Genomic DNA, 115,343 nt, shown 5'->3' with positions numbered 1-115,343 from the left:
CGCTATAGGTTACGCTTGCTGCATCTAAACCAAATGATTTAGGAAACATTGGGTAAACAGCGCCTGAAGGCGAACCAATAGCCACAGGGTTCCTAAATTCAACCACAGATGGCGAATTATCAGCCTGGATCACTTCTTTATCATCCTTTAAACAAGACGATAAAGAAAACACCGCTACTGATAAAATTAATAGACTAAAATATTTTTTCATGATTATTTTCATTTAATTAATGTTAATTCAAATCCCAGAAGATTCTATCAGTAAACGGACCTACTGCAGGTACATTAGCTGAGTTTAGTGAATATTCAGATGAAGGATAAATAGATCTTACCGGTAATTTATCAGCACGGGTTGATACAGATTTGGTTGAAGCAAAGCTCAAGGTCGGGTCGCTAGAACCAGGTACGATTTTTGGATAAGAAGTTCTTCTGAACTCAGCAAAACCTTCATCGCAAGTCACAAAGTTCAATGCAATCCATTTTTGGGTAATGATGGCTTCTTTTTTCTGCTCAACAGTACCAGCAGTTGGGAAGTTAACCAAAGCATTGCCTGGGTTTGCGGCTTGATAAGCAGCTCTGTCGGTCGGACCATTTGTGCCTGGGGCATTAGTTGGACCTTCAGCCAGGTAAACAAAAGATTTCTCGATACCCAAGTTGAACAAGGTTTCGGCATTAGCAGCAGAAACACCACCAACACCTACTACAGCAGCTTCGGCCTGAATGAAATAACTCTCAGCTGCCAACATCAATGGCATACCGGCGTTAATTCCTTTCATGATACCTGTACTGGTCGCATTTTGTCCTGTTGAAGTTCCTGTGAACCATGCAGAACCCGCAGGAGCTCTGTCGATCGGCTCGGCATCCACACCCAATTGGTTTTTCTTTACACTTGGGAAACCTTGATACATTAATTTTCCTCTGGTGTTATCAGTAATTTTAACGCCATTGTAGAATGATAAGGCAAAAGGTGTTGGCAATTGTTGTGCACCTAAACCACCAGCACCACCAGTTACAGTCCAAGCAAAGTTGGTGAACCAAGTGTTCGCTTTACCAGAAATAGCACCAAATCCAGGGTTAACAATGGCATCATCGGTTAAGAAAGCACCAGTTAAGGTTTTTCCTGTAGCCCAAGCATCATTTACGGTTCCTTTTGATTTAACTAGGATTTTTAATCTCAAAGTATTTGCAAATGCTCTCCATTTAGCCATCTCAAGTGCATTTGAGAATGAACTGGTTGGGAAGAAGCTGTTTGTACCAAACAATACATCAACAGTATTTGTACCTGAAGTTGCAATCGGTTTTGCACCAACAACGTTTGCATCGATACCGCCAATGGCAACAGTTAAGTCATCATAAATAGCTTTATAGATATCTGCATCTTTATCATACTTAGGCGTAACATTCGAAGCGCCTTTTAAGGCCTCAGAATATGGTACATTTCCATATTGGTCAACTAATTTCAAGAAGATATAAGACTTCATGATTCGCGCTACAGCATTGAAATTAACTGTTACATCTGAGATAGAAGTATTGTTAATGATATACTGATAATCGTTCGCATTGTCATAAACCGAAGTCCATAGACCATTGTTGTCGCCTGTACCGTAGTTGTAGGTCCAAACCACACCAAAACCGCCTACACCACCGCCGTTAGCCTGATAGCCTGCTTGCCAAGCACCAGTATTGTTATAAGTTGTGGTTAGGAATGCTGTTGATACTAGTGCTTGCGGTAATACCAAATCTGGGGTATTCGTGGTTGGTGTATTTGGATTGTCATTGATATCCAAATATTTCTTACAGGAAGAAGCTGAAACAACCAAAGCACCTATAATAAATAAACTAAATATTTTTCTCATCGTATGTCGATATTAGAATGTTAATGATAATGTTGCACCATAGTAACGAGTTGGAGGAGTTTGGCTCAAGGTATTGATACCAATTGCGTTGCCACCAAGCGTATAATCTGGGTCTGTGTATAAGTTAGATTTAGGTACAAACAAGAACAAGTTACGTCCTTGCGCACTGATCGTTGCACCTTTCACGTATTTCAAACCTTTCAACAATGATTTTGGCATATCCCATGACAAGCTAATCTCACGGATTTTCCAGAATGCACCACTGTTTACATAGTTTTCAGTTACGTTCATGTTCATACTGCCGTCAGTCCAGAAACCTGCACCACCATCTCTAACTGTTACACTGGTGTTAGCTACGATTTGACCAGTAACTGGATCTTTGTAAGACGAGTTAGGGAATACGAAACGTTGACGGTTAAAGGTTACTGATCTTGCAGATGAACCAGAGAAGTCGAAACCACTAGCTCCACTGTTGAAGATTACATAACCACCACGATACTCAGCAACAGCCGCTAAGCGGAATTGTTTGTATCTGATAGACGTGTTTAAACCTAAGATATGTTTAGGGTTGGTATTGCCAATTCTTTGCAAATCTGTGTTTGCACTTGGATAACCAGTAACTGGATCTACAAGAACTCTACCTTGCGCATCTCTTTTATAAGTAGCGCCATATAATACAGGGAATAAATCGTTCTCAGCCGCATATACTTGACCAGTACCGCCAGTAGATAGACCCAAACGTTTTTGGTCTAAGCTGATTGATAATACTTTGTTGCTGTTATAAGTATAGTTACCACCAACGGTTACTTCTAAACCGTAGTTAGTTCTAACTGGAGTAACGCTCAAAGTAGTCTCGATACCTTCGTTAGATACATCACCAGTATTGATCAAGAAAGAAGTATAACCTGTAGAGTTAGAAATATTTACAGGAACGATCTGATCGCTGGTTTTAGTTTTGTAATAAGTTACGCTGGTAGAAATACGGTTGTTCCAGAAATCTGCATCAAAACCACCTTCGAAACCTTTAGTGATCTCTGGGGTTAAGTTTAAGGATACGATACGGTTATCTAAACCAAAGCCTGGGTTAGAACCATATGGATAACCAGATTGTTGGCTAAACGTAGGAACCAATGAATAAGCACCTAAGTTTACGTTACCTACTTTAGATACACCAGCACGGATTTTCAAGTTGTTCAAATAATTATCGCTTTTGATAGAAGGGAAAAACTCTGTAGCGATAAACGATAAGTTAGCAGATGGATAGAATACCGATCTGTTTGCTTTTGACAAAGTAGAATACCAGTCGTTACGACCTGTTAATTGTAAGTACAAATAGTTTTTGTAACCAAATTGTACGTTACCAAAAATTGCTTGTTGGTGAACAGTAGAGTTGCTCTCTGAACCACTTGGCTGAGCCTCAGAACGGTTACCAATGTTATAGATACCTGGTACTACCAAGCTGCTTGCCGAAACACCAATGCTTTTGCCTTTGTTGTTTCTTAAACTCACACCTGCTGTAGCCGTAACCGATAGGTCGGTAAAGAAAGTTTTATTGAATTGAGCCAATAACTCAGAGGTCAACTGCGTGCTATAGCTTTGGCCATCAGAAACGCTACCCAGTCTGTCGTTCTTTTTCACGCCGCTGGTGCCGATTGATTTGGTATAAGCACTTAATGCATATTTAGCACTGTAATCTTTGTTAGAAGCATTTTGAGTAGTGATACCTACACGGTAAATGAAGTTCAATTCTTTGATTGGATTCCATTTAACCTGGCTATTTGCAATGAAATAATCGTTACGAACGTTCGAACGGTTAGTTTCTAAAGTAAAATAAGGGTTGTTATAGTACTCGTTGTAGTAACCATCAGGGCTTGCAAATGGATCTGTTTGCCAGTTTTTGTATGAGGTTAGCATAACTTGTCCAGGTGTTTGCAAAATCTGATCGTAAATAGATGCAGTTTGGCTGGTAATATCATACCTGTTTTGTACATAGTTGGTATTGAACTCAACGGTTACTTTGTTGCCAAGATCGCGGGTACCATTAAAACGAGCAGAGAAACGGTTATACTTATCTTCAGGTGTAGTACCGTTTACGGTTACATACTGACCAGCTGCATAGGTAGTTGATTTCTCATCACCTGATGAAACTGCAAAATCTGTTTGATTGGTGATACCAGTATCCCAGAATTTGTATTTTGAATCATTGTAGGTATAAGGTACGGTTTGGATTCTGCCATCAACCAATGGTTTACCAATTTGCACCATGCTGCCGTCAAAAGCAGGACCGTATTGCTGGTTCTCATAAGGCGTATAAATCTGAACGTCAGGAGCTGAACCAGAACCGAATTGCTTTTGCATTTTAGGATAGAAACTTACTTGCTCAAAGCTGGTTGTGTTACTTACTTTGATGTTAGATTCGCCTCTTTTACCTTTTTTGGTTGTGATGATCAACGCACCGTTTGAAGCATCTGAACCATAAAGAGCGGCCGCACCAGCACCATTCAACACTTGCATGTCCTCAATATCCTCAGGGTTTAAGTTACCTAAGATAGAGTTTGGAACAATGTTATTATCAACTACAACCAAAGCCTGGTTATTACCCAATAACGAACGGTTACCCCTTAATACTAAACGTACGGTTGGGTTAACACCGCTACTTACAGTATTGATCTGTAAACCGGCAACCTTACCATTCAAAGCTGTTGCAACGTTGGTTGCTTTGGCTTGGGTAAGTTCTTGAGCTTTTAAAGTTGTAGAAGTATAACCTTGCTCACGACGTTTAACTGTCAAACCTCCAGCGGTTACTACCACCTGATCTAAGGTTTTAGAGTCTAAGGTTAGAGAAACGTTAACAGAATTGTTAGCAGGAATAGCTACCTCTTGAGTGTTGTAGCCTAGGTAAGAAATTAGCAAAGTTTTGCCATTTGTAGGCACCTTTAGCGTAAACTTACCATCAACTCCTGTTGTTGCACCTACAGCAGGGGCCTCTTTAACTTTTACGGAAGCGCCCGGAATCGGCAATCCGTCATCACTTGATTTAATGGTACCTGTTACTGTACGTTCTTGGGCGAACGAAGCAACAGCCATTGTACACAAGATGAATAAACTTAGTACAAGTTTTTTCATAAATTAATAAAATTTAGGTTAGTTAATAGTTAATTAATCCCTAAATATGAGTAAAAGTATAGGGGAATCAAAATTTTGAAATGTTAAAGTGATAATCAAATTTTGCAAATACCTGATTGTCAGCTGTTTAAAATTTAACACTTTTTAACACTATTTAGGTGATATTGACACATTTGCCTCGAAAAGCCAAAATACAAACTAAACATTAAGGTTAGAATACACGCACAGAATTGCTTAATTCTCTGTAGACGAGGTTTTTACTGGACTGCCTATTGTTTTATAGCTTCCATCGCCTTTGAGGATGGCAAATAGCTGGGCCTGATTGCCAAACAACGTTTTTGCCTGTGCCATCTCCTTGTCATATTGAAAAGCCTGTTCTATTTTGCCTTTTTCAAAGTAGTAACGACTAATGATCTGCGTTTCGAGTACGCGCTTGATTTCTGCCTTATGGGTAATCAGATCTGTTTTCTTGGCGGCCAACAATTTGGTTTTCAGTTCGTCGAGGTCTGTTTTTACTGCAACAGATTTGTTTTCCTTTTCTGCTTCGGTACGCAAATCGTTGATCAGCTGTTCTGTTTTAGAAATATAGCTATAATCTTTTGAGGCCAGCGAGTTTACAAACTGGTTGTAATCAGCATCGCTAATCTGGAAGGTTTTCACATTGGGCACCGTTTTATTTGCCTTTTTATAACTATTGGCATAATCAAAGAACAGGTTCTTGCTCACCAAGGAAATAGTAATCGGACTGTATTTGACCGGCGCCACAAAAACATCGGGATATACGCCGTTGCCATTATATACTGTACGGCCCGCTTTGGTATCGAAAGCTTTCATTACTGAATCGGCAAATTTTTCGGCTATTCCATTCTGGTCTTTATGTGCATAATCCAAGGCTTGGATGCATCTGCCGGATGGTGTATAATACTTAGCTACCGTAACTTTGACCAAGCTGTTGTAAGGCAGGTTGAATGTTTGCTGCACCAGGCCTTTGCCAAAGCTGCGCTGGCCAACAACAATTGCCCGGTCCAAGTCCTGCAAAGCGCCGGCTACGATTTCAGAGGCTGAAGCAGAACCATTATTGACCAGCACAATAAGCGGTAGATTTGGAGCGATAGGCTCGCTGACGGTTTTATAAGCGACTGTTTTTTCTGGATTTCTTCCCTTTTGGGTAACCACCAGCACGTCTTTGCCTACAAAAAGGTTTACAATCTTAACAGCTTCCTGCAATATGCCTCCGCCATTGTTCCTTAAATCGAGGATCAGGCCTTTAGGCTTTTCCTTATTGATATTTTCGAGGGCATCTTTTACCTCCTGCCCCGAATTTTCCAAAAACTTGTCTAGGCGGATATAGCCGATCTGTCCGTCGAGCATGCCCGAATAGGAAACATTGGGTTGTTTGATTTCTTCACGGGTTAAAGTTTTGTTGAGTACTGTACCTTCCCTGATAATCACCAGGCTTACTGCCGAGCCTTTGGGGCCGCGCATCAACTGGCTAACCTGGTTGCGGTCTTTGCCTTGAACCTCTACATTATTGATCCTGGTAATCTGGTCGCCCGGCCTGATGTCTTGTTTGTAGGCAGGATTGTTTTCGCTGATTTCGTTTACATACAGCTTGCCCTCAATGTTTAAGGTGCCGATACCGATGCCACCGTATTGCGTACTTACATATTTGAGCTTATAATCTTCGATTTCCGATTCGGGAATGTACTCCGTATAGGGATCCAATCCGCCCAGCATGGCATCGATGCCGTTGCGCATCAAATCAGCAGGATTGGTTTCTTCTACATAGTTGATGTTGATTTCCTTGTACAGCGAAGCAAAAATATCGAGGTTCTTAGAAACCAAGAACAAGTCTTCCCGGAAAGCCATCGTTAACGAGGCCAACAACACAACCAACAACAGAATATATACCCTAGTTTTCTTCATCTACCAATGTGAAATAAAGGTAAACTTACAAAAAAGCAGAGGAAATTAAAAACGATGCTATAACCGGTTGCCGTTGGGATCGGCCAAGGCTTTGCGGATTGTAAATTCGATATAGCTTTTGTCTCTGTTAACCAATTGCATGAGTTGCTGCACCAGTTGGTCTTCCTGTCCTGGCACAAACGCAAGATCGGCTTGCGCCAATTCGCGGTACTTCCTCAAAAATTTGATTTTAACTTTTTGCCAGGTTTCGGGAGTAAGGGTAAAGCTTGCCATTGGATAATACTTTGGAATGCAAAAGTATTAAATATTTATGAATACACGCAAGTAATTGTTAAGGCTGGCCCAGCAATGTTTGTTAATTAAAAATTAACAAAATCGACCCTGTTTAAAATGTCAAAAAACTGAACATCAATAGTTTAGATATTTTAGTAAATTTAAGCAGGTAACTAATCCCTCACTAAAATTTAATTATTATGAAAAAACTATTTCTCAGTTTGGCAGCAGTATTCGCATTTTTTGCATTGAGTTCTTTTAAAGGCCAATTTACCACAGGCTCTGTTTATCTCGAAATAAGCTCTTTTTCGGGGCACGGCGGTTCGGCAACCATCCAAAATACCGACACCAACGTTTATTATGACATTACCGCCGTAGATACACAAGGTTCTACAGATGTGCCTTATGGCAATTACATTGTGGTTTCGGCAGGCACGCCTTGCAGTCCGCCTTTCATCCATCAGGTAACTACTTCTACTGGCTCGATGACTTTTGTAATCGATGCAGACACTCCGGGCTTTACCATTATGGCCAACTGCTATTGATCTTAAGCGCTTACAAAAAAAAGCCACTCTATTGGAGTGGCTTTTTTTTGTAAGGAACAACAGGGTTATTACCTATTAGGTGTATTATCTATAAAAGGCCTATTGGTTGCCGAACCCGTATAAGGCAGGGTTATATCCCCTCTTAAACTGAAAGAGTAGGTGTTCGACTTGATTACACTCACGGCTGTTCTGACTACAACATTGGTAGTAGGTGCACTTGGATAGCGCAAAATCAGGTCGTAAACACCCGTTGGAATCCTGAAAAACGCAGATGCGCTCTTATACGAAACACTCGGGGCTACAACGGTTTCTATGCCGGTTGTGGTATTCTTCATGATAAAAGTGAAGGCGTTGGCATTGTAGCAGGCATGTACAAAGCGTACATACGCCGCAGAGCTGTCGATAGCCGGCAAAGCATCTTCCACCACAAACACATCAGTGGTTTTAGTCGTGGTGTTATACAAGCCCGAAGTATACAGCGAATAGTTTTTGCCATCGGCCAAGGTAGAGCTGATCGAAGCAATCACCTGATCTGGATCTACCGTAGAAGTGCTTGGGCGTTTCGCCTTCAGGTCGTAGGTACCTGGCGTAATAATGGCATAGGCATTGGTAGCTGGATATACCGCTGCAAAGGCTACGCCTGTAGTAGCACTTTCTGTACCCGTAGTTGAAGAAGCCGCCGAAACCTTGGTATTATTGGCATAAAAGTTAACCACCGGACTATTTAAACCAAAATTGAAGAATTTGATCTGCGCGCCGCTTATAGGACTCGAAATGTCCTGCACAGCATTCTTCTTACAAGAATAAATTATGGTGGATAGCAGAAGTACTGCTATTAATATATAGTTTCTTTTCATAATCTAATTATTGAGGAATTGTTACCCACATTTCTTTAGTTTGATAATCTGTAGCCAAGCCTCCAATCGCGTTTAGTCCGTTTCTGTTCCAAACATATTCTGAATTGTATCTCGGACGCATCCTTTGTACCACTTTGGTGTTGTTTTCTGAGAACAAAACCAAAGGCACTGCAAAACCTGTAAACACTTGGTTACCGGTGGCCGGATCAATATCGGTATAATGATACCTCCTCAAATCCATCCATTGCTCAACATGGCCCCAAGCCCATTGTGCAATATACTTCTGGCACATGATCTGCGAAAGCGTAAGACTGCTTGGCAGTGCCGGAACAATTGCAGTTGACGAAAGATAGGCTGTTTTTTCGGCTGCGCTGATCTGTGTTGGCGTTTGCCCATCGTCGGTGTTACGTGCATTTACAAAATCGATATGCGCCGAAATGCCATTTTTATAGGCATTCAAGGCCGTAGTCTTATCTCCTTTTTTGTAGGCGGCTTCTGCTTTAACAAACTGCAGCTGCGCATAAGTCATGATCGGGAACTTGTTTTTACGCGCAAACAAATATCTTGCCGGCGTGGTGGTAGTGGCGTTGGCCAAAGCCTGTGTAGTATACCCCCAAAGGTTGAGCGGTTGTTGCGAGGCTGTTAAGGCTCCTGTACCGAAAGTTGGCTCCAGGCCTCTGTAAACGCCATCGGGTGCTGGTGCCAACATCCTGCTCATGCGAGGATCAACCACGCCACCATACTGGGTACCATCCATCAGGGCTACAATAAACTTGGTTTGCCTTAAGCTACCAATATTATTTCGGGTTGCCGAAAGAAAGTTGGCATCGTCATTTGCACTACCGGCATACGGGATCAAGGCATCATCTGCATTGCTTACAAACGAAGCATCAACAGCGGCAATGACATCATCGGGTTTATACAAAGCCGATTTGTTAGAAAGCTGGTTCAAGGTCATGGCTTTTAAACCATTCGCGAACTTAATCCATTGCGCTCTTTTGCCTTTGTATACGAAGTCGGTTTTGCCCAGGTAGCCTTCGTTTACGCCACCATCGGTTCTGTTCAGGTTAACAATAGCCGCATTGATCAGCCTGAGTGTTTCTTGGTAGGCAAAATCCTGTGTATCATAATCGAACGAAGTTCTGCTGGCATCAATGGCTTCCTTAATAATAATTTCGCCATTGCAGTTGGTGGCTGTTAGCCAGCCCCAGGCCTTTAAGATCTGAGCTACGCCCAACAAATCCCAACGTTGTTCTTTTTCGGCCTTGTTGGTCATATCAACCAAGTTTTGGCCAAAATCGTAGTACGTTGTTTTCCAGATCTGTCCGCCTTGGTCTGGCGAACTACCGCCTTGGTTATGCCCCATTTTCTCCCAAAGGTCGCCCGATGAAACAGAAGCAAAGTTTTGGGTATAACGGCCTATATAGATACCGTCGTATTGAGGTGCAGTAGCCATCCAATGCAACATTGGCGACAAATAAAGGTTGGCTTCTACCACCTGTGGCGCATTTGGATTGGTATTGACATCCAAAAACTTCTTACATCCGCTAAGAACAATAAGACCAGCCACTGTAAATGTTATGAATAATTTTTTCATGTTTTAATGCTCTCCTAATTATAAACCAATTTTAACACCGAAGTTGATACCTATAGGAATAGGGAAGTTACCATAATCGATACCTGAAGCTCCAGATCCACCTACCGCTGCAGTGTTACCATTTACTACCGGATCTAAACCAGAGTAGTTGGTAATCAGGAACAAGTCTGTACCGGTAACAAAAACGCTTGCGTTTTTAACAAACTTCTGCTTGCTCAACAAAGTTTGTGGCAGCCTATATTGCAGGGTTACGTCTTTTAAACGAACCCAGTTGATGTTTTTCTCAATGAACAGCTCTTCACTCATACCGCTATAATAACTGTTTTGATAGAAAGGTGTTACCACAATGTTGTTTTTGGTTGGATTGGCCGTATTTTCTTTTCCATCCTGCAATACACCATTTACGATCCTAGGATTCAATCGGTCTAGGGTCATCATGCTCAAGCCTTTTTGGGTCAAGTAATGTTGTGTGGCATTTAGCACATCGCCACCTTTTCTCATGTCTAACAAGAAAGACAAAGAGAAGTTTTTGTAGGTAAAGGTATTGGTTATACCGATAGAAAAATCTGGCTGTCTGTCGTATCCTTTTCCAGGGCCCTGAATAAAGATAGAAGACCTTACCGGCAAACCGGTTGCAGGGTTAATCAAAATATCGCCATTGTTGTTTCTCAAGTAGAAATAACCGGTTAGCGAACGGGTAGAATAGCCAGGCGAGTTACCATTTCTCACGTTGCCATACACCCAGGTATCAGATACGTAAGACTCAGGCAGTGAGTTTGGCAGGGCCAATACCGTACCTTTTGCACTTTCGAAGTTGGTCAATACGTTCCAGCTGAAATCCTTGGTCTTGATTGGCGTACCTCTTACGGTAACCTCGATACCTTCGTTACGGGTTTTGGCACCGTTAAGGTTAAATAACACATAACCTGTTGCATAACTGCCCCTGATATCGTTTACAATCTGGTCTGAAGTTTCTTTGCGGTAAACCGTAAAGTCTAAGCCCAAACGATCGTTAAAAAAGGCCAATTCGGTACCCAGCTCGTAAGAACTTGCAAACTCTGGCTTCAAATCCAAGTTAGGGCCGGTAAAGCCATAACCAAAACCGCCGCCCACCGTAGTTTTGCTCTCTAGCGAAGGCACATAAGAATAAGGCCTGGCATCTTTACCTACATTGGCAAAGGCGGCCCTGATTTTACCAGAAGTAAAAATCTTGCTCAAGCCATCTTTAAATGCCGGCACATCAGTAAACACAAAACTTGCCGATACCGAAGGATAGAAGAATGAGTTAGCCCCGATCGGAATGGTAGAAGTCCAGTCGTTCCTGCCAGTTGCGGTTAAATAAAGGTAGTTTTTATAATTTAAGGTCGCTCTTCCGAACAAACTGAACAATCTTCGTTGCGTGATTGTCGATTTTGCGTTCCTTAAGGTTGGCGTAGTATTGTTGATAGACACGAAATTCGGATCTAAAAAGCCTTCGCCATATTGCGAATCGATAGAAGATTTCAAATCTTGAATAGCATTACCCAAGGTAGCGTCGATAGACAAATCGCTGGTGATTTTTTGCGAAGTCAGGTTCAACAAGTTTTGGATGTTCACGTTTCGCGTATTATCGTTCGCGATATCCAAAATACCTTGACGGCTAAAGCCCCTAGAGCTCTCTGGATGGCTTAACAAAAGGTTTCTGTTGTTGTACACATCAAAACCGATGTTAGATTTTAAGTTCAGCCATTTTACCGGCGTAACGGTAAACCCGAAGTTAGAAGTGATCCTGTTCTGGATCGAGTTGATTTTATTCTTATTGATATTAAAATAAGGGTTTTCTATTTCGGAGGTCAAATCTGTTGCTGTAGTAAACCTTCTTCTGGTACCTGCTGGCGTAAGGTAATCTTTGGCATTGTCTTCTTGCGGCCAAAGCAACAAACCAATTAGCGGACCGCCCGAGCCTTTAAAAGGCTGGTTATTCACTGCATAAGTATAGTTCATAGAAAGGTCTACTTTTAACCAATCGTTTATTTTGCCATTGGTTGAACCATTTAAGGTAAAACGCTCATAGTCTGAATTTGGCACTACACCGTTTTGGTCGGTGTAAGAACTCGAGATACGATAGGTTACATCTTGGCTGCCCCCATCAAAAGACAAGTTGTGCTTTTGGGTAAGCGCAGTTTGGAAAAAGCCGTCGATATTGTTGTACAGCACTGTTCCAGGCGCATAAGCCGGACCAAAGTACTGTAGGGTACCTGCACTGGCTACGCCACCAGTGCCCAGACCATAAACGCCTTGGATTTCTGGTTGGCTGCTGGTTTTTTCGATACGGAAACTGTTGCTATAGTTAATTGAACCTTTGCCTGCCTTACCTCTTTTGGTCGTAATAACGATGGCCCCGTTGGCGGCATCGATACCATAAAGCGCGGCGGCCTCAGGGCCTTTCAATACCACTAAGCTCTCAATGTCTTCAGGGTTGATATCGGCAGCACGGTTGGTAAAATCGACACCTCTATTAGAAAATGCCGTGTTCGAGCTGTTATCCGAATAGAAAGCCGAAGTATTCAGCGTTTTGTTGTCGATTGGCAAACCATCTACCACAAATAGCGGCTGGTTGCTGCCACTGATCGAGCTCACACCCCTGATGGTAATCGAGGTTGATGCGCCGGGTACGCCCGAAGAGCTGGTTACCTCTACCCCGGCAATCCTGCCTTGCAGGGCATTGATAAAGTTCTCTCTTTGGGTATTGGCCAAATCCTGGCCTTTTACCTCCTGTTGTGCGGTACCTAGAGATTTTCTAGACACCTTTTGTCCCAAAGCTGTTACCACAACTTCGTTAAGTGATTTAGAATCTGGAACTAAAGCTACGTTGATTACAGTGCTTGAGCCCACTGTTTTTTCTTGGGTTGTTAAGCCCAAATAGATGAATTGAAGTACATCTCCTTGTTTGGTTTTGATCGAGTACATCCCCGCCGGACTAGTCTGCACGGCTGTTTCTGTTCCTTTGATCTTTACCGTAGCACCCGGAATAGGCAGGTTATCCTCTGTAGAGGTCACCTTTCCCGTAACCGTTATTTGCTGAGCCATTACTTGAATAGCCAACAAAAACGTGCCCAAAAACAGCATGAGTAGTTTTTTTTTCATAAACGCCAATTTGGTTAATAATTTAAGTTTTGTTGTTGTTTTTTATCTTGCCGAAAACACGCAGTAACACGCAAAATAACAATTGTCAAGTAAATATGATAAATGTTTTTCAGTAAAAAAAGAAAACAAGTAACTATTTTGATAAGGTTCTGCAAACTATTATTGCACAAACCAGCAAAAACCCGCAGGATATTTTTATTTTCATATATTTATATCTTTACTAGTCCAAACAGCAAAAACCTATGTTAAAAAAAGAGAGACACGATTTCATCATGCGCCAGATCAACCTGCATAACAGGGTGCTCACGTCAGACTTGGTACAACTGCTCAATGTTTCTGAAGACACCATCAGGAGAGACCTACAGGAAATGTCAGACGACAACCTGCTGTATAAGGTGCATGGCGGCGCGCTTTCCAAATCGTACCACTCTTCTTTTGACGACAGTACCGTTTACGCCAAAGAAGCCAAAATAGCCATCGCCAAGAAAACAATTTCGCTTATTAAAGATGGCATGGTGGTGCTTACCGGTGGCGGAACTACCATTATAGAGCTGGTCAAGCAGTTGCCGGAGAGCCTTCAGGCCACTTTTTTTACCATTAGTCCGCTGGTAGCTGTAGAACTGGCCAAATATGCCCGCATCGAAGTCATCCTGATTGGCGGGCTCTTTTCCAAAAATTCGCAAATTACCTATGGCGGGCACGTCATCAATCAGCTTTCCGAGATTAACGCCGACCTGTGCCTGATGGGAACCAGTGCGCTACATCCACTAGATGGCCTTACCGATACCGATTGGGAAATCAACCAGTTGAAAAAAACAATGCTCAGCTGTTCCAGGAAATCGGCCGTACTGTGCATTTCCGAAAAACTGAATATTTCTTTAAGGCTAAAGGTGGCTTCTTTAGAAAATATAGACTATTTGGTTACCGAACTCGAAGCGAAAGATGCACAATTGGCCAATTATACGGCCAAATCGCTACAGATTCTATAACCTTTAGGCGGGCAGGCAGATTTTGCCCATGCACACCGAGGGTACGCCTTCGCGAGGCCCGAAATTGATCGGTTCTCCGGCAAGGGTTTCGTTGGCCAGCAAGGCAAACAACACGGCTTCCTTGGCATCTGGATGAATGCCCAACTCATCGGTGGTGCCAAAACGCACTTCTGGCAAAGCTTCTTTTAAGAGCTCCACCAATAAAGGATTGTGCAGCCCTCCCCCGCTCATGATGATACGTAGACCTTGCACCGAACCTGTTGTTTTTTTTACCGCCTGTACAATTCCTTGGGCCGAAAAATGGCAAAGCGTAGCCAATACATCTTCGTGGGACAAACCTGAAGTATTGCTTTGCGCCTGGGCCTTTAATAGGTAAGCCATGCTGAACAACTCTGGGCCTGTGGTTTTGGGGAAATCGGCATCGAAAAACTTATTGTCGAGCAAAGCTTCCAGAAGTTTTTTATCTGCTTTGCCACTTTTGGCAATGGCCGCATCCTGATCGTAATACAAGCCCGGATAATGCCGCTGTATGTATTGGTCCATCAGCGTATTGCCTGGGCCAACATCGGTAGAAAACACTTTGCCGGCATCCTTATCGCCTGGCAGATAGGTAAAATTGGCAATGCCGCCAATGTTCAGCATGAGCCTGTCTTCGCCTGTTGCCGAAAAAATCAAGTAGTCGCCATATACAGCCAGGGGCGCACCTTCGCCACCGGCAGCCAAGTGTTTTTGCCTAAAATCGGCAAGGGTAATGATGCCTGTTTTAACGGCAATATGATCGCCATCCCCTATTTGCAAAGTGGCATTCGGATAGCCCGCTTGCCCATGCAGCGATTGGGGTGCATGAAAAATAGTCTGCCCATGACTGGCAATGGCATCTACCGCTTCGGGTTTTACTCCCCATTGGCATAATGCTTCCAAAACCATTTCGGCATGCCTGAGGCCCACCAGCTCATTAAGCAGGCATACCTTTTCCAAATCGGCATCTTTTCTGGAAAAAACGCTTTTGATGTCGGCCTTAAACGCATCGGTATAAGGCAAAGTGATAAAATGAAGCACCTCGACTGCTGCTTGCCGGCCGCTGCCGCTGCACAGGCAAAGCGCAATGTCGAGGCCATCGAGCGAAGTACCCGACATGAGGCCAATGATTTTGCGTTCTTGTTGCTGGGCAATCTGATAAAGGCGGGCAAGCTGTGGATTCATGGCATTAAATTTCGATAAAGGTAAATAGCGCAAACGTATTCGCAGTAAATTTTGTCACGCTTTTTAAAAATACTCTATATATTTACTGCTCCGTTCACTAAACAACACAGATTAATGGCAAGATTAAATCTTTTAGAAGAAACGAGGTTCGAAAAACTACCTGTTACCGTATTCAAAACCCCGAAAGAAGCATCCTTAAACGTAGCCAATCGCATTGCGAACATCATTAAGGAAAAACAAAAAAACAACTTACCGGCCGTTCTGGGCCTGGCTACCGGCGCTACGCCAATTGGCGTTTATGCCGAACTGGTGCGCCTGCATAAAGAAGAAGGTTTGAGCTTTAAAAATGTAATTACCTTCAATTTGGACGAGTATTACCCGATGCAACCCAATGCCGCGCAGAGCTATGTAACCTTTATGAACGAAAACCTGTTCGATCATATCGATATCGAAAAGAAAAACGTACATATTCCGGATGGCACCCTGAAACTGGAAGAAATTCCGGCGTTCTGTTTAGATTACGAACGAAAAATCGGAGAATTGGGCGGTTTGGATATCCAGATTTTAGGTATTGGACGTACGGGCCACATCGGTTTTAATGAGCCGGGATCGGCGCCAAACTCTGGAACACGCCTGGTTACCTTAGACGATTTGACCCGCAGAGATGCAGCCAGAGACTTTGGCGGCAAATCTTTTGTGCCAACCAAAGCCATTACCATGGGTATCGGCACCATTTTTAAGGCTCGTGAGATTGTACTCATGGCCTGGAACAAGAAAAAAGCACCCATCATTAAAAAAGCCGTAGAGGGCGAAATGTCGAGTGATGTACCGGCTACCTACCTGCAGCTTTCTGATAACGTAGAGTTTATTTTAGACGAAGATGCCGCCTGCCTATTGACGCGTTTTGACACGCCTTGGCTGGTAAAAGACTGTGTATGGACAGAAGAACTAACCAGAAAAGCGGTGATCTGGCTGGCCAATACCTTGGGCAAACCGGTACTTAAACTCACCGAAGACGACTTCAACAACAACGGCATGGCCCAACTGGCCCTAGAAAAAGGTCCGGTTTACAACATCAACATCCATATTTTCAACAAGCTGCAACATACCATTACCGGATGGCCGGGAGGAAAACCTAACGCCGACGATAGCCAAAGGCCAGAAAGGGCCGAACCTGCCAAAAAAAGGGTGGTTATTTTCTCGCCGCATCCTGACGATGACGTGATTTCGATGGGCGGTACGTTTATCCGCTTGGTTGATCAGCACCACGATGTGCACGTAGCCTACCAAACTTCGGGCAATACAGCCGTTTGGGACGACGATGTGCTGCGCTTTATGGAGTTCAACATCGATTTTGCCGAAAGAATGGGTATCGATCAGCCGGAAATGAAAGAGGTTTACGACAAAATGCGCAAGTTTATTGAGCAAAAACAGCCCAACCAAATCGATACGCCAGAAATACAAAGCGTAAAAGGCCTGATCAGAAAAGGCGAAGCCATTGCAGGCGCCCGTTATTGCGGCTTGGAAGACGACCATATCCATTTCATGGCCTTGCCTTTTTACGAAAGCGGCAAAAACCAAAAGAACCCGGTTACCGAAGCCGATGTGATTTTGACCATGGAGCTGTTGCAGAAAATAAAGCCTCACCAGGTTTTTGCAGCCGGTGATTTTGAAGACCCGCACGGTACGCATATTGTTTGCTTCAACATTATACTCGAAGCTTTAAGGCGTTTGCAAAAAACCGAGGCATGGGTAAAAGACTGCTGGTTGTGGATGTACCGTGGTGCTTGGCTTGAATTTGAAACCTACGAAATTGAAATGGCCGTGCCATTGAGCCCGCAAGAAGTGGAGCGCAAGAAATTTGCCATCTTTAAGCACCAGTCGCAAAAAGACAGGGCCGTGTTTCCGGGCGACGATGCCAGGGAGTTTTGGCAAAGGGCCGAAGACAGAAACAGGGAAACAGCCAAAGCTTATGATAGTTTAGGCCTTGCCGATTACGAAGCCATGGAAGCTTTTGTAAGGTATAAGTTCTAGAAACCATACTTGCGAAGTTTTAAAAACTTCGCAAGCCTAACATCCGAAGAGTTATTTGCTACCGGCATCTAAAACTTCGGATGTTTTTTTTTGGAATTTATCTATATTAGTTCTCAATCTCCTTATTTATAAATTTCAAAAAATGGAAACCAAACCCCAGCGGCTATTGTCGCTCGATTTTTTTCGTGGCCTTACCGTAGCCACCATGATTTTAGTGAACAATCCCGGCGACTGGGGGCATATTTATGCGCCGCTAGAGCATGCCGAATGGAACGGCTGTACGCCAACCGACCTGGTATTTCCTTTTTTTCTTTTTATTGTAGGGGTTTCTATCGCCTATGCCATGGGCAGCAAGAAAACCGATCCCAAAAGCCACGGACAACTCCTCAAAAAGGCCTTCAGACGGATGCTCACCCTTTTTGCACTGGGCTTTATCCTGGCTATTTTCCCCAGGAATTTCCAAGATTTTAACCTGGTCGAATCGTTAAAGCATGTGCGCATACCAGGCGTATTGCAACGCATTTCGGTTGTTTTCTTTATTTCGACCCTAATTTTCCTCAAGCAATCGGAAAAAAGCATTTTCAGGACCATTATTTTGATCCTTGTTGCCTATTGGGCGTTGATGATGTTTGTACCGGTTCCTGATTTTGGACCTGCCAATCTGGAAAAAGAAACCAACTTGGGCGCTTGGTTAGACCGCACGCTGTTAACCGAAGCACATTTGTGGAAATCGGCTAAGACCTGGGATCCAGAAGGCATTTTGAGTACTTTGCCAGCCGTTGGCACCTGTTTGTTTGGAGTATTGGTTGGTGTTTACCTGAAACGCAAAGATGTTGAAGCGGCAACTAAAGTGGCTTGGTTATTCGCTACCGGCTTATTGTGCGTAATGGCCGGGTTGCTTTGGGACCTTGAGTTTCCGATCAACAAATCGCTCTGGACAAGCTCTTATGTATTGTATACCGGCGGATTGGCCACCATTGGCCTGGCGCTATCCTACTGGATTATAGACATTAACCAATACAACCGCTTTACCAAGCCTTTTGTGGTTTATGGGGTAAATGCCATAACGGTATTTTTCTTAACCGGATTAACACCGCGCTTGTTCAACATGATCAAAATCGATATGGCCGACGGCTCCAAACTAGGCGCATTGAGCTGGTTTTATCAAAAATTCTTTCCTCCCTATTTTTCGCCAATCAATGCTTCCTTGGCTTATGCAATTGTTTTCATCCTATTCTGGTATGTTATCCTTTGGATCATGTACAAGAAGAATATTATCATTAAGGTGTAACTATTAAAGCCCAAACGCTACTAATGTAATAAACGCGTTACTTGACTAAATTTATAAAACAAGCCATGAAAAACCACCATCAGATTCTGACATGGGGGCTGGTAGCCTTGCTATTTGCCCAGCCAGCAATTGCCCAGCAAAAAGCACCGGCCAAAAAACCAGCGACAGCCAAAACCGTACAAAAGGCTTCAACAGGCGCCTTGATCCCCAACGACCCCAATGTAAAAATTGGCAAGTTGCCTAACGGATTAACCTATTACATCCGTAAAAATACCGAACCTAAAAAAAGAGCCGAACTTTACCTGGCCAACAAAATAGGTTCGCTCATGGAAAACGACGACCAACAGGGTTTGGCGCATTTTACCGAACACATGGCCTTTAACGGCACCAAGGATTTTCCAAAAAACGAAATCATCAATTACCTGCAAAAGGCAGGCGTTCGTTTTGGTGCCGATTTGAATGCTTATACTGGCTTTAACCAAACCGTTTACCAATTACCAATTCCAACAGACAGCATCGAGGTTTTCAAAACCGGCTTCAAAATCTTGGCCAACTGGGCCGGAAAAGTAAGCATGAACGGTGCCGACATCGACAGCGAAAGGGGCGTTATTATTGAAGAAGATCGCCAACGTGGCAAAAATGCGCAACAAAGGATCAGCAACCAGCTGTTGCCTTTTCTGTTGGCCAACTCGCGCTATGAAAAACGCATCCCGATTGGTAAGGTTGATATTTTGAACAACTTTACCCACGATAAAATCCGTTCTTTCTACGCCGATTGGTACAGGCCAAACCTTCAAGCCGTTATTGCTGTAGGCGATTTCGATGTAAACGAAGTAGAAAACCTGATCAAAGCCAATTTTTCTGACCTCAGCAATCCTAAAAATGCCAAACCAAGGCTCAATTACGATTTGCCAGACAATGTACAGCCCTTGGTCAAAATCGTTACCGACAAAGAGCAGCCTTACAACGTAGCCCAGGTTATTTATAAACACCACGAAGGCCCTACAAAAACGACCGCAGATTTCAAAAACGACCTGATCCAAAGCATGATCAATAACATGCTGGGGGCCCGTTTGCAGGAAATTACCCAAAAAGGCAATGCACCTTTCTTGTTTGCGCAAAGCAACTACGCTCCTTACCAAGGAGGCCTGGTTTGGGGCATCAGCGCACTTCAAACCATCGCAGTAGCTAAAACCGCTGGCGGATTGGCAGATGCCCTGAGCGCCGCCTTGGCAGAGAACGAACGCATGGCCAAATTCGGCTTCACCAACAGCGAGTTCGAAACCGTAAAGAAAAAAGTAGAAGCAGGCATAGAAAAGCAGTACAAGGAAAAAGACAAAACCAAATCGGCGGTTTATGTAAACCAATACCTGGAAAATTTCCTGGTTGGCGCCAGCATGCCATCGGCCGATTATAATTATAATGAAACCAAAAAAATACTTCAAAGCCTAACCTTGGCAGAAGTTAATGCCATGGCCAAAAGCCTGGTTACCCAAACCAATCAGGTAATCGTGGTACAGGCTCCAGAAAAAGAGGCCAAAGACCTCCCAACCGAGGCTCAATTGCTCGCCGTGCTTAAAAATGCGGGCAACAACGTAAAACCTTATGTAGACAATGCGGTAAACAAACCGCTTTTGGCCACTAAGCCAGCTGCAGGCAAAATTGTAAGCGAAAGCAAAAACGACAAAGTGGGCGTTACCAGCCTAACCTTAAGCAACGGCGTAAAAGTGGTGCTTAAACCTACCGATTTTAAAAACGACCAGGTTATTTTCTACTCCTTCGCCAAAGGTGGCTCGTCGCTGGCCAGCAATAGCGATTATCAGTCGGCCGAAAACGCCAACCTTATTGCACAAAGCGGCGTAGGCGAGTTTAACCCTACCCAGCTCACCAAATACCTGGCTGGCAAGGCGGTATCGGCCAGTGCCTACATCAATTCAGAATACCAAGGATTTTCGGGTAGCAGCACACCTAAGGACCTCGAAACCGCATTCCAGCTGATTTATGCCTATGCCACCAATCCGCGCAAAGACGTTGAAATATTCAATAAGAACATCAGCGATTTTAAGGTAATTACAGCCAACAAAAACAGTAGCCCAACCAGCGTATACGCAGATACCGTACAAGCGGTAATGTCCAATTACAACAAGAGGGGGATGCCAACTACGCTGCAAGACATCGACAACATCTCGCTTGACAAGGCCTTTGCCTTTTACAAAGATCGTTTTGCCGATGCAAGCGGACAAACCTTTGTTTTTGTCGGGAATTTTGACGTTGAAAAAATAAAGCCCTTTCTTACGACTTATTTGGCCAGCCTGCCAGCATTGAACAGGAACGAAAACTTTGTGGACCTTGGCCTTAATCCGCCAAAAGGCAAAGTAAGCAAAACCGTATACAAAGGCCTGGAAGACAAAGCCACCGTACAATTGTATTTCCATGGCGATTACGATTATAATGCTGATAACAACACACAGTTAGAAGCCTTAAAAAGTGCCTTGGAAATCAAAATCCTAGAGCGTTTGCGCGAAAAGGAAAGCGGTGTTTACAGTCCGGGCGTACAGCTCAGCGTAGAAAAATACCCTTCAGCGCATTATTATTTCACCATCTCTTTCAACTGTGCCAAGGCTAATGTAGACAAGCTGATCAATGCTGCGCTAGACGAGGTGAACTCGTTCAGGCAAAATGGCGCTACCGAAGAGGATATCAAAAAATTCAAATCGGAAGAACTAAGGCAAGAAGAATTGAGCCTCAGGGAAAACGGTTTCTGGCTAAGCTACCTGGCTAACCGCCTCAAATATGGCGAAAGCCTTGAGCAGGTATTGAGCGACAAAGACCGCGTAAACAGCGTAACCGTAGCCAGCACCAAAACTTCGGCGCAAAAATACCTCAGTGGCGATAATTATATCCGCCTGGTATTGGTTCCAGAGAAATAATCGTAAAATTACAAGGGGTGTATAGTTTCAGGCCATACACCCCTTTTCTTTTTGGCCATGAACAGCACACTACATATTTTAAACGGCGATGCTACCCGGCACATTTTTGAGCAAACAGCCTTAAAAGGCGATGTTGTGGTCTGGCGCGAAATTTTATCCGAAGGACCTGTTTCAACAACCGATCTCTGGCCAACCCGGGCCAAATGGATCAGTGAAACTTATGGCGAAACAACCACTGCCTACCAACAAAAAGTACTTGCCGAAATAGAGAAGTTAAACCATCTTGGCCAGTACAACGAACTTGTGCTTTGGTTCGAGTACGATTTGCTTTGCCAAATCAACCTGAGCTGTATTTTAAACATCCTCCATCAATCGGCCAAACAATTGCCCGGCATCTACCTGATCTGTCCAGACCATTTCGACGGCATGCCTAATTTTAAAGGCCTGGGCGAGCTTAACCCGCAACAGCTGGCTAGTTTATGGGCCAGCCGGATCAAATTGCACCAAAGCGATCTGGCCCTTGCCAGCGAGGCTTGGCAATTCTATGTAGAAAATAACCCTGAACAACTCGAAGCCTTCCTTAATCGTGATTTTGGCCAATTGCCTTTGCTCAGAAAAGCACTGCAGGCACACTTGCTACGTTTTCCACAAACACCCGATGGTCTCAACCACATCGAAAAAACACTGCTCGAAATCATTGATTCGGGTACACACAGCAAACCCGCAATCTATCAGGCCTTTGGAGAAAGGGAACCCATTTATGGGCTCACCGATTTACAGTTAGGCCACATCTTAAACCAATTGCAAAGCAAAGGCAAGATGACGGCAACCCTAACATCTTAATTACTTGGCTTGTATGCCAACCGGTCCGCTTGGCTCGCTTTCGTTCTTTAAACGATCCAGTGCCGTGACCAAATAATTGTAGCGTTTACCCTTTTCCACATTGGTATCCAGGTAAAAAGTAAAATCTTCAAAACTAATATGCACGATGTTTTTGGCATCCAAAATGGAGATTTTCTCGCCTTCTTCAAAGCGGTACACCACGTAGCCCGATGCCGTTTCGCCATCTTTGGCCTTTAAAGGCTTCGTCCATTTCAGGCTTACGCCCTCCGCTTCGGCTTCGGCAGTCAGGTTTTGTGGCTGGTTAGGCATCACATCGTCTAGCCAAGGCATTTGTGGTGGCAGGGCCGGATATTTGTACAAATCGTTGCGCAACGAATCGGCAACCGCCCGAGCTACAGTAGAAAGCGATTTGGAACTGAAAAATACGCTGCCTTGCACGCGGTTGTTGGCCCTGATGTATCTGATCTGGTTAGGAATTTCGCTGAGCTTGCCCCAGGCAGCTTCCTGCCTCGAAGGCATGCCGTGCACCAGATAGGCCGCCTGCCCAATGTAGAGGTGCCTGCCATAAGTATTATTGCTCCACCAATCGAGCAGCACGCCAAAAGGTGCCGCCTGACGGCTAAACGTAAAGTAAATCTGCGGATTGATATAATCTACCCAGCCCTCTTTAATCCATTTCCTCGAATCGGCATAAAGCTCTCCGTAATTGGAAAGGCCATTGGTTTTAGAGCCTAACGTATCTTCTCGGTAGTTGCGCCAAATGCCAAAGGGGCTTACGCCAAACTTTACGTATTTTTTATAATGATGCACGCTGTCGTTCACCATTTTAATCAGCAGGTCTACATTGTTTCTGCGCCAATCGTCTATATTGGTAAATCCGTTCGGGTATTTGGCAAAAGTTGCACTGTCTTTAATGGTTTGTCCGGCAATGCGGTAGGGATAAAAATAATCGTCGAAATGTACGCCATCAATATCGTACTCTTTAACTACGTCTAAAATTACCTGCGTAATATAGTCCCGCACTTCGGGCAATCCCGGGTCGAACAGCTTCTGGCCGCCGTAGGTATAGAACAGCTCGGGCCGTTTTCGGGTAATGTGTTCCGGACTGGTTACTGCATTGGCACTCATGGTAGCACGATAGGGATTAAACCAGGCGTGCAGTTCCATGCCCCTTAAATGAGCCTCTTTAATGGCAAATGCTAAGGGGTCATAGTCTTGCGTAGGCGCCAATCCCTGCTTGCCCATCAGCCAGTGGCTCCACAACTCGCGCGATTTTGCATAAAGTGCATCTGCCGTAGGCCTGATCTGCAACATTATCGCATTAATTCCGTTCTTTTTATGTTGCTCCAGAATACCTATCAGCTCTTGCTTTTGCTGATCAACGGAAAGGCCTGGCTTTGAGGGCCAGTCGATATTGGTTACGGTAGCTACCCACACACCCCTAAACTCTCGTTTTGGAGTAATTTTTGTGGTAGTTTGCGCTGTTAGGGAAAATGAGGTTACTAATGAAAGTAAAAGTGCAATAAAAGGGCTTTTATTCATTATTTGGTTTGGTAATAGCAAATATGTTCGGTTTAAATTTTGTAGTCGTAAAGGTACACCTTGGTGTTAAACTTTATAAGTAAACGGTTTTTTCTAAAAAATCTGATACAAAAACATTGCAAATTTAAGCTTTTCATTTTTTTATACTATGTTAGCCTCCCCGTAAAATGAAAATTAAATTAAAGTTTATTGCCTTCGCTTTGATGTCAGTAAAAATTAATGACTATGCAGAATCAGGATCCCGTAAATAAAGTTGATAGGAATAAGGTCTATTTTTTGGTTGTTGTTATCGCCGCGCTCTTGGGCATCAACGCCTATCTCTATTTCAAAGACAAACAGCAAAGCAGCCGTTTTGTTACCGTAAACACCGAAAAAGACCGGCTTAAACTCGAGGTTGAAAAAATAGAAGTAGAATTAGACCGCGTAAATGCCATTAATGTAAGCCTGAGCGAAAAACTGCAGTACGAACAGAAGCTGGCCCGCGAAAAAATAGCCGAACTTAAGCTGGCCTTGCAAAAGGGCGAACTCACCCAGGGCGACCTTGACAAGGCGCAGGCACAGGTAAAAGAGCTGAGGGAATTTGTAAAGAACTACAACGACCAGATCATCAGGCTCGAAAAAGAGAACTCTTACCTTAAATCAGAGCGCGACAGCCTGAAGAACACCGCCAACGCCATTAACCAAAAAGCACAAAGCCTAGAGCGCGAAAACGAAAACCTGAGCGCAAAAGTAAAGGTGGGGGCCGCCTTAAAGGCGGCCAAAATAAACATTACCGCATTTAAGGTCAAAAGCAGCGGCCGCCTGGTAGAGGTAACCCGAGCCAGCACAGCCCAAAAGCTGGTGATCGACTTTTCTATTGCGCCCAATACCCTGGCCGAAAAAAACTACCATAAAATCTATCTTCGTGTATTTGATCCGGCAGGCAACCTCATTGCCAATGGCAACAACCTGTTTGAAGCCGACGGACAACAGATGCAGTACAGCAGCGCCATCGAGATTTCGTACAACGATGACGATACGGCTTATAAAATCGACTGGACCAATCCAAAAGAGTTTATGAAAGGCGCCTATGCCGTTATTCTTTATGCCGATGGCTTTGTGATGGGCAAAGACCAGATCGTACTCAAATAGCTAAACCAAAGGGAAGCTGAAGTAGAACGTAGTTCCGTTATTTACTTCCGACCGAAACTCTATTGTTCCACCCGCATTCTCTGTGGCCTGTTTAACAAAGGCCAAGCCCAGACCTGTACCCGACGATTTGGTGGTAAAGTTTGGCACAAAGATTTTATGCTGCAGGCTTGGATCTATGCCTTTGCCATTGTCTTCAACTTCGATGTAAACCTTTTTTTCGTCGTTGATGAGGTGTATTTTGATGGCACATCTTTCGCGGCCTTCCGAGGCTTCTATCGCATTTTTAAGCAGGTTATTGAAGGTGCGCAGCAACTGGTCCTTATCTCCTAAAACCACGATGTTTTTATTGGTACGGTTAATTACCGCAATCTCTATATTATCGGCCGTATTGAATACCGCAATAGCCTGTTCGATAACCGGCAACAGCTCCAGGTTTTCGAGCTTGGTATCGGGCATTTTGGCAAAGTTCGAAAACTCTGAGGCAATGGTAGCCAAGCTATCAATCTGCTCTACGAAAGATTTGTTGAAGCTCGCAAACTTTTTCTCAAAATTGGGATCTTTTTCCTTCCATGATTTTTCCAACAGCTGAACGCCCAATTTTAAGGGTGTAAGCGGGTTTTTGATTTCGTGCGCCACCTGTTTGGCCATTTCGCGCCAGGCACTTTCTCGTTCGGAGCGGGCCAGCTTATTGGCACTCGCCTCCAGGGCGGCAATCATTTTATTATACTCTTTAATCAAAGACCCGATTTCATCCTGCCGATGCCAAACAATGGGCTGGTTCTTCTGACCCAGTTTGGTCTTTTTGATGCTCTCTTGTATAAAAGTAAGCGGGTTGGTGATCTGGTTGGCCAAAAATACTGCCAATACGCCAATAAGCACGAATACCAAAGCGTAGATGTTGATCAGTGTATTGATAAACAAACCTATTTTCGCCTCATAATCTTCTTCGTTCGAATAATACGGAATGCCGATGTAGGCAACGGTCTGATTCTGTGCATTACGGATCGGCGCATAGGCTGCCGCATATTTGAAATTGCCTATTCTTTCTGCAGTATTCAAATATTCTGAGCGCTGCTTCAGGTGTAGTTCAATATAGGCTTTGGAGGCCATTTTCCGGCCCAAAATACCATAATTGTACATTTTTGGCAAAGAGGTAAGGTATAAATCGCCATTGGTGAGGTAAAGGTTCAGGAACGACGCGTTCACATCGGCAAACTGGCTAAATGCCGATTCGGCCTCGGCATCTTTCTTAAGCATGCCGCTGTTCAAGATCTGGCGCTCGTAGGAAAGCTGTACTTTCCTCAGCTTTTCTCTGATAGCCCCCTCCTGCTGCTTCAGGTATTCGTCTTTGATGTAAAAGAAGGTAGTCCAGCCCACAATAAGCAAGGTGGCCACAACCGACAACACAATGGAGAACTGGATGCGGGTTTTATAAAGAATCTTATTGGCATTGATCATCAGGTAGCGATTAAGGCTGAACCAGCCTCCCTGGTTACTGTTGATGTTTTTGACCAGCCACATAAAAACATACAGCAAGATGCCAAACAAGATAAATACCAGAAAAAAGAAAGACAAAGTAGCCAAGCGCACTACATAAGGAATTTTGCTCTTGGTAATGACAATCAGTTTCGAGGCATCTGGCTTATAGATGGCATGGCTATAGCTGGTTCCATCGGCCGTATCCTCATTCAAAAATTCGACCTTGCCAATGCTCCCCTTAAAATCCTGGTTAACCATGTCGTAGGTGTAGGTACCCGACTGGCCGTAAAGCTTGTTGTCTTTATAAAATGCGAATGAATAATCGCTAAAGTCCTCATCGCTTTTAAGCTTGCCGTCTATTAGCAATTCAGGGAAGTGGCTATTCGAATCATAAGGCTGCGACTTGAGTTCGATCACCATACTGCCCAACAGGTTTTTGCCTTCGAGGATCGGAATAATGCAAAAATAGCTCTGAAAGCCAAAGGTATTGTTAATGCGATAGGCAAATTCTGTTTCCTGTACTTTTACTGCACCCGACCTTACCAGGTCCCTAAACTTCGAAAAGGGAATTACTTCTTCCTTTTTCAAGGTCGAATCCTGGTTGTTATACTCGTACATCCTGTAATCGAAGCGCGACAAATAACCATCGAGGTATCTTTTAACAATGTAATTGTGGAAACTGTTGGTTTGACTAAGCAATGGGCGTTTAAAATAGTCGACCACCAGCGAATCGGACGAGACACCTTTTTCAAAGCTATCAATCGAATTGATAACTTTCGGATCGTCTGAATAAGGAAGCTTCTCGGCAATGGTGGCCCTGATGCCCCTTTCCTTGATGTCGATATATTTGATGTATTTAATGGCGGTTAAAAAAGCCATGCACAGGAACAAAGTGGCAAAAATACCGATAGAAAACCGTCGATGTTGTATATAGCCGTTCCAGGCAATGATAAAAATGAACAGCGCGTATACCAGGAAGAAAACATTAAAATCGTCGATGACCTTGTACACAAAATAAACGGCCAGCAAAGCCAGGAAAATAAAAAGGCGTTCGCGGTTGTTAAAATGGAATTGCTTGCTCAGCTCGATGATGACATTAACCAGCAGATAAACATTAAACCACACCAGACAGAGAATGAAGATACTTGTCCAACTGATCCAGCCCATGTTGATGATATTGGTGATATCAAAGTTGATCTTTGAGTTATAAATCAGGCCAAAAAACACATCGTCAACCAAAAAACCGATATAAGCCAATACCAATAAGGCCAGGATATGAAACAGATAGCCAAAAAGCCTGCTCTGGGTTATGCTTTTGGGGAAATGGTACTTATAGCGATGCACGTACACAAAAAGCGAGACCCAGGTAATGGCAAGCACGTTCAGCAACAAATCGCCCAGGGAGGGCAAAAAATCGCTTTCTGCATAAATGGATGGGCTAAAGATTTCGAGGTTAAACTGGTGGTTAAACCAAAAGAACTGCAAGTCGGTAAGCCTTACGGCTGTAAAAAAAATGGCAAGCACCAAGGTGGCCGATAAAATAAAGCCCCTTTTGGCTAGCCACGAGCAATACGAATTGACAAAGATACAGATGCTGAGCAGGCCGGTTATCCAAAGCCAAAGCTGAATGGTGCTGTAAATATTTTTAGAGTATTCTTCGCTCAGCTTGACCGGAAAAAGGTATTCCTTGTGGATGTTGAAAATCTCGGTAATGTCTTTGTCCGTAAAAGTGGCCAGGTCTAGGCTGTTATTGGCAAAAAGCTCAGGCGCGATCTGGTTTTTGAGGTATTGGTTCTCAATGCTGAACTGTGTTTTTACGGTAATGAGGAAAACAAAAATATGATCATCGACCGTTTTTTTGATTAGTTCATACCAGCCGTTAGACAGCTGACTAAATGAAGTACCTTCCTTTAAACGCTCTACATTGGCCGGAAAGGCCTTGGCAGAGCTCCAAAAATCGAGGATGCCGTTCTGGTAAACCAGCACGTTGATGCCCTGTTCGCGGTAATCGTTAATGAATTTAACGGCAAGTTTGTCGTCTTTATACAGCGATTGGAGTTCGGCCAGCTTCTCCGGATCGGAAAGATATTGTTGTACAATGCGTTCTTTGGCCGAAAGGTTACGCTGCAGCTCGCCGGCTTCGTGCAAAAGGAGATCGGTTTGGGTAATCGAATTATCGAGCGACAATGCCGTTACAATACAGCAAAGGCCCAAAATCAATAACAGAAACCTAATTTTACCTCCAATACTCACGTTAAAGTTTAATTTAGTTAGGGTATTTATCAAAGCGCATTGCCTTGGCCATGCCAAAGCAATGCGTTAGGCACAGCATATTTTAGGCCAAAGATGCGCTGCTGGTCTGTGTTTCTCTATTTACTTTTTTCACCAGTCCCTGCAGCACGTTGCCTGGGCCAACTTCTACAAATTCTGTAGCGCCATCGGCAATCATGTTGGCTACGGTTTGTGTCCACCTTACAGCACCGGTTAATTGGGCAATCAGGTTAGCTTTAATCACTTCGGGATCGGTGGTAGGCTGGGCATTCACGTTTTGGTAAATTGGGCATACCGGGGCCGAAATCTGCGTTTGTTCGATAGCCGCCTGCAACTCCAGTTTGGCGGGCTCCATCAATGGCGAGTGGAATGCACCACCAACGTTGAGTTTCAAAGCTCTTTTGGCACCGGCTTCGGTTAGTTTCTGGCAAGCCAGGTCAACACCTTCAATACTGCCCGAAATTACCAGCTGTCCGGGGCAATTGTAATTGGCCGGCACAACCACTTCGTCAATTTCGGCACAGATCTGTTCAACCACTTCATCGGCAAGGCCCAAAATGGCGGCCATGGTTGAAGGTTGGATTTCGCAGGCTTTTTGCATGGCATTGGCACGTGCCACTACCAATTTAAGGCCATCTTCAAAAGAAAGCGCATTGGCGGCCACCAAAGCAGAAAATTCGCCCAAGGAGTGCCCGGCAACCATATCAGGCTTAAAGCTGCTGCCCAATACTTTGGCCAAGATAACCGAATGCAGGAAAATGGCAGGCTGGGTTACATTGGTTTGTTTAAGTTCCTCGTCGGTACCGCCAAACATGATATCGCTGATGCGAAACCCCATAATCTCGTTGGCCTTCTCAAATAATTCTTTGGCCATCGGGTTTTCGTAAAGGTCTTTGCCCATACCCGAAAACTGGGCACCTTGCCCTGGAAAAACGTATGCTTTCATACTTACAGATTTAAACCGGCGTTGGCTTGAAACCATGCCATTACCGGCCTCTATTTTTTGTTTAAGGTTTATTGATAAATGTTTTCGGCCATTTTGGATATTGTTCTCCGAAATGGCCTTATTGAAATTCGTTTAACTAGTGCAGGCTTGCTGTAATTAACCTCAAAAACTCTGCTCTTGTTTTATCGTTGCTGATAAACTCGCCGGTAAATGCCGATGTGGTTGTTACCGAGTTCTGTTTTTGTACGCCACGCATAGCCATGCAGAGGTGCTTGCACTCAATAACCACTGCAACGCCCGACGGCTGCAGGGTTTCCTGGATGCAGTCTCTGATTTCGTTGGTCAGGCGCTCCTGCACCTGTAGCCTGCGTGCAAAGGCATCAACCACTCTCGGAATTTTACTCAGGCCAACAATATGTCCGTTAGGGATATAGGCAATATGCGCCTTGCCAAAGAAAGGCAGCATGTGGTGCTCGCACATGGAGAAAACCTCGATATCTTTCACCACAACCATTTGGCTATAATCTTCTTTAAACATGGCCGAGCGCAGGATTTCGTCCGGCTGGATATCATAGCCATGCGTTAAATACTGTAGGGCCTTGGCCACTCGCTCTGGTGTTTTAACCAAACCTTCGCGGGCAGGGTCTTCGCCCAATTGGGCCAAAATATCTTTATAATGGGTAGCTACCGAGTTGATTTTATCATCATCATAGCGGTCTATTTTCTGGTAGCCCAATACTTCTTCGTCGTGGTCGTATTTGTCGTGTTCCATATAAATGCTGTTAACCGAAGTATTCAACAAAGTTGTTTTCGGTCTCGTAAATCTTAATACTGTGCAATTGTGCGCCGCTTTCGGTAATAGGCGCAAGGAGTTCCTGCCAAATGGCGATGGCTAAATTTTCTGTAGAAGCCAGTTTGTCTTTCATAAAATCTACATCCAAATTAAGGTTTTTATGATCGATTTTATCAACTACGTAGGTATTGATTACATCTTTTAGCCATTTGAGGTCTACCAAAAATCCGGTTTCCGGATTTACTTCCCCTTTTACGGTTACATAAAGCTGGTAGTTGTGCCCATGCCAATTGGGGTTGGCACATTTGCCATACACTTCGGTATTTTTGTCGGGGCTCCAATCGGCTCTCGACAGCTTATGGGCGGCATTAAAACTTGCTTTTCGGGTTATATAAATCATTGCTTACAAATAAAAGGCAAATATACGGATAAATGGCCAAGCCTATGCCCTAATTTGCCTAAGGCACAATATCCGGATAAATAAGCAAACAAAAAATGTTAAATTTACCTGATGAAATTATTGGTAGTTGCTGCCACCAGCGCAGAAATCAGCGGTCTTTACCAGCATTTTGGACTGGCCGAAGCCAACTTTGTGCAAACGCCCAAATTTGACATCTTGATTACAGGCGTGGGCATGACGGCCACGGCCTTTGCCTTAGGCAGACAGCTCAACCCAAGCTATGGCTTGGTGCTGAATGTTGGCATTGCCGGCAGCTTTGACCCAACACTGAAGCTGGGCAGCCTGGTCAACATCACTACCGATATTTTTGCCGAACTGGGTGCAGAAGACCATGATTCGTTCTTGAGCATCGACCAATTGGGCTTTGGTACCTCTACCTATTTCAATAATTATGCAAAGACATCGCCAGCCGTAGACCAATTGCCCAAGGTAAAAGGCATTACCGTTAACCAAGTACATGGCCAAACGCAGAGCATTGCCCTAGCCAAGACACGTTTTGAGCCGCAAACAGAAAGCATGGAAGGCGCCGCCGTGTTTTACGCCTGTAGCCAACTGAACCTACCCTGCCTACAGGTAAGAAGCATTTCCAACTACGTTGAGCCCAGAAACCGGGAAAGCTGGCAAATTGGATTGGCCATTCAAAACCTGAACAGCTGGCTCATCAATTTCGTGACAAACGACAGGAAATGAACTGGACATGACGATTGAAATTACATTTAACTTTATTTTTACGGCATGAAACTTACCCTTGGCTTTTCGCCCTGCCCTAACGATACTTTTATCTTTGATGCGCTGATCCATGGCAAAATAGATACCGAAGGTCTCGAATTTGAGGTAACTTTTGACGATGTGGAAACGCTGAACCAAAAGGCCATGCAGGGCCAGCTCGACATTACCAAGCTCAGTTTCCATGCTTTTGCCTATGTGGCCAACAGCTATGCGCTTTTAGATGCAGGCAGTGCGCTCGGTTTCGGCGTAGGACCCTTGCTCATCTGCAAAAAAGAATACCAAGAGCAGATCCTCTCCAATCTCCAATCTCCAATCTCAAATCTCAGAGTTGGCATCCCCGGGCAATATACCACGGCCAATTTTTTGTTGGGGGTAGCCTTTCCGCAATTAACCAACAAACAGGAAATGGTATTTTCGGGCATTGAAGATGCCTTGCTGAACGAAACCATAGATTTAGGTCTTATCATCCACGAAAACCGCTTTACCTATCAGGAAAAAGGCTTGCATAAGGTGGTTGATTTGGGCAGCTATTGGGAGCAGTTAACGGGTTGCGCCATTCCGCTTGGAGGCATTGTGGTTAACCGCAGGTTGCCGGTAGAAGTACAGCAGCAAATCAACCGGCTGGTGCGTCAATCTGTAGAATTTGCATTCGCCCACCCCAAATCGGGCATCGAGTTTATCCGTAAGCATGCACAGGAAATGGAAGAAGCCGTTATGTACAAGCATATCGAACTGTATGTAAACGACTATTCTGTTGATTTGGGCACCGCTGGGCGCAAAGCGATAGACACCTTGTTTGGCATGGCTACCGAACGCGAAGTGATTCCACCGATCGGCCAGCCTCTTTACGTCAATCCTTAAAAATCGGCCTATCCCTTTTAACTATTGGTTACAAGGCCCTTCCGGGATCTGCTTGCTGATTTTGAGCAGTTTGGTAACCACCATCGTCGAATCATAGTCGCCGGTAACCGTTGTGGTATCAGACTTGATAAAGTGACATTCTGCCTCGATATAAACCGGTGTATAAGGTTTTTCGAAGCCCAGGTTGCTATAGGCCAGTTCGAGCGTTTTGGCACTATCAATTACCCAATATTCGCGTCCTTCCTCGCAATCGGTAAAAGACCTGATTTCTGGTCCAAAGCTATAAAGCCCCTTGGCAACAACGGCTGTTTTTTGGCCAGAATCACTTGATTTATTGCGGTTGCAGGCCGCCAATACAAACAAGGAAGCAAATAGAGCGAGCAGGAGACTTTTATAGGTGTTCATGTTTTTAAAGGTCTTGATTTAAATGGTCTATTTTCTTTACGCTTAAATTTGATGCCAAAGCTGATGCAATAAAAGAAAAAAAGCTAACCGTTACGAAAACCAGCACAAAATCTTTCCACTTGAAAGCGATTGGGTAAGCATTGCTGATCAATAAATTTGATTCGCCCATTTTTACCCAGCCGTAATGCTGCTGCAACAAGCAGAACAAGAATCCGATTAACAGGCCAAAGATACAACCTGTTAAGGTGATCATCATACCTTCTGCCAAAAAAATTCGCTTAATTAGCTTTTTTCCGGCCCCAAGGCTGTTCAGCACGGCAATATCTTTAAGTTTATCGATCACCAGCATGGTTAACGAACCAATAATGTTGAAAATGGCAATGATTAGAATAAAGGTCAGTATGATGTACACCATCCACTTTTCTGAACCCAAAACATTATACAGCGCTTGGTTCTGCTGTACCCTGTTCTTTACTAAGTAAGAAATTCCCAGTTTATCCTCAATTTGTTGCTTAAATTTCTCAACATCCACCCCGTCATTCAAATTGATTTCGATGGCACTCACTTTTTTTTCTTCGCCAAGCAACTGCCTTGCGAAAGACAAGGGCACGATAACCAAGTTATCAAAATCCTGTTGGATTTCAAATACACCCGAAGGCGGGATATTCAGCACGGTAAAATCGTCCATCGGATTGATAGAACTTGCCCGAACATCTTTTTTGGGCGAATAAATCTGCAGTTGTTCAAAAGGATCGCTCGAATTAATGCCCAAATAAGCCTGCAGGGCCGAACCAACCACCGCATTTGGCCCGTTTCTGTTTTCGAGCACAAAATGGCCCTCCAGCATCACGGCATCTAAGCTTTTATTTTTCAGGAAATCGTTACTTACCCCCTTAATCAAGGCCGGCGACTGTTTTTCGTTGTACCTGACCAATGCATTTTCCGAAAGCACCTCGGTGTACGAGAAAATCGACTTATCGTTGCGCAATGTCTGCAAATCAGCTGTATTCGGGTCAAATGTCTTCCCTTTTGCCGGTTCGATCAGAATTTGAGGCGTAATGGTATTGAACATGTTGAGCACCACTTCCTCAAATCCGTTAAATACCGACAAAATAATAACCAAGGCCGTGCTGCCTACAAAAACACCAACCGCCGAAATGGCCGAAATGATATTGATGGCATTGGTTGATTTTTTTGCAAAAAGATACCTGCGGGCGATATAAAATGCGGTGTTCACTTGACAAATATACGGAAAAGGTTCAAGGTGGAAGGAAGAGGTTAAAAGGCCTATAGAACCCAGCCTATCTGCTCTCGGCGCTTACATCCTACCTTAAGAAAGGATTGTTCAGCTTTTCAAAACCTATGGTAGTAGAAGGGCCGTGGCCCGGAAACACCTCGCAATCGTTGGGCAATACAAACAGTTGTTGTTTAATGCTGTTGATCAGTTGCTGGTGGTTTCCACCCGGAAGATCGGTACGGCCTATGCTTTGATGGAACAGCACGTCGCCTCCGATCAGGAAATTCTCTTCCCTGGCATAAAAGCAGAGATGCGCAGGCGAGTGGCCCGGGGCAAAAATCAGCTCCAGCTGGCTGTTGCCAAAATAAACGGTACCACTTTCAGGCAAAAAGGTCTCCGGCTCTGGCGAAAGTTCGTAACGCATGCCCATTTGTGGCGCATAACCAGGTACGGCTTGTAAAATGTACAGTTCGCCTTGGTGAAACTGCGGTTTCAACCCCCAATGGTCAAATACAAACTTATTGCCCAGCACATGGTCAATATGGCAATGTGTATTGAGCAAAAGCACCGGCTTTAAATCGTTTTCGTTGATAAACGAGGCCAACTGGTTCTGCTCTCTCCCATCGTACATGCCCGGATCTATAATTACGCATTCCTTGCTTTCATCAAACAAAACATAAGTATTTTCCTGGTAAGGATTGAAAGTAAATTTTTGTAAACTGATCATCTTAGTGTTTTAAAATCCAATTAGCGATATCTTCTATGACGTATAAAGGCACATTTGCCGGAGTTTCGTACTCGGCAGGCGTACTGAGCGCGCCCTCTCCCTCGGTGTACAAATGGTTAAGCTTGGGATAGCTTTTAATGGTTACATTTTTGTTTTTGCCCAGTTCGGTTCTCCAAATAGCAAGGTCTTTTAAGGTAACCTGATAATCTCTTTCGCCCTGCAACACTAAAATGGGCAATCGAAGTGCTTTTGCCACTTTAACCTGGTTATATTGGTTAAGGTTGGTAAAGTAACTGGCCTCAATGCCCATTATCAGTTTATGCTGGTCTTTAACCGTATCGGCGTGCGTAATTTCATCGGCCAAATGGAGCTGTTTTTGTAGCTGCTCCTGATCTTTGATGAGGTAAGCAAACTGGTCTTTAATGGTAGGACCAAAAGGACGTGCCGGAGCAGACATCATGATGATGCCGGCCAGCCCCTGCTGTTCTGCTGCAATTTTTGGGGCAAGCATAGCGCCCAAGCTATGGCCCAGTACCACTATTTTTTTGGCGTTGAGGCCAGGCAGCTGCTGCGCCAATCTAACGGCGGCTTGTACATCGTCTGTTACTTCTTCCTTAATGGTTAATGCTACACCGTCGGGGGCCGATTTAGGGCCATATATCCGGGTACGTTTATCATACCTGATGGTGGCAATGCCTTTGGTGGCCAAACCCAGAGCCAAATCCCTGAAGGCTTTGGTATTGCCAACGGTTGCATCCCTATCGCCAGGTCCAGAACCGTGCACCAGGATAACCACCGGAAAATTGTTGCCGGTTTTGGGTTTCGTTAAAATACCCGGCAACTTAAAATTGCCACTTGTAATGGTTATTTTTTCCTCAACATACAGGCTGGCGTCTGCATAGGCAGGATCTTTATACAGCGAGACTTTAGGCTTGGGCACCAATGTAAAGCCCAACATTTTATGAGCCGCGTTAAAAATGAACTGTACCACCATATTTTGGGGTTCATTGAGCACCGGCATTTTTACCAACTGGTATTGTCCTGACTTTGTTTCTTCCGCATCGCCGGTACGCAAATCGCCAAATTGCGCGGTTAAAGCGGTATGGGTTTGTTGCATCAGCTGGACCGTAATCTTGTCGGCTATGCTGGCATCGAAATAGTTGCTTAGCACTTCGAACTTTTTGGCCTTAAAATCGGCCAAGAACTGATTGGCAAGATTGATGTTTTCACTTTGTGCAAAAACCTGCGTAGCCAAACAAAAACTGAAGAACAATAACGTAATTTTTTTCATGATAATCTGTTTAATGGCATTTAAAACATCGGACTATTAATTTTTCCATTTAAACGTTTCGATGATCCGGTCTATGTCTTTCTTGATGAATTTAACCACTGGCTGGATAGAATCATATTGCGGGCGTTCGTTAAAATAGAGCGCTCCCCTAAAATAGTGCTTGGCGCTGTCGGTTAAAAAAAACTGTACCGAAGATGCCGTATTGCCTTCTATGGCGTAATAAATGCCATATACTTTTCGCTCGGGATAATTAATGAGCTTTTGGTCGATGGCGTTGGCCCTTACCGTATGTTTCATGGCTAGGAAACGGGCGGCCTCGGTCATTTTATCGTATGCTTCCCTAGAAAAAACACCATGATAGGTTAAGTGCAACACCCCATTAAATTGCGGAAAATTGAGGTTGTTCCAACAAGGCTGGGCATTGCGGTCGTTATCTTTGGCCATAACGGCATACACCGGATATTCGAAAGTAAAGGGACAATCGGAATTGAAGGTTTGATAGGCCTTTTTCGGAAAATCGATTCGAAAATACCCTCGTGGCTTAGGTGTACTTGGCTGTTGCTGGGTACAGGCCAAAAGGCTTGCGGCCATAAACAACAGCAAAAAAATGTTTCGGTTGGTCATCATGTATTCCAAATATACCAAGAACGTTCGGCTTGCAGGTAGAGCATTTCCATTCCGTTCTTGATTTTTCCGCCCTGCGTCTTCACTTTGCTCAGGAATTCGGTTTCTTCCGGGTTATAAACCAGGTCGTAGGCCAAATGCTGAGGCCCTAAAAACTGGTAGGGAATGGGCGGAAAGCTATCGTAGTTTGGCGACATGCCCAAAGGCGTGGTGTTGATGAGCAACTGATGCTCGTTTAGCAGTTTTTCGTCTACCTGACTGTACAGAATAGCATCGGGAGCAGGGTTGCGGACTACTGTGAGGTACGGGATCTGCAATTGTTCTAAGGTATACTTAACGGCTTTTGCCGCACCTCCATCGCCGAATATCAAGGCTTTTTGGTGACGTTCGTCAAGCAATGGCTTTAGCGATTCGGCAAAACCATAGGCATCGGTGTTATAGCCTTTAATCGATGGCAAGTTGTCTTTTCTTTCGATCTTGATGCAGTTTACCGCCCCTATTGCCGCCGCCGCTTCGTCAATTTCGTTTAAAAAAGGCAGTATTTCTACTTTGTGGGGTATGGTTACATTGATGCCGCAAAGCTCGGCATATGCCGAAATCAGGTCTCCAAACTCACTGGCCTGCCTGATTGGAAAAAGCTCATAGCGACAATTGGCTATTCCTTCCTTTTCGAATTTCTCGGTGAAGTATTTCTTCGAAAAAGAATGCGAAAGCGGGAAACCGATTAATCCGAAAAGTCTCATAGGCGAATAAGGTCATGGCGAGGAGGCAGGGAGAAGACATTTCTATGAGGCTTCATGCTCCGCTCGTCGACGATTTATTTTTTGTTCAAGAAATAATCAAAAGTATCGCCTCTTAGGCCCAAACGGATGGTTTCTAACGGAATAACTTCTGCCGGTGCGATATTGCCCAAGTTAACGTTGGTTCCGATCAGCTTGATGAACCAAACCTGTTGCTCTTTTTGCGGGGCTTCCCAGATAATGGTTTCTTCCGGAATTTGGGTCAGGATTTCGTCTACCAAACCCTCGCGCACTTCGCCGGTACCGCGGTAGATACCTACATTGCCGCCTTCGCGGGCTTCGGCAATTACTTTCCACGAACCCGCTTCGATTTCGGCCTTCATCAGTTTGATCCATTTGTAAGGTGCGAAAATCTTAGTGGCATCTTTAGAGCCTACTTCAGAAATTACAGTAACCTGCTTAGACAATTTATGGATGAATTCGCATTTTTCTTCGTGCTCAATATCCATCGATCCGTCTGATATTTCGGCATATTCCATGCCGAACTCTTCCAAAACCCTGCAATAATCGTCGAATTGGTTGCGGATGGCAAATGCCTCGAATAAGGTTCCTCCAAAATAGACTGGAATACCCGCACTGCGATATATGGCTAATTTTTCTTTGAGGTTAGGCGTTACAAAAGAAGTGGCCCATCCCAACTTAACAATATCGGTATGTACGCCAGCAACTTCTATAAAATCTTCTACTTGCCTTAGGCTTAGGCCCTTGTCCATCACCATGGTTAAGCCCTTTTGGCGGGGTTTAACCGAGCGCTCAGGAATGTCGTTTAATTTGTAGTTCATATAGGATGCAAAGGTTAAAAAACTCTGCTATTTTTTAAAATAAACATCTAATTAATGACATTTCTATTTGATGTACTTATTAATTACGTCGATAATCAAGCCATTGTCCTGTAACTGGGGCAGGTATTCGAACAAGATGTAGTGTTTTTCGGGATCGGTAACCAGGGCTGTTTCCAAATAGGCAATGGCATCTTTGCTCTGGCCCAAGGCAAACAGGTAGGCTACCATGCGGTAATACAGTTCGGCCGCATCGGGGTTGTTTTTGATGGCTTCGGCCATGGTTTCAGAGGCTTCTACCAATTTGCCCTGTTCATAAAGCACCGTCGAGAAATCGAGCCAGGCCTCTACATCAATCGGATTATATTCCAATACCTTGTAGTAAGCCTCTATCGATTGGTCTATCTGGCCCAATTTATAGTGAGCATCGGCAATGGCAAACCAAAAATCAGGGTTTTCTTCGTCCAGCTCCAGCGCTTTTTTATAAAAATGCAGCGATTCGAAGAAACGTTCCTCAAAATTAAGGGTTACGCCAATGCCAAACCAGGCATCAGCCATTTTCGAATCCATTTTAACCGATTTTTTGTAGTAGGCACGTGCCTCGCCCATCTGCTCCAGTTTCTCATAGCACTCGCCAATAGCGCAATAGGTATCGGCATTGGGCGGTTCGTACTCGAAAGTCTGCTTATAAACCGCAATGGCGTCTTCGTATTTTTCGAGCTGCACCAGTGCATTGCCTTTATTGTAATAGGCCGAAGCAAAGTTTTCTTTGATCAGGATGGCATAATCGTAGGCATCGATGGCTTTTTCGAAAAGATCCAATTTATGGTACGAATTGGCCAGGTTATACCAGGCCGCATACGAATAGGGATCGTTGTCTATATATTCCTGGTAAAAATGGATGCTTTCTTCCTGTTTATCCAAAATATCGTAGCAAAAGGCCAGTTCGTACAAGCCGTCTTTGTTTTCCATATTTTGTTCCAAGCTGCGCTTGATGTAAACGATGGCATTTTCATAATCGTGCATGTTTTGGTACACGTAAGCCATCTGCAGTAAAATCTCGTCGGTGGTTTCGGCCAGTCCCAGTGCTTTTTCAAAGTTTTCTAAAGCTTCCGAGTGGCGGTCTAGGTTTTGGTAGATGTTGCCTCTGAGCACATAGATATCTGCTTCGGAAGGCTCGAGCATTTCTGCCTTTTCAAGCGAAGCAAATGCCTTCTCTACCTGATTGGTAAACAATAAGAGCTGGGCCTGTTTAATCAAAAAAACCGCAGCGTAGGGGTGTTGGCTCAGGGCATACTCTATCACCTGCAAAGCCTTAACTGGATCGTTCTTCTCTATATAATTGTCAATTATATATTCAAATGCCTGCGCATCGAAAAAATACTGATCCTCATTGCGGATCATTTCTTCATAACGTTCTACAGAATGTTGCGCATCTTCATTAAAATCAAATTCAAATTCTTCTTCCATGTATCCTGAATATTTAAAGAACAGCCCAATTGTTTAATTAATCATAAGTTTACGCTATTTATAAGAGGCGCAAAAATATAATTATCAACATACACACACCCCTTTCCATAATTGATTAATAATAAAAGATTTAGCCGATAAGGGGCTGTGGGCGACCGGCAATAGGTAGGTCAGGTGGCTGCCGTTCTTTTAAATAGACTACAAATTTACATATATTTAGTTTGATAACCGTAAAATTTAAGTCATGAAGCACCTTAGCATTATTGTTTTACTATGGGTATTGGGGTTTACCTCTTTTGCCCAAACCACCGAAGAAGAAGCTGTAAAAACAACCATTAACCAACTTTTTGAGGGCATGCGCAAGGCAGATACCGCCTTGGTGCGCCAGGCCTTTGCCAAGCAAAACGTAATGCAGACCATTGTGAAGGGCAAGGACGGCAAATCGATCGTCCGCACCGAAAGCGTTGATGGCTTTGTCAAAGCCGTTGGGACCCCGCATCCCGAAAAATACGACGAGCGCATTGTGTTTACCAAAGTGTTGGTAGATGCCAACCTGGCTAGCGTTTGGACCGACTATAAATTTTATATCGGCGACAAGTTTAGCCATTGCGGCGTTAATTCGTTCCAGCTGTTTAAGGGCGAAGAGGGGTGGAAAATCATTTACATTATCGATACGAGACGGAAAGAGGGGTGTAGTGATGCGGTGAAATAATGCACTTGTAAACTTCTTATACGCAACCAGGGTTTGCAGTGGCCGGCACAGGGAAGACGTCAACATATTGTGGGAGCAGCATATCGCATGGGGCGGATTAAGCCCCTCATCTCCTAGTCTACACGAAAGCGCCCGCCTGAAATTCAGGCGGGCGCTTTATTGAAAGAGCTAGATTTTTCGCCAGGCTCATCGCCAAGACGAACTATTTATTCAATTCTGCGGCAGCGGCCTTAAAGTAAGCCGCTTGCATCAACAAGTTGTCTTTGGCATCGCCACTGGCATTTTCTGCTTCTTTGATTTTGGTTTGCTCAGCCGTGGTAAATACCTGTACGAACTGCTTGCCGTAATACTGGGCCAACTTGGTGCGGTTCATGCCGTTAACAATGGCCTGTGCACCTTGTTGGGTAATCTTCGGATTTTTGTTTTTTACCAAATAGTTCGAATAAGCCATTACCACACCAGCCAGGGCATTGATGTTTCCTGTGTTGGCAATGTTCAGGTAAAACTGATGGAAGCTGTCGTCGCCTAAACTGGCATAGATCTGCGCCAGCTGCGACGGCACATGGTCTTTCGTATCCTGATCCAAACCCGCTACAATTGGGCCTAGGGCCGTTGGCTCTACCATGTTCATGGCTTGCAACGCGGTACCGAGTACTTTATATGATTGCTCTTTCAAGCCATTTTGAAACACCGGTATGTAAGCTTTATCGCCACTCATGGCCAGCCTTGCAATAGCGGTAGACCTGACGTTTGAGTTTTTGTCGTTTTTAGCCAAGGCCACGATTTTTTCGCCGGCCAGCGCTTTAATCTGATCGTCTTTAAGGTTAAATCCTTTTAAAGCCGCAGCTCTTAATGTTGCATTTTTATCGTCGAGCGCTTTCAAAAGCAACTGTTGCGCGGCTTGTTCTTTGTTATTGATCACGGCCTGCTCGATAGCTTTCAGGCGGTTTGCATAAGATGGCGCATAGCTGTATTGGAAAATATAGTTATCGAAGGTTTTGTTGTCTTTGATTTGTCCTACCAAAATTTTGTCGGCATCAAGATCAATCAGGTCGGGTTTAGCCGAAACTGGGAAGCTAAAGCTTTGTTCCCTGCTGTTAATGGTTATTTCCTTGCTGATTTTTTGCCCGCCCACATACAAATCGACTTTCAATGGCAAGGTAAAGGTTTGTACATCGGGCGACTGCGTTTGTTTAACATCAATCACCGCATTGCCATTTTTGTAATCGTACCTCACGTCCAAAATCGGATGGCCGCCCGCATAATACCATTGGTTAAAATAAGGCAATAAATCCCTGCCGCTTACTTCTTCTAAAGCCAAACGCAATTGATGAGGTTCGCCGTTTTTATAGGCATTGGTTCTGAGGTAAAGGTTCAATCCTTTGTAAAAGGCATCGTCGCCCAAGAGGTTTTTTAAAGCGTATAAAATAATCGATCCTTTGGCATAGCTTACGTTATCGAACATGTCTTCTTTATCGTTATAGTAAAAACGGGCCAATACCGGGCTTTCGCCGTTTTTGGTCGAGCTCAAATAAGAAGTCAGTTTGCCATAGCGCGATTCGTCTTCAGCATCCTTACCCTCGTCGTGGCCGTGCCAAACTACCTCTCCAAAAGTGGCGAATGATTCGTTCATGGTAAGGTTAGACCACGATTCGGCGGTTACATAATCGCCAAACCATTGGTGAAACAACTCGTGTGCAATGGTGCCTTGTTCGTTGGCATCAATCAGCTCTCTCGGCGTTTTCTGCACATGCTCGCCATGCAGGGTTGCCGAAGTATTCTCCATTGCGCCCGACACATAATCTCTGGCCACTACCTGCGCATATTTTACCCAAGGGTAGTCTATGCCCAAGATGTTGCTGTAAAACGTCATCATTTCTGGCGTCTTGCCAAAAATCTGCTTGGCATAAGGTGCATATTTTGGTTCTAGATAATAGCTTACCTCCTTGCCTTTCCAGGTATCTTTGTAGACTTGAAAAGGACCAACAGCCATCATAAACAGGTATGGCGAGTGTGGCTGGTCCATTTTCCAAACATCGGTACGGGTGCCGTTGGCATTGGCTTTTTGCGATACCAGCTTGCCATTAGACAAAGTGGTATATTTAGACTGTACCGTCATCGCGATTTCGGCCGTGGTTTTTTGGTTGGGCTTATCGATGGTAGGGAACCACGCCGAAGAAGCTTCGGTTTCACCTTGGGTCCAGATTTCGATCGGCTTATCTTTAATGGCGCCATCAGGGTTGATAAAATACAGGCCTTTGGCATCGGTAATCGCTGCGCTGCCTTTTACTTTCAGTTCGTCGGGTTTGGCCGTGTAAGCGATGTAAATGGTGTATTTCTCATTGCGCGTGTATTTTTTGTTCAGCTGCACAAACAACTGTTCGTTATCGTAGGTATATTTTAACGGGGTATTGGCTTTGGCCCCTACCAAGGCTACGCTTTTAATGTCCATGCCTTTGGCATCGAGGGTAAGCGTATCGGTTGGGTAAAAATGTGGCGTTAAGGTAAGCCAGGCCTTGCCATACAAGTAGCGTTTGGCATAGTCGAAACTGACGTCGAGCTTGGTATGCACCAAATCGTTTATTTTGGTAGGCGTAGCCCTGTACACCTGATTGGTTTTGGGTGCTTCTTGCTGTGCATGGAGCGAAGTAAGGCCACAAAGCAGGGCCAACCCAATTAAACCGGTAGTAAAAATTTTATTCATGACTGATGTGCTTTTGGTTTGCAATGGGCTAATGTAGCAAAGTTAACGCATACAATTACAACCAGCAGGACAAGTAATTGGGCAAAAGCAACATGGCCAAGCGTGTACTGCAACTCAGCCGTGCAGGCTTGCCAATCTAAATCCGCTTATTTTGTGGCAATCCTCCTTAATTTTTTGTTGATAGAATTTAACTAAAAACAAGCAAAACTTACAATGAGGTCTACATAAGGTAAACCGTATTTACTGTCTCAAAAAAATATTTAAATTACCTCCCATTAACAAAATATAAGTCCAATTAATATGTTTTATAATAATGCCATCTGTGATATTTACATAGGAAAAGGTGCTGGGAAGAAATTAATTGAAGATATGAATAATGCAAAACATTCTGTCAAAATCGTCTCTCCCTATTTATCGCCACAGTTGATCTCTGAACTTATTTATCTTAAAAACAAAAACATAGATATACGACTCATTACTTCTAATACTATTGAAGATTTTTATGGAACGCGAGAGCGAAATATCTACAAGTTAATCATCCAACATCGTGAAACTCTTCTGGATAAGGAAATAATCAGAAATAAATGGATTGATTTATCTAAAATATTGCTCTACGTTAATGCAGGATTAATTGCAATATTAATCGGGTTGATTTATTATGTTAAAGATATCAGGGTCTTTTTTGGTATAGTTCCAATTGCTGTGATTTTCTTAATATACAATTTATATAAGTCCAAAATTAAAAATTTTCGCATCTATTCTTATCATTATACTTCGCTGTTTCCTTTCAAAGTATGTGTCTGTTCAGAAGATGCAAATGAAACATTTGTACATGGAAAAATATATCTTATTGATAATGAGATTGCTTACATGGGTTCATTAAACTTTACCAAAAGTGGAACTCAACATAATTATGAGACAAGAATAAGAACAACTGACATCAATGCAATTGTTCGAATCAAAAAAGAGGTTGATGAGCTTTTCGAAAATACGACTATTTCGAGTTTAGATCTACAGCATTGGGGCAGACAGATATATGCAGAGCCTATTAATTAACAAGGAAAGTTAATATAAACGAATCGCCAACGCCAATCTAATTTATAAATCCTCCTTAATTTTTTGTTGCTTTGTAGAAATCGATTTCAGATCAAACCTTAATAGAATGGAAACAAATATCAGTGCTATTTTAAAGCAATTAGGAATAGAATCCATCAATCCGGCCTATAGCACAGGCCAAAAATGGGCAAGCCCGAGCAACGAAAAAATTATCGACAGCCACTCTCCAGTTGATGGCAAAAAAATAGCATCGGTGCAAGTGGCATCGACCAAAGACTACAACCAGGTGGTTGAGGTAGCCCAAAAGGCATTTTTACACTGGCGAACCGTACCGGCACCCAAACGGGGCGAAATGGTGCGCCAGTTTGGTGAAGAATTGCGAAAAAACAAAGAGGCTTTGGGCACCTTGGTTTCGTACGAAATGGGCAAAAGTTTGCAAGAAGGTTTCGGCGAAGTACAAGAAATGATAGACATCTGCGATTTTGCCGTTGGCCTGTCGCGCCAGCTTTACGGATTAACCATGCACAGCGAAAGGCCTTCGCACCGCATGTACGAGCAATGGCATCCGGTAGGCATTGTGGGCATTATCTCGGCCTTTAATTTCCCGGTGGCAGTTTGGAGCTGGAATACGGCCCTGGCTTGGGTTTGCGGCAATGTTTGTATCTGGAAGCCATCAGAAAAAACACCTTTAACCGCAGTGGCTTGTCAACACATTATTAGCCGGGTACTAACGGCTAACGATGTTCCAGAAGGGGTTTCTAACCTGGTTATCGGCGACAGAACCATTGGCGAGCTCATGAGCAACGACGTTCGGATTCCGCTGGTTTCGGCTACCGGATCTACCCGCATGGGCAAAGCCGTTGGAGCCGCTGTAGGTGCGCGTCTGGGCAAAAGCCTCTTGGAATTGGGTGGCAATAATGCCATCATCATATCTAAAGATGCCGACCTGGATATGTCGATTATCGGAGCGGTATTTGGTGCGGTAGGTACTGCCGGACAACGTTGTACTTCTACCCGCAGGCTCATCATCCACGAAAGCGTATACGAGGCCTTTAAAGAGAAACTTGTCAAAGCCTATGGCCAATTGCGCATTGGCAATCCGCTAGACCAGCACAACCATGTAGGGCCACTGATCGATACCGATGCCGTGGCCAGCTATTTAGATTCGATAGCCAAATGCAAGGCCGAAGGCGGAAACTTTATAGTTGAAGGCGGTGTTTTAAGCGGTGGCGATTACAGCTCTGGCTGCTATGTCAAACCTTGCATAGCCGAAGTAAGAAATGATTATGAAATTGTACAGCATGAAACCTTTGCACCAATTTTATACCTGATCAAATACAAAGAACTCGAAGAGGCCATTGCTTTGCAAAATGGTGTTCCACAAGGCTTATCGTCGGCCATCATGACCCTCAATTTAAGGGAAGCCGAGCAGTTTTTATCGGCCCAGGGCTCTGATTGCGGCATTGCCAATGTAAACATCGGTACTTCTGGCGCCGAAATTGGCGGGGCCTTTGGCGGCGAAAAAGAAACCGGTGGCGGTCGCGAGAGCGGCTCGGATGCCTGGAAAGCCTACATGCGCCGTCAAACCAATACCATCAATTATTCGAATACCCTGCCTTTAGCACAGGGCATAAAATTTGACCTTTAAAATTCAATTTTACACTTCCGCAATTCTTGAAACTTCGGAAGTGTTTGCCAAAAAAAAGCGCCTCGAATTCGGGGCGCTTTCCTTTTAAAAAAACTGATATATGATGGGCTTATTACTTTGCAAGTTTGGCATCTTCGGCAAGGATAATGCTCTCTAAAGTTTGGCTAACCGGAGCCACTTTGGCAATTAGCGGCGCTACGGTGTTTACGCTGGTGCTATCGGCAACAAACTGATCCATGCTCATTTTCGCTTTTGATCCCAGTACGGCATAGTGCTCGGTCGTGCTGCCACTCAATTTTAAGTTCGCGCTATCTTTAACCGAAGTGTACAAGTTAATGGTACTGGCGTTGATATCGGCCTTGGCGGCGCCTTTCAAGTCGATGTTCAGGTTAAGGAAGTTTACTTTTCCGTAAGTTCTAACAACGGCGTTATCGGAAGCTTCGATGGCAGCCAAATTACGTACATAAACCGCTACGGTTAAGGTTTCTTTTTGGAAAGAGCTGATGCGCAACACGCCTTCTTGTTGCTGTACCAAAGCGTTTTTAGCATAGTAGCTGTCGTACACTTTTACGCTTTCTGTTGGCGCTTGTACCAAGATCACTTCAACATTACCTTTTACTTCGATTTTGCTGATGTTTTTTACTTGGTTTAACACGGTTACATTGTTGTTTTCTTTTACTCCTGTTGAAGCAAATGCAGAACTGCTTAATACGACTAGTGATAAGGCGGCTGCGAATAAGGTTTTAATAGAGGTTTTCATGACTTTAATATTTTAAACTGTTGTATAACTGTTATTTATTTTTTGTTTGGGCCCGCCGTTCTTCTGGGCGGGTTTCGTAAATAAGACTGCATCAGATGAGAAAAGTTGCACCGGAAATCGGCGTATTATACCAGCCTTGGGTAACACTAGACGAACGCCTGTAATTTTTCGACGAACTCGCACAAAAAAATTTCGTCGATAAGCAACTATTTGATTTGTAAGGTTATTGGATTGCAAGGCACGATAAAATGTTCAGAATTTATGCCCTCGCTGTTTGAATAAAAAACAATTTGATGTATGTTTAACATTTTTTAGATGCCTAGCTTTTCTTTCTTTTAGCTTTTATTCAATGTTACGCGTAAATAGTTCCAGTCCTTGCCAAATCGTATATTCATTATGTAAGCATGAGTTTTTGGGCTATTTGATCGAACCGCACATTGTACAGCTCAATCCGCAGGGCGATTTCTCGCTCACCTACCAGCGGCTGTTTACGCATACGGCCAAAGAATTTGCCAAGCACCTGAGCGAAGTAGATTTTAAGCTGATCAAGATCCTCGACGAAACCGAACAGGATTTCATCATCAAAAAATACCACAAAAAAGCCATCAGGCCTTTCGAGTTCTTCAGCAAGTTTTTCGACGAGAAGTTCTACGACAACGTAAGGCCAAAAATCGAGAAAAAACTGGCCGAGGTATTGGAAATCCTCAAAACCAAGGACGGCCTCTACCTGATGGACAAAGACGGCTGGCCTGCCGAACGTAAAATAGACCTGGCCACCGAACCAGCTACGGTGCTTTTCCATTTCAGGCGCAGCGAAACCGAAACGCGGTACTTCCCAACCATCAAGTACCAGGGCATGCGCATCGATTTTATGTTTAAAGAGGCACAGGTGGTTTGCAACCAGCCGGCCTGGCTCCTGCTTAACGATGTACTGTATTTCTTTGAACAGGATATAGAGGGCAAAAAGCTGATGCCCTTCCTTAACAAGCGCTACATTACCATTCCGAAGGCTACCGAAGCCACCTATTTCGAAAAGTTTGTAGGTCCGCTGATCGAAAAATACCATGTTTATGCCGAAGGTTTCGAAATCAGAACCGAAAAACTGGAAGCCAGGCCTGTCATCAAGGTCATTTATGTTGATGGTGGCGTTTCGCAGCTGCAGCTATATTTTAAGTACGGTCAATATGCCTTTGCCATGGGCAACGATCAAAAGGTAACGGTTAGGCTAAGCAAGGAAAACGACAACTATACTTTTACCCGCATCAAACGCAACAGCGAATGGGAGAAGGAGAAATTTGCCTTGCTGCAAAGCCTGGGGCTCAAAAAAACAAGCGCGCTCTTTCATCACCTGGAACTGCCCAACCTCGACGAAAGCCATAATCCGTCTTACGCCATTATTACCTGGGTAAACGAGCATATCGACCTGCTGAAAGAACATGGCTATGAAATTGAGCAGGCCAACAGCAGCAAACGCTTTGTTTTTGGCGCCAATAAAATCGATTTCGAAATCAAGGAAGACAACGATTGGTTCGACATCAATGCCATCGTGTATTTTGGCATCCACCCCATCCCGTTTATCGCCTTAAAACAGCACATCCTCCATAAAAAGAGAGAATTTACCCTGCCTGACGGCGATATTGCCATTATCCCCGAAAAATGGTTTACACAATATAGTGCCTTATTCAGCCTGGCCGACGGCAACAAAAACCTGAAGCTGAAAAAGCACCACATCGGTTTGGTCAACGATTTGGCCGAAGACAGCCTGGCCAACGTCACTTTAGACCGCAAACTGCAACGCCTGAACGATTTTGAGCATATTGCCGACAGCGCCATGCCTACCCACTTTAAAGGCGACCTGCGCCATTACCAAAAAGCGGGCTACAACTGGTTCAGCTTTTTGCGCGAATACAATTTTGGAGGCTGTTTGGCCGACGATATGGGTTTGGGTAAAACCATCCAGACTTTGGCCATGCTGCAAAAGCTGAAGGAAGAAGACGAGCAAAACGGTACGCACAGCACCTCGCTCATCATTATGCCAACTTCTTTAATCTACAACTGGCTAAACGAAGCCAAAAAATTTACGCCCAAACTCAAGATCCATGCCCACACCGGCACTTTCCGCAACAAAGACATCAGCCTTTTTGGCAAGTACGACCTGGTGATTACCACCTATGGCATTACCCGGGTTGATGCCGAGCTGCTGAGGGAGTTTTATTTCAACTATATTATTTTAGACGAGAGCCAGAACATCAAAAATCCTTCGTCCAAATCGTTCAAAAGCGTACGCATGCTCCGATCGCGCCATCGCCTTATTTTGAGCGGTACGCCGGTAGAAAATTCGGTGGCCGACTTATGGACGCAGCTTACTTTTCTGAATCCAGGTTTGTTGGGCACCCAATCTTTTTTTAACGAAGAATACGTACAGGCCATCGAAAAAAGAAAGGACGAAGACAAAGCCAAAAAACTACAGGCCATCATCAAGCCTTTTGTACTGAGAAGAACCAAGGAGCAGGTTGCCGCCGAACTGCCACCCAAAACCGAGCATATTTTTTATTGCGACATGAGCGAAGACCAGGCGGCCGTTTACGAGAAAACCAAGTCGGCTTACCGCAACGACCTCCTGACCAGCATGGACGATGGCACCTATGCCAAAAAACAGGTACAACTGCTGCAAGGCTTAACCGCTTTAAGGCAACTGGCCAACCATCCAGCGATGATTGACGAAGGCTACGAATCGGATTCGGGCAAATTTGAAAACGTAGTGCACACGCTCGACAATGTGCTGAAAGGCGGCCACAAAGTGCTGATTTTCTCACAATTTGTGAGGCATTTAGGCATTTTCAAGAACTACTTCGAGAAAGAGCATATCCCCTATGCTTATTTAGACGGCAGTACCAAAAACCGTGGCGAAATTGTGGCCGAGTTTCAGCAGAATACCGATTTAAAGGTTTTCCTGATTTCGATCAAAGCTGGTGGCGTGGGCTTAAACCTTACCCAAGCCGATTATGTATTTATCCTCGACCCATGGTGGAACCCGGCCGTAGAACAACAGGCCATCGACCGTACGCACCGCATTGGGCAGGAGAAAAAGGTATTTATCTACAAATTCATTTCCAAAGATACCGTTGAAGAGAAGATACTAGCCCTGCAGCGACGCAAGAAATCATTGGCCAATTCACTGATTACCACCGAAGAAAGTTTCTTCAAATCGCTCAGTAAAGACGATATTAGGGAATTGCTGAATTAGAAACCAATAAACTTCCTGCTGATGAAAAAGATCAAACTGCTTATTTTCCTCTTACTTGGCTTCAGTTTGGGTGCTTTTGCCCAAAAACTTAACGAAAAAGAAAAGGCCGCATTTGATGATATTGCATTTTACAGAGCCAGGCCTAATGACTATAGGGTAATTGTAAAATGGGTGGTTCCAATCAGGTATAAAATCTATGGCGATACCAGCCAATACCTCAAGAAGGAAATTGACAGTACCTTTAGCCAAATCAGAAGGCTCACTAAACTCGACATCAAAAAAACGAACGATGATGATGAGGTAAATTTTCTGATCGTAGCGGGGCGGGAAGAAAGCGCATTGAACAAATTATCTGAAGGCATCGTGAACTATGCCAATGCTTATGGAGGCTTTTATTTCAAATCGAACAGCAAATCTGAAATTTACCGGGCCGAAAACCTGATTTTTCCCGAAAGTTACCGGGATAGAGCCCCTTTGAGGCATTCGCTAAAAAAGAACCTCTTAAGAAGTATCGGCCTGTTAACCCCTACCGAGCGCAACGCGAACAGCTTGTTTTATTCGGACCATAACGACAAACTCAAAATAGATGATTTCGATGCGCATATCATTTCGGCCTTTTACCAGGAAAGCATCAGGCCAGGAATGACCAAAGAGGAAGTGGATGCTATTTTAAAGCCGAATTAATGCTGGATTTATCACCGGTGAAGAACGCCAAACGATAGCCTACACCGCTATTCCCCCCATTCATCAGATTTCATGCACTTGTTGGTGTTCTTCACCAACAAGCTACGCTAGCAATAAATCAGTGACCCTGCAAAATCTCCAAATACGCCTCCCTGCTAATCATTTCGGCGCCTAAGCTCATCAAATGTTCATTGGGCAATTGACAATCGATCAGTTTAAAACCCATGTTTTGGCAAAGGTAAATAAGTGCTGTTTTAGAGGCATTGCTCACCAAGCTGAACATGCTTTCGCCACAGAACACCTTATTGATTTTAACGCCATACAAGCCCCCTACCAGTTGACCTTGCTGCCAAACTTCTATGCTGTGCGCCAGTCCCTTTTGATGAAGTTTGACATAAGCCGACTGCATCTCGTTGGTAATCCAGGTTCCATCCTGTCCTTCGCGGGGCACAGCCGCGCAATTCTTGATCACATTTTCGAAATCCAGGTTTACCGTGACCTCAAAAACGCCGTCTTTAATGACCTTGGCCATGCTCTTGCTCACCTTTATCCGTTCCGGAAAAATTACGCAACGCTCATGCGGTGCATACCACAAAATAGGATCGCCATGGCTAAACCAAGGGAATATGCCACGCTGATAAGCCAGTTCCAATCGCTCTACACGCAGATCGCCTCCAATGGCCAATAACCCATCGGGCTCGGCCAAAGCCGTATCCGGAAAAAGCAGCACATCGTCTAGCAATCTAAAAATCATGCTGCAATAATAGCAAACAAAACAATAGTTAAACCCAAGCGTTTTAAAAGAGTCATAACTGTAAATCGAACTCCCATGGAGAGAAAAGATAATTTCAACAGTGTTAAGCATTTATATAGCCGCGCCTCTTTCGGAATTTCCTACCCCAAGCTGCAAGACCTCAGCAGAAAAAACCTGAACAAGGTAGTAGAACAGCTCTTTAAGGATTCTGCCGTTTTCGAAGAACTGAAAAGCGTAGATCCGGCCGAAGTAAGACAGCAAATGGAATTACAGGCAACCCTAGGTGCCAAAAAAGAACTTACCCAGGAAGAAAAAAATCAGCGACAGGAAATTACCAAAATACAGAACGAAAGGAGCCGTTCGCTCAATATCGATTGGCTTATGCGCATGATCAGCACCAATGCATCGCTGCGCGAGAAAATGACCCTGTTTTGGCATGGCCATTTTGCCTGCCGTTCTAACAACCCCATGTTTGCCCAACAGCTCAATAATATACAGCGCCAATACGCACTGGGCAGTTTCAGGACTTTGCTGGTTGAGGTTTCCAAGTCGCCGGCCATGTTGCAATACCTCAACAACCAACAGAACCGTAAAGGCAGGCCCAACGAGAATTTTGCCCGCGAGCTGATGGAACTTTTTACCTTGGGCATTGGCAATTATACCGAACAGGACATCAAAGAATCGGCACGGTCGTTTACCGGCTGGACCTATGATAAAAATGGCGATTTTCAGCTGCGACCAGCCTTTCACGATGAAGGCAACAAAACCTTTTTCGGCAAAACAGGCAATTTCGATGGAGAATCGATCATCGACATGATTTTGGAAAACCCCAAAACAGCCGTTTTCATTTCGAGAAAGTTGTATGTGTTTTTTGTAAACGAAACACCAAACGAAGCGCATGTAAAGGAACTGGCCGATTATTTTCATGCCAGTCAGTACGATATTTCGGCAGTGCTGAAAAAGATGTTTATGGCCGACTGGTTTTACAGCGCGCCCAATGTAGGCACCAAGATCAAATCGCCGGCCGAATTTTTGGTTGGCTTGAGCCGCGAATTTTATGTCACCTACAACAAGCCTCAGGTGCTCATCCAGTTGCAAAGCAGTTTAGGGCAATACCTGTTTAATCCGCCCAACGTAGCAGGTTGGCCGGGTGGCAAAAACTGGATAGACAGCTCTTCGCTTATGCTCAGGATGAAAATCCCATCGCTGGTGCTAAACGACGGCCAGATTGACTTTAGCGGCAAGGCCGACCCCGAAGACGAAGCGGTAATTGCCTTGAACAAACCGGCCAATGCCAAGCCCAAACCCAAATCGTATGTAGATGCGCAAAGCGATTGGCCCAAGTTTTTGGCAAGCCTGCCCAAAGGAACCAAACCCCTCGACTTGGCCAGGTTCTTACTGCAGCCTGCACTAAACCAAAGAATTACCGATATGATAGTCAACAACCAAGGCCTGAAAAGCACAGCCATAGAAGTAACCAGTTTGCCAGAGTATCAGCTCTGCTAACAAAGGCTTATAGTTGATAGTCAACCGCTTATGTGCCTTAACTATCAACCATGGACCATAAACCTAAGAAGATGAAAAGAAGAGATTTTTTAAAGAATTCTGCCCTTGCCGCCGCCGGCAGCTTGTTTGTTCCGGTGTTTATGAAACCTTTCGAGGCCTTGGCCTTAGACGAGCTGAGCCCTTACAAAAACCTGGTGGTGGTACAGCTTTCGGGTGGCAACGATGGCCTCAATACGGTTATTCCTTTTGGTAACGACATTTATTACCAAAAAAGAAAGAGCATTGCCATTAAGCCCGAGGATGTAATCAAACTGAACGACATGCAGGGCCTTAACCCTAACCTGGGTGCCTTGAGGGAAATCTACGACCAAGGCTGGATGACCATCATCAACGACGTGGGCTATCCCAACCCCGACCGTTCGCACTTCCGCTCGATGGACATTTGGCAAACCGGCAGCGACAGCAATCAGTTTCTTTCTACCGGATGGATTGGCCGCTACCTCGATTCGAATTGCGAAACGTGCAAATTCCCCTATACGGCAATTGAGGTAGACGATAGCCTGTCGTTGGCCCTGAAGGGAAACTCGAAAAAGGGAATTGCCCTCAAAGACCCCAACACGTTGTTTAGAAACACCAACGAAGCCTTTTTTAAACAGGTGCTCAACAGCAGCAAAGACCATTTGGATGAAGATAATTTGGGCTACCTGTACAAAACCATGGTCGAAACCTCCTCGTCGGCCAATTATATTCAGCAGACTTCCAAAATTTATGAAAGCAAAGCCACTTATCCCAACAGCGGTTTCGCCAATCAGCTTAAAACGGTATCGAGATTTATTTCTTCTGGCTTAAAAACCAAGGTTTACTATGTGTCGCTAAGCGGTTTCGATACCCACGTCAACCAGCTGCAGCAACAGGGCAACCTGTTTAAGCAATACAGCGAAGGCATGGCCGCGTTTTTAAACGACCTGAAGCAGCACGACAAACTGAACGACACCTTAGTGATTACCTTTTCTGAGTTTGGACGCCGGGTAGAACAGAATGCCAGCAACGGCACCGACCATGGCACTGCCAACAACCTATTTTTATTTGGGGGCCGGTTAAAAAAACAGGGCATTTATAACAATGCCCCGAATTTAAGTGATTTAGACAATGGCGACCTTAAGTACCAAGTAGATTTTAGAGAGGTTTATGGAACCATTTTAGACAACTGGCTCGATGTAAGCAATCAGCAAATCCTGACCAAGAAATTCCAAACCCTGGATTTTATCTAGTTGGCTGTACGCTTGAGTACGTAATATTTGTAGCTTCCATATTCGCCTACAATTACATAGACCTGAAAAAGCTCGTAGCCATAGTTTTTCATTTGGTTTACGCAATCGAGCACCGAGTTGAATTCGAGTTCCTTGCCCTTGTCATCTTTGATATAGGCTTCCTCTTCCTGGTTTATTTTCTGGCCATAATCCAGCTTTACCCATCTTTTGTTGCTCAGAAATTTTCCAACTTCCCTTAGCTCGATGTAGGGCGACTTGATTTCGCTCAGTTTTTGGTCGCCTACGGTTTGTGCTTTGACGCCAAATGTCATACCAATGGCCATAGCCATTAAAAAAATCATCTTTTTCATGTTCTTATTGATTATTTGTGTGTATCCTAAATATACACAATTGTAATATCCCAATAAGTAATTAGGGTTAATTTAACATGAGTTTGGCATGAAAATCCAACAGAAACATCCCGCTAGGCGCTGTAACATTCGGGCAGGTATTCGCTCTTAATAAAAAGCATATACATGAACCTGATTGGCAATATTATCTGGATTATTTTTGGTGGGTTATTGATCTTTTTCCAATATATTTTTGGTGGCCTTATTCTTTGCTTAACCATTGTTGGCATTCCATTCGGCATCCAATGCTTTAAATTTGCCATCGTTGGATTGGCGCCATTTGGCGTTAAAATTACCCACACTACTTATGGTGTAGGCTGCTTATCGACCATCATGAACATCATCTGGCTGATTTTCGGCGGTTTAAGCATTGTGCTTACCCACCTGCTTTTTGGCCTTTTGCTGTGCATAACCATTGTAGGCATTCCGTTCGGCCTGCAGCACTTTAAGCTAATGAGCCTGGCCTTTTCGCCGTTTGGCAAATCAATCAACTAGTTGTTTTTTATTTAGCCGGGGTAAATACCAGCAGTACCGTCCCGTCTTTCAAAAGCTGTAGCTTATTAGCGCTTGCTTTTAGGGTATTGGCGCTTTTAAGATCGTTGAGGAAATTGTTTTCTGCCTGTCCCACTTCTTCGCAGTACATCATGGTGCCAATAAGCTGATCAAATTTTACCGAATCGCCTTTGATGATTGCCGAGCCACCAAAACCGTTGCAAAACGATTTACCACTAACGCGATTGTTGCCGTCAAAACTCAAAGTAGCTTTGGCCTTGGCAGGCAGGGTTTTACCGGGCCATTCGCTTAATACCCATTTGGTGTTTGCCACATTGGCACTTTGCATTTTTGGGGCGCAGGCTTGAACAATCAATATCATTACTAAGCCAAAGAATACATGTTTCATGGTCATTTTGAATAGGGTTTACCTAAAGATAAGCAGCATTTGCCTGCTAAGCAATTAATCCGATCTTTTTCGAGTGACTGATGGCTTCTTCGCTATTCGTAAACAGGCAGGTGTGTATTTGGCTTTGTTCGAGCTCGCTTAAAAGCGCCAAGGTTTCCTTTTGTTTTTTGGGCCTGATGTTTCTGATGTAAACCGCAGCTATGTTTTGCGGATATCGCTTGGCAATGGTATGATAAATGACTGGGTCTTGCTGCGAGTTGTCGCCAAAAAAGATAAACCGTTGTTTCGGAAAGGCATCAATAATGCGCATCACCCTAAGCAGTTTTCCCTCGTGTCCGGTTTTCCCGGTTTTAAAGAGGCTTTTCCATCGCTTAAGCTGATTGAGCAGAAATGCGCCTTCTGGCAATTGGTTAAACCTAAAAGTCTCTACCAGGTAATCGTACAGGTTCCATTCGCTGCTCGATACATAAAAGAAAGGGTTAGGCTGCGTAGCTTCGGTATGGGCATTGGCCAATAATTGGTAATGCATTTGCGTCATGGCAAAGGTTTTGCGTGTGCGCGGATTACGGGTAAAGAGTTCTTTTAATCGCCGGCCCAATTTTGCCGAATGCGACACCATAACCGTATCATCTATATCAGAAATAAAGGCGTATTGGGTAATGTGGGGCACAAAAATCTCGCCATTGGCCGTTGCCAATACCTGATCGGCCTCGTCAACCGCATCAACCCTTACCTGGTGCCAACCAGCCGCTACGTTTTCTTGTGCTTGCCACTCGAACTTGAAAAAACCGTCGTACGCTGTTTTTTGATGGATAACCTGCGTATTAAAATGCAACCTGACCCGGGCAAAAGGATACGGCTTTACCATAAATAATTTAAACAGGTGCACCATATTAACCAAAAAATTACGGCTAAAGCCCTGCTTGGTTTTGGCTTTGAACTTAAACACATGGCCATAAAGCACCAAGTTATGGGTATGTCCATAGCCATGGTATATTTTTACGCTCAGTTTTTTATTCATGATATTTAAAACAGGCTTTGGCTACCAGTTGTTTTGTAGGCACTTCAAATTAGGTACGTGAAAACAAAAAAGCTTCTTTTTATCATCAATCCAGGTTCTGGTCACGGAACCCAAAATTTTGCCGAAACCATTGTTTCTTTTTTTAACGACAGGGAGGAGCAGGCTGAGCTTTACCAACTGCCTAAAAACTGTGCCATGAAAGAGCTGAAAGCCATCATCAAAAACGCAAAGGCCGACCGTGTAGTTGCCGTTGGTGGCGATGGCACCCTCAAATTGGTGGCCGAATGCCTGTTGGAAAGCGAAACACCTATTGCCATTATTCCGGCGGGCTCGGCTAATGGCATGGCCAAAGAGCTGGGCATTCCGTTGGAGATAAACGAAGCGCTGGATTTAGCTGCTACCGGACAGCCTAAGCAGATCCATGCCATCCTCATCAACAACCAGCTGTGCATACACCTGGCTGATATCGGCTTTAACGCCTACTTGGTAAAAAAATTTGACGAACTACCCGAAAGAGGGATGATTACCTATGCCAAAGCCCTCTGGCATGCACTTTGGAACCATCGCAAGATGGATGTAGAATTTTCAATTGGCCCAAAAACCATCCGGCAAAAAGCCGCCATGGTGGCCATTGCCAATGCCACGCAATACGGTACGGGGCTACAGATCAATCCCGACGGGAAATTGGACGATGAGCTTTTTGAAGTAATCCTGGTCAAAGAATATGCCATAATGGAAATTCTGAAGATATGGATCAGCAAATTGCCTTTCAACCCGAAAAAGATAGAGAGCTTTCAAACTACCAAGCTGCACATCAATACCAAGCATCGGGTACATTTTCAGGTAGACGGCGAATATTTGGGTAAAATAAGCGCGCTCAAGGCAAAAATTATCCCTCGGGCAATCCAGATAGTCGTTCCGGCTTCACATGCGCCAAAAACGAGCTCTAAATGAAATTTCCGGCTTAACTTCAGCCGCCCTGAGACGTCGTAGCGGTCAAACCAAGCGTACTATTACTTTTTCAGCTTAGCCTGCCTACATTGGATGAGGCAAACCATTAAGGCATTGAGCAAATGAAGAATTAAAGCGACCAAACCTCAGCCACTCTAAGGTGCCTTAGGTGGTTAAACCAAGCGCATTATTGCATTTCTTTTAGCTTTACTTGACCTCTAATGGTCAGGTAGAGCCTTACAAATTCGAACATGATGCAGACTTTGAGCAATACGTCAAACCATTTATCGCCGTAATAGCTCAATGCCTCGGGCAGCAAGGTAATAAAGCCAACCGAAAACACCCACAGGTATAACCTCAAAGGAAACTGGATGTAATAAAGCACGAAGCCGAATTTCTTCAATCTGAACTGTCCGTAAGCTCCAAACAGTACCAATATAAACATCGGGAACATTAAAATGGAGCTAATTTGAGCCGAAAGCTGATTGGGCAGTTTGTTAAACTGTGTAGCGATTTGCCACAATTGCATGGACATGAAAACGAGAGAAACGAGGTCGAGAAAAGCAAAGCAACGGAAAAGTAGGCGCATTTTTTATTTACAGTATTTATCCAAGTACTCCTTGGCCTTTGGAGAGCCCATATATTTAACAAAGTTGAATTCTTCGCAGGCACCAAGCTTATCGCCCTGCTTGTATTTGCTCAAACCGGCTTCAATCCTGCTGTTCAGGTAATCATCGTCAATGCCCAATTCGGCTTTGAGTTTCATGATTTTGGGCAGTTCTTCGGGTTTGAGGTTGCCATTTTCCTTGTTACGGTAATAGTTGAGCACCACATTAACCAAGGCCTGCTCATCTTTATAGCCTTTTATCGCAAGAGCGATATCGTTGGCACTTACAAATCGGCAGTCGTAGCCGTCGAGACTAAAATTAACGGGTACCACTAGCAAAGCCGTAGTATCGTGACTTAATGGTACAGTCCATTTGCCACTGCTCATCCGGATCAGCCTCAAAGCTTCATCGTCAAGATCGGTCCCCATGCCCTTGTTGATGGCAGTGTAATACACCCCGCCTTTGGCATTGAGCTTAAACCCTATACTTACCGTGCCCTGAATGCAGTGATGCAACGAATAGGCAGGATAAATGATGTTCCTTTTGATAAAGGCCGACAAGCCCCCTTTTATACTAGGTTGCTGCGCCTGCGCAAAAGTAGAAACGAAGAGCAAAAAAAGGGTGGCTATTCTTATCATGCTTCAATTTACGAATTTTATGGCAAAGCCGATGCAAAAGTCTGTGTTAAAATCAAGGCCGGATCTGGGCAGTTCTGCAAATAGGCCTCGCGCTGGGAGAATTGGCAAACACCTGGGTAATCGCCTTTAAGACCGTGCATGTCGAGTATAAGCTGCAAATGCAGGTGTGGCGGCCATTGTCCGTTTTCGGCAGGCTTTCCAAAGTGCGCAAAAGCCTTGCCTTTCGGTATAGTCATGCCTTCGTACAGATTTTGCAACGAGCTTAGCGCTAAATGGCCATACAAGGCATAAAAGGTGAGTTCGTAAAACTGATATTGCAGAATAATCGTAGCGCCGTAATCGCCAAAATTGTTGTTAAACCGAAAGCTGTGTACTTTGGCGTTGTAGCAATTATAAACAGGCGTTCCGGCAGGCCCCCAAATATCTACACCCAAATGCAGGCGTCTAGGTTCTTCGCCTTGGTCAAAATGCGTACTTCTGCTGTAAATGGTGCGATGTTCGTTATAACCGCCAACGCCATAGCGCGCCTTGTTTTTAGCCAATTTTTCATTAACCCAAGCCGAAAAACGACTGGTATCGACCAAAATGCTTGGGTCAAGCTCAGTATTGTTCGCCGTGAAATCGAAAGGCAAAAGCCGGTCGCTAGCAGGGTCAAAATCTACCACTTTGCCAATGAGGCCAATGTGTTTGTTTATGATTTCTTTAAACGGAAGCATCTTATTTTTTTAAAGGTCGAATCCAAACCTGTATCATTCCATTGGCACCTTGTTGGCCGTAAATCGCGGCCGAAAGTGGCCTGTAATACCTAGTAATAGCATCCAGCTCCTCAAACTTGATTTTTGCCAGCGTTGCGCTTGCCTCATTTGGGCGAACCATTACCTCGTTTACCATCAATATTGGCTTTTCAGCCTCAATGGCAAACACATCCCTAGCTTCGGCAAGTGCTTCACGTTTTTGTTGCTTGGATTGCCTGCTTTTAAGCTCGATGGTGATGAAGCCTTTCGAAAAATCCTCCACACCGAGCGCCTCCTCGGTATTGGCTATCGGATGCATCAGCATTACGCGCAACAAATCCTTAGCCGTTTTGGACTTTAGTTTTCTATTGAGCTTCAAACTATCCTTGGCTTCATAAAATCCTGAATAGGGCAAAAAGTATTCATAGTGGTGTACCGAGGGGATATGATTGTTATAAACCTTTACCAAGCTGTCGATATAGGTTTGGGTCAAGGGCTGGGCCTTGGCCAACAGGACGCTAACAAAAAGAAGAGCAAAACACAATACCTTTCTCATCAGCCTTTAAAAACATAGACGTAATTATAGATAAAATGCGACAAAGCACCAAAATTCACAAATAGATGCCATATTTCATGGGTATGGAAGTATTTGTACAGCGGTTTGTCCTTGGCATAGAAATAGGTGCCGCCAATGTAAAAAATACCGCCCAAAAAAAGCCATACCAAAGCCATTGCTGGCAAGGTTTCGACCATTTTGGTAACGAACGGAATAATGAGGCAGCCCATGGCAATGTAAAGCCCGGTTGATACCGCCTGGTTTTTGAGGCGGTTAAAGATCTTGAGCAAACAACCTACCAGGGCAATAGACCATACCAAGCCGAACAGCAACCAGCGGACCCAGCCCTCAAACACCAGTAGCGCCGTAGGCGTAAACGAGCCGGCAATCATCAAATAGATGCAACAATGGTCGAATTTTTGCCAAAAACGGATGCCATATTCTGTTTTGGGCAGGCTATGGTAAATGGCGCTTACGCTAAACAATACCCAAATGCCAATTCCGTACACATAAGCGGCGGTATAAGCAAAAGAGGTACTAGCCGCCTGCAGCAGCAAATACAAAGCCGGAATGGCCAAAATGGCCGGTACTGCATGGGTAAAAAAATTTCCTGGTTCGCGAATGTACCTATTGGTCTGCATCGGTTGGCTCGTCTGTATCTTTTCGTTCCTTGGCTATTTTATCGAATATTTTATCCATGTGCTCCACGTATTCGTTGGTATCGTCTACAAAAAACGAAAGCGTTGGAATAACCCTAGCCTGATGGCGGATGCGCGAGCCCAGTTTATACCTGATTTCGCTGGCATGTGCATTTACGGTAGCTACCGATAGACTGGTATTGTTGGTATTCAAAAAACTCAAATATACTTTGGCTACGGCCAAATCGGGCGATACCCTAACTTTGGTAATGGTTACTAACGTATTGGGCAAATAAGAAGCCCCTTCGCGCTGAAAAATTGCGGCCAGTTCTTCTTGTAATAATCCTGCAAACTTCTGTTGTCTTTTACTTTCCATAATCTCAAATATCTATATCCAACTGCTGCATTGGATGGCTAAAGCATTTGTTGCAATATAAGCCTTTTCCAGATGTGCACGCTCTTTTTTCTTAATATAGCAGCTTATCGTAGGGATAGCGCGTAGTATGTAGGACTTTTACTTTATCGTACAGCAGCTGCTTAAATTCTTCTACGTTTTCCTTTAGCGTTGCCGAAATAAAAATGGCCGGATCGTTATGATGTGCCATCCAGCTTTTTTTGAAATCGGCCAGGGTAAGCGGCGCTTCTTCTTCGTCTTCATGCCTGTCTGTTTCTGGCGTTACGTAGGCATCGATTTTGTTAAAAACCATGATGGTTTCCTTGTCGCGGGCACCCAGGTCTTTCAGGGTCTCATTTACGGTATGGATCTGGTCTTCAAAATTTGGGTGCGAAACATCGACCACGTGTACCAGAATATCGGCTTCGCGCACCTCGTCTAAGGTTGATTTAAAACACTCGACCAAATGGTGTGGCAATTTTCTGATAAAGCCCACCGTATCCGAAAGCAGGAAAGGCAGGTTTTCGATCACTACTTTTCGAACCGTGGTATCTAGCGTAGCAAAAAGCTTGTTCTCTGCAAATACATCCGATTTGGAAAGCATGTTCATGATGGTTGATTTGCCCACATTGGTATAGCCTACCAAGGCTACGCGGATCAGTTGTCCACGGTTTTTGCGTTGTGTTTCGTTTTGGCGGTCAATCAGCTTGAGGCGTTCTTTGAGCAGGGAGATCTTCTCCAAGATCATCCGCCTATCGCTTTCAATCTGGGTCTCGCCCGGACCACGCATCCCGATACCGCCCTTTTGACGCTCCAAGTGGGTCCATAAACGGGTTAATCGAGGCAATAAATATTGCAGCTGGGCCAGCTCTACCTGCGTTTTGGCCTGCGCGGTTTGCGCCCGTCCGGCAAAAATATCCAAAATCAGGTTGCTCCTGTCTAAGACCTTTACCTGCAGTTCGCGCTCAATATTGCGCAGTTGCGACGGCGAAAGCTCATCGTCGAAAACCACCATGTCTATTTCTTCTGCCTTTACATAAGCCTGTATTTCTTCGAGCTTTCCGGTGCCCACAAAAGTGGCACGATCGGGCTTGCTCATGCGCTGCGTAAAAACTTTTTCTACCTTTCCACCTGCCGTATCAACCAAAAAGGCCAATTCTTCGAGGTATTCTTTGGTTTGTTCGGGTTTTTCGCCCGGCATAATCACCCCTACCAGAACGGCTCGTTCTTGCTTAAGGGCAGTATCGTAATATTTCTGTTTTCCCATTGTATGCTACAAAGATACGAAATCTAAGTTCGTTTCATTTTGCACCTATAAAACTTCGGCTAAAGCGCTAATGTTTTAGAAAAATGTCCCTTAGCATAGAAATTGGTCGGCAAAAAGAGGAGGCTTTGAGCTAGACTTGCTGGTGAAGAACACCAACAAGGGTACCAAAACGCAATTAAGGCTAAATGCTTTATTTTTAACGAAGCCATTTGCCCGCTACTAATTGTTGGCGAATAATACCAACATTAGCGCCGTTGGCAGCAAAAAGCAACAAGAGCATATCAATTAGAAAAGCAAGTACAGCATTTCATGGCCGCAACAGCCCCGCTGTACGCTTTACTTCGTGCCCGCTGCCATCGGGTTTAGGGAAGACGAGTGTAAAGTCCTATTAAAAGCTCTGGATTGGCCGTTTACCCCAAACCCCATAAAAAGGGCCTCTTTTTCAAGAGGCCCTCATCAATTAACTGTATTTCCTAATGGAATTGTGCAAACCACGCACGTCATTTGTTAATTAATCATTAAATTGGTAGACCACGCCACCAGTAATGTAAGTATTTGAAAAAACCGGGGTTTCGGTTTTAACCACCTTGCCATTAACCAATATCTCAAGTTTGATGGAACCTGTAATCCTGTAATTTTCGGTTATGCTCAGGCTAACATCGCTTGCATAGTTTACGGTTTTGGTAATTGTTTTCGAGAAAGGCAGCGATTGACCGGTTAGCTGGGTATCGGCATCTGTTTCGTTGGTAAAACGGATGTCCATTACCCCAATATTATCGCCCGACACCTTGCTTACGCGGTATTCGATGGTCACATTTTTAGGATAACCTTTGCGCGGATCGGCCACATCGTCGGATTTCTTGCTGCAGGCACTCAATAGGGTTAGCACCATTAGAGGCAACGCTATATAGCATAGCTTTCTCAGGTTTTTCATCTTTTTCATAGTCTTATCTTTTTCGTTGTAACTACGACAAAGTTAGCTTTGTGCCTTATGCCAGTCCATCACGGAAAACCAGTATTTTAACACCCAAAAAACACGTGTTTTTATTAAATCAAGGCATTTCTGCAGTGGCTACAATGAGCAGCGCCTGCAAAAAATGGCTGTTATTCGCTAAGAATCAAAAAGCCCGATCCGGATTTACCATCCAGACCGGGCTATTCCTGATTTTAACCCATGCTATTTACCGAACGTATAGCTTGTGGTAGCAGATAATACTGTACCTGTTCCGATGTTTTCTTTAACGAGTTTGCCGTCTACCCAAATCTGTACCTTTAGGCTAGAGTTGGCACTTGCACCTGATCCGTTTGCGCCAAAATTAATCACTAATACAGACGAAGGAATAGTCAGCTCAGCACTGGTAAACGTTCTGCTGTTTACCGAAGTATTGGTGGTTACATCGCCAGTTGCGTTGGTAAACAGGGCAGTCGAAATGCTGGCATCCGTAGAAGTTTCGGCCTTGAACACTACTTTGTGTGTTCCGGCAGGTGTTTCATCGTCTTTTTTGCTGCATGAGGCCAAAATTGCAAGAGCCATTAACGGGAGTACGGCTAGTAATAGTTTTCTAAAGTTTTTCATCTTATTAGTTTTTAGTGAGTAATGCCAACTAAAAAACAAACACTATGCCATTAACTCAAAAGAAAACAATAACATGCCTTGTTCAAGCCCTTAAATTACAGACTATAAACACTTTACGAAATCTGAAATCGCCTGACCGGGATTTTCGGTTTTCATAAAGTTTTCGCCTATCAAAAATCCATTATACCCTACACTTTTGAGCTCCTTAATGGTTTGTGGCTTGCTAATGGCACTTTCTGATATCTTCAAAAACGTATCAGGAATGTGGCTCACCAGCTTGAAGGAAGTTTGGATGTCTACGGTAAAATCGCCCAGGTTACGGTTGTTTACGCCAATGGCGTTTACGTAGGGGCAAATGCTGGCTTGCAGCTCTTCAAGGTTGTGCACTTCCAACAACACGTTTAACCCGAGGCTTTGCGCAAAACTGCCCAGTTGGGCAATTTCCTGTGGGCTTAAAATAGCGGCAATGAGCAGGATGATATCGGCACCCCAGGCCTTTGCTTCCAACATCTGGTATTCGTCTATCATGAAATCCTTACGCAGGATGGGAATTTGATTGGCCGCTCTGGCTTGTTGCAGATCTTCGGCCTTGCCTCCAAAAAAATCGGCATCGGTAAGCACCGACAAGGCCGAGGCACCGGCTTGGGCATAGGCTTGGGTTACCGATGCCACATCGGCCGTTCCATTAATCAGCCCCTTTGATGGCGACCTGCGTTTAAATTCGGCAATGATACCGGTACGTTGTTCGTCCAACAGAAAATCCCTGAATACCAAAGGCTGCCTGCCAAAATGCGCATAAGCCTCCAGCTCTTTTACGCTCACCCGGCTTTTGGCCAAGGCAACTTCTTCTTTTTTGCGGCGAACGATTTTATCGAGTATGTTATCTCCAGCTTTTGAAGGAGTGCTTGATTTTTCCATGTTTCTTTCAGTTATAGGTTAAAGCCTCTTTGAGGACTTGAGATGGTTAACCAGTTTTTCATCATTTGCTTGCCATTGGGCGTGAGCACGCTTTCGGGGTGGAATTGTACGCCGCACACATCATACTCGCGGTGACGCAAGGCCATGATCTGCTGGTCGGCATCGATGGCCGTAACGTGCAGCACCGAAGGCAAATCGGCAGGATTAACCACCCAGGAGTGGTAACGGCCTACCTCCACCTGTGTCGGACAGTCTCTAAACAACAATTCGCTTTCGTCTAGCACCGTAACTGGCGTGGCAATGCCGTGCATAGGCCGGCCCAAATTGAGCAGGCTGCCTCCAAAGGCTTCGGCAATGGCCTGCTGGCCTAGGCAAACGCCCATGATGCTTTTACGCGGCGCATAGGTTTTAATTACCTCGAGCAACAAACCTGCTTCTTCGGGTATACCCGGCCCTGGCGAAAGCAAAATCTTATCAAACTGCGCTACCTCTTCAAGTTCAAACTTATCGTTTCTCCATACTTCGGCCTCAAAGCCCAATTCGTTAATGAGGTGTACCAAATTATAGGTGAAACTATCGTAATTGTCAATTACCAATATCTTTTTGCCTCCTGTTAAGGCTTGATTATTTTCCATCTCAATCGTAAATCGTAAATCTAAAATCCTAAATCTCTTCAGCCATTGCAATTGCCCTGCGCAAAGCGGCTATCTTGTTGTTTACTTCGTTCAGTTCGCTTTCGGCCACCGAATCGGCTACGATACCGGCACCTGCCCGGTAATGCAGCTGGTTATTTTTGCTCATAAAGGTTCGGATCATAATGGCGTGGTTAAAATCGTCGTTAAAACCCATGTAGCCAATGGCTCCTGCGTAAAAATTACGGCTCAGCTTTTCATAGTGATCAATCAGTTGCATGGCCTTGTATTTTGGCGCGCCACTCAAAGTTCCAGCCGGATAGGTATCGGCCACGATTTTGAACGAGCTGGTTCCTTCCTGCAAATTCCCGCTTACTTTAGACACCAAGTGGATGAGATGCGAGTAGTACTGCACTTCCTTAAACGATTTGACTGCTACACCAGTACAATGCCTGCTCAAATCGTTACGCGCCAAATCAACCAGCATGACATGTTCGGCGCTTTCTTTAGGGTCTTGTTCCAATTTTTTGGCCAAGGCTGCATCTTCTTCGTCGTTTCCGGTACGCTTAAAGGTGCCTGCAATGGGGTAAATACTGGCCACGCTGTTGCTTACCGTAATCTGTGCCTCGGGCGAAGAACCAAACAGCTTGAAGCTGCCATAGTCGAAGTAAAACAGGTAGGGCGAAGGATTGATAGAGCGCAGGCAACGGTAAACATTAAACTCGTCGCCCAGAAAGCCTTGCTTAAAAGCCCTCGAAGGTACAATCTGAAAAACATCGCCTCGATAGATGTGCTTTTTCAGCTGTTCGACCATCTCCATAAAGCCCTCGTTGCTCAGGTTCGATTCTTCTTCGCCATTAACCCGGAAACTATACTCTGGAAAGTTCTTGTTTTGGATGAGGTATTCGATTTTGGTCAGGTCGTCGTTATCGTCGTCGTTAAACACGTTTTTGAACAAGGTAATCTCGTTCTTGAAGTGGTCGATGGCAATAATATAACGATACACATGGTATTGCATGGTTGGAATCGTCTCATCGGCCGGAGCAGTCGAAGTAAATTTGATATCCTCAAAATGCTGCACGGTATTCCAGGTAAAATAACCGAACAAGCCTGTCGATATTTTTTTATCAACTGCGGGGCTTATCGGTTTAAACTGTGCCTTAAATGCCGTAATTTCATCGGTAAGCACAAAGCTGTCCTTGCTGCTTTTCTCGCCATCGGGGAAATAGGCACTCAGCTGCTCGTTTTGCAAAATCAATCCGGCTACAGGCTCGGCGCACACATAGCTCGTAGCATTTTCACGGCTATGGTAATCGGAGCTTTCGAGCAAAATGGTGTTTGGGAACACATCGCGCAGGCGCAGGTAAATGCTTACCGGCGTAGTGGTATCGGCTAAGCGCTTTTTGGTGTGTGTGTGTATCTGGTATGTTTTCATAAGCTTCTATTTTCTTTAGCCGCCATTTCAATTGATTGGTCGGGCTTTGCCATGGCGGTATTTCAAAACAAAAAACCCGACGTGTGGTTCCGTCGGGTTTTGAATGTGGTTTAAGTTTAGGTTTAAGTTGATAAACTATAAGGTACACAAGGCTACGACGCAACTCTGTTTAGAATTACCACGCCATTGCCAAGTATGTATATTGTTAATCATCGTGGAGCAAAAATATATAAAAAGTTAAATAATCAAAATATTTTGAATTTTTTTCGAATGCCTACTCATCAGTACCTTAACCTTAAGAAACCCCAAAGAAAGTTCTCGAAGGGTCGCTTTTTACCATCATAAAAATCGTGGCGATGATGATCAGCAGCCCTAGACCAAAGAAAACGGCAATATTCTTATGTTTCGCCGCAGCATCGGCCACTTTTTTAGACCTCGAATTGCCTACGGTAATCAAAATGATGGCCAAAATCATCATGCTGATATGCTCCATTTTCCAGTAACGGCCCATGGCTACCGAGCTGTCTATTTTGTACCAGCCGTTTAAAAAATATACCGCCAAGCCCAACAACAACTGGATATGGGCACTTACCAAGGTAAAAACATTCAGTTTTCTGTTGCCTTCGGTATAAGGCTTTTTGCCTAGCCAGCCTGATAACGCATTGATTACGGCAATTACCAACAGGATAAAAACTACATAGCGCCAGCCTGAGTGCGCACTTTTAAGGATATCGTTCATTGTATAAGCAATTTAATTTTTTGTCAAATCCAAAAATAGCTAATTAATGGCAAATGCAAGTCCAATTACTTTATTTATAAACCTTCTTAATACAGAATTAACAAGCGCTGCTTAATGTAATCATCGCCTTACAATTACTTAATCAAAGCCCGGTTTTGAGTTAATGTAGGGGTTGGATTTTTGCGCCAAACAAATTAATCAGCTATGAGGTATTTTTTACTATCCATTATTATGCTCTGCTTTTGGGGTACCAGCAAGGTATCGGGCCAAACTACGCAGGCTTCTATTTCGGGCATTATTGCCGATGAGCAGAAAAAGCCTATTGCAGGCGTTTCGGTTCAGGTCAAAAACGAATCAACTGGTTTTACCACCAGAACCAACACCAACGCCACCGGCGAATTTACTTTTAAAGAACTGCCTTTGGGCGGGCCTTACACCATTAAGGCTACTTTTACCGGCCTCGGCGACCAAACCCGTTCGGGCTATATGCTGAACCAGGGCGATGCGGTTAAGGTAAACATTAACATGCTGGCCACTTCGCAAACCTTGGAAGCGGTACAGGTGGTGGCATCCGGACTGAGGAATAAGGTACAAAACTTTGGCGCCTCCACCGAAATCTCGGCCAAAGCCATTACCAAACTTCCTGTAAACGGCCGTAACTTTACCACGCTGATGGATCTTTCGCCATTGAGCCGTGGCGGCAACATTGCCGGTCAGCTGGGCTCGTCTACCAACTATACCATTGATGGCATGAATGCCAAGAACCCTACTTCGGCGGGTTCTACCACCAGCAGAAGCGGTGCGCCTTATTCGATTTCTATCGAAGCCGTAAGGGAATTTAAGGTGGTAACGAACCAATACGACGTAACTTTTGGCCGTGCCGGCGGCGGTACCGTAAGTGCAGTAACCAAAGCGGGTACCAATACCTTAAGTGGCAGCGCTTTTGGCTATGGCCGTGCCGATTGGTTGGCCAGCCCGTACGATATCAGAGGCAACAAACGCGTGAACGATTTTTCTACCTATCAGTATGGCTTTACTTTGGGTGGCCCCATCATTAAAGACAAGCTGCATTATTTTGTGGCCTGGGACCATCAGAAAGATTCTCGTCCGTTGATTATTGCTGACATCAACTCTCCGGCCGACGAAGCGAGATTTAACATTACAAACACTACCTTGAGCAGCTTCTTGAATATTGCTCGCAACAAATACGGTGTAGCCAACTCGCCACAATATGGCAGTTTCCCTAAAAAACGTGGTTCTGATGCGGCTTTTGCCCGTTTAGACTGGCAAATTGATGGCAAGAACTTGCTAACCGTTCGCGACAACTATACCAACGACAGAAATCCACTTGGGTTGGCTGATAACACTTCCATCAACTTCTTCGAAAGCTATGGCAACGACAAGAACGTAGACAACAGCTTATTGGCCACTTTGCGCACCACCGTGAGCAGCAAGGTAACCAACGAACTGAAGTTCCAGCACTTGTACACTTTCCAAGCCAGTACCCAAAACGATCAATTGAGTTATGCCATTCCAAGGGCTATTGTTGGCAACTTGACCTCGATTCTTTCTGATGGAAGCACGAAATCTACTTCGGTACAAATTGGTGGCCATCGCTTTGGCCAGGAAGGATTTACCAATAACGTATTCCAATTGGTTGATAATTTCTATTACAACACCGATAAGATCAAATATACTTTTGGTGCCGACATCATGTACACCAATGCCAAATCGCTATATGGCAGCGAGGTGAATGGCCGTTTCGAGTACACCAATACGGGAACAACTGCCACTTCGTTACAGAACTTTGAGAACCTGATTCCAAACAGGTACTATCGCGAAGTTCCCTTGGTGGCCGACCCAAGCGTTAAAGCCGGCATCTGGAATGCCGCATTGTATGGTCAGATGCAAACCAAATTAGGCTTAGGTTTAGACCTTACCGCTGGTTTACGTGTTGATTACAGCGCCTATCCTACTTCGCCATTGAACGAAACCTTGTTTCAGGAGCTGGGCGTCAGAACAGACAACAAGCTGACCCAATTTTTGGTGCAGCCACGCATCCAGTTGAACTGGGATATCAATGAAAAACATACCGATTATGTACGTTTTGGCGCAGGTATCTTTGGTTCAGACATCAACAACTATGTAACCATTAACAACCTCACTTTTGATGGCAAGCATTTGGCTACGGTAGATGTTTTTGGTACCGATGTACCTACGCCAAACTTCCCTGGCTACAGAACCGGTGTAAGTGCGCCTACTTTGCCTAACTTTCAGGTGCCGACCATCAATACCAATGCGGCCGATGCCCAGGTTCCAGTTATTTATAAAGCCAACATTTCTTACAGCAAGCTGATTACCGACAAGCTAAAAGTTGGGGTAACCGGCTATGCTTCTTTAGGTCGCCACAATTATATGTATGTTGACCGAAATATGGCCGCCAATCCGTTCTTTACCCTATCAAACGAAGACAACCGTGGTGTTTATGTGCCGAGCATCCCAAGCAATGGTACCGCCGACTGGAAAACCGGTCGTTTGAGCAACAAGTTTGGCCGTGTATTGGAGCTGAACAGCCAAGGCCGCGTAAACCAGTTTGCCGTAGTGCTCGATGCAACTTGGCAGTACTTTAAGGACGGCGAAATTTCGGCCAGTTTTACCTGGAACGACAGCAAAGACAACACTTCGTTTAACGGTAACGTAGCCAACTCGGCAACCTTATCATTGCCGGTAAAAGACGATCCACGAAACCTGAGCAAAATGAGTTATTCTGATGGTCAGTTCCGCAACAAGGTGGTTATCTATGGTACTTTGCCTACATTCTATGGCGTTTCTATTGGGGTTCGCTACTCGGGCATTGGCGGTACGCGCTACACCTTGTTATCTGGAGCCAACAACAACGGCGATTTTGTAACTACCAACGATTTGGCTTTCATTTTCGACAGGAACAATCCTAATGTACCTGCAAACGTACGTACAGGCCTGCAAGCTTTGCTTGACAATCCGCTAGCCAGCCAAAGCCTGAAAGATTATATTTTGAAATATTCTGGCAAAATTGCAGAACGTAATGGCGGCATCAATGGTTTCTTTGGTACGGTTGATTTAAGGGTTAGCAAAAAAATCAAGATCCAAAAATCGCATAACGTAGAAATCTCGGCCGACATCTTCAACTTTGCCAACTTACTGAACAAAAAATGGGGAGTAAACGAGTCGTTGGGTAGCCAAGCTTTATATGCCTTGGGTATCCCGGCATCGGGTGGCAATCCGGCTGTTCCGAACTTCGACACCACCAACAAGGTATTTAACTACCGTGTAAACAATTCTGGCGTGGTTAACCCATCGGGCAATCCTTACCAGTTCCAAATTGGTTTGCGCTACGGATTTTAACAATTAGGCAAGCCATTCAGGATTTTGTGGCTAACCAAACCCCACTTGCATTTGCAGGTGGGGTTTTCTGTTGATGATTGGCTTGGACTAAACCGCCCTCAGGTGTCTCAGACAGTGAAAAAATTAGGTCAACCATTCAGGCATTAAGAAATAATCAACATGAAGCATTGCAATACTAGGCTAAGCCTAGATTCCAGATGACAAATACCGTAAATACATTCACGTGCTTCAAGGTGATAAAAACAACTACCATCGGCTTTAGTAATTTATTGCGCCGAAAATGTAAAATAAAAGTTAGGTAAGGTATAAATCTTTATTTATCAATAGCTTTAAGGTCTTAACTTAACAACAATTATGAAGAAAATTCTACTCGCGCTCGCGCTGGTGCTTTCTACTGCATTTTTGTTTGCACAGCAGACTTATCCCGTTAACGGTTCTTTCGACATCAGACCAGGATTGTACGCTTTTACCAATGCGAACATTGTAGTTAACGCCAATCAAACGATCAGCAATGGCGTATTGCTGATCAAAAACCAAACCATCCAGTCGGTAGGCACTGGCACCGCAATTCCGAAAGGTTATGTGGTGATTGATTTGAAAGGAAAATACATCTATCCTTCGCTTATCGATGCCTTTACCACTTATGGCATTCCAGAAGCACAGCGCGCCCAGGCTGCAGGCGGTTTCTTTGGACGCCAGTCGGTTTTTACCTCTACCAAAAAAGGAGCTTACGGATGGAATGAAAGCATCCGCCCCGAAGTGGAAGTGAAAAGCATCTTCACCATCGATACCAAAAAGGCAGACGACCTGCGCAAAGCCGGTTTCGGGAGCGTAAACGTCATCAGTCGCGATGGTATTGCACGTGGTACCTCCGCCGCCGTTACCCTAAACGATGGCAAGGAAAACGAAGTGATGCTGAACGACCAGAGTGCAGCCAACTACTCGTTTAACCGCGGTACTTCTACCAATGACTATCCGTCTTCATTAATGGGTTCTATCGCCTTGCTGCGCCAAACCTATTTGGATGCCAACTGGTACAAAAACCAAAAAGAAGAATACAATATTTCTTTAGAGCAATTCAACAAACAACAAAGCTTGCCACAGCTTTTTGAAGCCGATGGCTGGGCCAATATTTTGCGCGTTGATAAAATCGGAAAAGAATTCAACAAACAATTTATCATCAAATCTACCGGCGACGAATACCAACGCATCGATGCCGTTAAAGCCACAGGTGCTACGTTGATCATCCCGGTCAACTTCCCTAAGGCTTTTGACGTAGAAGACCCTACAGAAGCCCGCAACCTGAGCCTTGCCCAATTAAAAGGCTGGGAGCTGGCCCCAACCAACCCGGGCGTGCTGGAAAAAGCAGGCGTTAAATTTGCCCTCACTACTTTCGGCCTCGAAACCCCTAAAGATTTCTGGACTAATTTGACGCAAGCAATTACCAACGGACTAACCGAAAAACAAGCCTTAATGGCTGTTACCGAAATCCCTGCAGGGCTTTTGGGCATCGGTGATAAAGTAGGCACGCTCGAAAAAGGCAAATTGGCCAACTTCCTCATCACTTCAGACAACATCTTTAAACCAGGCAACATCATTTTCGAAAACTGGGTACAGGGCAAACGCTTTGTGGTTAACAAAATGGATGTAACCGACTTGCGTGGCACCTACAGCCTCAACATCGATGGCGTAGGTACTACCCTGCTAAAAATTACAGGCACAAACGGCGGATCGACCGCAGCCATTGAGCGTTTGGGCGCCGACAGCGTAAAAACCAACGCTACTTTTAGCCGCACTGGCGATTGGGTAACCATTACCTTTAACCTGAAGAAAAATCCGGTTGGCGATGTTCGCTTGAGCGGTTATTTAACCAGCGCCAGCCCATTAACCTTTAAAGGCGATGTGATTTTGAATTCTAGTCCGGCAGGAGCCTGGAACGGCACCTTTAAGGAAGCCGCCAAAGAAGCCCCAAAACGCGAAGAACCTAAGCCAGCTATCAACAATGGCTCGGTAATCTTTCCGTTTATTGCTTTCGGCACCGCAACCTTGCCTACACAGGAAGCTGTATTACTTAAGAACGCAACAGTTTGGACCAACGAAAAAGAAGGCATTCTGCAAAACGCCGACGTGCTTTTAGAAGGCGGCAAAATCAAGGCTGTAGGCAAGAACTTATCGGCAGGCAATGCCAAGGTCATTGATGCGACCGGCAAACACATTACTGCCGGATTAATTGACGAGCACTCGCACATTGCGGCCAGTGGCGGCATCAACGAAGGTGCCCAATCGGTTTCGGCCGAGGTGCGCATTGCCGATGTCATCAACTCTGAAGACGTTAACATTTATCGCCAGTTGGCAGGTGGGGTAACGACTTCGCACATCCTGCATGGCTCGGCAAATCCTATCGGTGGACAAACGCAGCTCATCAAATTGCGCTGGGGCAAAACACCTGAAGAACTCAAATTCGCAGGCAGCGATGGCTTCATCAAATTTGCCTTGGGCGAAAATGTAAAACAAAGCTCGGCCCAAAACAACCAACGTTTTCCGGCAACCCGCATGGGCGTTGAGCAAACTTATGTGGACGAGTTTACCCGTGCCAAGGAATACGAAAAAGCATTGGCCGTAAAAGGCAACAACGTACGCAGGGATTTAGAATTGGATGCGATTGTGGAGATTTTAAATAACAAGCGCTTCATCACCTGCCACTCTTATGTACAGAGCGAAATCAACATGCTGATCCATGTAGCCGATAGCCTGGGCTTCAAGATCAACACCTTTACCCACATTTTAGAAGGCTATAAAGTGGCCGACAAAATGAAGGCGCATGGCATTGCAGGCTCAACCTTTTCCGATTGGTGGGCCTACAAAATGGAAGTACAGGAAGCCATTCCTTACAACGGAAAAATCATGCACAACGTGGGTATCACCACCGCTTTTAACTCTGACGATGCCGAAATGGCACGCAGGCTAAACCAAGAAGCCGGTAAGGCGGTATTGTACGGTGGCGTACCAGAAGAAGAAGCCTTGAAATTTGTAACCCTTAATCCTGCCCGTATGTTGCACATCGACAACAAAGTAGGCAGTATAAAACCAGGCAAGGATGCCGATGTAGTGGTTTGGTCGGCCAACCCGCTTTCTATCTATGCCAAAGCCGAAAAAACCTTTGTCGACGGTATTGCCTATTGGGACATAGACCGCGATGCACAAACTCAAAAAACACAGCAGGCAGAAAAAGCGCGCCTTATACAAAAGCTTTTGGAAAGCAAAAATGCTGGTGCACGTACGCAGCGCGCATTTGGCGAAAGGCCGCCAAGATTGTATGCCTGCGAAACCCAGGAAGATTATTGGGCAGAAATGAACCAAATGGAAGGAGAACACAATCATGAATAAATATATCAGCACTGCAATAGCCCTGTTCGCCAGCAGTACTTTGGCTTATGGGCAGGCCAACATTTCTCCGGCTAAGCCCCAAAGCCAAAAAATTATTGTAATGGGCGCGACTATCCATACCGGCAACGGCAAGGTAATCGAAAATGGCTACCTCACCTTTGATAAAGGCAAAATTACCGGCATAGGCGATGCCACTACCGTAAAATTCAGCACCAACGATGCCCGATTGATTACGGCAAGCGGCAAGCATATTTATCCTGGTTTTATTGCCCCCATTACCAATTTGGGCCTGATTGAAATCGAATCGGTAAAAGCAACCATCGACGAAGACGAATTGGGCGAAAACAATGCGCATATCCGCTCTATTATTGCCTATAACACCGATTCTAAAGTTCCGGCTACTTTGCGCAGCAACGGTATTTTAATGGCTCAAATTACGCCAAAAGGCGGCAGCATCTCCGGAAGTTCGTCGGTAGTGCAATTAGATGCCTGGAACTGGGAAGATGCCGCAATCAGAAAAGAAGATGCCATGCACATGACCTGGCCAGCTACCCCACGTGGCAGAGGCGGTTTTGGTGGCGGTGGCCGATTTGGCGCTGCGCCTGGTGGCGTAGATCCTAACGAGCGTACCCAAAATGCCATTGCCGAGCTTAATAAGTTCTTCACCGAATCAAAAGCCTACACAGAAGCCACTCCCGCCGTAACCAATACCCGGATGGCGGCCATGAAAGGTGTTTTTAACGGCAGCGAGAAACTGTTCATTACGGCCAATGCACAAAAAGATATCGTAAGTGCGGTAATGTTTGCCAAAAAATTCGGCATTACGCCCGTTATTGTAGGTGGCGATGAGGCTTATCTGCTAACCGATTTCCTCAAATCGAACAATGTAGCCGTAGTGGTTAAACAGCCACACGCCCTACCCAACAACGCCGACGACGATGTAAACATGCCTTATAAAAACGCGGCTTTGTTAAGCAATGCAGGGGTAACCGTAGTGTTGAGCATTGATGGATTTTGGCAACAACGCAACCTGCCTTTTATGGCGGGCACAGCCGCTGCCTGGGGCATGAGCAAGGAAGATGCACTTAAAACCATTACTCTAAATGCCGCCAAGGCCATGGGCGTTGATCAAACTACCGGAAGCCTGGAAATTGGCAAGGATGCTACCTTCTTTATTTCGGAAGGCGATGCGCTCGACATGAAGAGTAACAAGGTGGAAGAAGCCTTCATCCAAGGCCGTTCTATCAACCTTGACAACCTGCATAAACAGCTCGACAAAAAATTCAGCGATAAGTACGGAATAAAATAGCCGATTGGCCTTCCGAAGCTTTCATCATCAGACGTCATGGGTCTTAAAAATCCATGGCGTCTTTTTTTTACCTAAGGCAAAAAAAAGAGCAGCTTGAATTTCAAGCCGCTCCCTTAACTAACTTATTATTTATAAAACTGGCTGTTGGGGAAGGAGTCGAACCTTCAAGGGGTAGTTAGCTACAGTTCAAAAATTAATTTGTGGTCAACCCATAAACTGCGTTTGTCCCATGATCCCCACCACCGAGACAAGGAGGTGTGTCTGCCAATTTCACCACCCAACATTCTTTAATTCCCAGTTCACAATTTTCAGTTTCCAGTTGCAAACTGTTAACTGCTAGCTGAGGTGCTGTAGGGGAAGGAGTCGAACCTTCATAGAGTGGTTGTACCATTGCTGGATTTCCCATTATTCTCTACCACCGAGACAAGGAGGTGTGTCTGCCAATTTCACCACCCTACATTATTTTAAGTTTTCAATTGTCAGTTTTCAGTTGTTTACTGCAAACTGGGAACTGCCTACTGGCAATTGCTTGATACAAACATAAGACAAATAGCCAATATGTTGCAAATATTTTAATGTTTTTATTTTATTTTTATAATTATTATAATAAATTAGCAGTATCATTAAAATTTAAGAAAATTATGCTTAAAAAAGAAACCCAAAATTTAGAAATTGACAACCTGGATATCCAGATCCTGACCCACCTGATGCAGGATGCCACCAAACCTTATACCGAAATAGCCAAAGACCTGATCATTTCGGGTGGTACCGTACACGTGAGGATGAAAAAACTAAGCGATATGGGCATCATCAAAGGTTCACACCTCATCATCGACCCCAAAAAAGCAGGCTACGACATTACGGCCTTTTTGGGCATCTATTTGGAAAAAGGCTCGTTATACAAGGATGCGGTCGAACATTTGAGCAAGATCAAGGAAGTGGTAGAACTACATTACACCACAGGCTCGTACAGCATGTTTGCCAAAATCACCTGCAGAGATACCAACCACCTGCGCCATGTGCTGAACGAAGAGATACAGGCTGTAAAAGGCATCCAGCGTACAGAAACCCTCATCTCATTAGAAGAAAGCATCAAAAGGCAAATCGAACTGGGCTAGTTTGTTGGTTGGTTTGTTGTTAGTCGGTTAGATTATCAATTGTTACAAGTTTTCGTTGATTCTTGCTACTTATTAAATAATCCTTTTAACGCGGCCAGTTTAGCCTGCAAATCGCCATCGGCTTCTTGCTTGGCCTGAGCTTGTTTAGCCTGATGCTGGGGTTTAGGGTTATGCCTTGCATTTTGACTTTTGTTAACCGGTTTCGCCTCGGTCCTTGCGCCTTGCCCTTTTTGGCTATCTTCTTTCATGGATAGGGAAATCCGCTTGCGCGCCACATCCACATCAACCACGGTTACCTGCACCACTTGGCTTACCTTAACCACTTCATTAGGGTTGGCTACATAGCGATTGGCCAATTGGCTGGTATGCACCAGTCCGTCTTGATGCACGCCAATATCGACAAAAGCGCCAAAATTGGTAATATTGGTAACAATACCCGCCAGCTTCATGCCCGTTTTAAGGTCTTCTATCGAGTTTACGCCTTCTGCAAAACTAAATACCTCGAACTGTTCGCGTGGATCGCGACCAGGCTTGGCCAGTTCTTTTACAATATCATTTAAGGTAGGCAAACCCACTGTAGCGCTTACATATCGCTGCAGGTTCAGTTGTTTTTGCAGGTTGCCATCCTTCATCAAGTCGTTTACCGTGCAACCCAAATCGGAAGCCATTTGTTTAACCAGCGCGTAACGTTCTGGATGCACCCCGCTTCGGTCTAAAACCTGCTCGGCATCGCGGATGCGCAAAAAGCCAGCGGCCTGCTCAAAAGCTTTTTCGCCTAAACGTGGCACTTTTTTAAGGCTTTCCCTATTTTTAAAGGCACCGTTTTTATTGCGGTAGTCGATAATATTTTGTGCCAACTGCTCGCCCAAGCCTGAAACGTAGGCCAATACCTGTTTAGAGGCCGTATTCAGCTCAACACCTACGGCATTTACACAGCTCATTACGGTATCGTCTAAGCTTTGTTTCAATTGGCCTTGGTCTACATCGTGCTGGTATTGGCCAACCCCTATGGAACGCGGATCGATCTTAACCAATTCGGCCAAAGGGTCCATCAAGCGCCTGCCGATAGATACCGCACCCCTTACCGTTACATCTTTATCAGGAAACTCCTCCCTGGCCAAAGGCGAAGCCGAGTAAATGGAAGCGCCACTTTCGTTAACCATAACCACGGTTACCTCAGGTATGCGCAAGCCACGCACAAAAGTCTCTGTTTCGCGACCAGCTGTACCATTACCGATGGCAATGGCTTCTATTTCGTATCGATCGCACAGTTGCTTTACCTGCCATTCGGCATCTTTTAAATTGCCTTGACCAGTATGCGGATAAATGGTGGTATTTTCTAATAATTTGCCTTGCCTATCTAAACAAACCACTTTACAGCCTGTTCTGAAACCCGGATCGATGGCCATGACGTTTTTTTGGCCCAAAGGCGCTGCCATGAGCAGTTGCCGGGCATTTTCGGCAAATACACGGATAGCTTCGGTATCGGCCTTTTGTTTAATCGTTGCCCGCAATTCGGTTTCCATTGCAGGACGCAACAAGCGTTTGTAGCCATCGTTAATGGCCAGTTGTACTTGTTCGCCGCAGGCATTGCGGGCGGTTATAAACTGGTTTTCGAGCAAGGTAATGGCTTCTTCTTCGGGAGGCAGCACATCAAGCTTTAAAAAGCCCTCTTCTTCGCCCCTTAACATGGCCAATACACGATGCGAAGGTGCGGTTTTAGCATTTTCCTCCCACTCGAAATAATCTTTGTACTTAATGCCCTCTTCTTCCTTGCCTTTAGCCAGCACCGTTTTATAAGTAGCCTTTTGCATAAAGTAATGACGCATTTTATTTCTGGCTTCGGCGTTTTCGCTTACCATTTCGGCAATGATATCCCTGGCACCGGCCAAGGCTTCGGCCACGTTGTTTACGCCTTTTTCGGTATTGATGTAAGCATCGGCTTCGATAGCGGGCTCTATGCGACTTTGCGACAGGATGCGCAAGGCCAAAGGCTCCAAACCCTTCTCCCTCGCTACCGAAGCTCGGGTTTTACGCTTGGGCTTATAAGGCAGGTAAATGTCTTCTAAAGCCGAGAGCGTTTGTGCTTCGTTTATTTTTTGCTCCAACTCTGGCGTAAGCTTTTCCATCTCGGCCAACGACTTGAGAATAGCCTCGCGGCGCTTGTCCAACTCGCGCAGCTGCTGGGCTAAATCGCGGATGGCAGCCACTTGCACTTCATCCAAACTGCCGGTCTGTTCCTTACGGTAACGCGAAATAAACGGAACGGTAGCCCCTTCGTCGAGCAAGCTTAGCGTAGCATTAACCTGACTGTTAGCGATATTTAATTGAGAAGCGATTTGCCTAGCGTGGATATTCATATTTTAATTAGGAAAGCCGTAAAATTAAAACTATTATGGAATAATATTTAGCCCTTTATCATTCATTGATGAAAAAGATATACCTGATTTGTTTAACAATGATTTCCTTTGATGGAGCCAGCCAAAAACGATTTGGCCATGGAAAAATACAGGTTACTTAGTAAAACCAGTACTGGCCCAATAAAAAAATCCCCTAAGCTGGCCTAGGGGATCTGTTATCTAATACTTGCACGGCTTTAAAAACCCTACAACTGCATGTTATTTATTAACGTACATTACTTCTTTAACCGCTTTAACCACTTTTTCGGCATTTGGCAAGCTGGCGGCGATTAGGGTTGGCGCATACGGAAGCGGCACATCGGCGCAAGTGATCCGCAATACCGGTGCATCCAGGTGGTCGAATGCATTTTTTTGAACGTTGAAGGCAATTTCTGAAGAAATCGAAGCCAACGGCCAAGCTTCTTCAACAATCACCAAACGGTTGGTTTTCTTAACCGAGTTGATGATGGTGGCATAATCGATCGGGCGTACAGTACGCAAGTCGATTACCTCGGCATTGATGCCTTCCTTGGCTAATTCTTCAACCGCAGGGTTAACTGCACGGGTTAGCATTTTGCCAAAAGTAACAATGGTTACATCGGTACCTTCTTTAACCACGTTGGCTTTGCCTAGTTCAATGTAGTATTCGCCTTCTGGCACGTCGGCTTTATCGCCGTACATCACTTCCGATTCCATGAAAATTACTGGATCCGGATCCAAAATAGCTTGTTTCAATAAACCTTTGGCATCGTAAGGCGTAGCCGGAACCACTACTTTTAAGCCCGGGCAATTGGCATACCAGTTCTCAAAGTTCTGAGAGTGCTGTGCACCTAGCTGACCAGCATTACCGGTAGGGCCGCGGAAAACGATTGGCACCGAGAACTGTCCACCGCTCATTGATAATATTTTGGCAGCGCCATTGATAATTTGGTCGATGGCTACCAAAGAGAAGTTAAAGGTCATAAATTCTACAACAGGTATCAAGCCGTTCATGGCGGCGCCAATACCAATACCTGCAAAGCCTAGCTCGGCAATAGGCGTATCAATTACACGTTTATCGCCAAATTCGTCTAACATGCCCTGACTCACTTTATATGCACCATTATATTGCGCAACTTCCTCGCCCATTAAAAAAATGTTCTCGTTTTTACGCATTTCTTCGCTTAATGCTTCGCGTAGTGCTTCTCTAAATTGGATTTCTCTCATTGTTTGTTCAAAAATTACCGAGGGCAAATATAACTAATGAATCGTAATTTTAAAGTAGTGTTTTGATTACACGATGCTTTAGCCATGAGGAAACCCTAAGCCGCAGGCGCCAAGTGTAAACTGTTATTTGGCGAGCATTAAAAACCGCCTTAGAATATTAGTCTTTTAAAGGCGTTAACAGCGAATAGATTTCGCTATCCAGAAATTGGCCATTAAAGTAATAATCCTGTTTAAAATAGGCTTCCTTTACAAAACCATGTTTGAGCAGGAGCTGCCTGGAGGCGTCGTTATCGGGACTGATGATGGCCTGCATGCTGTGCAAACCGATGGTTTCGAAGCCAAAGGCAAGCGTTTTGCTTGCGGCTTCCGAAGTAAAGCCCTGCCTCCAGTAATCAGGATGCAGCATATAGCCAAACTCTCCCCTATGGTTATCCGAATCAATACGCCAATAACCAATACTGCCGATCATCTGTTCAGGCCGATCTTTTAGCGCCATTACCCAGGGCAGGCTTTTGCCGGCCAAGGTATTCTCCTGGATCAAGGCAATCAGGTCCTGTACGTCTTGCAAGCCTTTAGGTCGTGGGCGATTGATGTAGCGCATAACCTCTTCATTGGTCCGCATATCGAAAAGGATATCGGCATCGCTTGACCGATGTTCGCGCAACAATAATCTTTCTGTTTCTAATACAGGAAATTCGGGAAAATCTAATACCAGCATCGTTGATGGGTTAAGGGTGAAAAGCCAATGATAGCAAAATCCATCAAATTTCTAAAGCATAACTTTTTCCGGCCACGGTTTGCAGCGCTTTGAACTTGTTGCCATACTTCACTTTGCAGGTTCCGCCAGCAACTGAGGTAATTTTGCTGCTTACAAGCTTGCCTTTTTTCCATTTCATGTCTACTACAAAACCGCCTCGGGCCACCAAACCTTTTACCTCTCCCTCAGCCCATTCGGCAGGCAAGGCTGGCAAAAGCTCAACAAAGCCCTGATGGCTCTGCAACAGCATTTCTGCAATGCCTGCGCCTCCGCCAAAATTACCGTCGATTTGAAACGGCGGGTGCGCACCAAAAAGATTGCCATATACGCCGCCCCCACCCATTTTGATCTGGGCATCTTTGCCCACATAGCGCAGCATTTTTTTTACGGCATCATAAGCTCTTTCGCCATTTTGCAACCTGGCCCAAAGGTTAATACGCCAGGTTATGGCCCAGCCCGTTCCTTCGTTGGTTCTTATTTCGAGCGATTTCTTTACCGCCTGGGCCAGTTCTGGGGTTTGCGAACTGGTAATGCTGTAGCCTGGATAAGCGGCAAACAAATGCGAAAGATGCCTGTGGCGCGGGTCTTGGTCTTCCCAATCGTGGTACCACTCCTGCAAATTGCCTTTTTTGCCAATTTGATAAGGGTACAATTTGGCCAAAGCTGTTTTGACAGACTGCTGCATATCGGCATCGACACCCAATATTTTGGTGGCCTTGAGGTAATCGGCAAACAACTCCCTGATCATGGCCAAATCTGCGGTGCTGCCATATAGGGTGCTTCCTTTATAACCTGTTGAGGTAATGTATATATTTTCAGGCGAAGTTGACGGTGCCGTAACCAGGTTTCCTTTCGGATCAGCAGTTAAAAAATCGAGGCAAAACTGTACTGCTCCCTTCATTAAAGGATAGGCCTGTTTGGCCAGGTAGGCATCGTCTTTGGTAAAGGCATAGTGCTCCCACAAATGTGTCGATAGCCATACGCCTCCCATTGGCCAGTTTGCCCATTGCGGACTCCCTTCGCCAAAGGCGCCTACAGGATTGGTCATGGCCCATAAATCGGTATTGTGGTGGCAAACCCAACCTCCTGCATTGTAATAATTTTTAGCTGTTATCGCTCCGGTTTGGGCCAACTGGCCAATAAAATCGAGCAAAGGTTGGTGCAGTTCTGAAAGGTTGCCCGTTTCTACGCCCCAATAATTCATTTCGGCGTTGATATTGGTGGTGTAGTTGCTGCTCCAAGGCGGACGCACCAATTCGTTCCACAAGCCCTGCAGGTTTGGAGGCAAGCCGCCTACTCTCGATGAACTGATCAACAAATAACGGCCATATTGATAATACAAAGCTACGAGACTGTTATCGCTCTTGCCCGATGCGAAACGGTTTAAGCGGTCGATTGTGGTTAAATTTTCTGCTTCCCTATCTCCCAAATCCAGCTGTACGCGATCAAAATATTTCCTGAAATCAGCTGTATGTTTTTTGAGCAGCTCGGCATAGGTTTTGCCCGTTGCGGCCTGCAAATAAGCGGCCGCCGAGGCTACTTCGTCTTTGCCTTGCGTACCTGGATTTTTATTGGCTCCGTTAAAGCTGGTTGCCATCGATACCAGGAGCACGGCCTCGGTAGCATTCGTAACTTTTAGCGTACTGTCTTGCAAATTTTGCTGCCCATCGGTTTTCAGCACCCTGAGCATCGCCGAAAAACGCATGGCATTTACCGGGTCGTTGACAATCGTACTCGGCAAATGGCTACGGTAATTGGGTTCCGCATGGAATGGTGCATGGCCTTTAAAATGCAGGCTACCCGCTTCAACAGCTGTTTTGGCTTGCAACAGGCTATTGAAACGGCAGGTAAAGTTCAGCTTGTCGCCACCTTTTGCCGTTAACCTGATTACCATCACCTGATCAGGATGCGAGATAAAGGTTTCGCGGGTATAAACGGTGCCGTTGAGGGTATAGCTTACTTTTGAAACGGCATTCTGGATATCCAGCTCCCGTTTATAGTCGACAGGTTCGCCCTGATGGCCAAAATCAATATACAGATTGCCTAAAGGCGCATACGATTCGGAAAAGCTGCCTTGCATAAAGCGCACCAAGGAATCGGCTTTTTTGTAGTTTTCGCTAAACAAGGCATCCCTTACCGGCTGCAGGTAGTTCTTGGCACGGGGATTCATGTCGGGGTTTACCGGGCCTCCGGCCCACAAAGTGGCTTCATTAAGCGAAAATCGCGCACTGCTAACACCGCCATAGTCCATGGCCCCCAAACGGCCATTGCCCAGAGGCAAGGCTTCCTCAAACTGACCGGCCGGTTTGGTATACCATAATTTTAGGGCATTTGGGCCTTGGGCGAGTAAGGCATTGGCCCATAGCAAGCTCAAGGCCACGAGGAGAAGAGTTTTTTTCATCAGTAGTTGGATATAGGTAGCCTAAATATAAGCGTTTAAACCCGTAAAAAACAACCTACCAAAGCCTAGGCTTTGGCTATTTTCCAAACAAGGTTTTGTAGATCGAGTATTTGTAGTTGTCTTCAACCGCACTGGCCTTAAAATATGGCGCTTCGAAAAGTTCGGTCAGCTTTTTGCGCAATTCCTCCAAAAACTGGGGTTTGAGCTCTTCCAGGTAATCGCCGGCGAGGCTCTGTTTGCCCGACTTAAACCAGGTGCCATCCTGGCTCATGGTTTTAACCACATACAGGTTGGGCTCTACGGCAGTTTTGCCTGCATATTGCTCATACACATAGGTATAGAGCAAGGTTTGCACCAACGCCTTATTGATGTACTTGCCATCAGAATTGAACAGCTCGGGAACATCTTTGAACGTAAGCTTGTCGCTTCCGGTTTTATAGTCGATAATTTTAACCACGCCATCTTTCTCATCAACACGGTCTATATAGCCAAATATTTTGACGCTGGCTTCCTGGCCCTTCAACGGAAAGGAAACCATAGCTTCTACCTTTTGCTCTAGGGTAAGGATCTGGAAAGGTGCCTGGCGCTCATCCTGATTTAAAATAATCTCAACATAGGCTTCAACGATGGCCAGGATTACTTTTTGCATGCCGGAATACTCCAAAACCTTATTGGGATTGTCGAACATTACCGTCGCGAAAGCCTGTTGTACCAGAGCAGGCACCTTTTTGCGCTTAACCTGGATCAGCTCCTTGGTGATGATTTCCTTTTTAAGGTCTTGATAGAAATACTCCATCACCTTGTGCAAAACAGAACCTACTTCATTGGCTTCTACTACGGCACTTACTTCCTTGGGCTCTTTGATGCCTGCAATGTAATTGAAGAAAAAATCTATCGGATTGGAAATGTATTGGGTTAATGCCGAAGGCGAAAGGACGCGCTCCTTATTGAGGTATTTTTGAAGCACCGCCTGAATGGCCGGGTTGCTTTTGTCAATCTGTATTTCTTTGGCCAGTTCTGTTTTTACATTAAGGCTCAGGGCATAATGGCTGAAGGTAAAATTGCTTTCGTACTGCAATTGCTTCAAAATCCGGCTTACCTCGCCTGAATTCGATTCGTCTGTCAGGCTGTTATAGACAAAACTGATATGCTTGGCCCTTTGTAATAGACGATACACCATGTACGACGAAATGGCATCCTGATTTTCGAGCACCGGCAAGCCATAAACACGGCGAATGCTATCGGGAATAAAGCTGTTTCCGATGGTTGATTTGGGAATAATACCTTCGTTAAAGCCCAGGAAAACGATTTTATCGAAGTTCAGGTTACGGGTTTCAAGTAGGCCCATCAGCTGGATGCCACTCAGCGGATCGCCCGACAAAGGTACAGCAATACCCTGCAAGGCTTTTTTTACCAAGGCGCAAACAAAGGCAATTTCTTCTTGGCCAATGTGCCTGCCAATGGTATCGTGCAGGCGGTTAAGCTCCTGAATGGTTTTGATGAATAGTTCGGCATCTATTTTTTTGAGCAATTTTTGGGTAGAAAGCCTATTGAGCAGAAAATCCATAACGGTTAGCAGCTGGCTAATTACTTGTTCTGGACCTTTTACTTTTTGGTAGAAGATTTCGAAAAGCCCTTTTTGCTTCAACAGCCTTTCGTAATCGATGTGCGCAATTTTCTCATCCAAGAGGGTAGTCTGCACTTTATCCTTCATTTTTTGGCTGAGACCAGTTAAAGGATGAGTTAAAAAGGCGGCCAGCTGCTGGTAGCTGATTTGCTGTTCCTGTTGGATTTCCAATTGCGAGCTGAGCCATAAATCGGCCAGGCCGTATACACTTGAAGTACCCAGCGGAAAACCCATGGTTACATTGAGGTTCACGGTATGTTCCCCTACCTGTTGAGGTATGGTTTGCAAAGCAGGGATCAGCAAGCTTTCGTCGGCCAAAATTACCGCCGTTGTTCCTATCGGGTCGGTTTGTGCATAATCATCGGCTAAAATATGGTTCAACAGCTTGGCTTGGGCCGTTTTGCCTTGTATCTGATAAGAGTCTACATGATGGGGCATATTTTGCATCAAACTCGGCCTATCGGCAAAAGCATTTTGGAGCTGCAACTGGCTGATGTTTTTACGCAGAAACAAACCTGCCTCCTGCAAAGGATCGTTGAAGTAGTAGCTGTCTATATCGAAATAGAAAAGCGATTTACCAGCTTCTTGAAGTTTGGCAAACAAGCGCGCCTCGGCACTGGTTAGCGCATTAAAGCCTACAAAAATAAGCTTGCCCTGATCAAAATGCTGCAAGAAAGGCACTGCTACGATATCGCTATTGGCCAAAGTTCTGTAGGCATACCCATTGGTGATAAAGTTTTGCGCCTTTAAGCGGGCATGAAACTGATGGTACAGCTTGGGCATGCGCCGCCACATCTGAATAAAAAGCTCCTGCTGTTTTTTATGCTTGCCTTCCGAATAGGAAGTCCAAAACTGCGACAGAAACTCGTGTTGTTCGGGGCTGAGGTAATCGAATTCCTGATTAATGACGGCAATATCTTCCAAGTCGCGGTAAAGCTTGTCGGCATCAACCAAATCGTTGTCGATTTGGCTAAAGTCGCTTAGGATGATTTTGGCCAAGGGGAAAAACCTGTGGCTGCTTAGGGGTTCCAGGCCTTCTTCGCGCAAAAGCTCGTTATACACCTGCAACAAGGTATAGAACTGCAGGTAAAAATCGGCTGTTTTTTCTTGTACCGCCTCCGAGAAAAACTCTTGGATGGTGAAGATTGCAGGACTAAAAAACGGCTTTTTAATAATATCGGCCAAATATTTCTGCAAATAGGCCGCCGGCCTTTTGTTGTTGAAAACAATGGCACAGTGCTGCAACTGCGCACCAAATTTCTCTACGATGTCTTCGGCAACTTCCTGCAAAAATGGCTTCATTCTTTATTAGATATTTAGGCGTATCGAAATATGAGAGGTACATGAATCACGTCATGCCAAGCTGATTAAGCCTGTCTTCCAACCATATTCCCTTAAACTAATTTCAATTTTTTGCTTACGGCATAAAACAAATAGGTTTTAACTTGTTCATAACCCATGGCCATCAGCAGGCTTTTATAATTCGCGACTTGCTCGATATGCCTGTCGCTTTCTTCGAGCGTAAATTTGTAATCGAGGATAATGACTTCATTTGGCCTGAACAAAATCCGGTCGGGCCGGTGCATTTTGCCATTCGCATCGATAATATTCTGCTCGGTAATGCTTTCGGTGGCCGTACTCAAAATCTGTTGCAATTCTGGATGGTTGAGCACTTCCATGACTTCGGCCTGTAAGCCTGGCAATTCGCTTTCCTGTATTTCGCCCTCCAGCAACAGTTTGCTTAAATAGCGTTCTACGGTGGCGGCCGTTCCGGCATTGGCCAGCACATCGTGCATCAAAGAACCTCTTTTTCCCGATTCGTGGATATTGAGCAAGTGCTTAAGGTGCTTTTCTTGTGGCAACACATACAATTCAGACAACCGGTTGGTGGTAGGATAAGTGTCTAAGCTAACGAAATCCGTTTGCTCGACAGGTTCTTTAACAGCTACATCCTCTATAATTTCGTAGCGGTTGTTGTCGTCAAATTCCTGTTCGAAGGTATAATTCAGCACATCGCCCATGGTCGAAATTTTTGAACTGTCTTTTTTGGCCATCGTAGCGATATAGAGATAGTCTTTGGTACGGGTTGTAGCTACGTAAAGCATATTGAGCGCATCCATCTGACTAAACAACAGCTCTTCATAATAGGCCTTGGCTATGGCCGAATCGGCCAGGGTGTCGTTAAATTTAAGCGGGATGCCCTTCAGTTCCTTATACAGGGTTTCTTCGGCCGAAACCCAAAAAATGGAATTGGCCTGCGCCTTGATGTCCCAATTGCAAAAAGGGATAAAGACTGCCCTAAATGCCAGGCCTTTCGATTTGTGGATGGTAATGACCTGAATGGCATCCACGCCTTCGGGCGATGGCAATGATTTGGCCACACCTTCTTCATCCCACCAGGTAAGAAAAGCAACGGCTCCCTTTTCGCCAAGCTTGGTGGCATTACCCGCCAAATCCCTAAAGGCCAACAGATAGGGAATGTGGTCTGACAGGTTTTTGAGTTCGTAGCCATCGATCAGATTCTCGATCAGCTCTGCTAAAGGCAACTGTAGCCAATTAGACCAATTTTCGCAAAGCGATGCCGGCAAAATATGCCCCAAGGCACTCAACGAAGTACCGGTGAGGTTGAGGTAGGCATTGGCATCAACCGGTTTTTGATGCAGGCTATGGTGCAAGGCTATGCAATTGGCTTTGTACAAAGCAGTTTGGGCATCGATACCGGTCAGCACTTTTAGGGTATTAACGATGAGCTGCACGCAGGAGTTGTTCGAAATCAACAAGGCGTCGCCCGAAATTACGGCCAGTTGCCGAGCCATTAATTTACGCACTACCAAGAGAGCTTCGCTGTTGGAGCGCACCAAAATGGCGATGTCTTTTGAGGCATAATATTTCTCGTTTTTAAGAGTCAGGATTTCCTCGATCACATCGTCTAAAGCCACATCCCTAAATACGGTTTCAGAAAAACGCTGCTCAGGCGAAGAGTCGTCCTTTCCAAACCTTCGGATCTTAATGGTTCCGCCGGCCAGGGTTTTTGAGGCAAAGTTTTGGGTAGCGCCAGCATAAATTCCCGTAATAATTTCGTGGTACTGATTTGCTTGCCACCACTGGTTGATCGGTTCGGGCTTGGCAGCTACATTCTCGTTGAGCAGGTTTTGCAGCGTAAGCGGAATGGATTTGTAGAGAAAGTTGTTAAACGTGATGATATTGGCCGCGCTTCGGTAATTTTCTTCCAAACTTTCTTCCAGTACGTTCGCTACACCCACGTCTATTTTGGCCTGCTTGTGTAGGATATTCCAATCACCGTTGCGCCAGCGGTAAATAGACTGTTTGGTATCGCCAACAATCAAATGGTCTATCAGCTCTTGGCTTGGAGTGGCCATGGCATTGGTGAGGAGCGATTTAAAGCTGTTCCATTGGCTGGTTGAAGTATCCTGAAACTCGTCGAACAGGAAATTGCGGTAGCGCGTACCCACTTTTTCCCAAATAAACGAAGGGTTGTCGCCTGCATCATCAGTAATGCCACTGATCAGTTTTTGCGCATCGCTAATCAGCAGGTTATCGTTTTCGTTGCGATAGGTCTTTAAAAGTCCGGCGATTTCCTGCATCAGCCTCAGGTAATAGAGGTTTTTGTTAAAGGCGATAGCCAGGCTATAATTGGGTAGGTGGGTTAAATACTGTGTTTGCAATTGCTGCAAGAGCGGGTTCACCAAGGTGTATACCTCGGGCATTTCGGTGTTTTTCTGGAACCACTCGTCGGGATTGTCGATGTACTTGAACAAGGCATCGATTTTAGAGAAATCTCCCCTGGCTACCAAAATGGCTTTGGCCAATCCGTTTCTCGATTTACCTTTCAGCTGCTCGTTGCTCACCTGGTGCTGTTCAAATACCTGATAAATCTGAGTGGCCAAAGCCATGAGCTGTTCTTCGAAGTTTTTGATTTCGGCACGGGTAACCTGGATGTACTGTTTAAAAAGTTCGTCGATATTTTCGAGACCGAGGGTTTCTACGGCCTGTTCAAACACCTGGAAACTTTCTTTAAAAATTTCGCCGATCAGGTTGTAAAGCTCGGCCTTGTAATTCCAGCTTTTGTTGTCGTTGATGCGTTCAATGGCCAGGTCGATGATCCATTGCAACAATTGTTTGTTATGGTCTAAGGCTTCGTCTAATTTGGCTACCAAATCGTCTTTCACCTTATCATAGTTCATTTCCAGGTTGTAATCGGCATTGAGGCCCAGCTCGAAGGCAAAGCCACGGATTACCTTCTGCACAAAGCCATCGATGGTACTTACCGAAAAGCGGCTGTAATCGTGCAGGATTTTGCGGTACACCTGATCGGCCTTTTGCTTCAAGGTTTCGGCATTGAGGCCTGGATGCGCCTTTAAAATAAGCTGCCGATAGCCTTCTACATCGGCACTGCCTACTGCAAAGCCATGCAGCACCTCTAAGATCCGTGTTTTCATTTCTTCGGTAGCCTTGTTGGTAAAGGTTACGGCCAGAATTTCGCGGTATTTGTTCTCGCCGCTAAAAAGCAGGGTAAGGTAATGCGCCGTGAGGCTGAATGTTTTGCCCGAACCGGCAGCAGCTTGAAGTATTTTTAGGGGTTTAGGCATAGGGTTAAACTTACGCAATTTTGAATTTATACGCATGCCATCTTGAAAAATTCAACTGAATAAGTTATAAATGTTGGTGTCGGCGTTTTTCACCGATAAATGCGATGCGATAGCGTTATTGCTGCTTCTTTTTCTTGGCAATTGCCTTGAGGCTGATGCGTTCCGGACGCTTGGCCATCTCTATTGGATAGCCCAACAAATCGCGGATAACCACCGATGCGCACACGCCACCAAAAGCTGCCGGAAGATAGGAAATGGTACCATAGGCCGAGCGTTTAAAATTACTGCCATCGGTCATGATCAACGATTCCTTCATCACCTCTTCGGTAGAAAATACCGCCTTCACTTTTTCGTAATTGGCGAGCTTTTTCAAACGTTTACGCACATATTGGGCAAATACGCACTGGTAGGTATCTGGCAGCAAGGTTACGCGCAACTTGGTAGGATCAAGCTTGCCACCCGCTCCCATCGAACTCACAATGGGCATATCTTTTTCGAGGGCTTTAGAGAGCAGGGTCACCTTTGGCGTAATGCTATCAATGCAGTCCATTACATAGTCGAATTTGCCTTCCATCAGTTCACGGCATTTTTGTGGCGTTAAAAATTCTTTAACCACGTGCAGTTTCAGCGATGGGTTAATGGCCAGTAAGCGTTCCTGCATGATATCGGCTTTACTAACGCCATGATTGGTGGCCAATGCCGGCAATTGTCGGTTGCGATTGCTCGGATCTACCACATCGCCATCTACAACGGTCATTTCGCCTACGCCCGACCTGCAAATAAATTCGGCCGCAAAAGAGCCCACGCCTCCAAGGCCCACAACCAAAACGTGTTTGCCCTGTAATTTTTCAATTCCTTCGTTGCCTACCAATAGGGCTGAGCGCGACAACCAACTCACATCCGACATAAAATTTCGTGCATTAAAACACTGTGCATCAAGCGATGGCAGCGCTATATTAAACCTATTTTTTTCCAGTTGGCAAAAATAAGTGCTTTGAGCTCATCGAGCGAAGATTTTTTTAAATTAGACGCAGCCTCATAAAGGGTTGTAATGTCTGCCCCCCCTTCATCGGTTTCGAGGAAGAAACGATCGGTAACACTTAGCAGCTGGCTTGCACTAGCCGCTGGTTTGAGGATCGCGGCTCCAAAAGACAGCCAGAATCCTTTATCCAATAATTGCTGTCCCAATTCGGCATTTTTGTTAAAACCATGAATCACCATCGGCACTTGTACGTTTAGCTTTTTTTTAATGGCCATGAGCTCATCAAAGCAACGTACGCAATGTAAAATAAGTGGTTTGTTCAGTTTTTCGGCCAATGCAAGTTGCTTTTCCAAAATCACCAGCTGATTGGCCAAGGGTTCGCCTTTTAATCGATCGAGGCCACACTCGCCTATCATTTTTACTTGGGGCCGCTGTGCGATTTGCGTCAATACGGCTAGTTGTTCTTCTAAATTTTGCAAGGTAGCGTACCAAGGATGCAACCCTACCGAAATGGGCTGATGAGCTGATATTACGGGCAATGGTGCTGTAAGCGAGAAGCTCTGGATGCTAACGACCTCTAAATTTGTTGCTGCTTTATGGGTATGGATATCTAATAATTGCATCAAACCACTTAACTTTAGAAAACAAAGAATAAGTAAATGTACTTGTTCTGTAAAGAAATCGTGAATAATCTATAATTTTAGTAGTCTTTTTTATTTTTGCTCAAATATTTCAAAATCATGAAGAAAATCATCATTCTAGTGGCTTCGGTGTTTATCGCGACAGCCAGTTTTGCCCAGGCTCCGGCACAAGCTCCAGCCAAAAAAGAAGCCGTTCATATTTACGACCCTAAGGCTAATGCCCAAGCCGATATTGATGCCGCTGTGGCCAAAGCCAAAAAAGAAGGCAAGCACGTTTTTATACAAGCGGGTGGCAACTGGTGCATTTGGTGCATCCGTTTTCACGATTTGGTCAATGCAACACCAGAGTTGAAGGACTACCTGGATAAAAACTATGTAACGGTATTATTGAACTGGAGCCCAGAAAACAAAAACGAGGCGGTGTTTAAAAAACTACAGTACCCTGGCCGTTTCGGCTTTCCGGTATTTTTGATTTTGGATGGCGATGGCAAACTGATCCACACCCAAAACTCGGCTTATCTGGAAGAAGGAAATGGACATAGCGTAAAGAAAATCATGGAATTTTTGAAAAACTGGAACGTGGCCGCTTTAAAACCTGAAAACAACAAGTACTAGTATTGAATTTATAATTTGAAATCCTGGGTCTTTAGGTAGGCTCAGGATTTTTTTATTAATGCTTGCTTTTTACCATCTAAGGTGCCTTAGAAAGCCTTAGCTCTTCGCCTCAACATCCTTAATGCCTTAATGGTTCAAGCCCTCGAGCATAATGGCTTATTCAGCAACTAAGGCGACTTATTAAATCTTAGTTCTTCACCTTGACACGCTTAAATGGCTAAAACCTATTGCCGCTGAAAAGCTACTTGTCTTCTATGCTCGTTATAAATTGGTTTTTCAATCCAAACTGCCAGTTCGGTGTTTTCGAAGCGGTGATGACCAGCTCACCTCCTTTATTGATTTCGTCTTGGGTAATCCAGTTCCGGTTTAAAGCCTTACCGTTTAGTTTAACGCTACTGATGTACTTGTTACCTTTCGCAAAATTCTCTGTCCTGATTTTAAACTGCCGGCCCTCGGCAAGCTGATAGGTTAAAGTTGGAAACAAAGGTACGTTGAGGTAATACACCGGATGGCCAACACAAGCGGGTGAAAAACCACTGGCCGTGAATACATACCAGGCCGACATGGCCCCGGCATCATCATCCATGGTGCGGATATAGGCCTTGGGCTCGTTTTTATAGATCCTGTCAATAAAAGGATCAATTCCCCTGCTGTTGTCGTTGAAATAATATTGCACCACGGTATCGGCGGCCAACTGGTGCATCCATTGTTGCGAAAGCCATGGCGATGTACTGGCATTGAACATCAATGGCACCTGCAGATCGGGCTCATTGGCATGGTTATAATAATCGTTTTCGTAAAAGCGCTTCAGCTGCGCCAAATAAGCCTCTTCGCCTCCACACAACTCTTTTAAGCCTTTTACATCAAAGGGCACAAACCACCGATACTGCCAAATGGTACCCTGGTATAAGCCACGTGCCTGCATCCGGTCTACATCGTTCTTGTCGATATCTTTAAAATCCTTGTTCCAATAGGTTTGATAGGCTCGCGCTTTTTCCAGGTACTGCTGGTAACGCGCCGGCTGTTTGAGCACCTCAAAAATCTGCGCCAGCGCCCAAACGTCATAACTAGACTCCAAAGCTTTATCTGGCTTGCTAAAATCGAGCCTGTTGACTTCGGCCACCAGCGAATCAGCAATCTTGGCAAAATCTACGTGGTAGCCTTTTTTATAGGCATCTAACAACACTACAATGGCATGCTCGGTTCTCACCGTGTTGGAGGCCTCGCTTTGGGTAGCATAGTCTTTTTTGCCGCTGCTGTACATGCTGGCTATGGAAGTGGCAATATCCTGATAAACCTTGGGCTGGATGATAGACAGCAACGGCAGCTGCGTACGGTAGTTGTCCCATATGGCCCAGCCATTGTAATGCAAATTTTTGCTCTGCGAAACACCATTGCTCAGCTTGTATTTGCCGTCTTGCTCCGAAATGAGGTAAGGCGATTGCAGGGTTCGATACAGTAGCGAATAAAACAGCTTTTGACTCGCCAAATCGCCTTCTGCCCTGATGCTGCCCAATTTTTCGTTCCACTCTTTTTGCGACTGGTTTTTCAAAGCTTCAAAAGAAAGCCTGAAGGAATTGTTTTTCGCATGTTCTTCATCCACAGCAGAAAAACCGACCCTCAGTTCAACGGCGGTTTCGTCGCCTTTCAAAAAAAGATTGAGCTGATGCGCATTAAGTTCTCTGACCTCGAAGCCCTTGTTAATGAGCAACTGATAGTAAACCTTATATTTTCCGGCACCGCAAGTGGTTTTGGCTTCTATCCAGCCGCTAATGCCCAAACTGTTGATTTCGTGTGCTTCGGCTGCAAAACCGTTAGACAAAGCATGGCCAAAATCGATAAAAAACCCTTTTTTTCTGCCCTTGGGAAAGGTGTACTGGTGCATACCCGATTTATCCCGAGCAGTTAACCTCACATCGATTTTATTGCCGAAAGCGACGTGATAATAACCTGGGCTGGCATCTTCCTTAACCTTGAGCAGCTCTTCTTTTTCATCGCTCAAAAAAGGCTTGATCAGCAATAATCCGCCGCTGCCGGTACAGCCTACACCCTCAAAACGGTTGTGCGTAAAGCCCAAAAACTTCTTAGCCTCATACTCATAGCCCGCATGCAGGTTAGGGTAGGTTTGCGGACCAATGCTCATCATGCCAAAAGGCGAAGATGCCGCCGGACTTAGCTGTCCGTGATCACCAGAAGAGCCTAAAAAAACATTGACCAGTTTAGCGGGTTCGAATACCTGCTGCGCATTTAAACCAAAGGAGAAGACGATTAAAAATAAAGCAACAAGCTTCAGTTCTTTCATTTTGATAGGGATTAATTCAAAATCTGGCAAAAAAAGCTATAGCCCATCTCCATATTTGAAGAAGGCATTGACCGAAACCGGCAGCTTACCCGTTGGCACCAATTGTTTTTTAAACACCGAAGCCGCAGCTTTTTGCATATAATCTTCTTTTTGATAGGCTACCAATAGGGATTTTGCATTTTCCAATCCCGGGAGACCAGCCAAATTATAAGGATTGGCAAAAAATGCAAATACGGCATCTTTTTTAGCCATGTCGGCCAGGAACATTTTCAGGTCGGCACTTAGAGGCAAATTGTTGCTTGGACGCAAACGGCTATCGATGATGCCGATAATTACCTGATCTTCTGGCTTGATTTCGGCCAAAACTTTGGCAATGGCGTTGGCGTTGGCATTTTTGTCGAGGTTATAAACGATGGAATTTTTATAGGTGGTGACCAATTCCTGCTGAAAAACCGTTACGTCAGGCGTACCTACGTTCAAAATTACAGTGCGTTTATCAGGCGTAAGCTGCTGTAACGCATCGCGCCCTTTGAGTAAGGTCATGCTGGCATCAGCCAATTGCTGCAACAAAGCCATGCTTTCAGGCCTGTTTACCTCGGCCACAACGTTGTCTTCGTTAACGTGCTTTTTAACATTGAGGCCTGCCCAATACTTGGCCACCAAAATCTTTTTTACGCTTTCCTCGATCCGTTCCATGGTTAAGCGTTGGTCTCTAATGGCCTGGCGGATTTTCTTCACGGCTCTTTTGGTATCTTCGGTCAACTCCAAAATGTCGTTGCCGGCAATAATTCCCATTACATCAGCCTCGCTATCTTTGTAATATTTGACCACGCCTTTCATTTCCATGGCATCAGAAATAACAATGCCCTTAAAGCCCAATTGCTCTTTCAATACACCCGTTACGATGGGTTTAGACAAGGTGGAAGGCATGTTTGGCGTTGCATCGAGCGCCGGAATGTTCATGTGTGCAATCATTACGCCCGCAGCGCCTTGCTTAATCAGCTCCCTGAAAGGATAAATTTCCAAACTATCCAAACGCTCTTTGGTGAAATTGAGCTGGGGCAAATCGTAGTGCGAATCTACATCAGTATCGCCGTGGCCAGGAAAGTGCTTCAGGCTGACCATCAAACCACCGTCTTGCATGCCTTTCATATAAGCGGCACCTTTTTCGGCTACGTTATATTTATTCTCGCCAAACGAACGGTAGTTGATGACCGGATTTTTGGCATTGTTGTTTACATCCACATCAGGAGCCAAATTCATGTGCATGCCCAAACGTTTGTAATCTTTGGCTACCTCTAGGCCCATTTTATAGATCAGTTCTTTGTTTTGAACAGCGCCCAAGGCCATTTGGTAAGGATAGGAAATGGTGCTGTCTAAACGCATGCCCAAACCCCATTCGCCATCAGAAGTAATCAGCAAAGGCACTTTGGCCAGTTTTTGATATTTGTTGGTCAAGATGGCTTGTCGGCCAGGCCCGCCCTGAAAAAACACCAAGCCACCAATTTTTTCTCTTTTGATTACCTTGCCTACCGAATCTTCGAAGGCCTGACCCCTGTTGGTATGTGCCCGTACAAAGAACAACTGGGCAATTTTCTGCCTTTTGCTCATCCTGTTGAATACCGAATCGACCCATTTAGGCTGTTGTTTCAACAATTCGAGGTAAGATGGCTGTATTTGTTGCGCCTGCGTGCTTAGGGTGCCTAAGCTTGCCACAAGGCCAAGGGTATATAAAAGAGATCTTTTCATTTGTGTATGCTGCTTTTCCTTATCGTGAATAATTTGCGCATTAAAGATGCTGAATTTAATCGAGCCCCACCAAAAAATTAGCCCAACTTGACGCCTTACCGGACCAATTGTATTAAATTTGATACACTTTAACACCTTATCGCAGCTTGGCCAAAACATTCCAAATAGTTGTTTAAACATTCAATAATGGGCTTCCAGCTAGTCTGGATCAATGCTCGGCCATTATTTAACATTTCAAATCCTGGCTTTGGCACATTTATTCCAATATGCCATCCACAAATAAATGATTTAGATATGAAAAAGTTAGCTTTACTTGCAATTGCACTGTTCATAACAGGAGTTGCCAACGCTCAATCTACCGACCAACCAATTAGACTGGGGGCTAAAGCGGGGGTGAATATTTCAAACATCATTAAAGACGATGGAAACAACGATTTTAAAACCAGTTACATTGTAGGCTACCATGCCGGTGTAACCCTAGACATTAAATTGTTGCAGAACTTGGCTTTTACGCCCGAGTTGCTTTACTCGACCAAGGGTTATAAGCAAACCTCTTCTTTTGGCGAATTTACCCAACGCACCCATTTTATCGAACTTCCTATTTTGGCCAGCGTTACGCTAGCCCCTAAATTCAATTTGGTGGTAGGTCCGCAGGTTTCATTCTTGCTGTCTACCAACAATAAATTCGAAAATGGTTTCGGAACGGTTGAGCAACAAATTATCGAAGACAATTCGGATCGTTTTAAAAAGAGCCTAGTAGGTGGTGTAATCGGCTTCCGTTACGACTTTAACAACCAGGTTGGCATTAACGGCCGTTATGCCCTCGATTTTCAGAAAAACAACGAAAATGGAACCAGCCAAAACCCAGAGTTTAAAAACCAGGTGTTTCAAGTGGGTTTAGGCATTAAATTCTAATTGATTAATTAACCTATAAAAACAGAAGGCCGTTCCCAAAAGGAACGGCTTTTTGTTTAAAATCAAAAAAATTAGACGAATCAGTACTAGAGTAGCTTAAGTTATTTTTTAAGTTGTCTAGGCTACATTAAATTGGCATCTTAACAAGATTAGGATAATACTATCCTTCTTTTTTTCTCTGTTAATATGTTTTCTAAAGTATTTTCTCCATTCAATGTATAAGAATCTAAAATCGTAATTAGATCACTATCAGTAAGAGGTATTATTAGTCCTCGATTATCTTTATAAGTATCGATACATCTTTTAATAAATAATTCTTCATTTTCTAATGCTCTACACATCAATATCCCAAATTTTCCTTTATTAACCCCAAACCTTCCTGATAATTGATCTAATTCCGGATTCACAGGATCGGAGCTATAGTTTTTACATTCTATTATTATATAACTACAAGGAATTTTATCAATTTCATGAAGGTTTTTAAAAAAACCTTTTTCAGCACAATTATCAAAAGTTATATCAATCCTCTTCCTTCCCTCATGGATGCTAACCTCTTTTTCTGGATTCATCAAATTAGGATAAAAAAGAAAATGTAATGCGCTAAGAATAAATTGGTGATAGATATCAGCATCTTTAATGCCTTTATTTATTCTTAATAACTGCTCCTTTAAATAGTTGGCAAACTCTCTATAATTAAAATCTTCTAAATCTTTTGAGGCTAATGAGCTTTGTTTGGTTCTTGCCTTAAATTCTTCGAAAATCTTGGGGTGTTCCAAAGTGAAACTTCTAATAAACGATTTATCATATGGGGCGACCTCTTCAATTAGTGCCTTTTTTGTTACCCGCCTTGTAATTCCTCTTTTTGTTTCTCTTACTTCAACTAATGCAGTTCTTAACCTCAAATGTTCCTGTTGAAGAAAATTCAAAACAAAGTGTTGGTGATAATTCTTGGATGTATATAAAGAGTTATATGAAACTACAGCCTTGGGAACTAGCAGGATTTTCTGATTCCCAATCATCATCATTTCATCATATTCATTAACCCAGGTTTTTCTTCTAACGTCCCAAAATGCCCCAGTTGGCACATTTTGAACAAGGGGGATCCCCCAGAGTTTACATTGACGTTTAGTATATTCTATCAAGTGCTTTCTTAGAATATTTGTTGACATGTCAGATAATTTATCTTTTCCTATTCTGTCAACGAAGATTGTGGTATCCTCTAAATGTTGCACTAAACCACTTTGGATTGCCTGACTATTAATTAATCGTCTAAACATTCTATTTGTATCAGTTTTCCCAACTCCCTTTCCATTAGATTCCTCTGCTGAAAGACCAAGAAATGTTTCTTCAGGTTCATGGAGGTAGTCAAATAACATCTTTGCATCTTCAATTCTATTATTTTTAATTAATGTAATAACACATTGAAAAAAATCACGTAATGTTGCTGTAGCACTTTTTGACCATTTATCTTCTCTTATCGAAAGAAAATAAGGGTCCAAGAATAATGGAGTATCTGTTGATACATCTACATCAACAAAATCAAGTTCTTTTTGTGTTTTGTTCAGGTTAAAACATTCTGATATCTTCATATACACGATGATTATTTGATTAATCTTTATCTAAATTTACTTTCTTTATTATTTTTCATTTCCCATGTTGCCAGCAATAACCGTTACTGTTGGCGCTTCGTTTACAACGTGTTCCTTTCTTAGTAAGCGCTTTACATTGCCCAACATAAATACTTGCTTTGCTATTGCTTGTCTTTTGTGCAGGCTTACTTATGAAAAATCGAGATGCACTCCCCCCTCCGCAAACACCACAGGTGCCTCCATTACTACAATATTTGCAACGCGAGCAATTGGAGCAGGCATTACAAGGCGTTTTGCCATAGCAAGTGGCCACAGGCAATTCTTTTTTACTAGAATTAATGGAAAAATACAACAGCGCGCAACTGATGCAGAGCAATAGGAATGTTTTCAATAACCGAGCGTTTGAGCGTTAACTTAATTCAGCCAAAGGCTAGGATGATTAACCTTTGGTTAAAATAAAATTATTTCAAATTGCAATGATTTCCAATACGGCTTTCCGTATCTAAATCCAAAAGCGCTTCAACGCATCTGAAAACAATATTTCGCTTTGAAAATGTAAAAAATTAGACCATTTTCAATTGCCAATAGCCACAGGTTGTGGCTTTTTGCAAACAAATATCCTTCAAGCAGGGTTATTTGAACGGCGCTCTTTTTCGAACTAACTTAAAATTTAAGCTCATGAAAAATGCCAGCACACCCAAAAATAATCCGAACGTACAAGGCGGGCCAATAGCCAATCGCGCGCATCAGGACATCAAGGTAGATAAAAAACAGAATGGCATCAGCAATGCCGGTGGCCAGCGCTCCGACCAGACGTCCAATAAAGACAACGAGCGGAAGCGTGAAAACAAATAGACAGAGAAGCACCGAAAAGGTGCTTTTTTGTTGGCAACCCTAGATCCCTTGACGGCTAAAGCTATGTTGCTTTCGCCATGGCAATAATATCCTTGCCTTCAACTACCCTTCTTTCGTTGTGACGATCCAAAGTATGGATCATGGCCAACGCCAATTCCTTTAACGTACAAAATCCGTTTGGAAACAGGGCTCTACCGATGGGAAATAGCCAGTTGATGTATTTATAGAACGAATGGGTGTATTTAAGCCCCTTAATAGGTTTGATAAATCCGGGCCTGAAATTAAAGACCTGTGCAAAAGGCAGCTTCATCAAGTCGTTTTCAGTTTTGCCTTTCACCCTCGACCAATTGGAACCGCCTTGCTCGCTGGTATTGGTGCCTGCGCCCGATACATAGCAGAAAGTCATGTTTGCGTTAAGCCTGCTCAGGGTTTCGGCCACATGCATGGTTAAAACATAGGTCATTTGGTAATATTTTTCTTTATCCATGCCTACCGACGATACGCCGAGGCAAAAGAAACAGGCATTATAGCCCGTCAGCTGCGCCTCTATAGGAGAAAAATCAAAAAAATCGGCATGGATGATCTCCTTTAGCTTGGGGTGGCTATAGCCGCAGGGCTTGCGGTTAACCACCAAAACAGCTTCTACCGCTTCATGCTGCAAACATTCGTAAAGTACGCCCTCGCCCACCATACCTGTCGAGCCTGTAATAATGGTTCTGATTTTTTCCATGTCCTAATTTAAGCATTTAATAAGTTGAAGCAACCAAAATTGCCAAAACCAAGAGAGGGTTTGGGCTGTTATTTTTACATTTGCCAAATTAACAGCCTGATCAAACCATGCCAGAACTCCTCCTCTTAACCGTGATGCTGATCCCCCAAATTGTAGCGGGGGTTTATGCCAAAAGCATCGGCAGGAATTTTTGGTTCTGGTTTTTTATATCCTTCTTGATTCCCATTATTTCGTTGATTGTTCTCTTGTTTTTGGATAAAGAAAAGGATAGCAAAAGAAAAGGTTATAGCTTGGCTGATCATGTAGAACGCAAAGACGACACGATTAATCACACCGAGACTTAGCCCTTCCTCTCAGTATCTTTTGTATAGCGCTTAGTTTGGCAAACAATATGGTCAAAATTTCTTAGGCAGCATGCTATCCCCCTCCACGAGGACCAAGGGGAGGAAACAGGGCACAAACCCCACGCTCATCACCGCTTCCCTAACGTTCGTGTACTTTTCCTTTTGGCTTTGAAATAGTTTTGTTTCATTTGCTTCGTCAAAAAATACAAGCACCCATGCCAAGCACCCAAAAAGGTCTATCATTATACTGGAAATGTCAGCTCATCGGCTGGTCGCTGGCGGCGTTGTATTGGGCACTTGTAGGCTATTTAGGGTCTAACTTTAGCTTCATCTTGGGCATATTTCATTTTTTTGGCGATTTGTGCATCTACATCATTCCTACCCATCTGTTCCGCAACCTTTCTAAACAGCAACACTGGGAGCAATTGAAACCCAAAAAGCTATTGCCTATTGTGCTTTTGGCCATTCTGTTATTAGGCACCGTTTTCATGGTGCTCACCATCACTAAAAACTATTGGTTCAGGACATTTTGGGAGCCCGGCTTTTTGGGAAGCTTTGCCTTGTATTTCGAACAGAGCTGGCTGGTTACCTGGATGACAGGCGTTCGCCTTATGTGTATCTGGATCCTGGCCTATTACCTGTACCATTATGCCCAGGCCGAAATCAGGGCCAGCAAAGAAAGCGCACGCTTAAGCCTCATCGCCAAAAATGCGCAGCTGGATAATTTAACGGCACAGCTTAATCCACATTTTTTCTTCAACTCGCTCAACAACATCAAAGCGCTGATCAACGAAAATCCAAACAGTGCCCGCAGGGCTATCGACCTTCTTTCAGACCTCTTGCGCACATCGCTTTATCACCGAGACCATGCCTTGATTACCTTACGGGAAGAGCTGGATTTGATTAACGACTATGTGGAGCTGGAGAAAATGCGTTTTGAAGAACGGCTACAGGTTAATTTTGAGGTCGATCCGCAAATATTAGAGGCCAAGGTGCTTCCACTCAGCCTACAAAACCTGGTCGAAAATGCCATTAAACATGGTATTGCACAACAACCCAGTGGCGGTGTTATTTTAGTCGGTATTTCAAGGCAAAATGGCTTGCTGGTAACTACGGTCCAGAACCCTGGCACCCTGCAAATGAAAACAAACACTGGCCTGGGACTAAAAAACCTGCAAGAACGCCTACAACTTCAGTTTAACGGCAAAGCCAGCTTTAGCCTCGAGCCTTTGGATGTACAAACTGTTTTGGCCACTTTAAAAACACCTTTGCAATGGGAAAATTAGGCTATTTGATCATAGACGACGAGCGTTTGGCCCGCGAAGAAATGAAGTGGAGCCTAAAGCCCTATGCCGATTTGGAGTTTTTGGGCGAAGCCTCTAATGCTTTTCAAGCCGAAGAGTTGATGAACAGCCTCCATCCCGATCTTATTTTCCTGGATGTGCAGATGCCCGGCAAAACAGGCTTTGAATTGTTGGAAGCATTGGACCATGTGCCCGCCGTAATTTTTACTACAGCCTTTGACCAATATGCCGTAAAGGCATTCGAATTGAACGCACTCGACTATTTGGTAAAACCCATCCGCCAGGAGCGATTGGAAAAAGCCATCCTCAAAGTAAGGCAGCAATTACAAAATACAAGTGCCACTAAACCAGCATATCTTTTTGTAAAGGAGGGCGAGAAATATCATTTTATAGCGCTTAACGATTTGTACCTGATCGAATCGATAGGCAACTATGCACGCCTGTATTTTAAACACGAAAAAGTATTCTTCAAAAGATCGCTCAGCCAGTTGGAAAAGACCCTCGATCCCAATTTGTTTTTCAGGATTAACCGCAATACCATTATCAACACCAGCTTTATTGAACAAGTGACGCCCGATGCCAACGGCCGTTTATCCTTTCGATTAAAAAACAACGAAAGCTATGGCGCTTCTAACCGGCAAAGCGCCCTATTTAAAAGCAGAAACATGTTCTAGATTTTTTAACCCTTTTAATTTAATACGATGAATTTATTGAGAAAAACCTTCTCCCTGGCCATGCTTTGCCTAGGGCTGAGCTTAGGCAGCCATGCCCAAACCAGCACTACAAAAGACTTGAGCGCTTATCTGGTGCAGGATAGCCTGTTGATTCCGACCCAAGATGGCGCACAGATCTCGGCCTTGGTGGTACGCAAAAAAAATATGTCTGAAAAACAGGCGGCTATTTTAAGTTTTACCATCTATGCCCGTCTCAGCGACATCAACAAGGCCATAGAAGCGGCCGACAAAGGCTACGTGGGCGTGGTGGCCTATTCGCGGGGCAAGAAAAACAGTCCGGATGAAGCCGTACCTTACGAATACGATGGGCAAGACGCTACCACTGTAATCGACTGGATCAGCAAGCAGCCTTGGAGCAACCAAAAGGTAGCCATGTACGGGGGCAGCTATAACGGCTTTACACAATGGGCGGCTACCAAGCACTTGCATCCCGCTTTAAAAACCATTGTTACTTCGGCCTCGGCCAGCCCAGGTTTAGATGTACCCATGACCAACAACGTTGTGATGAATTTTGTATTCTCCTGGACTTACTACACCACCAATAACAAGCTTTTGGATAATGCCGATTACAACAACAAGCAATGGAACGACCTCGACGACCGCTGGTATGCGGCAGGTACGCCCTATCCTACGCTGGACAGCTTGCTTGGCCGGCCAAAAAACAAAATCTTCAGGCGCTGGCTGGCACACCCTTCTTACGACTCGTATTGGCAAAGCATGATTCCCTACCAAGACGATTTTGCCAAAATCGACATCCCTATTTTAAGTACCACAGGCTATTTTGACGGCGGGCAAATTGGCGAAATGTATTACTACCGCGAGCATCTCAAATACAACCCCAAAGCCGAGCATTATTTATTGGTTGGCCCTTATGGCCACTTTGGTGCGCAAGGCTATCCTGATTCGGTGTACAACGGCTACAAAATTGATCAGGTGGCTAAAATCCCTATCCACGATCTCATTTACCAATGGTTCGACTATATTTTAAAAGGGGGGGCTAAACCGGCTGTTTTAAAAGACAAAGTCAATTATCAGTTGATGGGCACCAACCAATGGCTCAGTGCACCATCCCTAAAACAAATGTCCAACGATTCGCTGGTGCTTTACCTGAGCAGCGAGCGTGACCAAGATGCTTTTAAACTGAGTAACAAAAAGCCACTAAAAGAGGGCTTTTTAAAACAGGAAATAGATTTTAAGGACCGCAGCAACAAACACAGCTACTTTTGGCTACGTAGCGTTACTTATGATACTTTATACCATAATGGCCTAATGTTTTACAGCAATCCTTTGCCCGAAGCGGTTAACCTAACGAGCAACTTTACCGGACAGATGAAAGTGATGATCAACAAAAAAGACATGGACTATAGCGTGGTGTTGTTTGAGCTTACCCCCGAAGGCAAATATTTTTACCTCTCTTACTTTATGGGCAGGGCAAGCTATGCAACCGACCATAGCCAAAGAAAACTGCTGGTACCCGGCCAAAAAGAAACCCTACCCTTTAGCAATACTTACCTCAGCGCCAAAAAACTGAGCAAAGGAAGCCGCATTGTAGCCCTTGTAAATATTAACAAGAGCGCCAGCGAACAAATCAATTACGGCACAGGCCAAGATGTAAACCTCGAAAGCATTAAAGACGCCAAAGAGCCTTTACAGGTAAAATGGTACAACGACAGCTACATCAAACTGCCTATTTTAAGGTAAAAGAAAAAATCGTCATGGCGAGGGCAACAAAGCAATCTCGCCATGACGAATAATATAAAACGGTGTTAATGTAGCTTGTTCGCCTTTAGTTAGCGCACATTCGTAGTTCCTCTTAGCGGATACTCTTTTGGCGGTTCCAAATTAAGCAGGTTTTTGACAAAATAATCCCAGCGGCGACGCATCATGTAAGGCGAATAAGCACCAAAGCCGTGCGCACTGTTAGGGAAAATAACCAAATCGTAGTCTTTGTTGGCTTTATTCAGGGCTTCTACTACCAAAAGCGTATTGTAAGGTGGCACGTTGTTGTCCATCATGCCATGCGCCAACATTAGTTTTCCTTTTAGGTTTTTCGCATAGTTTTGGTTGGCCTGGGCTTCGTAATCCGAGTTTTCTACCAAGCCATTGTAGCGTTCGCCCCAATCGTCTTCGTAGTTGCGGTTTTCGTGGTTGCCCGATTCGGCAATACCCACCTTAAAGAAGTCGGGATAGCGGAACATGGCTGCTGCCGTAGCGAAGCCACCACCCGAGTGCCCCCAAATGCCTACCTTATTGGTATCGATTGGGTATTTTGTCGACAACTGTCTAATCGCCTCGATCTGATCAGGCAAAGTATTATCGGCCATGTTGCCATAGCTCATATCATGGAAGCTTTTTGAACGGAAGGGATTGCTTGTGCCTTCAATCACCACCACAATGAAGCCTAGTTCGGCCAGGGCTTGGTTATCGCCCCTAGAAGCCGAGAACGACCAGCTGCCTACGCTGCCGCCTTGCGGACCTGGATAGATATAATCGATAACCGGGTATTTCTTGTTCGGATCCATGTTGGTAGGCGTAAATACCAGTCCGTAAATATCGGTTTTGCCATCACGTGCTTTTACGTTTACTGGGATAGGAGCCTTCCAGCCTTTAGCTGTTAACCTTGATACGTCTGTTTTTTCCAATGACGTAATCAGATTGCCTTTTACATCACGATAGTTCATGGTTGGTGGCACATCAGGCTGAGAGTACGTATCTATAAAATAGTTATACGACGGCGAGAAAGTGACCGAATGGTTGCCCTCTTCTGGGGTAAGTAAGGTCAAGCCTTTGCCATCGAAGCCCACTTTGTAGAGATAGGCGAAATAAGGATTGCCTTTTTCGCGGCCATGACCCGTAAAATAGATTACACGGTTTTTCTCGTCAACCCTTAGCAAACGGCCTACTAGCCAAGGCCCTTTGGTTATTTGGTTTTTCAGTTTGCCGGTAGTGGCATCGTACAGGTACATGTGGCCCCAATCATCGCGCTCCGAATACCACAAGATTTCTTTGGTAGCCGGCAAGTAGCGCCAGTTAATGGCTCCACGGCCCGATTCGAACTGGGTTTTTACGGTTTCTTCAAAAACCTCGCGTACTGCCCCGGTATTGGCGTCGGCAATGCGGAATTTCTCTTGCTTATGATCACGGGAAGTAGAAAGAAAAGCCATTTCAGAGCCATCTGCTTTCCAGTCGATGTCATCAAAAGTACCACTGCTGGCAATATCGTCGCTCAAGGTAGCACGATGTGGATCTGGCGGAATTTGCAAGCTGACAACTTTCGCATTTTCCACATCAATAATCACCCTTCTGATGGTGGCAATTACCTTATCGCCCGGCAAAGGATATTTCCACTGTTTGAGCACCGGCGCACCCACATTGGTGGTTACCAGGTACATGTTGTTTACGTTGCGCTGGTCTTGCTGGAAAGTGGCTACCTTTTTAGAATCCGGCGACCAGCGTACCACCGGGCCATCGCTCATGGTCCAGCCCGCATTATCGGTAGCATAGCCATAGTCTTTAACCCCATCGGTAGTGAGCTGGGTTTGTTTGTTGGTGGCTACATCGCGTACCCAAAGGTTCCAATCTTTAATAAAAACGGCTTTTTTGCCATCTGGCGACAACACTTCGCTATTGCCCCTAAACCTGGCTGCGCGTGGAGGTTCGGCATTTTTGTAAGCATCTGTAGGTACCTTGCTTTTTTTTGCCGGGTTAACCAAAAAATCCTGAGAACCGTTCGCCGTTTTCACGGTGTACCAAAATTGGTCATTTTCGAGCCAATTCGGAAAAATCGCCGCTTTATCGATCAAAGGCGAGGTGTTATAAGCCATAAAGCTTTCGGCACGCTCATAGTCTTTAGCCGTTAGTTTGCCCTGCTGGGCATGGGCAACAAATGCCGAGGCAAGCGCCGCAACTGTAAGTAAATATTTATTCATAGCCATTGTTTAATTGATGGGGTATAAAATTAAAAGGTTTAGCGCGTTCGTGTTTAAAGTACCAAGAATAATACATCAACAGTGCTTACGCAAATAACGGGGCTATAAATTAAACCCGCTGTCTTCTGATACTATTTCCGGTTTAAAATCTTCTCAAATGCCTGCACCTTTTCGCCAATTGCTCCTTCAGCAATAGCACCCGAAGCGTTAGCCACTACCCTTCCTTGGCTGTTGACCAAAAAATGGGATGGATAGCTATGGAACTCGAACACATTGTTTAAAATCGCCACTTCATCTTTATTGAGATTCACAAATTCCGCATTAATGCCATATTTCTTTTTAACAGCCAACATATTTTCTTCGGTTGTAAAGGTCGAAAGAAACAAGAATTTAATCGGTTTGCCTTTAAATCCATCAATCAACCTGGGATAGCTCGGCATTTCGGCCATACAGGGTCCGCACCAATCTCCCCAAAAATCAATATATAGGTTTGTGCCCTTGGTTTGCGTAAAGAGGCTGATCAATCTTTGTTTTAACGAGCGGCTTGCCTTGAGCTTTTGCAAACGGTCTAGAATAGCAAACGAGGCGAAGCCATTGCTTGTTTTTGCTTTCGCTTCTATCAATTTTTGACGGAGAAATGGATTTGATATCGTCTTTACCTGTCTTTCCCAGGCCAACGTATCCTTTACAAAACTGGCTTTATCCAAAAGCACGTTGTAATGTAAGATGTCTTTGCTTAGGCCGTTTGAAAACTTATCGATCTCATTCAAATATAAGTCGATCGAATTGCCTGCCTGTTGCTTTGCCAAGTCATAACTGGGATTGATATTGACCATAATCTCTTGGTCGGCACTTAACATTTTTAAGAACGCATAATAAGCCGAATTGTTGAGGGCTTCTGGATTATTGATCGGAATTGCCCTAATCATTTTGAGCAGCTGGGATTGGACAATCTTGTTGTTAAACTTGCCTGCAAAAGGAAAAAACAAAATATCAATACCCGCCTTGTATTGCAGCTCGTTTTTCTTCCAATTGATAAAGAACTGATCATGAACCTGATGCTGTTTAACAAAAACGTCCAAGAAATTCAATTGCTCCTGCAGCTGGTCCATTTTACGGGCCGCATACAGGCTGTCGCTTTGGCTTTTATCGCCCATATTTACCTCGCTGAATTTTTGCTTGGCAAAGGCCTTGTTAAACCTGAATAAAAGATTGTTTAACGCCGCAAATTGCCCGAAAGCTACAACAGCGTCCTCGTTATTTCTTTCTTCGCTTATTTTATCATTATTGATCTCTAACCTTATTGCTGTTCCGGGCTTTGTATAAATATCGATAAAAGCATCTCTGTAATTTAGCAGCATATCACCTTCAAGGGGCTGATAAAGTTTAATCCAGAAATCTCCGTTTTCTTTAACCTGAATGGCCTGATTGGTGGGCTTGCCCCTAAGGTCGTAGGTAGAAAAGGTGATGAAATGATCTCCCTGGCCGGGCTTATAGCCGATAATCTTTCCGCTGATCTGAACACTGTCTTTTTCGTTAAAAGGATTTGTCGCGGTTGGTTCTTGGGCAGTGGCCACGTAACAGCTGAGGATTGCAAATAGTAAAAGACCTGATTTTTTCATGAAAGGCGATGTAATTTTCAACCTAAAGTAAACATAAAATACGACTGTTAAAATGACGGATGAAACTTCGGCGGCAGCCTAGCCCTAAACAACAAATGCCACCAAAGGCAGCATTTATTCGGTCGATTAAAATGGCATTAAAAATCTCCGTTGGTTTAAGTGTTTGTAGAGCATCATTGTACAAATTTGATGCCCGTTCTTTCAAAAAAAATGCTAAACAGGCAAAAAAAACAACGAATATCAAGACAAAGAGATTATTTCTTTAATTATCAACCCATTAAATTTGAACAAACGCGTAACTTTGGGCGAGAATAGATCATCTAACCCTGGCAAATTAAGTTATATGCCATTTTTAACCTACCCCTTTTGATCAAACCGCTCACTTCATCAGGCAACAGGCCGATGCGCGTTAAAAAAATGTTAAAGGTGAAATCGACATACAATTTGTGCTTAACTTTATAGTTTTTAGTTTAAACCACAAACGCAAAATGCCTTTGGCCCTACAGCAGTCTTTTCATGAAAAATCCAGCGACCACGAGCTGTTAAAACTGGTTGGCGCCAACAACCGTTTGGCCTTTACCGAGCTTTACCATCGTTATTGGGACAAGGCCTTTACCGTGGCCATGCACCGTACTGCCGACGAAGATGTCGCTGCAGAAATTGTGCAGGATATTTTTGTAAGCCTGTGGCAGCGTCGCGCCACCCTACAAATCAAAAACGGCATAGCCACCTATCTTTCGGCTGCGATCAAATACAAAGTGATTAACCATTTGGCCAGTCAGTACAAACAACAGCAACATTTAGTGAACCTGGCCAATTCGGCGCCTCAAACTACCGACAGCACCAACGATTGGCTGGCCGAAAAAGAATTGCGCCAACTTTTAGACGAAGCCATCCACCAATTGCCACCCAAGTGCAAAATGGTCTTTCTGATGAGCCGCGAAGAAAACAAGACCTACGCCGAAATTGCCGACGAACTGGGCATCTCCGAAAAAACCGTCGAAGCGCATCTTTCCAAAGCCCTGAGCAGCTTAAGGCAAAGCCTGAAAATTTCCCTGCCATTGCTTTTATTCCTGCTCGGAAAATAAATTTCATTGCCAACTAAGGGTATGGCCGTGCAACATTGACTATATGTTAAAAGATGCTCGGCAAACGTATGGAAAAACCCAACCCACAACTACAGGAACTGGCCTACAAATGGAAAAATGGCACGCTTACGCCCGAAGAAAAAACCCGTTTTGAGCAATGGTATACTAGTTTTAACGACGAAGAGCTGTTGTTGAGCGAGAGCAAGTATATTAATGCGAAACAGCTGAAAGCACATATTAAAGCCAACATCGACCAGCAATTGGCCAAGGAAGTAGCCCAACCAAAAACCGTTAAGCTATGGCCCCGCATAGCCGCCGTAGCCGCCGTAGTGCTTGTTATATTTGGAGCTACCCTGTTTAGAGAACCGATCCAAAACCTGTTCAGTCCGGTTCAGCAACTACAACTGGTAACCTTGCCTGGGCAGCATCGCCAAATTCAGCTGGCCGATGGTACCAAAGTATGGTTGAGTCCGGCTACACAAATCAGTTATCCCAATAAGTTTAGAGGCCATGAACGACAAATAGAAGTAAGTGGCGAAGCTTTTTTTGAAGTAAAACACGATCCCGAACATCCATTTGTGATCCAATCGGGGGCCATGCGCACGATCGTATTGGGTACCAGCTTCAATGTACGCGCCTATCCGGGTACCAACAAGGCCGAAGTAACAGTAGTAAGCGGCAAAGTTGGGGTTACGGCACAGCACAAAACCGAAATCATGACCGCCAACCAGCGTGTAACCTTCAATAAAACCACTAATGGCTTGGTTAAGGAGAAATATCCAGATGCCCAACGGTTTATCGAGCAACGAATCGGTCTATTCAATTATAACGGTACCGCATTGCTAACGGTAAGCCAGGACTTGGAGATGCAATATGGCGTTAGCATACAGCTAGCCCCTTCGCTGCTCCACAAAGCTTTTTACGGACAGCTCAACACCAGCACTCCATTGCCACAAACCTTGGATAAGCTATCGGCCGTAATGGATATCACTTGGCATAAGGAAGGCAAAACCTATGTACTGCAAACTAAAACCCCAAATAACAATTAACAAAAAACACTACACACACCACACACACAATGAAAAGCCCGGTTCTCAGGATCGGGCTTAACCAAACCACGAAAGAACCTGTTTAAGTTTCCAAAGCCGGAGACAAGTCAATCACCTTTAAATTTAAAATCATGAAAAAAACCGACCCTTACGGGTTCATGTCTATTTTTTATATTGTAATGAAGCTTCCCTTGTTTGTTAAAGTTACGTTGCTGGCCTTGCTGCTTTTTTGGGTTACCCATGCCCCTTTAATGGCACAGCAGCTCAGCCCCCTGGATAAACCGATTACCCTCAGCCTCAAAAACGAGCCTTTAAAACAGGCCTTGGATAAAATTACGACAGCCAGTGGCGTAAGGTTTACTTACAATGAAACCGTGGCCAACAGCCAGGCTAAAATCAGCATCGAGGCCAAAAACCAAAGGCTCGAAAATGTGCTGACTGCAGCACTGAGCAACCAGCCTTATACTTTCAGTTTGCTGGACCAGGAAATACTGATCCGTTTTGATGCCGAAAAGCTAAAAAAGTCCAACGCCGTTCCGGCGGCTAATCCGGCTAGCAACAGCAAGTTTACCGTAAGTGGTACGCTCATTTCAAAAGCCTCTGGCGAAACCCTTATTGGGGCTACCATCAGGGTTGTTGGGGCCTCACAAGGCACTTCGACCAACGAATATGGCTTTTTCTCGCTTACCTTGCCCAAGGGCAGCTACCAATTGGCCGTATCGGCCGTAGGCATGAAGAACGAAATCATCAGCCTGATGCTAGACGGCAACAAAAAAATGGATCTTGCACTCGAAGAGAGCTCGAAGGAACTGGCTACCATCAATATTGTGGCCAAGGCTAGAGGCAGCCGCGATTTGAGCAATCCGCAAATGGGCGTAGAAAAGCTAAACATCCAAGACATTAAAAACGTACCGGTGCTTTTTGGCGAAAAAGATGTCATGAAAACCATCCAGCTGTTGCCAGGCATTAAATCGGCTGGCGAGGGCAACGGCAATTTCTATGTACGCGGAGGCGGGGCCGACCAGAACCTGATTTTGCTGGATGAGGTTCCGGTATACAATGCTTCGCACTTGCTGGGCTTCTTTTCAACCTTCAACTCCGATGCCATCAAAAACATGAGCATTTACAAAGGCGATATGCCTGCCCAATACGGTGGTCGGCTTTCTTCTCTGCTTGATATCAAGATGAACGAAGGCAACAACCAAAAATTCGGCGTTAGCGGTGGTATTGGGCTCATTGCCGCCAGGGTAAATGTAGAAGGCCCTATCCAAAAAGAGAAATCGTCCTTCCTGTTTTCTGCCCGACGTACTTATGCCGACCTTTTCTTAAAGCTTTCGAGCGACAGCACCATCAATCGCAATCAGCTTTATTTTTACGATTTTAACCTCAAAGCCAATTACATTCTGGGCGAAAAAGACCGATTGTATGTTTCTGGCTATTTGGGCAAAGACGTGCTGGTAGCTCGGGAAATAGCCGACATCAACTGGGGCAACAGCGTAGCCACTTTACGCTGGAACCATATTTTCAGCAACAAACTTTTTTCCAATACTTCGGCCAGCTTCAGCAACTACAAATACAACATCAACATTAAGGAAGACGTCAACGAATACAACATCTTTTCGCAACTGCGCGATTGGAACTTGAAAGAAGACCTGCAATGGTTTGCCAACAGCAAAAATTCGGTCAGTTTTGGCTTCAACAGCATTTACCATACCATTAAGCCGGGCGAGATTTCGGCCACTGGCAATTCAGGCATTCTTTCGCAAAACCTGCAGAACCGCTTCTCGTGGGAAAATGCCGTGTACGCCAGCAATACCTGGAAAGCAACCGACCGTTTCTCGCTTACGTATGGCCTCAGGATATCGGCATTTAGCATTTTGGGCAGAGGCGATTATTACGATTTGGACGGCAATGGCAATATTATAGGCAGTACCAGCTATGCTTCGGGCCAATTGGTTAAAACCTATTACAACCTCGAACCGCGCCTGGCCATGGCCTATCAGCTGAACGAGAACAGTTCGGTAAAGGCATCGTACGCTCGCAACGCCCAAAACCTGCACCTGATCAGCAATTCTAATGCGAGTTCGCCTACCGACAAATGGGTGGCCAGCACCAACATCATCAAACCCGAACAGGCCAACCAGTACTCTATCGGCTATTACCGCGATTTTAGCGAACACCAATACGAGCTCAGCGCTGAAACCTATTACAAACAGCTGTATAACCAGGTCGATTACCGTAACGGCGCCAATATTTTTACCAATCAGCCCATAGAAACGCAATTGCTTTATGGCAAAGGCAGAGCTTACGGCCTTGAGTTGTTGTTTAAGAAAAAAGCAGGCCGATTAACCGGCTGGATCAGCTACACGCTTGCTAAATCTGAACGGAAAATTGACGGCATTAACAACAACCAGTGGTACAATGCCCGACAAGACCGTACACACGACATTGCCGTGGTGGCCATGTACAAGCTCACGAACAAGTGGACTCTATCGGCCAATTTCATCTATTACACCGGCGATGCGGTAACTTTTCCGAGTGGCAAATACCAAATTGACGGCGTCAACTATTACTATTACACCAGCCGTAATGCTTCGCGTATGCCAAGCTACCACCGTTTAGACCTGGGGGCCACCAAACAGCTGAAGCAGACCAAAAAATTCTCTTCAGAATTGGTGTTGGGCCTATACAATGCCTATGGGCGAGAAAATGCCTATACCATATTCTTCAGGGACAAAAAAGACGAGCCTAGCCAAACCGAGGCGGTAAGAACGACTTTATTCACCTTTGTTCCTTCTATTTCCTATAACTTTAAATTTTAATGGCATGAGTTCAATTTCACGTTATATTGGCTATTTATTAATCATTGGATGCTTATTTTCCTCCTGCGAAAAAGCAATAGATCTCAAGCTCGAAAATGCGATACCAGATTACGTTATCGAAGGTACAATAAGCAATGAAGCAGGTGGCGCCAAGGTACTGATCAGCGCCACGAAAGACTTTAAAGACAACAACAGTTTTAACGGCGTTAGTGGTGCCCAGGTAAGCATTGAAAACAATGGCACGGCCTACGCGCTTACCGAAACCAGCAAAGGCGTTTATCAGGCTGCTACGCTGGTGGGTACGCCGGGCGGTTCGTATCGCCTGTTGGTAAACCTTGCCGGCAAAAATTATACAGCCCATTGTACGATGCCCAAAGCGGTAACGCTCGATAGTATTTATGTGAGCCAAAGCAAATACGACCTTAACAAAGACAAAGTGCCACGCACTTTTGCCGTGGTCAAATACAAAGATCCGGCAGGAGAACTGAATTATTATCGTTTTGTGCAGTACCTCAACAACAAGAAAGAAAAGACCTTGTTTGCCTTTAACGACGAGTACACGCCAGGACAAACGGTAAATACCATCCTGAATTACAACAACCCCAACGACGATTTGAGCATCGACCTGAAAAAAGGCGACAACCTCACCATTGAGATGCAATGCATTGATGCGGCTGTGTATAAATATTTTTATAGCCTGGACAACGGTGCATCGGGCAATGGCAACAATGCCGCGCCTTCCAACCCTTTAACCAATATACAAGGTGGTGCTTTAGGGTATTTCAGTGCGTACACCACCCAACGTAAAACCATAAAAGTTCCTTAATATCCTGTTTAGTTGCTTAGCCCCTTGCGTTTGCCGGGGGCTTTGTTTTCGGCCTTGCCGTTCGGGCCTAAACAAGAAACAACTATCATGATTTCAGGCCACTCTAAATATATTCCAGAAAAATTCTTAAAATAGCGTTCTTTGGCCATCCAATCCTAAAACATATGAACATCGAAGAACTTAGAGACTACTGCCTCAGCAAAACTGGTGTTACCGAAGGTTTTCCTTTTGGTGAAGAAACCCTTGTTTTTAAGGTTGGCGAAAAGCTGTTTCTGCTGATTGGCTTAGAGCATGGCAAATGGTTCAATGTAAAATGCGATCCCGAACTGGCGATCGAACTCCGTGAGCGCCACTGGGAAATTACTCCCGGCTTCCACATGAACAAAAAGCACTGGAATTCGGTACGGCTAGATGGCAACTTATCGTTTAAGCAGCTGCAAGCGCAGATTGACCACTCTTACGAATTGGTTCTACAGTCGCTGCCTAAAAAACTGCAAGAAGAAATCAAGGCACTGGCCTCAAACACCGGGCAGACCTAACAACCACAAAGATTCAGGAATTAAAGCTGTTTTTGTCTGCGTGGTTAAATGGCCCAACAATTGATGGCAAAAAAGAGACAGCATCCCTAATATTTATCAGTAATGAACCAGAGGTTGTGGCAATGACTTATCAGCAATATCCCGTACATCCAACGCTGCGCAATTGGATACGTTATTTTTGGAGTTATGATGTATACACGACAGCCGTACAAGCTTTGCACATCCGTTCCTTTGCCGACCGCTATCCGAGGCTGATTTTTCAGGACATGAATTCTTCATCGCCTATTAAAGAGGCGACAGGATCAATGAAGCCCATTTGCTACCTGAGCGGCATAGATACCCTACCCACAGAGGCCTTTTGGGAAAGCCGATTTTCTCATTTTGGGGTCAGCTTTCAGCCACATGCTCTCCAAGCTATTTTTGGAATCCATGCAGATGAGCTCACCAATCAAACCCCCGACCTGCAGCTACTGGAGAAAAAAGAAATGACCAACTTGCTATTGGCTGCGCATAACCATGAAGAACGTGTCAGCATCCTATCCCGCTATTTTTATGAGAAGTTGGCCCAAAGCAAGCCCGATACCATCATCAACGACCTGTTCTGCGGGCATTGGTCAGACAAACTTGATG

Annotated in this window: 91 protein-coding genes and 2 tRNA genes (2 of these 93 cut by a window edge); 35 read left to right on the top strand and 58 right to left on the bottom strand. The window is 44.6% G+C overall.

What is annotated here, in order from left to right; genetic code table 11:
- The 5 genes from AC6H1S_RS00750 to AC6H1S_RS00730 all read right to left on the bottom strand — a co-directional run.
- A protein-coding gene (locus tag AC6H1S_RS00750; protein WP_497564776.1) for a DUF1735 domain-containing protein crosses the window boundary here: on the bottom strand, nucleotides 1-211 show its start. It extends 719 nt beyond the left edge of the window; the window shows 211 of its 930 coding nt (coding positions 1-211); it begins with the start codon at nucleotides 209-211; its stop codon lies off the left edge, out of view.
- A gap of 22 nt (nucleotides 212-233) precedes the next feature.
- Nucleotides 234-1,856 carry a SusD/RagB family nutrient-binding outer membrane lipoprotein gene (locus tag AC6H1S_RS00745; RefSeq protein WP_497564775.1) on the bottom strand — a complete coding sequence of 541 codons (1,623 nt, stop codon included), beginning with the start codon at nucleotides 1,854-1,856 and terminating at the stop codon, nucleotides 234-236.
- Nucleotides 1,857-1,868: 12 nt separating this feature from the next.
- Nucleotides 1,869-4,982 (bottom strand): SusC/RagA family TonB-linked outer membrane protein, encoded by a 3,114-nt coding sequence (locus AC6H1S_RS00740; protein ID WP_497564774.1) that lies wholly within the window; start codon nucleotides 4,980-4,982, stop codon nucleotides 1,869-1,871.
- Nucleotides 4,983-5,216: 234 nt separating this feature from the next.
- Complete coding sequence (locus AC6H1S_RS00735) at nucleotides 5,217-6,908, bottom strand: S41 family peptidase (protein ID WP_497564773.1); 1,692 nt, start codon at nucleotides 6,906-6,908, stop codon at nucleotides 5,217-5,219.
- A 57-nt stretch (nucleotides 6,909-6,965) separates the two neighbouring features.
- Entirely contained in the window at nucleotides 6,966-7,181 is a 216-nt protein-coding gene (locus AC6H1S_RS00730; protein WP_199138828.1) for a hypothetical protein, read from the bottom strand.
- Nucleotides 7,182-7,381: 200 nt separating this feature from the next.
- On the opposite strand from AC6H1S_RS00730, the gene AC6H1S_RS00725 reads away from it, so the two are divergent.
- Nucleotides 7,382-7,726 carry a hypothetical protein gene (locus tag AC6H1S_RS00725; RefSeq protein WP_199138833.1) on the top strand — a complete coding sequence of 115 codons (345 nt, stop codon included), beginning with the start codon at nucleotides 7,382-7,384 and terminating at the stop codon, nucleotides 7,724-7,726.
- 68 nt (nucleotides 7,727-7,794) lie between these two features.
- Here AC6H1S_RS00725 and AC6H1S_RS00720 read toward each other — a convergent pair whose 3' ends face one another.
- Genes AC6H1S_RS00720 through AC6H1S_RS00710 form a run of 3 tightly spaced genes read right to left on the bottom strand, consistent with a single transcriptional unit; the run spans nucleotide 7,795 to nucleotide 13,306 of the window.
- Nucleotides 7,795-8,583: a DUF4397 domain-containing protein gene (locus AC6H1S_RS00720; RefSeq protein WP_233165764.1), complete on the bottom strand. Its 789-nt coding sequence runs from the start codon at nucleotides 8,581-8,583 to the stop codon at nucleotides 7,795-7,797.
- A gap of 7 nt (nucleotides 8,584-8,590) precedes the next feature.
- Nucleotides 8,591-10,180, bottom strand: coding sequence for a SusD/RagB family nutrient-binding outer membrane lipoprotein (locus AC6H1S_RS00715; RefSeq protein ID WP_199138837.1), 1,590 nt, complete (start codon nucleotides 10,178-10,180; stop codon nucleotides 8,591-8,593).
- 18 nt (nucleotides 10,181-10,198) lie between these two features.
- Nucleotides 10,199-13,306 carry a SusC/RagA family TonB-linked outer membrane protein gene (locus AC6H1S_RS00710; RefSeq protein ID WP_199138839.1) on the bottom strand — a complete coding sequence of 1,036 codons (3,108 nt, stop codon included), beginning with the start codon at nucleotides 13,304-13,306 and terminating at the stop codon, nucleotides 10,199-10,201.
- A 242-nt stretch (nucleotides 13,307-13,548) separates the two neighbouring features.
- Between AC6H1S_RS00710 and AC6H1S_RS00705 the strand changes: the two genes are divergently transcribed.
- Entirely contained in the window at nucleotides 13,549-14,295 is a 747-nt protein-coding gene (locus AC6H1S_RS00705) for a DeoR/GlpR family DNA-binding transcription regulator (RefSeq protein ID WP_199138841.1), read from the top strand.
- A gap of 3 nt (nucleotides 14,296-14,298) precedes the next feature.
- Here the strand turns inward: AC6H1S_RS00705 and AC6H1S_RS00700 are convergent, their stop codons facing one another.
- A complete protein-coding gene (locus tag AC6H1S_RS00700) occupies nucleotides 14,299-15,498 on the bottom strand; it encodes an anhydro-N-acetylmuramic acid kinase (RefSeq protein ID WP_497564772.1) in 1,200 nt (399 codons plus the stop codon).
- A gap of 114 nt (nucleotides 15,499-15,612) precedes the next feature.
- Between AC6H1S_RS00700 and nagB the strand changes: the two genes are divergently transcribed.
- The 4 genes from nagB (at nucleotide 15,613) to AC6H1S_RS00680 (ending at nucleotide 22,596) form a co-directional block, all read left to right on the top strand.
- Entirely contained in the window at nucleotides 15,613-17,532 is a 1,920-nt protein-coding gene (gene nagB / locus AC6H1S_RS00695; RefSeq protein WP_497564771.1) for a glucosamine-6-phosphate deaminase, read from the top strand.
- Between the two features lie 142 nt (nucleotides 17,533-17,674).
- Nucleotides 17,675-18,823 (top strand): acyltransferase family protein, encoded by a 1,149-nt coding sequence (locus tag AC6H1S_RS00690; RefSeq protein ID WP_497564770.1) that lies wholly within the window; start codon nucleotides 17,675-17,677, stop codon nucleotides 18,821-18,823.
- 65 nt (nucleotides 18,824-18,888) lie between these two features.
- A complete protein-coding gene (locus AC6H1S_RS00685; RefSeq protein ID WP_497564769.1) occupies nucleotides 18,889-21,753 on the top strand; it encodes a M16 family metallopeptidase in 2,865 nt (954 codons plus the stop codon).
- Nucleotides 21,754-21,810: 57 nt separating this feature from the next.
- Nucleotides 21,811-22,596: a DUF1835 domain-containing protein gene (locus AC6H1S_RS00680; protein ID WP_497564768.1), complete on the top strand. Its 786-nt coding sequence runs from the start codon at nucleotides 21,811-21,813 to the stop codon at nucleotides 22,594-22,596.
- Here the strand turns inward: AC6H1S_RS00680 and AC6H1S_RS00675 are convergent, their stop codons facing one another.
- Nucleotides 22,597-24,138: a glycoside hydrolase family 10-like protein gene (locus tag AC6H1S_RS00675; RefSeq protein WP_497564767.1), complete on the bottom strand. Its 1,542-nt coding sequence runs from the start codon at nucleotides 24,136-24,138 to the stop codon at nucleotides 22,597-22,599.
- 225 nt (nucleotides 24,139-24,363) lie between these two features.
- Here AC6H1S_RS00675 and AC6H1S_RS00670 point away from each other — a divergent pair, with 225 nt between their 5' ends.
- A complete protein-coding gene (locus AC6H1S_RS00670) occupies nucleotides 24,364-25,269 on the top strand; it encodes a DUF8428 domain-containing protein (RefSeq protein WP_497564766.1) in 906 nt (301 codons plus the stop codon).
- On the opposite strand, the gene AC6H1S_RS00665 is transcribed toward AC6H1S_RS00670, so the two are convergent.
- The 4 genes from AC6H1S_RS00665 to AC6H1S_RS00650 form a co-directional block, all read right to left on the bottom strand.
- Nucleotides 25,270-29,001: a sensor histidine kinase gene (locus AC6H1S_RS00665; protein ID WP_497564765.1), complete on the bottom strand. Its 3,732-nt coding sequence runs from the start codon at nucleotides 28,999-29,001 to the stop codon at nucleotides 25,270-25,272. It lies immediately after the preceding gene.
- Between the two features lie 82 nt (nucleotides 29,002-29,083).
- The gene (gene fabD, locus AC6H1S_RS00660) at nucleotides 29,084-29,965 is read right to left on the bottom strand and encodes an ACP S-malonyltransferase (protein ID WP_199138857.1); all 882 of its coding nucleotides are present in this window, start codon (nucleotides 29,963-29,965) and stop codon (nucleotides 29,084-29,086) included.
- Nucleotides 29,966-30,101: 136 nt separating this feature from the next.
- Entirely contained in the window at nucleotides 30,102-30,737 is a 636-nt protein-coding gene (gene folE / locus AC6H1S_RS00655) for a GTP cyclohydrolase I FolE (RefSeq protein ID WP_497564764.1), read from the bottom strand.
- Between the two features lie 10 nt (nucleotides 30,738-30,747).
- A complete protein-coding gene (locus AC6H1S_RS00650) occupies nucleotides 30,748-31,158 on the bottom strand; it encodes a 6-pyruvoyl trahydropterin synthase family protein (RefSeq protein WP_199138861.1) in 411 nt (136 codons plus the stop codon).
- Between the two features lie 111 nt (nucleotides 31,159-31,269).
- Between AC6H1S_RS00650 and mqnB the strand changes: the two genes are divergently transcribed.
- Entirely contained in the window at nucleotides 31,270-31,908 is a 639-nt protein-coding gene (gene mqnB, locus AC6H1S_RS00645; protein WP_497564763.1) for a futalosine hydrolase, read from the top strand.
- A gap of 45 nt (nucleotides 31,909-31,953) precedes the next feature.
- A complete protein-coding gene (locus AC6H1S_RS00640) occupies nucleotides 31,954-32,808 on the top strand; it encodes a menaquinone biosynthesis family protein (protein WP_497564762.1) in 855 nt (284 codons plus the stop codon).
- A 21-nt stretch (nucleotides 32,809-32,829) separates the two neighbouring features.
- Here AC6H1S_RS00640 and AC6H1S_RS00635 read toward each other — a convergent pair whose 3' ends face one another.
- From AC6H1S_RS00635 to AC6H1S_RS00600, 8 genes are all read right to left on the bottom strand, one after another.
- Nucleotides 32,830-33,213, bottom strand: coding sequence for a hypothetical protein (locus tag AC6H1S_RS00635; protein WP_199138866.1), 384 nt, complete (start codon nucleotides 33,211-33,213; stop codon nucleotides 32,830-32,832).
- A 4-nt stretch (nucleotides 33,214-33,217) separates the two neighbouring features.
- Nucleotides 33,218-34,450 (bottom strand): ABC transporter permease, encoded by a 1,233-nt coding sequence (locus AC6H1S_RS00630; RefSeq protein WP_497564761.1) that lies wholly within the window; start codon nucleotides 34,448-34,450, stop codon nucleotides 33,218-33,220.
- An 88-nt stretch (nucleotides 34,451-34,538) separates the two neighbouring features.
- Complete coding sequence (locus AC6H1S_RS00625; RefSeq protein ID WP_497564760.1) at nucleotides 34,539-35,177, bottom strand: MBL fold metallo-hydrolase; 639 nt, start codon at nucleotides 35,175-35,177, stop codon at nucleotides 34,539-34,541.
- A 1-nt stretch (nucleotide 35,178) separates the two neighbouring features.
- Entirely contained in the window at nucleotides 35,179-36,468 is a 1,290-nt protein-coding gene (locus AC6H1S_RS00620) for an alpha/beta hydrolase (protein ID WP_497564759.1), read from the bottom strand.
- A gap of 36 nt (nucleotides 36,469-36,504) precedes the next feature.
- On the bottom strand, nucleotides 36,505-37,092 hold the full coding sequence (gene gldD / locus AC6H1S_RS00615; RefSeq protein ID WP_497566011.1) for a gliding motility lipoprotein GldD: 588 nt from the start codon (nucleotides 37,090-37,092) through the stop codon (nucleotides 36,505-36,507).
- Nucleotides 37,092-37,835 (bottom strand): shikimate dehydrogenase family protein, encoded by a 744-nt coding sequence (locus tag AC6H1S_RS00610; RefSeq protein ID WP_497564758.1) that lies wholly within the window; start codon nucleotides 37,833-37,835, stop codon nucleotides 37,092-37,094. Before AC6H1S_RS00610 ends, gldD begins: the two co-directional genes overlap by 1 nt.
- Nucleotides 37,836-37,909: 74 nt before the next feature.
- Complete coding sequence (locus tag AC6H1S_RS00605) at nucleotides 37,910-38,674, bottom strand: phosphosulfolactate synthase (RefSeq protein WP_199138878.1); 765 nt, start codon at nucleotides 38,672-38,674, stop codon at nucleotides 37,910-37,912.
- A gap of 63 nt (nucleotides 38,675-38,737) precedes the next feature.
- Nucleotides 38,738-40,141, bottom strand: coding sequence for a tetratricopeptide repeat protein (locus tag AC6H1S_RS00600; RefSeq protein WP_497564757.1), 1,404 nt, complete (start codon nucleotides 40,139-40,141; stop codon nucleotides 38,738-38,740).
- 244 nt (nucleotides 40,142-40,385) lie between these two features.
- On the opposite strand from AC6H1S_RS00600, the gene AC6H1S_RS00595 reads away from it, so the two are divergent.
- Complete coding sequence (locus AC6H1S_RS00595; RefSeq protein WP_199138882.1) at nucleotides 40,386-40,853, top strand: nuclear transport factor 2 family protein; 468 nt, start codon at nucleotides 40,386-40,388, stop codon at nucleotides 40,851-40,853.
- A 202-nt stretch (nucleotides 40,854-41,055) separates the two neighbouring features.
- Here AC6H1S_RS00595 and AC6H1S_RS00590 read toward each other — a convergent pair whose 3' ends face one another.
- Nucleotides 41,056-43,557: a M1 family aminopeptidase gene (locus tag AC6H1S_RS00590; RefSeq protein WP_497564756.1), complete on the bottom strand. Its 2,502-nt coding sequence runs from the start codon at nucleotides 43,555-43,557 to the stop codon at nucleotides 41,056-41,058.
- Nucleotides 43,558-43,857: 300 nt separating this feature from the next.
- Between AC6H1S_RS00590 and AC6H1S_RS00585 the strand changes: the two genes are divergently transcribed.
- Nucleotides 43,858-44,613: a phospholipase D-like domain-containing protein gene (locus AC6H1S_RS00585; protein ID WP_497564755.1), complete on the top strand. Its 756-nt coding sequence runs from the start codon at nucleotides 43,858-43,860 to the stop codon at nucleotides 44,611-44,613.
- 106 nt (nucleotides 44,614-44,719) lie between these two features.
- On the top strand, nucleotides 44,720-46,261 hold the full coding sequence (gene amaB / locus AC6H1S_RS00580) for an L-piperidine-6-carboxylate dehydrogenase (protein WP_497564754.1): 1,542 nt from the start codon (nucleotides 44,720-44,722) through the stop codon (nucleotides 46,259-46,261).
- Between the two features lie 112 nt (nucleotides 46,262-46,373).
- Here amaB and AC6H1S_RS00575 read toward each other — a convergent pair whose 3' ends face one another.
- Complete coding sequence (locus AC6H1S_RS00575; protein WP_199138888.1) at nucleotides 46,374-47,021, bottom strand: GIN domain-containing protein; 648 nt, start codon at nucleotides 47,019-47,021, stop codon at nucleotides 46,374-46,376.
- 349 nt (nucleotides 47,022-47,370) lie between these two features.
- On the opposite strand from AC6H1S_RS00575, the gene AC6H1S_RS00570 reads away from it, so the two are divergent.
- Both AC6H1S_RS00570 and AC6H1S_RS00565 read left to right on the top strand, forming a co-directional pair.
- Nucleotides 47,371-50,268, top strand: coding sequence for a DEAD/DEAH box helicase (locus AC6H1S_RS00570; protein WP_497564753.1), 2,898 nt, complete (start codon nucleotides 47,371-47,373; stop codon nucleotides 50,266-50,268).
- 21 nt (nucleotides 50,269-50,289) lie between these two features.
- Complete coding sequence (locus tag AC6H1S_RS00565; RefSeq protein WP_497564752.1) at nucleotides 50,290-50,952, top strand: DUF2927 domain-containing protein; 663 nt, start codon at nucleotides 50,290-50,292, stop codon at nucleotides 50,950-50,952.
- Nucleotides 50,953-51,070: 118 nt separating this feature from the next.
- On the opposite strand, the gene aat is transcribed toward AC6H1S_RS00565, so the two are convergent.
- Nucleotides 51,071-51,706, bottom strand: coding sequence for a leucyl/phenylalanyl-tRNA--protein transferase (aat, locus tag AC6H1S_RS00560; protein WP_497564751.1), 636 nt, complete (start codon nucleotides 51,704-51,706; stop codon nucleotides 51,071-51,073).
- A gap of 75 nt (nucleotides 51,707-51,781) precedes the next feature.
- Here aat and AC6H1S_RS00555 point away from each other — a divergent pair, with 75 nt between their 5' ends.
- Nucleotides 51,782-53,212 (top strand): DUF1800 domain-containing protein, encoded by a 1,431-nt coding sequence (locus tag AC6H1S_RS00555; protein ID WP_497564750.1) that lies wholly within the window; start codon nucleotides 51,782-51,784, stop codon nucleotides 53,210-53,212.
- A gap of 71 nt (nucleotides 53,213-53,283) precedes the next feature.
- Entirely contained in the window at nucleotides 53,284-54,483 is a 1,200-nt protein-coding gene (locus tag AC6H1S_RS00550; protein ID WP_199138898.1) for a DUF1501 domain-containing protein, read from the top strand.
- Here the strand turns inward: AC6H1S_RS00550 and AC6H1S_RS00545 are convergent.
- A complete protein-coding gene (locus AC6H1S_RS00545) occupies nucleotides 54,480-54,833 on the bottom strand; it encodes a hypothetical protein (protein ID WP_199138900.1) in 354 nt (117 codons plus the stop codon). The two genes, AC6H1S_RS00550 and AC6H1S_RS00545, sit on opposite strands and share 4 nt — an antisense overlap.
- 165 nt (nucleotides 54,834-54,998) lie before the next feature.
- On the opposite strand from AC6H1S_RS00545, the gene AC6H1S_RS00540 reads away from it, so the two are divergent.
- Entirely contained in the window at nucleotides 54,999-55,367 is a 369-nt protein-coding gene (locus AC6H1S_RS00540; protein ID WP_497564749.1) for a YccF domain-containing protein, read from the top strand.
- A 7-nt stretch (nucleotides 55,368-55,374) separates the two neighbouring features.
- On the opposite strand, the gene AC6H1S_RS00535 is transcribed toward AC6H1S_RS00540, so the two are convergent.
- Complete coding sequence (locus AC6H1S_RS00535; protein ID WP_497564748.1) at nucleotides 55,375-55,773, bottom strand: META domain-containing protein; 399 nt, start codon at nucleotides 55,771-55,773, stop codon at nucleotides 55,375-55,377.
- Nucleotides 55,774-55,819: 46 nt separating this feature from the next.
- The gene (locus tag AC6H1S_RS00530; protein ID WP_497564747.1) at nucleotides 55,820-56,794 is read right to left on the bottom strand and encodes an App1 family protein phosphatidate phosphatase; all 975 of its coding nucleotides are present in this window, start codon (nucleotides 56,792-56,794) and stop codon (nucleotides 55,820-55,822) included.
- Nucleotides 56,795-56,851: 57 nt separating this feature from the next.
- On the opposite strand from AC6H1S_RS00530, the gene AC6H1S_RS00525 reads away from it, so the two are divergent.
- Entirely contained in the window at nucleotides 56,852-57,748 is an 897-nt protein-coding gene (locus AC6H1S_RS00525; RefSeq protein WP_497564746.1) for a diacylglycerol/lipid kinase family protein, read from the top strand.
- Nucleotides 57,749-57,932: 184 nt separating this feature from the next.
- On the opposite strand, the gene AC6H1S_RS00520 is transcribed toward AC6H1S_RS00525, so the two are convergent.
- The 13 genes from AC6H1S_RS00520 to AC6H1S_RS00460 all read right to left on the bottom strand — a co-directional run bounded on the left by AC6H1S_RS00520 (nucleotide 57,933) and on the right by AC6H1S_RS00460 (nucleotide 67,880).
- Nucleotides 57,933-58,190 (bottom strand): hypothetical protein, encoded by a 258-nt coding sequence (locus tag AC6H1S_RS00520; protein ID WP_497564745.1) that lies wholly within the window; start codon nucleotides 58,188-58,190, stop codon nucleotides 57,933-57,935.
- Between the two features lie 147 nt (nucleotides 58,191-58,337).
- On the bottom strand, nucleotides 58,338-58,991 hold the full coding sequence (locus tag AC6H1S_RS00515) for an energy transducer TonB (protein WP_497564744.1): 654 nt from the start codon (nucleotides 58,989-58,991) through the stop codon (nucleotides 58,338-58,340).
- 17 nt (nucleotides 58,992-59,008) lie between these two features.
- Entirely contained in the window at nucleotides 59,009-59,707 is a 699-nt protein-coding gene (locus AC6H1S_RS00510) for a peptidoglycan DD-metalloendopeptidase family protein (RefSeq protein ID WP_497564743.1), read from the bottom strand.
- Between the two features lies 1 nt (nucleotide 59,708).
- Nucleotides 59,709-60,281 (bottom strand): hypothetical protein, encoded by a 573-nt coding sequence (locus AC6H1S_RS00505; protein WP_497564742.1) that lies wholly within the window; start codon nucleotides 60,279-60,281, stop codon nucleotides 59,709-59,711.
- The gene (gene trhA / locus AC6H1S_RS00500; protein WP_497564741.1) at nucleotides 60,281-60,922 is read right to left on the bottom strand and encodes a PAQR family membrane homeostasis protein TrhA; all 642 of its coding nucleotides are present in this window, start codon (nucleotides 60,920-60,922) and stop codon (nucleotides 60,281-60,283) included. Before trhA ends, AC6H1S_RS00505 begins: the two co-directional genes overlap by 1 nt.
- Nucleotides 60,909-61,295: a 30S ribosome-binding factor RbfA gene (rbfA, locus tag AC6H1S_RS00495; protein WP_199141878.1), complete on the bottom strand. Its 387-nt coding sequence runs from the start codon at nucleotides 61,293-61,295 to the stop codon at nucleotides 60,909-60,911. Before rbfA ends, trhA begins: the two co-directional genes overlap by 14 nt.
- Before the next feature lie 91 nt (nucleotides 61,296-61,386).
- Nucleotides 61,387-62,580 (bottom strand): GTPase HflX, encoded by a 1,194-nt coding sequence (hflX, locus tag AC6H1S_RS00490; protein WP_199141879.1) that lies wholly within the window; start codon nucleotides 62,578-62,580, stop codon nucleotides 61,387-61,389.
- Between the two features lie 511 nt (nucleotides 62,581-63,091).
- Nucleotides 63,092-63,523: a hypothetical protein gene (locus AC6H1S_RS00485; protein ID WP_199141880.1), complete on the bottom strand. Its 432-nt coding sequence runs from the start codon at nucleotides 63,521-63,523 to the stop codon at nucleotides 63,092-63,094.
- A gap of 234 nt (nucleotides 63,524-63,757) precedes the next feature.
- Nucleotides 63,758-64,156, bottom strand: a complete 399-nt coding sequence (locus tag AC6H1S_RS00480) for a hypothetical protein (RefSeq protein WP_199141881.1) — start codon at nucleotides 64,154-64,156, stop codon at nucleotides 63,758-63,760.
- A 102-nt stretch (nucleotides 64,157-64,258) separates the two neighbouring features.
- Nucleotides 64,259-65,074: an indole-3-glycerol phosphate synthase TrpC gene (gene trpC / locus AC6H1S_RS00475; protein ID WP_497564740.1), complete on the bottom strand. Its 816-nt coding sequence runs from the start codon at nucleotides 65,072-65,074 to the stop codon at nucleotides 64,259-64,261.
- A gap of 11 nt (nucleotides 65,075-65,085) precedes the next feature.
- The gene (locus tag AC6H1S_RS00470) at nucleotides 65,086-65,709 is read right to left on the bottom strand and encodes an anthranilate synthase component II (protein WP_497564739.1); all 624 of its coding nucleotides are present in this window, start codon (nucleotides 65,707-65,709) and stop codon (nucleotides 65,086-65,088) included.
- 28 nt (nucleotides 65,710-65,737) lie between these two features.
- Nucleotides 65,738-67,141: an anthranilate synthase component I family protein gene (locus AC6H1S_RS00465; RefSeq protein WP_497564738.1), complete on the bottom strand. Its 1,404-nt coding sequence runs from the start codon at nucleotides 67,139-67,141 to the stop codon at nucleotides 65,738-65,740.
- 295 nt (nucleotides 67,142-67,436) lie between these two features.
- A complete protein-coding gene (locus AC6H1S_RS00460) occupies nucleotides 67,437-67,880 on the bottom strand; it encodes a cytochrome B (RefSeq protein WP_497564737.1) in 444 nt (147 codons plus the stop codon).
- A 204-nt stretch (nucleotides 67,881-68,084) separates the two neighbouring features.
- Between AC6H1S_RS00460 and AC6H1S_RS00455 the strand changes: the two genes are divergently transcribed.
- From AC6H1S_RS00455 to AC6H1S_RS00445, 3 genes are all read left to right on the top strand, one after another.
- A complete protein-coding gene (locus AC6H1S_RS00455; RefSeq protein ID WP_497564736.1) occupies nucleotides 68,085-71,264 on the top strand; it encodes a TonB-dependent receptor in 3,180 nt (1,059 codons plus the stop codon).
- A gap of 354 nt (nucleotides 71,265-71,618) precedes the next feature.
- Nucleotides 71,619-74,651 carry an amidohydrolase family protein gene (locus AC6H1S_RS00450; protein ID WP_497564735.1) on the top strand — a complete coding sequence of 1,011 codons (3,033 nt, stop codon included), beginning with the start codon at nucleotides 71,619-71,621 and terminating at the stop codon, nucleotides 74,649-74,651.
- The gene (locus AC6H1S_RS00445; protein ID WP_199140698.1) at nucleotides 74,644-75,960 is read left to right on the top strand and encodes an amidohydrolase family protein; all 1,317 of its coding nucleotides are present in this window, start codon (nucleotides 74,644-74,646) and stop codon (nucleotides 75,958-75,960) included. The genes AC6H1S_RS00450 and AC6H1S_RS00445 overlap by 8 nt, the downstream gene beginning before the upstream one ends.
- Nucleotides 75,961-76,098: 138 nt before the next feature.
- Here AC6H1S_RS00445 and AC6H1S_RS00440 read toward each other — a convergent pair.
- Both AC6H1S_RS00440 and AC6H1S_RS00435 read right to left on the bottom strand, forming a co-directional pair.
- A tRNA-Asp gene (locus AC6H1S_RS00440) sits at nucleotides 76,099-76,243 on the bottom strand.
- Between the two features lie 65 nt (nucleotides 76,244-76,308).
- Nucleotides 76,309-76,419, bottom strand: a tRNA-Asp gene (locus AC6H1S_RS00435).
- 182 nt (nucleotides 76,420-76,601) lie between these two features.
- On the opposite strand from AC6H1S_RS00435, the gene AC6H1S_RS00430 reads away from it, so the two are divergent.
- A complete protein-coding gene (locus tag AC6H1S_RS00430; RefSeq protein ID WP_199140699.1) occupies nucleotides 76,602-77,078 on the top strand; it encodes an Lrp/AsnC ligand binding domain-containing protein in 477 nt (158 codons plus the stop codon).
- Between the two features lie 65 nt (nucleotides 77,079-77,143).
- Here AC6H1S_RS00430 and AC6H1S_RS00425 read toward each other — a convergent pair whose 3' ends face one another.
- The 8 genes from AC6H1S_RS00425 to AC6H1S_RS00390 form a co-directional block, all read right to left on the bottom strand.
- Nucleotides 77,144-79,438, bottom strand: coding sequence for a Tex family protein (locus AC6H1S_RS00425; RefSeq protein ID WP_497564734.1), 2,295 nt, complete (start codon nucleotides 79,436-79,438; stop codon nucleotides 77,144-77,146).
- A gap of 258 nt (nucleotides 79,439-79,696) precedes the next feature.
- A complete protein-coding gene (locus tag AC6H1S_RS00420; protein WP_199140701.1) occupies nucleotides 79,697-80,683 on the bottom strand; it encodes a pyruvate dehydrogenase complex E1 component subunit beta in 987 nt (328 codons plus the stop codon).
- Nucleotides 80,684-80,840: 157 nt separating this feature from the next.
- The gene (locus AC6H1S_RS00415; RefSeq protein WP_199140702.1) at nucleotides 80,841-81,401 is read right to left on the bottom strand and encodes a GNAT family N-acetyltransferase; all 561 of its coding nucleotides are present in this window, start codon (nucleotides 81,399-81,401) and stop codon (nucleotides 80,841-80,843) included.
- 43 nt (nucleotides 81,402-81,444) lie between these two features.
- A complete protein-coding gene (locus AC6H1S_RS00410; protein ID WP_497564733.1) occupies nucleotides 81,445-83,841 on the bottom strand; it encodes a glycoside hydrolase family 95 protein in 2,397 nt (798 codons plus the stop codon).
- Nucleotides 83,842-83,917: 76 nt separating this feature from the next.
- Entirely contained in the window at nucleotides 83,918-86,770 is a 2,853-nt protein-coding gene (locus AC6H1S_RS00405; protein WP_497564732.1) for a PD-(D/E)XK nuclease family protein, read from the bottom strand.
- 92 nt (nucleotides 86,771-86,862) lie between these two features.
- Entirely contained in the window at nucleotides 86,863-90,078 is a 3,216-nt protein-coding gene (locus tag AC6H1S_RS00400; protein WP_497564731.1) for a UvrD-helicase domain-containing protein, read from the bottom strand.
- Between the two features lie 115 nt (nucleotides 90,079-90,193).
- Nucleotides 90,194-90,985, bottom strand: a complete 792-nt coding sequence (locus AC6H1S_RS00395) for a tRNA threonylcarbamoyladenosine dehydratase (RefSeq protein ID WP_199140706.1) — start codon at nucleotides 90,983-90,985, stop codon at nucleotides 90,194-90,196.
- 44 nt (nucleotides 90,986-91,029) lie between these two features.
- On the bottom strand, nucleotides 91,030-91,683 hold the full coding sequence (locus AC6H1S_RS00390) for a TatD family hydrolase (protein ID WP_497564730.1): 654 nt from the start codon (nucleotides 91,681-91,683) through the stop codon (nucleotides 91,030-91,032).
- Nucleotides 91,684-91,800: 117 nt separating this feature from the next.
- On the opposite strand from AC6H1S_RS00390, the gene AC6H1S_RS00385 reads away from it, so the two are divergent.
- Nucleotides 91,801-92,316, top strand: a complete 516-nt coding sequence (locus AC6H1S_RS00385) for a thioredoxin family protein (RefSeq protein WP_199140707.1) — start codon at nucleotides 91,801-91,803, stop codon at nucleotides 92,314-92,316.
- A gap of 241 nt (nucleotides 92,317-92,557) precedes the next feature.
- Here AC6H1S_RS00385 and AC6H1S_RS00380 read toward each other — a convergent pair whose 3' ends face one another.
- Both AC6H1S_RS00380 and AC6H1S_RS00375 read right to left on the bottom strand, forming a co-directional pair.
- Nucleotides 92,558-94,618, bottom strand: coding sequence for a glycoside hydrolase domain-containing protein (locus tag AC6H1S_RS00380; protein ID WP_497564729.1), 2,061 nt, complete (start codon nucleotides 94,616-94,618; stop codon nucleotides 92,558-92,560).
- Between the two features lie 36 nt (nucleotides 94,619-94,654).
- Nucleotides 94,655-96,367: a glycoside hydrolase family 3 protein gene (locus AC6H1S_RS00375; protein ID WP_497564728.1), complete on the bottom strand. Its 1,713-nt coding sequence runs from the start codon at nucleotides 96,365-96,367 to the stop codon at nucleotides 94,655-94,657.
- A 294-nt stretch (nucleotides 96,368-96,661) separates the two neighbouring features.
- On the opposite strand from AC6H1S_RS00375, the gene AC6H1S_RS00370 reads away from it, so the two are divergent.
- On the top strand, nucleotides 96,662-97,282 hold the full coding sequence (locus AC6H1S_RS00370; RefSeq protein ID WP_497564727.1) for a porin family protein: 621 nt from the start codon (nucleotides 96,662-96,664) through the stop codon (nucleotides 97,280-97,282).
- 149 nt (nucleotides 97,283-97,431) lie between these two features.
- On the opposite strand, the gene AC6H1S_RS00365 is transcribed toward AC6H1S_RS00370, so the two are convergent.
- A complete protein-coding gene (locus AC6H1S_RS00365; RefSeq protein ID WP_497564726.1) occupies nucleotides 97,432-98,871 on the bottom strand; it encodes a DUF8370 family protein in 1,440 nt (479 codons plus the stop codon).
- A gap of 55 nt (nucleotides 98,872-98,926) precedes the next feature.
- Nucleotides 98,927-99,184: a DUF5763 domain-containing protein gene (locus tag AC6H1S_RS00360; RefSeq protein WP_497566035.1), complete on the bottom strand. Its 258-nt coding sequence runs from the start codon at nucleotides 99,182-99,184 to the stop codon at nucleotides 98,927-98,929.
- 365 nt (nucleotides 99,185-99,549) lie between these two features.
- Here AC6H1S_RS00360 and AC6H1S_RS00355 point away from each other — a divergent pair, with 365 nt between their 5' ends.
- Nucleotides 99,550-99,726: a hypothetical protein gene (locus AC6H1S_RS00355; RefSeq protein ID WP_497564725.1), complete on the top strand. Its 177-nt coding sequence runs from the start codon at nucleotides 99,550-99,552 to the stop codon at nucleotides 99,724-99,726.
- A gap of 61 nt (nucleotides 99,727-99,787) precedes the next feature.
- Here the strand turns inward: AC6H1S_RS00355 and AC6H1S_RS00350 are convergent, their stop codons facing one another.
- Nucleotides 99,788-100,456 carry an NAD-dependent epimerase/dehydratase family protein gene (locus AC6H1S_RS00350; RefSeq protein ID WP_497564724.1) on the bottom strand — a complete coding sequence of 223 codons (669 nt, stop codon included), beginning with the start codon at nucleotides 100,454-100,456 and terminating at the stop codon, nucleotides 99,788-99,790.
- Nucleotides 100,457-100,563: 107 nt separating this feature from the next.
- Here AC6H1S_RS00350 and AC6H1S_RS00345 point away from each other — a divergent pair, with 107 nt between their 5' ends.
- From AC6H1S_RS00345 to AC6H1S_RS00330, 4 genes are all read left to right on the top strand, one after another.
- Entirely contained in the window at nucleotides 100,564-100,800 is a 237-nt protein-coding gene (locus AC6H1S_RS00345) for a hypothetical protein (RefSeq protein ID WP_497564723.1), read from the top strand.
- A gap of 215 nt (nucleotides 100,801-101,015) precedes the next feature.
- Nucleotides 101,016-102,086 (top strand): sensor histidine kinase, encoded by a 1,071-nt coding sequence (locus AC6H1S_RS00340; protein ID WP_497564722.1) that lies wholly within the window; start codon nucleotides 101,016-101,018, stop codon nucleotides 102,084-102,086.
- Nucleotides 102,074-102,778: a LytR/AlgR family response regulator transcription factor gene (locus AC6H1S_RS00335; protein ID WP_497564721.1), complete on the top strand. Its 705-nt coding sequence runs from the start codon at nucleotides 102,074-102,076 to the stop codon at nucleotides 102,776-102,778. The genes AC6H1S_RS00340 and AC6H1S_RS00335 overlap by 13 nt, the downstream gene beginning before the upstream one ends.
- Before the next feature lie 27 nt (nucleotides 102,779-102,805).
- The gene (locus AC6H1S_RS00330; protein WP_199141061.1) at nucleotides 102,806-104,539 is read left to right on the top strand and encodes a CocE/NonD family hydrolase; all 1,734 of its coding nucleotides are present in this window, start codon (nucleotides 102,806-102,808) and stop codon (nucleotides 104,537-104,539) included.
- Between the two features lie 89 nt (nucleotides 104,540-104,628).
- Here the strand turns inward: AC6H1S_RS00330 and AC6H1S_RS00325 are convergent, their stop codons facing one another.
- On the bottom strand, nucleotides 104,629-106,767 hold the full coding sequence (locus AC6H1S_RS00325; protein ID WP_497564720.1) for a S9 family peptidase: 2,139 nt from the start codon (nucleotides 106,765-106,767) through the stop codon (nucleotides 104,629-104,631).
- Nucleotides 106,768-106,898: 131 nt separating this feature from the next.
- Complete coding sequence (locus tag AC6H1S_RS00320) at nucleotides 106,899-108,389, bottom strand: TlpA family protein disulfide reductase (RefSeq protein WP_497564719.1); 1,491 nt, start codon at nucleotides 108,387-108,389, stop codon at nucleotides 106,899-106,901.
- Nucleotides 108,390-108,877: 488 nt separating this feature from the next.
- On the opposite strand from AC6H1S_RS00320, the gene AC6H1S_RS00315 reads away from it, so the two are divergent.
- From AC6H1S_RS00315 to AC6H1S_RS00290, 6 genes are all read left to right on the top strand, one after another.
- Nucleotides 108,878-109,477 (top strand): RNA polymerase sigma-70 factor, encoded by a 600-nt coding sequence (locus AC6H1S_RS00315; protein ID WP_199141064.1) that lies wholly within the window; start codon nucleotides 108,878-108,880, stop codon nucleotides 109,475-109,477.
- A gap of 68 nt (nucleotides 109,478-109,545) precedes the next feature.
- On the top strand, nucleotides 109,546-110,526 hold the full coding sequence (locus AC6H1S_RS00310) for a FecR family protein (RefSeq protein ID WP_497564718.1): 981 nt from the start codon (nucleotides 109,546-109,548) through the stop codon (nucleotides 110,524-110,526).
- Nucleotides 110,527-110,657: 131 nt separating this feature from the next.
- On the top strand, nucleotides 110,658-113,348 hold the full coding sequence (locus AC6H1S_RS00305) for a TonB-dependent receptor (RefSeq protein ID WP_497564717.1): 2,691 nt from the start codon (nucleotides 110,658-110,660) through the stop codon (nucleotides 113,346-113,348).
- A gap of 4 nt (nucleotides 113,349-113,352) precedes the next feature.
- Nucleotides 113,353-114,174 carry a DUF4249 domain-containing protein gene (locus AC6H1S_RS00300; protein WP_497564716.1) on the top strand — a complete coding sequence of 274 codons (822 nt, stop codon included), beginning with the start codon at nucleotides 113,353-113,355 and terminating at the stop codon, nucleotides 114,172-114,174.
- A gap of 164 nt (nucleotides 114,175-114,338) precedes the next feature.
- Entirely contained in the window at nucleotides 114,339-114,713 is a 375-nt protein-coding gene (locus tag AC6H1S_RS00295; protein WP_199141067.1) for an MmcQ/YjbR family DNA-binding protein, read from the top strand.
- Nucleotides 114,714-114,835: 122 nt separating this feature from the next.
- On the top strand, nucleotides 114,836-115,343 hold the 5' portion of the coding sequence (locus AC6H1S_RS00290; RefSeq protein ID WP_199141068.1) for a helix-turn-helix domain-containing protein. Its footprint extends 308 nt past the window's final position; only the first 508 of its 816 coding nucleotides appear in the window; its start codon is at nucleotides 114,836-114,838; the stop codon falls past the right edge of the window.

The sequence above is a fragment of the Pedobacter sp. TM02 genome, assembly GCF_059705275.1.
The sequence above is the reverse complement of the archived record's forward strand: the minus strand, read 5'-3'. Positions and strand labels throughout refer to the sequence as shown.

Bases quoted from the DNA above. Each gene is read 5' to 3' on its own strand.
- AC6H1S_RS00425 (WP_497564734.1), bottom strand. From the start codon at position 79,438: ATGAATATCCACGCTAGGCAAATCGCTTCTCAATTAAATATCGCTAAC.
- AC6H1S_RS00605 (WP_199138878.1), bottom strand. From the start codon at position 38,674: ATGAACTACAAATTAAACGACATTCCTGAGCGCTCGGTTAAACCCCGC.
- AC6H1S_RS00635 (WP_199138866.1), bottom strand. From the start codon at position 33,213: ATGAACACCTATAAAAGTCTCCTGCTCGCTCTATTTGCTTCCTTGTTT.
- trhA (WP_497564741.1), bottom strand. From the start codon at position 60,922: ATGCAGACCAATAGGTACATTCGCGAACCAGGAAATTTTTTTACCCAT.
- AC6H1S_RS00610 (WP_497564758.1), bottom strand. From the start codon at position 37,835: ATGAGACTTTTCGGATTAATCGGTTTCCCGCTTTCGCATTCTTTTTCG.
- AC6H1S_RS00505 (WP_497564742.1), bottom strand. From the start codon at position 60,281: ATGAGAAAGGTATTGTGTTTTGCTCTTCTTTTTGTTAGCGTCCTGTTG.
- rbfA (WP_199141878.1), bottom strand. From the start codon at position 61,295: ATGGAAAGTAAAAGACAACAGAAGTTTGCAGGATTATTACAAGAAGAA.
- AC6H1S_RS00625 (WP_497564760.1), bottom strand. From the start codon at position 35,177: ATGATCAGTTTACAAAAATTTACTTTCAATCCTTACCAGGAAAATACT.
- AC6H1S_RS00295 (WP_199141067.1), top strand. From the start codon at position 114,339: ATGAACATCGAAGAACTTAGAGACTACTGCCTCAGCAAAACTGGTGTT.
- aat (WP_497564751.1), bottom strand. From the start codon at position 51,706: ATGATTTTTAGATTGCTAGACGATGTGCTGCTTTTTCCGGATACGGCT.
- AC6H1S_RS00375 (WP_497564728.1), bottom strand. From the start codon at position 96,367: ATGAAAAGATCTCTTTTATATACCCTTGGCCTTGTGGCAAGCTTAGGC.
- AC6H1S_RS00710 (WP_199138839.1), bottom strand. From the start codon at position 13,306: ATGAAAAAAAAACTACTCATGCTGTTTTTGGGCACGTTTTTGTTGGCT.
- AC6H1S_RS00715 (WP_199138837.1), bottom strand. From the start codon at position 10,180: ATGAAAAAATTATTCATAACATTTACAGTGGCTGGTCTTATTGTTCTT.
- AC6H1S_RS00410 (WP_497564733.1), bottom strand. From the start codon at position 83,841: ATGAAAAAAACTCTTCTCCTCGTGGCCTTGAGCTTGCTATGGGCCAAT.
- AC6H1S_RS00555 (WP_497564750.1), top strand. From the start codon at position 51,782: ATGGAGAGAAAAGATAATTTCAACAGTGTTAAGCATTTATATAGCCGC.
- AC6H1S_RS00745 (WP_497564775.1), bottom strand. From the start codon at position 1,856: ATGAGAAAAATATTTAGTTTATTTATTATAGGTGCTTTGGTTGTTTCA.
- AC6H1S_RS00445 (WP_199140698.1), top strand. From the start codon at position 74,644: ATGAATAAATATATCAGCACTGCAATAGCCCTGTTCGCCAGCAGTACT.
- AC6H1S_RS00685 (WP_497564769.1), top strand. From the start codon at position 18,889: ATGAAAAACCACCATCAGATTCTGACATGGGGGCTGGTAGCCTTGCTA.
- AC6H1S_RS00400 (WP_497564731.1), bottom strand. From the start codon at position 90,078: ATGCCTAAACCCCTAAAAATACTTCAAGCTGCTGCCGGTTCGGGCAAA.
- AC6H1S_RS00510 (WP_497564743.1), bottom strand. From the start codon at position 59,707: ATGCTTCCGTTTAAAGAAATCATAAACAAACACATTGGCCTCATTGGC.
- AC6H1S_RS00470 (WP_497564739.1), bottom strand. From the start codon at position 65,709: ATGGAAAATAATCAAGCCTTAACAGGAGGCAAAAAGATATTGGTAATT.
- AC6H1S_RS00700 (WP_497564772.1), bottom strand. From the start codon at position 15,498: ATGAATCCACAGCTTGCCCGCCTTTATCAGATTGCCCAGCAACAAGAA.
- AC6H1S_RS00675 (WP_497564767.1), bottom strand. From the start codon at position 24,138: ATGAATAAAAGCCCTTTTATTGCACTTTTACTTTCATTAGTAACCTCA.
- AC6H1S_RS00585 (WP_497564755.1), top strand. From the start codon at position 43,858: ATGTTTTATAATAATGCCATCTGTGATATTTACATAGGAAAAGGTGCT.
- gldD (WP_497566011.1), bottom strand. From the start codon at position 37,092: ATGACCAACCGAAACATTTTTTTGCTGTTGTTTATGGCCGCAAGCCTT.
- AC6H1S_RS00405 (WP_497564732.1), bottom strand. From the start codon at position 86,770: ATGAAGCCATTTTTGCAGGAAGTTGCCGAAGACATCGTAGAGAAATTT.
- AC6H1S_RS00365 (WP_497564726.1), bottom strand. From the start codon at position 98,871: ATGAAGATATCAGAATGTTTTAACCTGAACAAAACACAAAAAGAACTT.
- AC6H1S_RS00465 (WP_497564738.1), bottom strand. From the start codon at position 67,141: ATGAAAACATACCAGATACACACACACACCAAAAAGCGCTTAGCCGAT.
- AC6H1S_RS00305 (WP_497564717.1), top strand. From the start codon at position 110,658: ATGAAAAAAACCGACCCTTACGGGTTCATGTCTATTTTTTATATTGTA.
- hflX (WP_199141879.1), bottom strand. From the start codon at position 62,580: ATGGGAAAACAGAAATATTACGATACTGCCCTTAAGCAAGAACGAGCC.
- AC6H1S_RS00540 (WP_497564749.1), top strand. From the start codon at position 54,999: ATGAACCTGATTGGCAATATTATCTGGATTATTTTTGGTGGGTTATTG.
- AC6H1S_RS00355 (WP_497564725.1), top strand. From the start codon at position 99,550: ATGAAAAATGCCAGCACACCCAAAAATAATCCGAACGTACAAGGCGGG.
- AC6H1S_RS00315 (WP_199141064.1), top strand. From the start codon at position 108,878: ATGCCTTTGGCCCTACAGCAGTCTTTTCATGAAAAATCCAGCGACCAC.
- AC6H1S_RS00340 (WP_497564722.1), top strand. From the start codon at position 101,016: ATGCCAAGCACCCAAAAAGGTCTATCATTATACTGGAAATGTCAGCTC.
- AC6H1S_RS00640 (WP_497564762.1), top strand. From the start codon at position 31,954: ATGAAACTTACCCTTGGCTTTTCGCCCTGCCCTAACGATACTTTTATC.
- AC6H1S_RS00735 (WP_497564773.1), bottom strand. From the start codon at position 6,908: ATGAAGAAAACTAGGGTATATATTCTGTTGTTGGTTGTGTTGTTGGCC.
- AC6H1S_RS00380 (WP_497564729.1), bottom strand. From the start codon at position 94,618: ATGAAAGAACTGAAGCTTGTTGCTTTATTTTTAATCGTCTTCTCCTTT.
- AC6H1S_RS00455 (WP_497564736.1), top strand. From the start codon at position 68,085: ATGAGGTATTTTTTACTATCCATTATTATGCTCTGCTTTTGGGGTACC.
- AC6H1S_RS00530 (WP_497564747.1), bottom strand. From the start codon at position 56,794: ATGAATAAAAAACTGAGCGTAAAAATATACCATGGCTATGGACATACC.
- AC6H1S_RS00460 (WP_497564737.1), bottom strand. From the start codon at position 67,880: ATGAACGATATCCTTAAAAGTGCGCACTCAGGCTGGCGCTATGTAGTT.
- AC6H1S_RS00570 (WP_497564753.1), top strand. From the start codon at position 47,371: ATGTTACGCGTAAATAGTTCCAGTCCTTGCCAAATCGTATATTCATTA.
- AC6H1S_RS00320 (WP_497564719.1), bottom strand. From the start codon at position 108,389: ATGAAAAAATCAGGTCTTTTACTATTTGCAATCCTCAGCTGTTACGTG.
- AC6H1S_RS00740 (WP_497564774.1), bottom strand. From the start codon at position 4,982: ATGAAAAAACTTGTACTAAGTTTATTCATCTTGTGTACAATGGCTGTT.
- AC6H1S_RS00690 (WP_497564770.1), top strand. From the start codon at position 17,675: ATGGAAACCAAACCCCAGCGGCTATTGTCGCTCGATTTTTTTCGTGGC.
- mqnB (WP_497564763.1), top strand. From the start codon at position 31,270: ATGAAATTATTGGTAGTTGCTGCCACCAGCGCAGAAATCAGCGGTCTT.
- AC6H1S_RS00385 (WP_199140707.1), top strand. From the start codon at position 91,801: ATGAAGAAAATCATCATTCTAGTGGCTTCGGTGTTTATCGCGACAGCC.
- AC6H1S_RS00725 (WP_199138833.1), top strand. From the start codon at position 7,382: ATGAAAAAACTATTTCTCAGTTTGGCAGCAGTATTCGCATTTTTTGCA.
- AC6H1S_RS00310 (WP_497564718.1), top strand. From the start codon at position 109,546: ATGGAAAAACCCAACCCACAACTACAGGAACTGGCCTACAAATGGAAA.
- AC6H1S_RS00730 (WP_199138828.1), bottom strand. From the start codon at position 7,181: ATGGCAAGCTTTACCCTTACTCCCGAAACCTGGCAAAAAGTTAAAATC.
- AC6H1S_RS00390 (WP_497564730.1), bottom strand. From the start codon at position 91,683: ATGCAATTATTAGATATCCATACCCATAAAGCAGCAACAAATTTAGAG.
- AC6H1S_RS00325 (WP_497564720.1), bottom strand. From the start codon at position 106,767: ATGAATAAATATTTACTTACAGTTGCGGCGCTTGCCTCGGCATTTGTT.
- AC6H1S_RS00650 (WP_199138861.1), bottom strand. From the start codon at position 31,158: ATGATTTATATAACCCGAAAAGCAAGTTTTAATGCCGCCCATAAGCTG.
- amaB (WP_497564754.1), top strand. From the start codon at position 44,720: ATGGAAACAAATATCAGTGCTATTTTAAAGCAATTAGGAATAGAATCC.
- AC6H1S_RS00420 (WP_199140701.1), bottom strand. From the start codon at position 80,683: ATGAGAGAAATCCAATTTAGAGAAGCACTACGCGAAGCATTAAGCGAA.
- AC6H1S_RS00430 (WP_199140699.1), top strand. From the start codon at position 76,602: ATGCTTAAAAAAGAAACCCAAAATTTAGAAATTGACAACCTGGATATC.
- AC6H1S_RS00415 (WP_199140702.1), bottom strand. From the start codon at position 81,401: ATGCTGGTATTAGATTTTCCCGAATTTCCTGTATTAGAAACAGAAAGA.
- AC6H1S_RS00515 (WP_497564744.1), bottom strand. From the start codon at position 58,991: ATGATAAGAATAGCCACCCTTTTTTTGCTCTTCGTTTCTACTTTTGCG.
- AC6H1S_RS00590 (WP_497564756.1), bottom strand. From the start codon at position 43,557: ATGAATAAAATTTTTACTACCGGTTTAATTGGGTTGGCCCTGCTTTGT.
- AC6H1S_RS00450 (WP_497564735.1), top strand. From the start codon at position 71,619: ATGAAGAAAATTCTACTCGCGCTCGCGCTGGTGCTTTCTACTGCATTT.
- nagB (WP_497564771.1), top strand. From the start codon at position 15,613: ATGGCAAGATTAAATCTTTTAGAAGAAACGAGGTTCGAAAAACTACCT.
- AC6H1S_RS00395 (WP_199140706.1), bottom strand. From the start codon at position 90,985: ATGTCGGATGTGAGTTGGTTGTCGCGCTCAGCCCTATTGGTAGGCAAC.
- AC6H1S_RS00300 (WP_497564716.1), top strand. From the start codon at position 113,353: ATGAGTTCAATTTCACGTTATATTGGCTATTTATTAATCATTGGATGC.
- AC6H1S_RS00480 (WP_199141881.1), bottom strand. From the start codon at position 64,156: ATGAAAAACTTTAGAAAACTATTACTAGCCGTACTCCCGTTAATGGCT.
- trpC (WP_497564740.1), bottom strand. From the start codon at position 65,074: ATGGAAAAATCAAGCACTCCTTCAAAAGCTGGAGATAACATACTCGAT.
- AC6H1S_RS00705 (WP_199138841.1), top strand. From the start codon at position 13,549: ATGTTAAAAAAAGAGAGACACGATTTCATCATGCGCCAGATCAACCTG.
- AC6H1S_RS00720 (WP_233165764.1), bottom strand. From the start codon at position 8,583: ATGAAAAGAAACTATATATTAATAGCAGTACTTCTGCTATCCACCATA.
- AC6H1S_RS00680 (WP_497564768.1), top strand. From the start codon at position 21,811: ATGAACAGCACACTACATATTTTAAACGGCGATGCTACCCGGCACATT.
- AC6H1S_RS00670 (WP_497564766.1), top strand. From the start codon at position 24,364: ATGCAGAATCAGGATCCCGTAAATAAAGTTGATAGGAATAAGGTCTAT.
- AC6H1S_RS00370 (WP_497564727.1), top strand. From the start codon at position 96,662: ATGAAAAAGTTAGCTTTACTTGCAATTGCACTGTTCATAACAGGAGTT.
- AC6H1S_RS00545 (WP_199138900.1), bottom strand. From the start codon at position 54,833: ATGAAAAAGATGATTTTTTTAATGGCTATGGCCATTGGTATGACATTT.
- AC6H1S_RS00335 (WP_497564721.1), top strand. From the start codon at position 102,074: ATGGGAAAATTAGGCTATTTGATCATAGACGACGAGCGTTTGGCCCGC.
- AC6H1S_RS00595 (WP_199138882.1), top strand. From the start codon at position 40,386: ATGAAGCACCTTAGCATTATTGTTTTACTATGGGTATTGGGGTTTACC.
- AC6H1S_RS00620 (WP_497564759.1), bottom strand. From the start codon at position 36,468: ATGAAAAAAATTACGTTATTGTTCTTCAGTTTTTGTTTGGCTACGCAG.
- AC6H1S_RS00350 (WP_497564724.1), bottom strand. From the start codon at position 100,456: ATGGAAAAAATCAGAACCATTATTACAGGCTCGACAGGTATGGTGGGC.
- AC6H1S_RS00600 (WP_497564757.1), bottom strand. From the start codon at position 40,141: ATGGAAGAAGAATTTGAATTTGATTTTAATGAAGATGCGCAACATTCT.
- AC6H1S_RS00535 (WP_497564748.1), bottom strand. From the start codon at position 55,773: ATGAAACATGTATTCTTTGGCTTAGTAATGATATTGATTGTTCAAGCC.
- AC6H1S_RS00485 (WP_199141880.1), bottom strand. From the start codon at position 63,523: ATGAAAAAGATGAAAAACCTGAGAAAGCTATGCTATATAGCGTTGCCT.
- folE (WP_497564764.1), bottom strand. From the start codon at position 30,737: ATGGAACACGACAAATACGACCACGACGAAGAAGTATTGGGCTACCAG.
- AC6H1S_RS00330 (WP_199141061.1), top strand. From the start codon at position 102,806: ATGAATTTATTGAGAAAAACCTTCTCCCTGGCCATGCTTTGCCTAGGG.
- AC6H1S_RS00520 (WP_497564745.1), bottom strand. From the start codon at position 58,190: ATGTTTATATTGGTACTGTTTGGAGCTTACGGACAGTTCAGATTGAAG.
- AC6H1S_RS00575 (WP_199138888.1), bottom strand. From the start codon at position 47,021: ATGAAAACCTCTATTAAAACCTTATTCGCAGCCGCCTTATCACTAGTC.
- AC6H1S_RS00550 (WP_199138898.1), top strand. From the start codon at position 53,284: ATGAAAAGAAGAGATTTTTTAAAGAATTCTGCCCTTGCCGCCGCCGGC.
- fabD (WP_199138857.1), bottom strand. From the start codon at position 29,965: ATGAAAGCATACGTTTTTCCAGGGCAAGGTGCCCAGTTTTCGGGTATG.
- AC6H1S_RS00565 (WP_497564752.1), top strand. From the start codon at position 50,290: ATGAAAAAGATCAAACTGCTTATTTTCCTCTTACTTGGCTTCAGTTTG.
- AC6H1S_RS00345 (WP_497564723.1), top strand. From the start codon at position 100,564: ATGCCAGAACTCCTCCTCTTAACCGTGATGCTGATCCCCCAAATTGTA.